The 112772-nt window shown below is 71.1% G+C and carries 106 protein-coding genes, 2 tRNA genes and 1 pseudogene (2 of these 109 cut by a window edge); 30 read left to right on the top strand and 79 right to left on the bottom strand.

Going from position 1 to position 112772, the window contains the following annotated elements; all coding sequences use genetic code 11:
• The 6 genes from tatA to MKD51_RS09615 form a co-directional block, all read right to left on the bottom strand.
• Positions 1-9: the 5' portion of a twin-arginine translocase TatA/TatE family subunit gene (gene tatA / locus MKD51_RS09640; RefSeq protein ID WP_240240089.1), read on the bottom strand. It extends 204 nt beyond the left edge of the window; only the first 9 of its 213 coding nucleotides appear in the window; it begins with the start codon at positions 7-9; its stop codon lies beyond the left edge, outside the window.
• Positions 10-72: 63 nt separating this feature from the next.
• On the bottom strand, positions 73-1026 hold the full coding sequence (locus MKD51_RS09635) for a WYL domain-containing protein (protein WP_240240088.1): 954 nt from the start codon (positions 1024-1026) through the stop codon (positions 73-75).
• The gene (locus MKD51_RS09630; protein ID WP_240240087.1) at positions 1023-2069 is read right to left on the bottom strand and encodes a WYL domain-containing protein; all 1047 of its coding nucleotides are present in this window, start codon (positions 2067-2069) and stop codon (positions 1023-1025) included. Before MKD51_RS09630 ends, MKD51_RS09635 begins: the two co-directional genes overlap by 4 nt.
• Entirely contained in the window at positions 2069-3049 is a 981-nt protein-coding gene (locus tag MKD51_RS16340) for an FKBP-type peptidyl-prolyl cis-trans isomerase (RefSeq protein WP_240240086.1), read from the bottom strand. Before MKD51_RS16340 ends, MKD51_RS09630 begins: the two co-directional genes overlap by 1 nt.
• 76 nt (positions 3050-3125) lie before the next feature.
• Positions 3126-4151 (bottom strand): tRNA (adenine-N1)-methyltransferase, encoded by a 1026-nt coding sequence (locus tag MKD51_RS09620; protein WP_240240917.1) that lies wholly within the window; start codon positions 4149-4151, stop codon positions 3126-3128.
• Positions 4151-4861: an HAD family phosphatase gene (locus MKD51_RS09615; protein WP_240240085.1), complete on the bottom strand. Its 711-nt coding sequence runs from the start codon at positions 4859-4861 to the stop codon at positions 4151-4153. The genes MKD51_RS09620 and MKD51_RS09615 overlap by 1 nt, the downstream gene beginning before the upstream one ends.
• Positions 4862-4952: 91 nt before the next feature.
• On the opposite strand from MKD51_RS09615, the gene MKD51_RS09610 reads away from it, so the two are divergent.
• Entirely contained in the window at positions 4953-5990 is a 1038-nt protein-coding gene (locus MKD51_RS09610) for a PAC2 family protein (RefSeq protein ID WP_240240084.1), read from the top strand.
• A gap of 3 nt (positions 5991-5993) precedes the next feature.
• Here MKD51_RS09610 and MKD51_RS09605 read toward each other — a convergent pair whose 3' ends face one another.
• From MKD51_RS09605 to MKD51_RS09595, 3 genes are read right to left on the bottom strand one after another with little or no spacing between them, the layout of a single operon-like run.
• On the bottom strand, positions 5994-7253 hold the full coding sequence (locus MKD51_RS09605) for a cysteine--1-D-myo-inosityl 2-amino-2-deoxy-alpha-D-glucopyranoside ligase (RefSeq protein WP_240240083.1): 1260 nt from the start codon (positions 7251-7253) through the stop codon (positions 5994-5996).
• A 28-nt stretch (positions 7254-7281) separates the two neighbouring features.
• Positions 7282-8115 (bottom strand): undecaprenyl-diphosphate phosphatase, encoded by an 834-nt coding sequence (locus MKD51_RS09600; RefSeq protein WP_240240082.1) that lies wholly within the window; start codon positions 8113-8115, stop codon positions 7282-7284.
• 15 nt (positions 8116-8130) lie between these two features.
• On the bottom strand, positions 8131-9438 hold the full coding sequence (locus MKD51_RS09595; RefSeq protein ID WP_240240081.1) for a M20/M25/M40 family metallo-hydrolase: 1308 nt from the start codon (positions 9436-9438) through the stop codon (positions 8131-8133).
• 104 nt (positions 9439-9542) lie between these two features.
• Here MKD51_RS09595 and MKD51_RS09590 point away from each other — a divergent pair, with 104 nt between their 5' ends.
• The 3 genes from MKD51_RS09590 (at position 9543) to MKD51_RS09580 (ending at position 10538) form a co-directional block, all read left to right on the top strand.
• Entirely contained in the window at positions 9543-10043 is a 501-nt protein-coding gene (locus MKD51_RS09590; protein ID WP_240240080.1) for a PaaI family thioesterase, read from the top strand.
• A gap of 75 nt (positions 10044-10118) precedes the next feature.
• A tRNA-Leu gene (locus tag MKD51_RS09585) sits at positions 10119-10204 on the top strand.
• Positions 10205-10295: 91 nt separating this feature from the next.
• Positions 10296-10538 carry a PspC domain-containing protein gene (locus MKD51_RS09580; RefSeq protein WP_240240079.1) on the top strand — a complete coding sequence of 81 codons (243 nt, stop codon included), beginning with the start codon at positions 10296-10298 and terminating at the stop codon, positions 10536-10538.
• A 14-nt stretch (positions 10539-10552) separates the two neighbouring features.
• On the opposite strand, the gene dinB is transcribed toward MKD51_RS09580, so the two are convergent.
• Entirely contained in the window at positions 10553-11797 is a 1245-nt protein-coding gene (gene dinB / locus MKD51_RS09575) for a DNA polymerase IV (protein ID WP_240240078.1), read from the bottom strand.
• Positions 11798-11853: 56 nt separating this feature from the next.
• Here dinB and MKD51_RS09570 point away from each other — a divergent pair, with 56 nt between their 5' ends.
• Entirely contained in the window at positions 11854-12663 is an 810-nt protein-coding gene (locus tag MKD51_RS09570) for an SGNH/GDSL hydrolase family protein (RefSeq protein WP_240240077.1), read from the top strand.
• A 1-nt stretch (position 12664) separates the two neighbouring features.
• On the opposite strand, the gene MKD51_RS09565 is transcribed toward MKD51_RS09570, so the two are convergent.
• Together MKD51_RS09565 and MKD51_RS09560 are read right to left on the bottom strand one after the other, a co-directional pair.
• On the bottom strand, positions 12665-13927 hold the full coding sequence (locus MKD51_RS09565; protein ID WP_240240076.1) for a hypothetical protein: 1263 nt from the start codon (positions 13925-13927) through the stop codon (positions 12665-12667).
• Complete coding sequence (locus MKD51_RS09560; protein WP_240240075.1) at positions 13924-14742, bottom strand: RNA methyltransferase; 819 nt, start codon at positions 14740-14742, stop codon at positions 13924-13926. Before MKD51_RS09560 ends, MKD51_RS09565 begins: the two co-directional genes overlap by 4 nt.
• Before the next feature lie 58 nt (positions 14743-14800).
• Between MKD51_RS09560 and MKD51_RS09555 the strand changes: the two genes are divergently transcribed.
• Entirely contained in the window at positions 14801-15613 is an 813-nt protein-coding gene (locus MKD51_RS09555; protein ID WP_240240074.1) for a Sir2 family NAD-dependent protein deacetylase, read from the top strand.
• 78 nt (positions 15614-15691) lie between these two features.
• On the opposite strand, the gene MKD51_RS09550 is transcribed toward MKD51_RS09555, so the two are convergent.
• Positions 15692-16780 (bottom strand): glycosyltransferase family 1 protein, encoded by a 1089-nt coding sequence (locus MKD51_RS09550; protein WP_240240073.1) that lies wholly within the window; start codon positions 16778-16780, stop codon positions 15692-15694.
• Between the two features lies 1 nt (position 16781).
• Positions 16782-17726 (bottom strand): alpha/beta hydrolase, encoded by a 945-nt coding sequence (locus MKD51_RS09545; RefSeq protein ID WP_240240072.1) that lies wholly within the window; start codon positions 17724-17726, stop codon positions 16782-16784.
• 48 nt (positions 17727-17774) lie between these two features.
• Between MKD51_RS09545 and MKD51_RS09540 the strand changes: the two genes are divergently transcribed.
• Complete coding sequence (locus tag MKD51_RS09540) at positions 17775-18539, top strand: exonuclease domain-containing protein (RefSeq protein WP_240240071.1); 765 nt, start codon at positions 17775-17777, stop codon at positions 18537-18539.
• Between the two features lie 113 nt (positions 18540-18652).
• Here MKD51_RS09540 and MKD51_RS09535 read toward each other — a convergent pair whose 3' ends face one another.
• From MKD51_RS09535 to glgA, 3 genes are all read right to left on the bottom strand, one after another.
• On the bottom strand, positions 18653-18901 hold the full coding sequence (locus tag MKD51_RS09535) for a type B 50S ribosomal protein L31 (protein ID WP_240240070.1): 249 nt from the start codon (positions 18899-18901) through the stop codon (positions 18653-18655).
• A 120-nt stretch (positions 18902-19021) separates the two neighbouring features.
• Positions 19022-19807, bottom strand: a complete 786-nt coding sequence (locus MKD51_RS09530; RefSeq protein WP_240240069.1) for an ABC transporter ATP-binding protein — start codon at positions 19805-19807, stop codon at positions 19022-19024.
• Positions 19808-19865: 58 nt separating this feature from the next.
• Positions 19866-21071, bottom strand: a complete 1206-nt coding sequence (gene glgA / locus MKD51_RS09525; RefSeq protein ID WP_240240068.1) for a glycogen synthase — start codon at positions 21069-21071, stop codon at positions 19866-19868.
• A gap of 82 nt (positions 21072-21153) precedes the next feature.
• Here glgA and MKD51_RS09520 point away from each other — a divergent pair, with 82 nt between their 5' ends.
• From MKD51_RS09520 to MKD51_RS09510, 3 genes are read left to right on the top strand one after another with little or no spacing between them, the layout of a single operon-like run.
• On the top strand, positions 21154-22392 hold the full coding sequence (locus tag MKD51_RS09520) for a glucose-1-phosphate adenylyltransferase (RefSeq protein WP_240240067.1): 1239 nt from the start codon (positions 21154-21156) through the stop codon (positions 22390-22392).
• Positions 22389-23045 (top strand): phosphoserine phosphatase SerB, encoded by a 657-nt coding sequence (serB, locus tag MKD51_RS09515; protein WP_240240066.1) that lies wholly within the window; start codon positions 22389-22391, stop codon positions 23043-23045. Before MKD51_RS09520 ends, serB begins: the two co-directional genes overlap by 4 nt.
• The gene (locus MKD51_RS09510; protein ID WP_240240065.1) at positions 23042-23764 is read left to right on the top strand and encodes a metallophosphoesterase family protein; all 723 of its coding nucleotides are present in this window, start codon (positions 23042-23044) and stop codon (positions 23762-23764) included. The genes serB and MKD51_RS09510 overlap by 4 nt, the downstream gene beginning before the upstream one ends.
• Before the next feature lie 3 nt (positions 23765-23767).
• Here the strand turns inward: MKD51_RS09510 and MKD51_RS09505 are convergent, their stop codons facing one another.
• The gene (locus MKD51_RS09505; protein ID WP_240240064.1) at positions 23768-24160 is read right to left on the bottom strand and encodes an SRPBCC family protein; all 393 of its coding nucleotides are present in this window, start codon (positions 24158-24160) and stop codon (positions 23768-23770) included.
• 20 nt (positions 24161-24180) lie between these two features.
• Positions 24181-24888, bottom strand: coding sequence for a beta-ketoacyl-ACP reductase (locus MKD51_RS09500; protein WP_240240063.1), 708 nt, complete (start codon positions 24886-24888; stop codon positions 24181-24183).
• A gap of 80 nt (positions 24889-24968) precedes the next feature.
• Here MKD51_RS09500 and MKD51_RS09495 point away from each other — a divergent pair, with 80 nt between their 5' ends.
• From MKD51_RS09495 to MKD51_RS09480, 4 genes are read left to right on the top strand one after another with little or no spacing between them, the layout of a single operon-like run.
• Entirely contained in the window at positions 24969-25262 is a 294-nt protein-coding gene (locus tag MKD51_RS09495; protein WP_240240062.1) for a DUF3099 domain-containing protein, read from the top strand.
• Complete coding sequence (locus tag MKD51_RS09490) at positions 25259-25498, top strand: hypothetical protein (RefSeq protein WP_346986706.1); 240 nt, start codon at positions 25259-25261, stop codon at positions 25496-25498. Before MKD51_RS09495 ends, MKD51_RS09490 begins: the two co-directional genes overlap by 4 nt.
• Complete coding sequence (locus MKD51_RS09485; RefSeq protein WP_240240061.1) at positions 25498-26295, top strand: SURF1 family protein; 798 nt, start codon at positions 25498-25500, stop codon at positions 26293-26295. The genes MKD51_RS09490 and MKD51_RS09485 overlap by 1 nt, the downstream gene beginning before the upstream one ends.
• A 38-nt stretch (positions 26296-26333) precedes the next feature.
• On the top strand, positions 26334-26708 hold the full coding sequence (locus MKD51_RS09480; RefSeq protein WP_240240060.1) for a bleomycin resistance protein: 375 nt from the start codon (positions 26334-26336) through the stop codon (positions 26706-26708).
• A 24-nt stretch (positions 26709-26732) separates the two neighbouring features.
• Here the strand turns inward: MKD51_RS09480 and MKD51_RS09475 are convergent, their stop codons facing one another.
• From MKD51_RS09475 to MKD51_RS09455, 5 genes are all read right to left on the bottom strand, one after another.
• The gene (locus tag MKD51_RS09475) at positions 26733-27725 is read right to left on the bottom strand and encodes a hypothetical protein (protein ID WP_240240059.1); all 993 of its coding nucleotides are present in this window, start codon (positions 27723-27725) and stop codon (positions 26733-26735) included.
• A 34-nt stretch (positions 27726-27759) separates the two neighbouring features.
• The gene (locus tag MKD51_RS09470; RefSeq protein ID WP_240240058.1) at positions 27760-28389 is read right to left on the bottom strand and encodes a MerR family transcriptional regulator; all 630 of its coding nucleotides are present in this window, start codon (positions 28387-28389) and stop codon (positions 27760-27762) included.
• A gap of 77 nt (positions 28390-28466) precedes the next feature.
• Positions 28467-29126 carry a trimeric intracellular cation channel family protein gene (locus MKD51_RS09465; RefSeq protein ID WP_240240057.1) on the bottom strand — a complete coding sequence of 220 codons (660 nt, stop codon included), beginning with the start codon at positions 29124-29126 and terminating at the stop codon, positions 28467-28469.
• A 65-nt stretch (positions 29127-29191) separates the two neighbouring features.
• Entirely contained in the window at positions 29192-30802 is a 1611-nt protein-coding gene (locus MKD51_RS09460) for an ABC-F family ATP-binding cassette domain-containing protein (RefSeq protein ID WP_240240056.1), read from the bottom strand.
• A 93-nt stretch (positions 30803-30895) separates the two neighbouring features.
• Positions 30896-31651 (bottom strand): isocitrate lyase/phosphoenolpyruvate mutase family protein, encoded by a 756-nt coding sequence (locus MKD51_RS09455; RefSeq protein ID WP_240240055.1) that lies wholly within the window; start codon positions 31649-31651, stop codon positions 30896-30898.
• A 75-nt stretch (positions 31652-31726) separates the two neighbouring features.
• On the opposite strand from MKD51_RS09455, the gene MKD51_RS09450 reads away from it, so the two are divergent.
• Positions 31727-32347: a biotin transporter BioY gene (locus MKD51_RS09450; RefSeq protein WP_240240054.1), complete on the top strand. Its 621-nt coding sequence runs from the start codon at positions 31727-31729 to the stop codon at positions 32345-32347.
• A 78-nt stretch (positions 32348-32425) separates the two neighbouring features.
• The gene (locus MKD51_RS09445; protein WP_240240053.1) at positions 32426-34222 is read left to right on the top strand and encodes a DEAD/DEAH box helicase; all 1797 of its coding nucleotides are present in this window, start codon (positions 32426-32428) and stop codon (positions 34220-34222) included.
• A gap of 7 nt (positions 34223-34229) precedes the next feature.
• On the opposite strand, the gene pnuC is transcribed toward MKD51_RS09445, so the two are convergent.
• From pnuC to sufB, 6 genes are all read right to left on the bottom strand, one after another.
• The gene (pnuC, locus tag MKD51_RS09440) at positions 34230-34931 is read right to left on the bottom strand and encodes a nicotinamide riboside transporter PnuC (RefSeq protein ID WP_240240052.1); all 702 of its coding nucleotides are present in this window, start codon (positions 34929-34931) and stop codon (positions 34230-34232) included.
• A gap of 3 nt (positions 34932-34934) precedes the next feature.
• On the bottom strand, positions 34935-35267 hold the full coding sequence (locus tag MKD51_RS09435) for a metal-sulfur cluster assembly factor (RefSeq protein ID WP_240240051.1): 333 nt from the start codon (positions 35265-35267) through the stop codon (positions 34935-34937).
• Positions 35267-36025, bottom strand: a complete 759-nt coding sequence (gene sufC, locus MKD51_RS09430; protein WP_240240050.1) for a Fe-S cluster assembly ATPase SufC — start codon at positions 36023-36025, stop codon at positions 35267-35269. The genes MKD51_RS09435 and sufC overlap by 1 nt, the downstream gene beginning before the upstream one ends.
• A gap of 67 nt (positions 36026-36092) precedes the next feature.
• On the bottom strand, positions 36093-36416 hold the full coding sequence (locus MKD51_RS09425; protein ID WP_240240049.1) for a non-heme iron oxygenase ferredoxin subunit: 324 nt from the start codon (positions 36414-36416) through the stop codon (positions 36093-36095).
• Complete coding sequence (gene sufD, locus MKD51_RS09420) at positions 36413-37630, bottom strand: Fe-S cluster assembly protein SufD (protein WP_240240048.1); 1218 nt, start codon at positions 37628-37630, stop codon at positions 36413-36415. The genes MKD51_RS09425 and sufD overlap by 4 nt, the downstream gene beginning before the upstream one ends.
• Before the next feature lies 1 nt (position 37631).
• Entirely contained in the window at positions 37632-39050 is a 1419-nt protein-coding gene (gene sufB, locus MKD51_RS09415; RefSeq protein WP_240240047.1) for a Fe-S cluster assembly protein SufB, read from the bottom strand.
• Positions 39051-39239: 189 nt separating this feature from the next.
• Between sufB and MKD51_RS09410 the strand changes: the two genes are divergently transcribed.
• Genes MKD51_RS09410 through MKD51_RS09400 form a run of 3 tightly spaced genes read left to right on the top strand, consistent with a single transcriptional unit; the run spans position 39240 to position 41747 of the window.
• The gene (locus MKD51_RS09410; protein ID WP_240240046.1) at positions 39240-40187 is read left to right on the top strand and encodes a COX15/CtaA family protein; all 948 of its coding nucleotides are present in this window, start codon (positions 39240-39242) and stop codon (positions 40185-40187) included.
• Between the two features lie 16 nt (positions 40188-40203).
• Positions 40204-41238: a Ppx/GppA phosphatase family protein gene (locus MKD51_RS09405; RefSeq protein ID WP_240240045.1), complete on the top strand. Its 1035-nt coding sequence runs from the start codon at positions 40204-40206 to the stop codon at positions 41236-41238.
• Between the two features lie 2 nt (positions 41239-41240).
• A complete protein-coding gene (locus MKD51_RS09400) occupies positions 41241-41747 on the top strand; it encodes a GNAT family N-acetyltransferase (RefSeq protein ID WP_240240044.1) in 507 nt (168 codons plus the stop codon).
• Between the two features lie 56 nt (positions 41748-41803).
• On the opposite strand, the gene MKD51_RS09395 is transcribed toward MKD51_RS09400, so the two are convergent.
• The gene (locus MKD51_RS09395; protein WP_240240043.1) at positions 41804-42748 is read right to left on the bottom strand and encodes a heme o synthase; all 945 of its coding nucleotides are present in this window, start codon (positions 42746-42748) and stop codon (positions 41804-41806) included.
• A 189-nt stretch (positions 42749-42937) separates the two neighbouring features.
• Between MKD51_RS09395 and tkt the strand changes: the two genes are divergently transcribed.
• Genes tkt through pgl form a run of 6 tightly spaced genes read left to right on the top strand, consistent with a single transcriptional unit; the run spans position 42938 to position 51008 of the window.
• The gene (tkt, locus tag MKD51_RS09390; RefSeq protein WP_240240042.1) at positions 42938-45052 is read left to right on the top strand and encodes a transketolase; all 2115 of its coding nucleotides are present in this window, start codon (positions 42938-42940) and stop codon (positions 45050-45052) included.
• Positions 45053-45072: 20 nt separating this feature from the next.
• On the top strand, positions 45073-46188 hold the full coding sequence (gene tal, locus MKD51_RS09385) for a transaldolase (protein WP_240240041.1): 1116 nt from the start codon (positions 45073-45075) through the stop codon (positions 46186-46188).
• Positions 46185-47780, top strand: coding sequence for a glucose-6-phosphate isomerase (locus MKD51_RS09380; RefSeq protein ID WP_240240040.1), 1596 nt, complete (start codon positions 46185-46187; stop codon positions 47778-47780). Before tal ends, MKD51_RS09380 begins: the two co-directional genes overlap by 4 nt.
• Positions 47777-49360, top strand: coding sequence for a glucose-6-phosphate dehydrogenase (gene zwf, locus MKD51_RS09375; protein WP_240240039.1), 1584 nt, complete (start codon positions 47777-47779; stop codon positions 49358-49360). The genes MKD51_RS09380 and zwf overlap by 4 nt, the downstream gene beginning before the upstream one ends.
• Positions 49357-50295, top strand: a complete 939-nt coding sequence (locus MKD51_RS09370) for a glucose-6-phosphate dehydrogenase assembly protein OpcA (RefSeq protein ID WP_240240038.1) — start codon at positions 49357-49359, stop codon at positions 50293-50295. Before zwf ends, MKD51_RS09370 begins: the two co-directional genes overlap by 4 nt.
• Positions 50292-51008, top strand: a complete 717-nt coding sequence (pgl, locus tag MKD51_RS09365) for a 6-phosphogluconolactonase (RefSeq protein ID WP_240240037.1) — start codon at positions 50292-50294, stop codon at positions 51006-51008. The genes MKD51_RS09370 and pgl overlap by 4 nt, the downstream gene beginning before the upstream one ends.
• A 60-nt stretch (positions 51009-51068) precedes the next feature.
• Here pgl and MKD51_RS09360 read toward each other — a convergent pair whose 3' ends face one another.
• The 15 genes from MKD51_RS09360 to coaE form a co-directional block, all read right to left on the bottom strand.
• A complete protein-coding gene (locus MKD51_RS09360; protein ID WP_240240036.1) occupies positions 51069-51425 on the bottom strand; it encodes an RNA polymerase-binding protein RbpA in 357 nt (118 codons plus the stop codon).
• Positions 51425-51676 (bottom strand): preprotein translocase subunit SecG, encoded by a 252-nt coding sequence (secG, locus tag MKD51_RS09355; protein ID WP_240240035.1) that lies wholly within the window; start codon positions 51674-51676, stop codon positions 51425-51427. The genes MKD51_RS09360 and secG overlap by 1 nt, the downstream gene beginning before the upstream one ends.
• A 128-nt stretch (positions 51677-51804) precedes the next feature.
• Positions 51805-52605 (bottom strand): triose-phosphate isomerase, encoded by an 801-nt coding sequence (tpiA, locus tag MKD51_RS09350; RefSeq protein ID WP_240240034.1) that lies wholly within the window; start codon positions 52603-52605, stop codon positions 51805-51807.
• Entirely contained in the window at positions 52590-53810 is a 1221-nt protein-coding gene (locus MKD51_RS09345; protein WP_240240033.1) for a phosphoglycerate kinase, read from the bottom strand. Before MKD51_RS09345 ends, tpiA begins: the two co-directional genes overlap by 16 nt.
• Before the next feature lie 5 nt (positions 53811-53815).
• The gene (gene gap, locus MKD51_RS09340) at positions 53816-54823 is read right to left on the bottom strand and encodes a type I glyceraldehyde-3-phosphate dehydrogenase (RefSeq protein WP_240240032.1); all 1008 of its coding nucleotides are present in this window, start codon (positions 54821-54823) and stop codon (positions 53816-53818) included.
• 81 nt (positions 54824-54904) lie between these two features.
• Positions 54905-55528 carry a superoxide dismutase gene (locus MKD51_RS09335; RefSeq protein WP_240240031.1) on the bottom strand — a complete coding sequence of 208 codons (624 nt, stop codon included), beginning with the start codon at positions 55526-55528 and terminating at the stop codon, positions 54905-54907.
• Positions 55529-55625: 97 nt separating this feature from the next.
• Positions 55626-56603: a DNA-binding protein WhiA gene (gene whiA / locus MKD51_RS09330; protein ID WP_240240030.1), complete on the bottom strand. Its 978-nt coding sequence runs from the start codon at positions 56601-56603 to the stop codon at positions 55626-55628.
• 14 nt (positions 56604-56617) lie between these two features.
• Positions 56618-57481 carry an RNase adapter RapZ gene (gene rapZ, locus MKD51_RS09325; RefSeq protein WP_346986705.1) on the bottom strand — a complete coding sequence of 288 codons (864 nt, stop codon included), beginning with the start codon at positions 57479-57481 and terminating at the stop codon, positions 56618-56620.
• Positions 57478-59406 (bottom strand): excinuclease ABC subunit UvrC, encoded by a 1929-nt coding sequence (gene uvrC / locus MKD51_RS09320; RefSeq protein WP_240240029.1) that lies wholly within the window; start codon positions 59404-59406, stop codon positions 57478-57480. Before uvrC ends, rapZ begins: the two co-directional genes overlap by 4 nt.
• Positions 59403-62279, bottom strand: a complete 2877-nt coding sequence (uvrA, locus tag MKD51_RS09315) for an excinuclease ABC subunit UvrA (RefSeq protein ID WP_240240028.1) — start codon at positions 62277-62279, stop codon at positions 59403-59405. Before uvrA ends, uvrC begins: the two co-directional genes overlap by 4 nt.
• A gap of 52 nt (positions 62280-62331) precedes the next feature.
• Entirely contained in the window at positions 62332-64050 is a 1719-nt protein-coding gene (locus MKD51_RS09310) for a biotin carboxylase N-terminal domain-containing protein (protein ID WP_240240027.1), read from the bottom strand.
• A gap of 11 nt (positions 64051-64061) precedes the next feature.
• Positions 64062-65651 (bottom strand): urea amidolyase family protein, encoded by a 1590-nt coding sequence (locus MKD51_RS09305; RefSeq protein ID WP_240240026.1) that lies wholly within the window; start codon positions 65649-65651, stop codon positions 64062-64064.
• Positions 65652-65724: 73 nt separating this feature from the next.
• The gene (locus tag MKD51_RS09300; protein WP_240240025.1) at positions 65725-66495 is read right to left on the bottom strand and encodes a 5-oxoprolinase subunit PxpA; all 771 of its coding nucleotides are present in this window, start codon (positions 66493-66495) and stop codon (positions 65725-65727) included.
• 133 nt (positions 66496-66628) lie between these two features.
• The gene (gene uvrB, locus MKD51_RS09295; RefSeq protein WP_240240024.1) at positions 66629-68680 is read right to left on the bottom strand and encodes an excinuclease ABC subunit UvrB; all 2052 of its coding nucleotides are present in this window, start codon (positions 68678-68680) and stop codon (positions 66629-66631) included.
• A gap of 9 nt (positions 68681-68689) precedes the next feature.
• Positions 68690-69307 carry a dephospho-CoA kinase gene (gene coaE / locus MKD51_RS09290; protein ID WP_240240023.1) on the bottom strand — a complete coding sequence of 206 codons (618 nt, stop codon included), beginning with the start codon at positions 69305-69307 and terminating at the stop codon, positions 68690-68692.
• A 114-nt stretch (positions 69308-69421) separates the two neighbouring features.
• Between coaE and MKD51_RS09285 the strand changes: the two genes are divergently transcribed.
• A complete protein-coding gene (locus MKD51_RS09285; protein ID WP_240240022.1) occupies positions 69422-70252 on the top strand; it encodes a response regulator transcription factor in 831 nt (276 codons plus the stop codon).
• Here MKD51_RS09285 and MKD51_RS09280 read toward each other — a convergent pair.
• Positions 70234-71445 (bottom strand): hypothetical protein, encoded by a 1212-nt coding sequence (locus MKD51_RS09280; RefSeq protein ID WP_240240021.1) that lies wholly within the window; start codon positions 71443-71445, stop codon positions 70234-70236. The two genes, MKD51_RS09285 and MKD51_RS09280, sit on opposite strands and share 19 nt — an antisense overlap.
• Positions 71442-73067, bottom strand: a complete 1626-nt coding sequence (locus MKD51_RS09275) for a PAS domain-containing sensor histidine kinase (protein WP_240240020.1) — start codon at positions 73065-73067, stop codon at positions 71442-71444. Before MKD51_RS09275 ends, MKD51_RS09280 begins: the two co-directional genes overlap by 4 nt.
• A 99-nt stretch (positions 73068-73166) precedes the next feature.
• Here MKD51_RS09275 and MKD51_RS09270 point away from each other — a divergent pair, with 99 nt between their 5' ends.
• On the top strand, positions 73167-73790 hold the full coding sequence (locus MKD51_RS09270; protein ID WP_240240019.1) for a DUF4126 domain-containing protein: 624 nt from the start codon (positions 73167-73169) through the stop codon (positions 73788-73790).
• Here MKD51_RS09270 and MKD51_RS09265 read toward each other — a convergent pair.
• A complete protein-coding gene (locus MKD51_RS09265) occupies positions 73787-75151 on the bottom strand; it encodes a serine hydrolase domain-containing protein (protein ID WP_240240018.1) in 1365 nt (454 codons plus the stop codon). The two genes, MKD51_RS09270 and MKD51_RS09265, sit on opposite strands and share 4 nt — an antisense overlap.
• 93 nt (positions 75152-75244) lie before the next feature.
• The gene (gene rpsA, locus MKD51_RS09260) at positions 75245-76705 is read right to left on the bottom strand and encodes a 30S ribosomal protein S1 (protein WP_240240017.1); all 1461 of its coding nucleotides are present in this window, start codon (positions 76703-76705) and stop codon (positions 75245-75247) included.
• A gap of 155 nt (positions 76706-76860) precedes the next feature.
• Here rpsA and MKD51_RS09255 point away from each other — a divergent pair, with 155 nt between their 5' ends.
• Positions 76861-77499 (top strand): hypothetical protein, encoded by a 639-nt coding sequence (locus MKD51_RS09255; protein ID WP_240240016.1) that lies wholly within the window; start codon positions 76861-76863, stop codon positions 77497-77499.
• Between the two features lie 6 nt (positions 77500-77505).
• On the opposite strand, the gene MKD51_RS09250 is transcribed toward MKD51_RS09255, so the two are convergent.
• From MKD51_RS09250 to polA, 3 genes are read right to left on the bottom strand one after another with little or no spacing between them, the layout of a single operon-like run.
• On the bottom strand, positions 77506-79197 hold the full coding sequence (locus MKD51_RS09250; protein ID WP_240240015.1) for a DUF885 domain-containing protein: 1692 nt from the start codon (positions 79195-79197) through the stop codon (positions 77506-77508).
• Positions 79198-79227: 30 nt separating this feature from the next.
• The gene (locus tag MKD51_RS09245; RefSeq protein ID WP_240240014.1) at positions 79228-80238 is read right to left on the bottom strand and encodes an LLM class F420-dependent oxidoreductase; all 1011 of its coding nucleotides are present in this window, start codon (positions 80236-80238) and stop codon (positions 79228-79230) included.
• Between the two features lie 53 nt (positions 80239-80291).
• Positions 80292-82913, bottom strand: coding sequence for a DNA polymerase I (gene polA / locus MKD51_RS09240; RefSeq protein WP_240240912.1), 2622 nt, complete (start codon positions 82911-82913; stop codon positions 80292-80294).
• Between the two features lie 142 nt (positions 82914-83055).
• Between polA and MKD51_RS09235 the strand changes: the two genes are divergently transcribed.
• The gene (locus MKD51_RS09235) at positions 83056-83445 is read left to right on the top strand and encodes a hotdog fold thioesterase (RefSeq protein WP_240240910.1); all 390 of its coding nucleotides are present in this window, start codon (positions 83056-83058) and stop codon (positions 83443-83445) included.
• A gap of 316 nt (positions 83446-83761) precedes the next feature.
• Here the strand turns inward: MKD51_RS09235 and MKD51_RS09230 are convergent, their stop codons facing one another.
• Both MKD51_RS09230 and MKD51_RS09225 read right to left on the bottom strand, forming a co-directional pair.
• On the bottom strand, positions 83762-84643 hold the full coding sequence (locus tag MKD51_RS09230; RefSeq protein ID WP_240240013.1) for an endonuclease domain-containing protein: 882 nt from the start codon (positions 84641-84643) through the stop codon (positions 83762-83764).
• 277 nt (positions 84644-84920) lie between these two features.
• On the bottom strand, positions 84921-85565 hold the full coding sequence (locus tag MKD51_RS09225) for a response regulator (protein ID WP_240240012.1): 645 nt from the start codon (positions 85563-85565) through the stop codon (positions 84921-84923).
• A gap of 47 nt (positions 85566-85612) precedes the next feature.
• On the opposite strand from MKD51_RS09225, the gene MKD51_RS09220 reads away from it, so the two are divergent.
• A tRNA-Leu gene (locus MKD51_RS09220) sits at positions 85613-85694 on the top strand.
• A 144-nt stretch (positions 85695-85838) separates the two neighbouring features.
• On the opposite strand, the gene pyk is transcribed toward MKD51_RS09220, so the two are convergent.
• The 24 genes and pseudogenes from pyk to carB form a co-directional block, all read right to left on the bottom strand.
• Positions 85839-87326, bottom strand: coding sequence for a pyruvate kinase (pyk, locus tag MKD51_RS09215; protein ID WP_240240011.1), 1488 nt, complete (start codon positions 87324-87326; stop codon positions 85839-85841).
• A gap of 97 nt (positions 87327-87423) precedes the next feature.
• The gene (locus tag MKD51_RS09210) at positions 87424-88875 is read right to left on the bottom strand and encodes a glutamate synthase subunit beta (RefSeq protein WP_240240010.1); all 1452 of its coding nucleotides are present in this window, start codon (positions 88873-88875) and stop codon (positions 87424-87426) included.
• Positions 88868-93394 (bottom strand): glutamate synthase large subunit, encoded by a 4527-nt coding sequence (gltB, locus tag MKD51_RS09205; RefSeq protein ID WP_240240909.1) that lies wholly within the window; start codon positions 93392-93394, stop codon positions 88868-88870. Before gltB ends, MKD51_RS09210 begins: the two co-directional genes overlap by 8 nt.
• Positions 93395-93507: 113 nt before the next feature.
• Complete coding sequence (lgt, locus tag MKD51_RS09200; RefSeq protein WP_240240009.1) at positions 93508-94698, bottom strand: prolipoprotein diacylglyceryl transferase; 1191 nt, start codon at positions 94696-94698, stop codon at positions 93508-93510.
• Positions 94695-95600 carry a tryptophan synthase subunit alpha gene (gene trpA, locus MKD51_RS09195; protein WP_240240008.1) on the bottom strand — a complete coding sequence of 302 codons (906 nt, stop codon included), beginning with the start codon at positions 95598-95600 and terminating at the stop codon, positions 94695-94697. Before trpA ends, lgt begins: the two co-directional genes overlap by 4 nt.
• On the bottom strand, positions 95597-96823 hold the full coding sequence (trpB, locus tag MKD51_RS09190) for a tryptophan synthase subunit beta (protein WP_240240007.1): 1227 nt from the start codon (positions 96821-96823) through the stop codon (positions 95597-95599). Before trpB ends, trpA begins: the two co-directional genes overlap by 4 nt.
• 14 nt (positions 96824-96837) lie before the next feature.
• A complete protein-coding gene (gene trpC, locus MKD51_RS09185; protein ID WP_240240006.1) occupies positions 96838-97626 on the bottom strand; it encodes an indole-3-glycerol phosphate synthase TrpC in 789 nt (262 codons plus the stop codon).
• A gap of 2 nt (positions 97627-97628) precedes the next feature.
• A complete protein-coding gene (locus MKD51_RS09180; RefSeq protein ID WP_240240907.1) occupies positions 97629-97853 on the bottom strand; it encodes a DUF6704 family protein in 225 nt (74 codons plus the stop codon).
• Between the two features lie 102 nt (positions 97854-97955).
• The gene (locus MKD51_RS09175; RefSeq protein WP_240240005.1) at positions 97956-98516 is read right to left on the bottom strand and encodes a Trp biosynthesis-associated membrane protein; all 561 of its coding nucleotides are present in this window, start codon (positions 98514-98516) and stop codon (positions 97956-97958) included.
• Positions 98513-100027 (bottom strand): chorismate-binding protein, encoded by a 1515-nt coding sequence (locus tag MKD51_RS09170; RefSeq protein WP_240240004.1) that lies wholly within the window; start codon positions 100025-100027, stop codon positions 98513-98515. The genes MKD51_RS09175 and MKD51_RS09170 overlap by 4 nt, the downstream gene beginning before the upstream one ends.
• Positions 100024-100380: a phosphoribosyl-AMP cyclohydrolase gene (hisI, locus tag MKD51_RS09165; RefSeq protein ID WP_240240003.1), complete on the bottom strand. Its 357-nt coding sequence runs from the start codon at positions 100378-100380 to the stop codon at positions 100024-100026. Before hisI ends, MKD51_RS09170 begins: the two co-directional genes overlap by 4 nt.
• Positions 100377-101138, bottom strand: coding sequence for an imidazole glycerol phosphate synthase subunit HisF (gene hisF / locus MKD51_RS09160; protein WP_277604000.1), 762 nt, complete (start codon positions 101136-101138; stop codon positions 100377-100379). Before hisF ends, hisI begins: the two co-directional genes overlap by 4 nt.
• A 10-nt stretch (positions 101139-101148) precedes the next feature.
• Entirely contained in the window at positions 101149-101991 is an 843-nt protein-coding gene (hisG, locus tag MKD51_RS09155) for an ATP phosphoribosyltransferase (RefSeq protein ID WP_240240001.1), read from the bottom strand.
• A gap of 38 nt (positions 101992-102029) precedes the next feature.
• Entirely contained in the window at positions 102030-102293 is a 264-nt protein-coding gene (locus tag MKD51_RS09150; protein ID WP_240240000.1) for a phosphoribosyl-ATP diphosphatase, read from the bottom strand.
• Positions 102290-103048, bottom strand: coding sequence for a ribulose-phosphate 3-epimerase (gene rpe / locus MKD51_RS09145; RefSeq protein WP_240239999.1), 759 nt, complete (start codon positions 103046-103048; stop codon positions 102290-102292). The genes MKD51_RS09150 and rpe overlap by 4 nt, the downstream gene beginning before the upstream one ends.
• A gap of 184 nt (positions 103049-103232) precedes the next feature.
• Entirely contained in the window at positions 103233-104660 is a 1428-nt protein-coding gene (locus MKD51_RS09140) for a transcription antitermination factor NusB (RefSeq protein WP_240239998.1), read from the bottom strand.
• 203 nt (positions 104661-104863) lie between these two features.
• A pseudogene (locus MKD51_RS09135) lies at positions 104864-105760 on the bottom strand (methionyl-tRNA formyltransferase); the annotation flags it as partial.
• A gap of 172 nt (positions 105761-105932) precedes the next feature.
• Complete coding sequence (locus MKD51_RS09130; RefSeq protein WP_240239997.1) at positions 105933-107957, bottom strand: primosomal protein N'; 2025 nt, start codon at positions 107955-107957, stop codon at positions 105933-105935.
• A gap of 5 nt (positions 107958-107962) precedes the next feature.
• The gene (gene metK / locus MKD51_RS09125) at positions 107963-109150 is read right to left on the bottom strand and encodes a methionine adenosyltransferase (RefSeq protein ID WP_240239996.1); all 1188 of its coding nucleotides are present in this window, start codon (positions 109148-109150) and stop codon (positions 107963-107965) included.
• The gene (coaBC, locus tag MKD51_RS09120) at positions 109147-110379 is read right to left on the bottom strand and encodes a bifunctional phosphopantothenoylcysteine decarboxylase/phosphopantothenate--cysteine ligase CoaBC (RefSeq protein ID WP_240239995.1); all 1233 of its coding nucleotides are present in this window, start codon (positions 110377-110379) and stop codon (positions 109147-109149) included. The genes metK and coaBC overlap by 4 nt, the downstream gene beginning before the upstream one ends.
• Positions 110379-110639: a DNA-directed RNA polymerase subunit omega gene (gene rpoZ, locus MKD51_RS09115; RefSeq protein WP_240239994.1), complete on the bottom strand. Its 261-nt coding sequence runs from the start codon at positions 110637-110639 to the stop codon at positions 110379-110381. Before rpoZ ends, coaBC begins: the two co-directional genes overlap by 1 nt.
• A 111-nt stretch (positions 110640-110750) precedes the next feature.
• Positions 110751-111662, bottom strand: coding sequence for a guanylate kinase (gene gmk, locus MKD51_RS09110; RefSeq protein ID WP_240239993.1), 912 nt, complete (start codon positions 111660-111662; stop codon positions 110751-110753).
• Positions 111659-112486, bottom strand: a complete 828-nt coding sequence (gene pyrF / locus MKD51_RS09105; protein ID WP_240239992.1) for an orotidine-5'-phosphate decarboxylase — start codon at positions 112484-112486, stop codon at positions 111659-111661. The genes gmk and pyrF overlap by 4 nt, the downstream gene beginning before the upstream one ends.
• Positions 112483-112772, bottom strand: partial view of a carbamoyl-phosphate synthase large subunit gene (gene carB / locus MKD51_RS09100; protein WP_240239991.1) — the final stretch only. Its footprint extends 2998 nt past the window's final position; 290 of the gene's 3288 nt are visible here — the last part of the coding sequence; its start codon lies off the right edge, out of view; its stop codon occupies positions 112483-112485. Before carB ends, pyrF begins: the two co-directional genes overlap by 4 nt.

The raw sequence follows: 112772 nt of genomic DNA, 5'->3' as shown, positions 1-112772 counted from the left end.
TCCACCCATGATCGCCCTTCGCCCTGTGTCGGTCGTGACCTAGCCTACCGCGCCCGCGACCGGGCGAGGTCGTCACGCCTCGCGGGAGGGCTCACCATCGTGCTCGGCATCGCCGAGCGCCTCGATCGCGAAGCGGTGCATCGCGCGGCGCAGGCTCGCGGGCGCCACGATCTCGGCGTCGCCACCGCAGGCCGCGACCGCGCGCAGCACGCTGGCCTCGCTCCACACCTCGATGTCGAGCCGCACCCGCTCGCCGTCCACCGACACGGGGTCGGAGGTGGCGTAGTCGGCCAGCATCGCTGCTGCCGCGCGGGTCGCGACGACCTGCGCGGTGCCGGCGACCGTGCGCTCGTGCGCCGGGAGCGCATCCGGCCAGGCATCCTGCGTCGGCTCGATCGCCTCGATGCGGTCGAGGCGGAAGGTGCGCATGCCGCGCTTGTCGAGGTCGGCGGCCTCGACGAAGACCTGGCCCTCGTGCAGGTCGAGCTTCACCGGCGCCACCCGCCGACGCTGGGAGCCTTCGTCGGGCTTGCGGTAGTCGAGCGCGAGCACGCAGCGGTCACGGATCGCATCGCGGATGATCTGGGCCGTGCGCGGCACGTCGAGCGCGTCGACGGCGACCGTGTCAGCCCCCTGCGATGCCGCCCTGCGCAGCTTCTCGCGCAGCGCCGCGACGCGCTCCGGGCCCGCGTCCGTGTAGCCGGCGACGAGCGTGAGGCCCGCGATGAGCGCGCTCGCCTCGCGGGGCGAGAGGCGCACCGTCTCGTCCTCGAAGGCCGGGCGCATCGTCACGGCGATGACGTCCTGCTGCTCGAAGGCGTCGAAGTCGATGTCGAAGCGGATGAAGTCGCCGGCGCCGTCGGGCACACCGGCCATGAACACGCGCGAGACGGCCTCGCGGATGCGCTCCTCGGGCACGCCGAAGTGAGCGGCGGCCTCCTGCACCGTGACGGAGCCGGATGCGGTGACGTACTGGATGAGGGAGAGCAGCAGGCCGATGCCCCGCTCGACGCGGCTGGCGCTCACGTGGCACTCCCCTCGGTGTCGTCGGCGTGCGCGTCGCGGATGCGCTCGAGGCGCTGGCGCACGAGCTCGCGCTGCTGGGCGGGCCAGGCGACGGCGATGTCGGCGCCGAAGCCCGAGAGCTCGTCCGCGATCAGGTGGCGGTCGGCGTGGTGGATCACCAGCAGGCCGTCCTCCTCGGTGGTGTCGCGCCGATGCCGCAGCCGGATGTCGGCGTCGCTGCCGGGCACCGCGTGCACGCCGACCGAGGCGGACGCCCAGATCTCCTCGAGCTTGGCGAGCGCCGCGGCCGCAGCGTCGGCCGGCACCTCGAAGGGCTGACGCGGTGCGCGATCCTTCACGGGTGAGGTGATGCGCTGCATGAGGAAGGTGCGGGCGTCCTCGGCTCCGAGGTCGTGGCCGACGAGCATCCAGCGGCTGCGGAACAGCACGGTGGCCCATGGCTGCACGGAGCGGCTGCGCGGCGTGCGCTCGCCGGGCTTGAGGTAGTCGAAGACCACCTCTCTGCGGCGATCGGCGGCACGCTTGAGGGCCTGGAACGCACTCTCGCGCGAACGCTGGCGCGGCTGCACGATGGATGCGGTCGCGGGTTCGGTGCCGGCGGCCGGGTCGGTGGTGCGGCCCGGCGTGCGCTCGAGGGGCAGGCCGCCGCGGAACTCGGGGTCGGCGCGCAGCTTGAGCGCCGCGCGCTGCGACTCCTCCGTCAGCCCGCCCTCGTGCCAGACGCGCAGCGCGAGGTCGAGCAGGTCACGCTCCTCGGCGTCGAACTGCAGCTCTGCGGGGTCGCCGAGCACGCCGTCCAGCACGCGGTAGCGCGCCTCCTGATTGCTCTCGTCGCCCGGGGGCTGCACGACGTCGATCACGATGCCGTGCTCCCGCAGCGCATCCTTGTCGCGCTCGAACATCCGCTCGAGGGCATCGCCGGTCGGCTGCCCCTGGTAGCCGGCGACTCGAGCGAAGAGCTCCTGCTTCGTGAAGCCGACGCTCGTGTCCACAAGCGCGAGCAGCAGCGAGAACTGGCGCTCCTCGGCCTCGACCCTGCTCATCAGCCTGCGGCGGGCTCGAGCCGGTCGAGGATGTCGATCACGAAGAGGAGGTGCTCGCCCTCCCCGATCGACTCTGGGCGGGTGGCGGGGTCGTTGTAGCCGAGCTCCTGCGGGATGGAGACCACCACCTGGCTGCCGATGGGCTGACCGACGACCGCGTCGACGAAGCCGGGGATCAGGCTGGCGTCGTCGATCGTCATGGGCGTCGGAGCGCCGCGCTCCCAGGAGGAGTCGAACACCTCCTGGGTCTCCCAGACGATGCCGGTGTAGTGCACCAGCACGTTGTCGCCCTCTGCGACCGGCTCGCCGGTGCCCTCGATGCTCTGCATGACCGTGAGCTCCTCGGGCGCGGGGCTGCCGGGGAACGTCACGCCCGGCGTGCCGTCGGTCGCGAGCGTGACGGCGGGCATGCCCTGCTGGCCGGGGCGAGCGTTGCCCTCGGCGCGGCCGGGGTGCACGTCGGAGACCTCGAGCACGACGACCGCGGTGTCGGCGGGCGTGATGTCCATCTCGGGCGACGTGGCGGATGGGCCGAAGAGCGCCTCCACGGTGGTGGTGAGCACGACGCTCGAGCCGGGGGCTGCGCAGGCGACGGCCTGGCTGAGCGCGGTCTCACCGCCGGCGGCGAGGCGCAGCGGCTCAGCCGCGGGTGCCTCGGAGCCGGGCGTCGGGTAGGAGCTGGTGATGAGGTCGCCGGTCTTGCCGGAGTAGACGACGTAGTCGGCATCGACCACCTGGCCCTGGCTCACGCGCTCGCCCTCGCCGCCCTGGTGCGCGACCTGGTCGCCCTCGGAGACGAGCGGGATCTGGAACTCGACCGACGGGGCGGCGTCGCCCTGCTCGACGGTCACCTGGCCGGCGGCCGCGCCGGTGGGCAGCGTCGGCGTGCAGCCGTCGAGGCTGCCTGCGGGTGCTCCGCATGCGGTGAGGCCGGCTGCGGCGATGAGCAGCGCGGCGATCGAGAGGGGGCGTGTGCGCACAGCGATGCCTTTCGGGGTCGGGGACCGGGTCAGTCTACCTGCGCGGCCGTCTCAGCCGCGCAGGGCGGCGTCGGGGTCAGCGAGCCGATTCGGCCGCGTCGGGCGGCGTCGTGTCAGCGGCAGCGCTGGCAGGTTGTCCGCCACTGGCGATCGCGCCCGCCTGTCGCTGTGCGTCGCGACGGGCGCGCCGGGCGCGCTTCTCGCTCGGCACCCGGTCTCCCAGCGCCCCGGGCGTCCACGCCTCGACGTCGGCTGCGGCGAACTCGGCCTTCGCCGCGCGGCGCCGGAACGAGGGCAGCTCGACGCCGTCCGCGATGCGCCTGGCAGTCAGGAGGAAGCCGGTGTGCGCCACCATGCGATGGTCGGGGCGCACGGCCAGGCCCTCGACGTGCCAGCCGCGCACGAGGGTCTCCGTCGACTTCGGCGCGGTGAAGCGGCCGTCTGCGCGGATGGCCTCGACCGTGCGCGAGAGCTGCGTGACCGTCGCGACGTAGCAGAGCACGAGGCCACCGGGTCGGAGCGCGTCCGCGGTGGCATCGACGCACTCCCAGGGCGCCAGCATGTCGAGCAGCACCCTGTCGGCCTCGCCGTCGGGCACGTGCTCCCCGAGCTCTTCCGCGAGGTCGCCCAGCACGGTCTCCCAGTTGGCGGGCCGCTCGCCGAAGAAGCCGGCGACGTTCGCCTCCGCGACGTCGCGGAACTCCTCGCGGCGCTCGAAGGAGACGAGCCTGCCGGTGCCGTGCAGGGCACGCAGCAGCCAGAGCGAGAGCGCGCCGGAGCCGACGCCCGCCTCCACCACGGTGAGGTCGGGGTGGATGTCGGCGAAGCCGATGATGTGGGCTGCATCCTTCGGGTAGATGATCGCGGCGCCCCGCGGCATCGACATCACGTAGTCGTGCAGGAGCGGCCGGATCGCCAGGTACTCCGACTCTCCCACGGTGACGAGCGAGCCGTCGAGCAGGCCGATGAAGTCGGCGTGCGGGATCGCGCCGCGCTGCGTGCCGAACTGCTTCCCCTCGGTGAGGACGATCGTGTAGAGCTTCTGCTTCGGCCCGGTGATCTGCACGATGTCGCCCCACTGGAACGGACCCGTCCTGCCCATCATGCGGTGTGCTCCTGCGTGCTGGCGGCCTGGGCGCTGAGGACCTGCGGGATCGCGGCGGCCAGATCGGCGGCGGTGCGGCCCGACAGCGTCGGCCAGTGGGTGATGCCGGGCACCTGCGACACGTCCACCGCGTGCGGCACCCCGATCGTCGTCATGCCCGCCGCCAGCGCGCTGCGCGCACCGGTGATGGAGTCCTCGATCGCGACCGAGCGCGCCGCCTCGACGCCCAGCAGGGCCAGGCCCCGCAGGTACGGCTCCGGATGCGGCTTGCCCTGCTCGCACTCGTCGCCCGCGACCGTGGCGACGAACGGCGGGCGGCCGAGCTGCGCGGTGAGCGCCGCCTCGACGCGGTCGACGATCTCGCGCGTCGACATGGTGACGAGCGCGATCGGCACGCCGGCATCGAGCAGCTCGCGGAGCAGCTCCAGGGCGCCGGGGCGCATGGGCAGCACGTCGCCGATGCTGCGCAGCACCTCGCCCACCAGCCGCGCCACGATCGCGTCCTCGTCCATCGGGACGCCCTTGGCGATGAAGCTGCGCGCGCCGTCCCAGAGGTCGACGCCGACGAGCGCCTCTGCCTCGTCGGCGCCCCACGGGATGCCGTGGTCGGCGGCCAGCCTGGCCTCGGCGGCCATCCACTGCGGTTCGGTGTCGATGAGGGTGCCGTCCATGTCGAACAGCACGGCGTCGAGAGCAGGCGAAGTCACTGAGCAAGCCTAGCGAGGGCTGGCGGGACGGGCGGCCCGACGGTCGGGGCGGCGGCGTAAGGTGGACGTTCGACGTGAGGAGGTGCCACGCGTGGCACGAGGACCCATCGAAGGCCGCATCATGGTCGTCGCCTTCGAAGGCTGGACGGATGCAGGCGACGCTGCGAGCGGAGCGGTGAAGCGGCTGATCGAGGCCTGTGAGCTCGAGGCGTTCGACGAGATCGAGCCCGACGAGTTCGTCGACTTCGCGATGCACCGCCCGGTCATCTCGACCCTGGAGGAGGGTGTGCGGGCGCTGCAGTGGCCCTCCACGATCGCCTACGCACCGACGCGGCTCTCCAGCAAGACATCCCTCGCCGCCGACGCCGGCCTTGACGTCTCGACCGGCAACGACGGCGAGATCTTCGCGCTCGTCGGCGCGGAGCCGAGCCGCAACTGGACGGCCTTCGCGGCTGAGTTCCTCGAGATCGCGCGTGGCTGCGAGGTCGATGCGATCGTCTTCGTCGGCGCGATGCTCGCCGACGTGCCGCACACCAGGCCCATCTCGACCTCGACCACGAGCGACAGCCGTGCGCTGCAGTCGCGCCTGGGCGTGCTGCAGAGCGAGTACGAGGGCCCGACCGGCATCATGACCGTGCTCGGTCTGCTCGCCCAGGAGGCGGGCATCCACACCGCATCGCTGTGGGCCTCGGTGCCGCACTACGTGCACAACGCCCCGGCTCCCAAGGCGATCGTCGCCCTGCTCGACCGGCTCTCGGAGATGCTCGATGTCACGATCCCGCTCGGCGACCTGCCGGAGCAGGCGGGCGAGTGGGAGCGCGGGATCGACGAGATCACCGAGCGCGACGACGACATGCGCGCCTACATCGGCAAGCTCGAGGAGCAGCGCGACGCCGTCGAGAGCCCAGAGGCCTCTGGCGAGGCGATCGCCCACGAGTTCGAGCGGTTCCTGCGCAACGAGGGCGGCACGCAGCGACAGGCGGGCAGCGCGTCGGCGCCGACGAGCACGGATCGGCCGCGCGCGGATGGCCCAGCCGACGGAACCGCCGGAGAGCCTCCTGCCGAGGACGAGCCGGGCAGCGCTCGCACCGACGACGACGCGCCCGACGAGGACGCCCCGCCCGTCTGAGGCTCAGCGCCGCGGCACGGTGCGCAGGTCGATGCCCAGCAGCGCGTCGATCGCCGCGAGGCTGCCCTCGTCGGCGGGCGCGCGCAGGGCGAACGCATCCACCGCCTGCAGCGCCGCCGGCGTGTTGAGGTCGTCGTGCAGCGTCACGCGCAGCCACGGCACGAGCGACTCGGCCAGCGAGGGGTCGTCGTCGGGCAGCTGCGCCCACGCGAGCCAGCGGTCGAGGCGCTGCTCCGCGGCCTCCAGATCGCCCGGGAACCACTCCCAGTCGTCGCGCCAGTGATGATCGAGCAGCGCGAGCCGGATCGCCGCGGGCCTCGCGCCCTCGGCGAGCAGCTTCGAGACCAGCACGAGGTTGCCGAGCGACTTCGACATCTTCTCGCCGTCGAAGGCGACCAGGCCCGCGTTGAGCCGCGCGAGGCTGAACAGCGGCGCGCCCAGCGCGATCGCGTGGTGGCCCTGCATCTCCTGGTGCGGGAACCGCAGGTCGCGGCCTCCTGCGGCGACCGTGAACGGCACTCCCAGCTCATCCATGGCGATGACGGTGCACTCGACATGCCACCCTGGCCGGCCACGACCGACCGGTGACTCCCACGCCGGCTCTCCGGGGCGCTCAGCGCGCCACAGCACCGGGTCGAGCGGCGAGCGCTTGCCGGGGCGGTCCGGCTCTCCCCCGAACTCGCGCGTCAGCTCCAGCATCCGCGCCGCATCCGTGCGACTGCCCTCGCCGACCGAGAACTGGCGTGCGCGGGTGGTGTCGAACAGCACATCCGACCCCGCGGCATCCGGCGCCTCGAGCAGGTAGGCGTCGCCGGAGTCGAGCAGCCGCTGCACGGCCTGCGCGATGGGCTCGATGCGCTCGGTGACGGCGACCCAGGCATCCGGCGGCAGGATGCGCAGCGCCTCCATGTCGCCGCGGAACAGCTGCTGCTGCCGCTCGGCGAGCTCGCGCCAGTCGACGCCGTCGCGCGCCGCGCGCTCGAGCAGCGGGTCGTCGACGTCGGTCGAGTTCATCGCCGTGTGCACCTCGATGCCCGCGTCGAGCCAGACCCGCGTGAGCGTGTCGAACGCGAGGTAGGTGAAGGCGTGCCCGAGGTGCGTCGCGTCGTACGGGGTGATGCCGCAGGTGTACATGGATGCCGTGGGCCCGGCCGGCAGCACCACGCGGCGGTCGGTGCGCACGTCGTGCACGCTCGGCCGCTCGCCGGTGCCCTCGCCGAGGGACGAGAGCGTCGGGACCTCGGCGCGCTGCCATGCCCTCACAGCGGCGTCCCCAGCACAGCGCTCGCCATCAGAGTGCCTCGATCCAGCCAGCGCTGAGCGCGATGAGCAGCACGGCGCCGAGCACGATGCGGTAGACGACGAATGGCAGGAAGCTTCGGCGAGAGATCCAGTCCATCAGCCACCGGATGACGGCGAGCCCGACCACGAAGGCGACGAGCGTTGCCACGATCGTCGGCCCCCACCCGAGCCCGATCGCCGAGGGCTCGCCGACAGCCTGGATCGTCTCGTAGATGCCTGCGCCGAAGACGGCAGGCACGGCCAGGAAGAAGGCGTACTTGGCGGCTGCCGGCCGCTCGTAGCCCAGCGCGCGACCCATCGTCACGGTCGCACCGGAGCGAGAGACGCCCGGGATCAGCGAGAGCACCTGCGCGAGGCCGATGAGCAGGCCGTGGCGGTAGGTGGTGGTCTCGAGCGTGTGCACCCGACGGCCGAGCATGTCGGCGAGGCCGAGGATCACGCCGAAGACGATGAGCACGGTCGCGGTGATCCAGAGGCTGCGCAGCTGGTCGCGGATGAGGTCCTGGAAGAGCACACCGGCGAGCACGATCGGGATGGTGCCGATGATGACGAGCCAGCCCATCTTCACATCGGGGTCGTCCTTGGCGACCTTGCCGGAGAACTGCTGGAACCACTTCCCGATGATGCGGGTGATGTCCTTCCAGAAGAAGATCACCACCGCGAGCTCGGTGCCGATCTGGGTGATCGCCGTGAAGGTGGCGCCGGGATCCTCGGCGCCGGGCAGGAACAGCCCGGCGATGCGCAGGTGCGCGCTCGAGGAGATGGGCAGGAACTCGGTGGCGCCCTGGAGCGCTCCGAGGATGATCGCGATCAGCCAGTCCATGGTGGTGCGGGGTCCTCAGTAGGTCAGCAGCAGGTCTTCGAGCACGTCGGTGCCGAACTCGAGGGCGTCGAGCGGCACGCGCTCGTCGACGCCGTGGAACATCGCCGCGAAGTCGAGATCGGGCGTGAGCTTGAGCGGGGCGAAGCCGTAGCCGGCGATGCCGAGCTCCGAGAGCGCCTTGTTGTCGGTGCCGCCGGAGAGCATGTAGGGCAGCACGGGCGCTCCCGGGTCGTGCCGGCCGAGCGCGGCGGTCATCGCCGTGACGAGCTCGCCATCGAAGGGCTGCTCGAGGCCGACGTCGCCGTGCACCAGCTCGACCTCGATCTCGTCGCCGACGAGCGCGCGGATCGCGTCGATCGCCTCACGCTCACGGCCGGGCAGCGGCCGCACGTCGATGCGAGCCTCTGCGACCGAGGGGATCACGTTGTGCTTGTAGCCGGCATCGAGCATCGTCGGGTTCGCGGTGTGGCGGAGGCTCGAGCGCAGGAAGCGCGCGACCGTGCCGGTGCGCTCCGCCACCGCATCCGGGTCGTCGACCTCGACGCCGAGGATCTCGGCGATGCCTGCGATGAGGCCGCGCGTCGTGTCGGTCAGCTCGACCGGGAACTCGTGTGCGCCCACCGCAGCGACGGCGTGCGCGAGCTTCGTGACGGCGTTGTCGCGCATGTGCTGCGAGCCGTGCGCCGCGGTGCCACGTGCGCGCAGCAGGATCCACTGCAGCGCCTTCTCTGCGGTCTGCAGCAGGTAGGCGCGCTGACCGTCGATGTCGATCGAGTAGCCGCCCACCTCGCTGATCGCCTCGGTGGCGCCGGCGAAGAGCTCCGGATGGTTGCGCACGAGGAACTGCGAGCCATAGATGCCGCCGGCCTCCTCGTCGGCGAAGAAGGCGATCACGAGGCCGCGGCGAGGCTTCCTGCCGCTCGCCAGGATGCGCTCGAGCGCGACCAGGATCATCGCGTCCATCTGCTTCATGTCGACCGCGCCGCGGCCCCACAGCAGCCCGTCCCGGATCTCGCCGGCGAACGGGTCGACGCTCCACTCGGATGCGTCGGCGGGCACGACGTCGAGGTGGCCGTGCACGACCAGCAGCGGCAGCGAGGGGTCCTCCCCCTCGACACGGGCGATGACGCTCGCGCGACCGGGCTCCGACTCGATGGTCTGGCTCTCGACCCCCATGGCGGCCAGCACCGCGGCGACGTAGGCCGCCGCATCCGCCTCACCGCTCGAACGGCCGCCACCCCAGTTCTGGGTGTCGATGCGGATGAGGTCGCGGGCGATCTCAGCGGTGCGAGTCAGGCTCGTGGGGGTCGATCGGTCGGTCACCAGGCAAGGCTAGTCGCTTCCCGGAACCGAGCCGGGTCGACCGCGCTGGGTCTGCGGCCATGGGTAGCGTGGGCGCACACGCCGTCACCCACAGGAGGAGCCGCATGTCTGAGCGCTCGAGCGTCATCACCTGGCAGGACCCCTCGATCGGGCTCGCCGCCATGCCGACCATGGCGGGCATCGACTACCTGCGCGCGATGCTCGACGGCCGGCTGCCGGGGCCGCCGATCGCCGACCGCATGGGGTTCACGCTCAGCGAGGTCGAGGTGGGCAGCGCGGTGTTCCGGTGCACGCCCGATGAGTCGCACGCGAATCCGATCGGCGCGATCCACGGCGGCCTCGTCTGCACGCTGCTCGACTCCGCGCTCGGCTGCGCAGCGCAGACGACGCTGCCCGCCGGTACCGGGTACACCTCGATCGAGCTCAAGGTCAACTACCTCCGCCCTGTCCGAGCGGGCGACGAGCTCACCTGCACCGGCCGGGTCGTCAAGCCGGGCCGCCGCGTCGTCTTCGCGGAGGGTGAGGTGACGGATGCGGCGGGTCGCGTCGTCGCCACCGCCAGCAGCTCGCTGCTGGTCATGCAGGTCGACGCACCGGTCGCCTGACCGGCAGATGGTGCGTCGCACTGTCGCGCGCATGCTAAAGTCTTCTCTTGGTCCACCTCGTGGATTCGACACCTTGCGCGGGTGGCGGAAATGGCAGACGCGCTAGCTTGAGGTGCTAGTGCCCGTATTAGGGCGTGGGGGTTCAAGTCCCCCCTCGCGCACAGTGAGAGGCCCGGAGCATTCGCTCCGGGCCTCTTCCCGTTTCCGGACATCCCCCAGGTGGTGCCGTGCGAACGGCGGTAGATTGCCGACATGTCGTTCTTCAGCTCCATCCGCTCGAGCGGCTTCCGCCGCGGCCCCGACCGCCTGTTCGCAGGCATCTGCGGCGGCATCGCAGGCAAGCTCAACGCCAACGTCTGGCTCGTGCGAGTGCTCATGCTGCTGCTGTTCGCGCTCCCCGGCATCGGCTGGGCCGCCTACGCGGTCGTCTGGATCCTGACGCCGAACCAGGATGGCTCGATCCCGCTCGAGCGCTGGCTCGGCCGCGGGCGCTGACCCGCGCGCGCCGCTCAATCACCGCCGCTGGGACCGGTGTCCTCGCGCTTGCGCTCGCGCCGCAGCATGCTCGCCGGCACCACGGTGGCGGCGCCGAAGCGGTCGTGCACGGCATCCATCGCGCGTTCTGCGCTCCCCCACGTCGCGGTGTCGTCCCACAGCAGCCCGTGGTCGGCGGCACCCTGCACCGAGCTCGCACGCACCCCCAGCAGCCGCACGGGCGGCAGCTGCCCGAGCTGCTCGAGCAGTGCCCAAGCCGTCTCGACGATGACGCGTGTGACGTCGGTCGCCTCCGGCAGCGTGCGTGAGCGCGTGATCGTCCTGAAGTCATGGAAGCGCACGGTGATGGTGACCGTGCGCGCCTGCACCCCGGCATCCCGCAGCCGCCTGCCGACGCCGGTCGCGAGCCGCAGGATCTCGCCCTGCTGCTCGACGGGGTCGGTGACGTCGCGGAAGAAGGTGTGGTTGTGCCCGAAGGACTTCTCGTGCTCGCGCTCCTCGACCGCGCGCGGATCGCGCCCCCACGAGAGGTCGGCGAGATGCCGGCCGGTCGCATCCCCGAACCAGGAGCGCAGGCGATCCGGCGCGGTGTTGGCGACATCGCCGATCGTGTGCAGGCCGTAGCGCGCGAGCCGCTCCTGCTGGGCGGGCCCGACGCCCCACAGCGCCGAGACCGGCTGCGGATGCAGGAACGGGATCACCTGATCGTCGGGGACCACGAGGAGCCCATCGGGCTTGGCCCGCGAGGAGGCGAGCTTCGCGACGTACTTCGTGCTCGCGGCACCGATCGACGCGACCAGGCCTGTCTCAGCCGTGATGCGCGCGCGCAGCTCCGGCCCGATGCGGTTCGCGCCGCCCGCGAGCCTCCGCAGGCCAGCGATGCCGACGAAGGCCTCGTCGATGCCGAGCCGCTCGACATCCGGCGAGGTGTCGTCGAGGAGGCCCATCACCTGCTTCGACAAGCGGGAGTAGAGCGGGAAGTCGGGATCCAGGATGATCGCGTTGGGGCACAGCCGCATCGCCCGAGCCATCGGCATCGCCGAATGCACGCCGTACTTGCGCGCCTCGTAGGTGGCGGCGGTGACGACCGATCGGGAGGAGTCATGGCCGATCACGACCGGCTTGCCGGCCAGATCCGGCCGCGCCAGCAGGGAGGCGGATGCGAAGAAGGCATCGAGGTCGACGTGCAGGATCGAGGCGGTCGTGTCGTCGACCTCCGGGCCCGAGACCAAGCGGTTCGAGCCGTCCTGCTTGCTCACGGATCCATCGTCCCACGCGCCGCCGACATCCAGCCGGGGCAGTGCAGGATGGAGGCATGCAGCACCCGGGCATGGAGCATCCCTACACGCGCTACGTCGCCCTCGGCGACAGCTTCACCGAGGGCATCGGCGACGAGGAGCCCGACCTGCCCAACGGCGTGCGCGGCTGGGCCGACCGCGTCGCCGAGGAGCTCGCCGCCTCGCGCCCCGACTTCCAGTATGCGAACCTCGCGATCCGCGGCCGGCTGCTGGGCCAGATCGAGGCCGAGCAGCTCGAGCCCGCGCTCGCCCTCGAGCCCGACCTCGTCACGATCTCGGCGGGCGGCAACGACCTCATCCGCCCGGGTGGTGACCCCGACGCGCTCGCCGCACGGCTCGATGTGATCGTCGGCAGGCTGCGAGCCGGCGGTGCTGACGTGGTGCTCTTCAACGGCCCCGACGTCGCCATGACGCCGGTGCTGCGCTCGATCCGAGGCAAGGTCGGCATCTACAACTCCAACCTCTTCGGCGTCGCGGCGAAGCACGGCGCGATCATGGCCGACATGTGGTCGGCCAGGCACCTGCAGCAGCCGCAGATGTGGGCGCCGGATCGCCTGCACTTCTCGCACTACGGCCACCACGCCATCGCGATGCTCGTGCTCGACGCGCTCGGCGTGCACCACGACCTCACCGCCGAGGAGCCCGAGCCGCTGCCCGCGCGCACCTGGCAGCAGCTGCGCATGCAGGATCTGCACTGGGCGCGCGAGCACCTCGCCCCCTGGGTCGTGCGACGGCTGCGCGGGCAGTCCTCCGGCGACACGATCTCGCCGAAGCGGCCAGAGGCCGGCCCGGTGCTGCCGACGCACCACCACGACCTCGAGGGCTGAGCTACTCGAAGTACCAGCCGATGGCGGTGGCCGGATGCGTGAGGCGCCACCACGGGTCGGGTGCGGCGAGACTGCCGGTCATCCGCACCGTGACGGGGTCGCCGCCTGTGGAGAGCCCCGCCTCGCCGACGTCGACGACCGGGGTGCCGGCGGACACGCTGCGGGCGGTGGACTCCAACGACGGCGCGCCGTCCCCGAAGACGTGCGCGTCGAGGTCGGCGTCGGTGACCGCCCGCACCGTCTCTCCCCAGGGCGCCGTGTACTCGGCGACGGCGGTGCCCGCCGGCACGATCGTGCGCGTCGCGAAGTTCGGCCAGACGCTCTCGATCAGCCCGATCATGGCCGCGTCGGTCTCGTCCGCGGCGATCGTGCCCATGACGACGCCGACGATGCGGCGCTCCACGCCGTCGATCTCGCGCACCGCGGTGACGAAGAGGTTGCGGCCCCACACCCGCAGCGTGCCGGTCTTGCCGCCGTCGATGTCGTGCTGACCGAGGATGCGGTTGGTGTTGGGCGCGTAGCCGATGCCGGGGATCTGCACCGACTCGAGCTGGATCGTCGAGAGCACCACCGGGTGCTCGACCGCCTGCAGCGCGATGCGGGTGAGGTCGGCAGCGCTCGAGACGCTGCCGGCGTCGAGCCCGACCGGATCGCGCAGCACGGTCTGGTCGAAGCCGTGCTCCGCCGTCCAGGCGGCGGACGCCGCATCGAAGCCCTCCATGCTGCCGAATGCCCAGTTCGCGAGCGACCAGGCCGCGTTGCCGGCAGAGTCGACCAGCGCCCACTCGATGAGGTCGCGCTGGTAGACCTGCATGCCGTCGAAGACGGGCGCGACGGGTGCGTTCTGGCTGATCGCGTAGCCGAGGGCGGTCACGTCATCGCCGTCGAGCGTGATGAGCGCTCCCCGAGCATCGCCCTCGATGGGATGCTCGGCGAGCACGATGAGCACGGTGGCGAGCTTCGTGACGCTCGCCATCGGGTGCGCGCCCTCGCTCCCCCAGGCCTCCCACGCATCCGCCTGCCCGTCGAGCCCGACGACCCCGTAGCCCGCGGCGCGCGCCTCCTCGGGCCACTCGACCGCTGCCGCGGGCAGCGCGGGCAGCGCCGGCTCGAGCCGACTCGCCGCGACGGAGGGCGTCGGCGCGAACAGCACGGCTGCGCCGGCGACCACCGCCGCGATGAGCGCCAGCACGACGGTCGCCCGCAGCAGGGTGACGAGCGGATGCGGCCTGCTGGCGCGCTGGCTGGAGGGGGTGACGGTCATGCGGCTCCTCGCAGCGCCCACATCGCGACGGCGGCAGAGGCGGCGACGTTCAGCGAGTCGACGCCGTGGTGCATGGGGATCCTGACGACGCGGTCGGCGGCAGCGATGGCGCGGGCGGTGAGGCCCGGCCCCTCGGAGCCGAAGACGAGCGCGACGCGCTCTGCGGGCGCCGCGGCGTACTCGTCGAGCGTCACCGCATCCTCGTGCAGCGCCATCGCCACGGTCTCGAAGCCCGCCTCGCGGAACACCGGCACCGCCGCCTCGAGCGATTCGATCCGGGTCCACGGCACCTGCAGCACCGTGCCCATCGAGACGCGCACGCTGCGACGATAGAGCGGATCCGCGCAGGTCTGGGTGACGAGCACCGCATCGGCACCGATGCCCGCGACCGAGCGGAAGGCGGCGCCGACGTTCGTGTGGTCGACGAGCCCGTCGAGCACGACGACGCGACGTGCGTGCGCGAGCAGGGCCGAGGCATCCGGCAGCTCGGGCCGCTGCATCGCGGCGAGCGCGCCCCTGTGCAGGTGGAAGCCGGTGAGCTGCTCGAGCACGGGCTCTTCGCCGACGAAGATCGGGGTGTCCGCTGCAGCGGCGGACTCGCCCAGGATCTGCTCCACCTGCGGCAGCCAGCGCGGCGCGACGAGCACCGAGCGCGGCCGATGGCCGGCACGAAGCGCGCGCTCGAGCACCGTCTGGGACTCGGCGATGTAGAGGCCGCGCTCGGGCTCCGTGCGGCGGCGCAGCGCCACATCGGTGAGCGCGACGTAGTCATCGAGCCGAGCATCGTCGAGCGTGTCGATGCGGATGATCTGCACAACCGCTCCCCTCGCTCCCCCGGCGTCTCGAGCGTAGCGGCGCACTAGGCTTGAGAGCGTGCTCGACACAGCGATCGACCTCCTCAGGGGCCGCCGGATCGCGGTGCTGACCGGCGCCGGCATCTCGACCGACTCCGGCATCCCTGACTACCGCGGCGAGGGTGCGCCGCGCCGCACGCCGATGGTGTTCGACACCTTCCGCTCGAGCGCCGATGCCAGACGCCGCTACTGGGCGGGCAGCCATCTGGGGTGGCGGCGCTTCACCTCGGTGCATCCGAACGACGGGCACCGTGCGCTCGCACGGCTCGAGGAGGCGGGGCTCGTGACCGGGATCGCGACGCAGAACGTCGACGACCTGCACGAGCGCGCCGGGTCGCACGAGGTCGTGCACGTGCACGGCCGCATGCACACGGTCTCGTGCCTCGACTGCGGCCGCACGTACGACCGCGAGCGGATCGCCGCCGAGATCGAGCTGCTGAACCCGTGGATCGTGGTGCCGGAGCAGGTGCGGCTGCAGCCCGACGGCGATGTCGAGATCGATGCCTCGCAGGACTTCCTGGTGCCGCCGTGCCCCGTGTGCGGCGGGATGCTGAAGCCCGACGTGGTGTTCTTCGGCGAGATCGTGCCGCCGGCGGTGTTCGCCGCGGCCCGCGACGTGATCGCGGCCGGCGAGGTGGTGCTGGTCGCGGGATCCTCGCTGATCGTGAACTCCGGCACGCGGCTGCTCGAGGTGGCGCGCCGCGCGAGCGTGCCGATCGTGATCGTGAACCGCGGCGAGACGAAGTGGGATGGCAGGGCCGCCGTGCGCGTCGAGGGCGGCACGAGCGAGACGCTGACGACGATCGCGGACGCGCTCGTCGCACCGTTTTGATGCCGGAGGGCTCAATGCGCGCAGCGCGTTGAGCCCGGAGGCATCAAGGCTGAGGAGCGCGCGCCGGAGGCGCACGCGTCACGAAGCCCGCTGCGCCGTCGCGACGATCTCCGCCAGGAAGGCGCCGAGGCGCTCGGCCGAGTCGCGCCAGCTGAAGCGGGCCGACTGCTGCAGCGAGGCGCGCGAGCGGGTCTCCCATTCCCCCTCGAGCGCGCGCACGGCGTGCGCCAGCGCATCCGCATCTCCCACCGGGAAGTACACCGCCGCATCGCCCCCGACCTCGCGGAAGATCGCCGTGTCTGCCACCACCACCGGCACGCCGAGGCTCATCGCCTCGAGCAGCGGAATGCCGAAGCCCTCTTCGTGCGAGGCGTGCACGAGGGCGGTCGCGCTGCGCAGCAGCTCGGCGTACTCCTCGTCGGAGACGCCGTCATGGAAGACGAGGGATGCGCCTGTCGCCAGCGCGGCGAGGCGGCTGCGGCTGGCGGGGTCGATGCGGCTGCACAGGTGCAGCTCGTGCCCGGGCAGCAGGGCGGCGGCACGGATGAGCGTCTCGACATCCTTGTAGGGCATGAACGAGCCCATGTAGACGAGCCGCTTGGTGGGCGGCGAGGTGTGGGTGACGGGCTCGCCGAACGGCCCGGCGGTCTCTGAGGCAGCCGCGTTCGGCACGATCGCGACGGGCTTGCGCGTCAGGCGGTGCTGCGTCATGAGGCCGCGCGTGGTCTCGGAGATCGTGACGACGCCGTCGACGGCGCCCAGCAGCAGCCGCTGCGGCGCGAACGAGAGGTGGTAGAGCCGCCAGAGCGCGCGCACGGCCGCGGGAAGATCGCGCGGCGGCGTCGGGTGGCGGTAGTAGATGAGGTCGTGCACGGTCGTCACGAGCGGCCAGGCGCGGCGAGCCGATCCGATCGTCTGCATCGGCGAGTAGGCCACGTCTGCCGGCACCCTGCGCAGTCGCCAGGCGGTGAGCGGCTCGAGCACGCCGGTGGGAGATGGCCCGAGCACGTGCGGCAGCGCCGGCAGCATGGCGAGCTGGCGCTCGTCGCTCACGAGCAGCGTCACCTCGTGGTCGCGCGCGAGGCCGGCGACGAGCTCTGCCGAGAACCGCGAGATGCCGTCGTGGCGCGGGAAGCGCACGTAGCGGCAGTCGAAGAGGACGCGCACGCTACTGCTCGGCGTTCGCGGTGGCGGCCGGCTCCGCGAGGAAGCGCCGGATGATGCGCGCGGCCTCGCGCGGCTGCTCGTAGTGCACCAGGTGCCCGACGCCGGTGAGGACCGACAGCCGGGCGTCGGGGAACAGCGTGCGCAGCCGGTGCTGGTGCGCGAGCGGCGTGATGTCGTCGCGGTCCGCGGCGATGAGCTGCACCGGCTGCGCGACGCGTGCGGCGACCTCGCCGACGGTGTGGCGGATCGAGGCGTCGAACGCCTCGAGCACTGCCTGCCGCGATGCGTAGCGCGAGAAGTAGCGGTCGTGCTGGTCGTGGATCCATCGCAGCACCTGCGGGTCGCGCGTCTTCGCCATGAACACGCTCATGCCGCGCACGATCGGCGGTGCGCCCAGCACGGCGAGACCCGCGCGCTCCGGCAGTGCCGCGGCGGTGCGGTAGTAGCCAAGGGCGAGCAGCGAGCCGAAGCGGTTCGCCCCGGCGAGCGCGGGCGTCGCGATCGGATTCACCAGCACGATGCGGGAGGCGCCGAGGCCGTCAGGCTCTGGCGCGCTGCCGTCCGCGCCGTGCGCTGCGGCATGCGCGACGACGATCGAGCCGAAGGAGTGGCCGAGCACTGCCGCGCCCGGTGCTGCCGCGGCGACGAACGCGCGCAACCACGCCGCGTAGGCCTCGATCGTGGCGTGCGGCAGCGCATCCGACGACCCGAACCCGGGCAGGTCGGGTGCGATCACCCGGAAGCCCGGCAGGTGCGCGGCCACCGGCTCGAGGCCGTGGTGGTCGCCGCGGAAGCCGTGCACGAAGACGATGGGCGGCGCGTCCGCCGGCCCGTACTCGAACACCGCGGTGCGGACGCCGTCGACGACCAGCTCGCGCTCGCGCTGCGGCAGGGCATCGAGCAGCACGCTGTACGGCGAGCTCACGGGGCGGTCATCCACTGGCACTCGCCGAGCCTACCGGCGGCCGTGGGTGGCCCCGGCTAGCGTGGCGGCATGGCCGAGACCGAGACGCAGACCCAGCAGCCGCAGATCCAGCAGCCGCTGCATCGCCCGATCCTGGCCGTGAGCCCCGAGGCACCCGATCGCTGGATCGATCGGCTGGTCGTGTTCGACCTCGAGACCACGGGCGTCGACCCGGCAGAGGCGCGCATCGTCACCGCCTACATCGGTGTGCTGGATGCCTCCGGTCGCGTCATCGAGGAGCGCTCCTGGATCGTGAACCCCGGCATCGAGATCCCCGAGGGCTCGATCGCCATCCACGGCATCACGAACGCGCGCGCGCAGGCGGAGGGGGCGGATGCAGCGGCCTCCGTCGTCGAGATCCGCGACGTGCTCGCCGGCCACCTCGCGAAGGGGCTCGCGGTCTGCGCGTTCAACGCCGCCTACGACGTGTCGCTGCTCGATGCCGAGTGCCGCAGGCACGGCCACGAGGCGCTCGTGGTGAAGCCGGTGATCGACCCGATGATCCTCGACCGGCGGCTCGACAAGTTCCGTCGCGGCAAGCGCACGCTCACGGTCGCGACCGAGGTCTATGGCGTCGAGCTGCTCGACGCGCACGACGCGAGCGCAGATGCGATCGCCGCGGGCAAGGTGGCGCAGGCGATGGCCGCGAAGTTCGCCGAGCTGCGCATCGACCCGATCTCGTTGCACGAGCTCACGGCCACGTGGGCAGACGAGCAGGCCGCAGACTTCGAGGCCTACCGCCGCCGCACCGACCCGTCGTTCGACGCCGGGCGCGGCTGGCCCCTGCGCTCATAGACCTCCGCAGCGCCCACAGCGTGCCGAAGCGCAGACGCAGAGAGGCGGGTTGTTGCAGTCGTGGCATGCCACCGCTGCAACAACCCGCCTCTCTGTGAACGGGTGGGGCTGGATCAGCCGCCGAAGCCCTTGTAGCGGTTCTTGAACTTCTCGACGCGGCCGGCCGAGTCCATGATGCGCTGCTTGCCCGTGTAGAACGGGTGCGAGGCGGCCGAGATCTCGACGTCGATGACCGGGTAGGTCTCGCCGTCCAGCTCGATCGTCTTCTCGCTCGTCAGCGTCGAACGCGTGAGGAACGTCTCGCCCGAGGCGAGGTCGCGGAACACGATCGACTGGTAGTCGGGGTGGGTCTCGGTCTTCATAGCAAGTCCTTGGTCGCTCGGGCGCGGAAGTCTACGGCCGCTGCTCTGGTCGAGCAGTGCGGGCCGACAGACGAGTGTATCAGGTGGTCTGGGTGCTCTGCGAGCCTGTGCAGGGTGCGGTCAGCGTCGAGCGCGGGCGCTCCAGCGGCCCGCCTCCTGCTCCACATGCAGCGGCACGTCGAAGGTCGCCGTCAGGTGCGCGTCGGTGAGCACCTCTGCGAGTGGCCCCGCGGCCTGGATCCTGCCCTCGGAGAGCAGCATCGCGTGCGTGAAGCCCGGCGGGATCTCCTCGACGTGGTGGGTCACCATGACGATGGCGGGAGCGAGCTCGCTCGACGCGTAGTCGGCGAGCGACTCGAGCAGTGACTCTCGCGCGCCGAGGTCGAGGCTGCCGGCGGGCTCGTCGAGCAGCATGAGCTCGGGGTCGGTCATCACGGCGCGGGCGATCTGCACGCGCTTGCGCTCGCCGTCGGAGAGCGTGCCGAAGCTGCGCGTGGAGAGCTGCGTGAGGTCCCAGGCATCCATCACCTCTGCCGCCCGCTCGAGGTCGGCGGACTCATAGCGCTCGCGCCAGCGGCCGGTGACGGCATAGGCGGCGGTGAGCACGACGTCGCCGACGCGCTCGTGCGCGGGGATGCGTCGTGCCAGGCCGGTCGCGGCGAGGCCGATGCGCGTGCGCAGCTCGAAGACGTCGACCTTCCCGACCCGCTCCCCCAGCACCTCGACGGTGCCGGAGGTGGGGTGCGTGGTCGCCGCGGCGAGCTGCAGGATCGTCGACTTGCCGGCGCCGTTCGGCCCCAGGATCACCCAGCGGTCGGTCTCGTCGACCGTCCACGAGATCGAGTCGAGGATGCGATTGCCGTTCCTGACGAACGAGACGTCAGTGAGCTCGAGGACGCTGGCCATGGGTTCGAGCCTATCGATCGCAGCGTGCTGCTCCGACGTGGCACGCGGATGCCGAGGGCTACTGCGCGGCAGCTGCCCGCTCAGCGATCACGGTCGCGTAGACCTCGCTCGTCTGCTGAGCGATCTGCCCCCAGTCGAACCGAGCCCTGGCGCGCTCCCTGCCGGCCTCGCCCATCCGCTTCGCCGCCTCGGGATCGGCCACCATGCGTGTCAGCGCATCGGCCAGGTCGGCCTCGTAGCGCTCGGGATCGGTGGGCGTCCCCGTGCCGTCCTGCACCTGGTCGATCGGCACCACGAATCCGGTCACGCCGTCATCGATGACCTCCGGGATGCCGCCGGTGCCGCTGCCGACGACGGGCGCGCCGCAGGCCATGGCCTCGAGGTTCACGATGCCGAGCGGCTCGTAGACGCTGGGGCAGACGAAGGTGGTGGCGTGCGTGAGCAGCGCACGCAGATCCTCGCGCGGCAGCACGCGGTCGATCCAGACGACGCCCTCGCGGGTCTGCTGCAGCTCCTCGACGAGCGCCGTGACCTCCGTCATGATCTCCGGCGTGTCCGGCGCACCCGCGCACAGGATCAGCTGCACGTCCTCCGGCAGCGCCCGCGCGGCGCGCAGCAGGTGCGGCAGGCCTTTCTGGCGGGTGATGCGACCGACGAAGACGACCGACGGATGCGTGGGGTCCAGCCCGAGCGCACGCGCCCGATCGGCGTCGGGGTTCGGCGACCAGGAATCCAGGTCGATGCCGTTGTAGATCGTGACGACTCGCTCGGGGTCGAGCGATGGGTAGGAGCGCAGGATGTCGGCGCGCATGCCGTTAGAGACCGCGATCACGCGGTCGGCGGCCTCGTAGGCGCGGCGCTCGATGTCGCTCGAGATGCGGTAGCCGCCGCCGAGCTGCTCGGCCTTCCATGGCCGGAGCGGCTCGAGCGAGTGCGCGGTGACGACATGGGGCACGCCGTGCAGCTCCTGCGTGAGCCTGCCGGCCTCGTTGGCGTACCAGGTGTGGGAGTGCACGATGTCGGCGCCCTCGACCGCGTCGGCGATCTGCAGGTCGACCGAGAGCGTCTGCAGCGCCCCGTTGGCACGGGCGAGGGATGGCGGCACCTCGTAGGCGGTCGTGTCGGCCTCGTCGCGCGGCAGCCCGAAGCAGCGCACCTGCACTTCGATCGAGCGCCGCAGCGCCCGCACGAGCTCGGTGACGTGGACGCCGGCACCGCCGTAGACCGCGGGCGGGTACTCCTTCGTGAGCAGGTCGACGCGCATGGCCTCACAGTACGCCAGCGGGATGCCGAGAACGGTGTCGCGCTCCTGGCCAGGTCGTGCCGCTCCCCCATAGGGTGAGGCCATGGACAAGAAGGTCTTCGGCATCGTGCTCGCCGGCGGCGAGGGCAAGCGGCTCATGCCGCTGACCGCCGATCGAGCCAAGCCAGCAGTGCCCTTCGGGGGCGCGTATCGATTGATCGACTTCGCGATCTCGAACCTCATCAACTCCGATCTGCGGCAGCTCGTCGTGCTGACGCAGTACAAGTCGCACTCGCTCGACCGGCACATCTCACAGGTGTGGCGCATGTCGAACATGCTGAACTCCTACGTCACCTCTGTGCCCGCGCAGCAGCGCACCGGCAAGCACTGGTTCGCAGGATCCGGTGACGCGATCTTCCAGTCGCTCAACCTGATCGTCGACGAGAAGCCCGACATCGTGGTCGTGGTCGGCGCAGATCACGTCTATCGCATGGACTTCCGCGACATGATCCAGGCGCACATCGACTCCGGTGCCCGCGCGACGGTCGCGGGCATCCGGCAGCCCCTCGAGCTCGCCAACCAGTTCGGCGTCATCGAGGAGGACGACGAGAAGCCCGGCTTCATCCGCGCCTTCCACGAGAAGCCCGCCGACGCATCCGACCTCGTCGTCGGCCCCGGCGAGGTGCTCGCCTCGATGGGCAACTACGTCTTCGACGCCGACGCGCTCGTCGAGGCCGTCACGGCCGACACCGATCTCGAGGGCTCCGGCCACGACATGGGCGGCGACATCATCCCCTGGTTCGTCGGTCGCGGCGAGGCCGCCATGTACGACCTCAAGCACAACACCGTGCCGGGAGCCACCGAGCGCGACAAGTACTACTGGCGCGACGTCGGCACGATCGAGTCGTTCTTCGACGCCCACATGGATCTCATCTCCGCGCTGCCGATCTTCAACCTGTACAACCGCGAGTGGCCGATCTACACGCAGATCGTGAACGCGCCGCCCGCGAAGTTCACCCGGGATGCCTGGGGTCGCGCTGCCGACGTCAACGAGGCGATCGTGGGTGCGGGCTCGGTGGTGCAGGGGGCCTCTATCGTGCGCAGCGTCGTGGCACCCTGGTGCACCATCGATGCCGGGGCGACCGTCTCTGACGCGATCCTGTTCGACTTCGTGCACGTGGGCGCCGGCGCCGTCGTGCGCCGCGCGATCATCGACAAGGACGTCGAGATCGGGGCAGGCGTGCAGGTGGGCGTCGACCACGACCTCGACCGCTCGCGCGGCTTCGCGATCTCCGCATCCGGCATCGTCACCGTGCCAAAGGGCACGAAGATCCAGCAGTGACGGGCGCTGCGCTGCTGGTCGTCACCGACGTCGACTCGACGCTCATCCGCGACGAGGTCATCGAGCTGCTCGCGCGCGCGGTCGGGCCCGATGCCGAGCGTCACGTCGCCGACGTCACGGAGCGCGCCATGCGCGGCGAGCTCGACTTCTCGGCATCGCTCGCCGAGCGCCTGCTGATCCTCGAGGGCCTGCCGGTCTCGGTCATCGACGAGGCGCGCGCGCAGATCACCGTCACCGACGGGGTGCAGGAGCTCATCGCCGAGGTGCATGCGCGCGGCGGCGTGATCGCTGCCGTCTCCGGCGGCTTCCACGAGGTGCTCGACCCGCTCGCGGCCTCGTTGGGCATCGACCACGCCCGCGCCAACCGGCTGGAGGTCGCGGATGGGCGCCTCACGGGGCGCTCGGTCGGTCCGGTGGTCGACGGCGCGGCCAAGCGCGACACGCTCGAGTCGCTGCGGCTGAACCTCGGCGTGCCGCGCGAGCGCATCGTCGCCGTCGGCGACGGTGCCAACGACCTGCTGATGATGGCTGCCGCCGGCGTCTCGGTCGCGTTCTGCGCGAAGCCCGCGGTGCGCGAGCAGGCGACCGACATCGTCGATGAGCCCGACTTCCGCGCCATCATCCCGCTGCTGCCGGAGGCGCTCGCGTCGTGAGCAGCATCGCCGTCGTCGCCGACATGCACGGCAACCTCTCCGCCTTCGAAGCCGTGCTCGCCGATGCCCGGCGCCGCGGCGCGAGCGAGATCTGGTGCGGCGGCGACCTGGTGGGCAAGGGCCCGCGTGGTCGCGCCGTCGTCGAGCTCGCTCGCGAGGCCTGCGACGTGGTGGTGCGCGGCAACTGGGATGAGGTGGTCGCGATCCCCGGCACGGCATCGTGGACGGCGCCGGAGTGGTATCGCGACGAGCTGGGCGCAGACGCGCTCGCCTGGCTCGGCACGCTGCCCTTCCACCACGACTCGGTCGTCGGCGGCGAGCGCGTTCGGCTGTTCCACGCCTCGGCCGACTCGGTGCATCATCGCGTGCGGGCGGGGATGGACGACGCCGCCTTCGATGCGATGTTCATGCCGACGGATGCGCTGGGCGACGTCGGCGCGGCAGGGCTGGTGATCTACGCCGACCTGCACCAGCAGTTCGTCGACGAGCGCCGGGGCAGGCGGCTCGCCAACACCGGCAGCGCGGGCAACGACCTCGCCGGCGACCCATCGGCCGCCTACCTCTGGCTCGAAGGCACCGACGCCGGCGCGCGCATCGAGCTGCTGCGGGTCGACTACGACGTGGAGGCGGAGATCGAGGTGGCGAGGGCGCTGCGCATCCCGTTCCTGCAGCACTGGGTCACCGAGCTCGAGACCGGCGTGTACCAGCGTCGGGTCTGAGGCTCAGGCCTCCAGCAGCGACCGCAGCCGCTCGAGGTCGGCGGCCACCGCCTGCGCGTCGGCCTCGAACGCATCCGCCGTGACACCCCCGCGTCGTCGCAGCGTGAAGACCACCTCTGCGCCATGCGGATGGGCCAGCACGCGCAGCGGGTTGTGCACGACCGTGCCATCGGGCAGCGACACATCGTGGTCGAGCACGCCGAGATCGTTGGCCGGTGCGAACCGCACGCGCACCGCACCCATGGGCGAATCCATCACCAGCTCGTCGCCCTCGCTGCGCAGCTCGCCGCTCGCGAGGCCCGCCGCCCACTCCTGCAGGTGCTGCGGATCCCCGGCGAACGCGGCGACCTCGCGCCAGTCGCGTCGGATGACCGTGCTGAGATGCCGCGTCTCCATGCCAGGGCCTCCGTGCCTGCCTAGTGGCCCATCCCCAGTCCGCCGTCGACGGGGATGACGGCGCCGGAGATGTAGGCGGCCTCGTCGCTCGCGATCCAGCGCACGACGTTCGCCACCTCCTCAGGGGTGGCGTAGCGGCCTGCGGGGATGGCCTTCTTGTACTCGGCCTGCCTGGCGTCGTCGAGCTCTGCCGTCATGTCGGTCTCGATGAAGCCCGGTGCGACGACGTTGGCCGTGATGCCGCGGGCGCCGAGCTCGCGGGTGATCGAGCGGGCGATGCCCACGAGGCCGGCCTTCGAGGCCGAGTAGTTGACCTGGCCGGGGCCGCCGTAGAGGCCCACGACGCTCGAGATCAGCACCACGCGGCCCCACTTCGCCCGCAGCATGCCCTTCGATGCGCGCTGCACGACGCGGAAGGCTCCGGTGAGGTTGGTGTCGATGACGTCGGAGAAGTCCTGCTCGCTCATGCGCATCAGCAGCGTGTCGCGGGTGATGCCTGCGTTCGCGACGACCACTTCGACGGGGCCGAGCTCGGCCTCGACGGTCGTGAACGCGGCGTCGATGGATGCGCTGTCGGTGACGTCGGCGGCGACGGCGAGCGCGCCATCCGGCCCCGAGCCGTCGCGCGAGGTGATCGCGACGCGGTGCCCGGCGTCGAGGAAGGACTGGGCGATCGCGCGGCCGATGCCGCGGTTGCCGCCGGTGACGAGCACGGTGCGAGAGGTCATGTCGGCAAGCCTACGTCGCCCCGAAGATCGAGGAGTCACCGCGTCGGCGCACTGCGCGCGGGCGTAGACTGGCGGGCGCCATGCGAGAGCCCTCTGGGTCGATCACCGACCTCCCGATGTCGCCGGACGAAGAGCGCCAGCGACGCTTCCGCATGTACTTCTATCTCATGCTCGTGCGCGTGGCGAGCCTGCTCATCTTCTTCGTGGTGCCGGACTGGTGGAAGCTCATCCCCGCCTTCTTCGCCGTCTTCATCCCCTACTTCGCGGTCGTGATCGCGAATGTCTCGCAGCACCACGAGCCTGCGGCCATGGAGGTGCCGAACGCGCTGCCGCCGGGCGCTTCGGCGACGCCAGAGCCGGAGGAGCAGCGGTGAGCCTGCTCTCGATGCTCGACGGCGATGAGGGTGCGGCGCGCTGCTCGTCCGCCGGCTGCAGCGCAGCGGCCGCGCACGCCGTCCACTGGCGCAACCCCCGCATCCACTCGACCGACCGCGTCAAGACCTGGGCTGCCTGCAGCGAGCACCGCGATCCGCTCGCGGAGTGGCTGCGCTCGCGCGGCTTCCCGGTCGTCGTGACCCCCTTCGGCGAGACCGTCGAGCGCGTCGCCTGATGCTGCGCCTGCTTCGCGAGCCACGCTGGCTCGGCTACATCGGCCTTGCGGTCGTCTTCGCCGTCGTCTGCTGCCTGCTCGGCTCGTGGCAGTGGAACCGGCGCGAAGAGGCGCTCACCGCGATCGACCGGCTGGAGTCGAACTACGACCGGGAGCCCGCCGCGGTCGCCGAGGTGCTGCCGGAGCTCGACACCTTCGATCCTGACCAGCAGTGGACGCCCGTGCTGCTCGAGGGCGAGTACCTGCTCGACCAGCAGCTGCTGCTGCGCGGCCGCTGGCAGGGCGGGCAGGTCGGCTTCGACGTGATCGCGCCCTTCCGCACCACCGACGGCACGGTGATGATCGTCGATCGCGGCTGGATCGACCAGGCCTCGGGCGCCGAGCAGCCAGTGAGCGACCCGGCGACGCCCGCAGGCCCGACGACCGTGGTCGCGCGGCTCCGGCCGAACGAGGGCTCGATCGCCGGGCGCGGTGCACCGGAGGGGCAGATCGCCTCGGTCGACCTGCCCTCGCTCTCCGAGCAGCTCGGGCTGCCGAGCTACACCGGCGCGTACGGGCTGCTCGTCAGCGAGGCGGGCGGAGTGCCGGCCGATGTCTCGGTGGCGACCCGCCCGGTGCTCGACGAGGGGCCGCACCTGTCCTACACGCTGCAGTGGTTCGTGTTCGCGCTGGGTGGCTTCGCCGCCGTGGCGTGGGGCATGCGCGACGAGCTGCGCAGCGAATCGCCGGTGGAGCGGCCGAAGCGAGGGCGCCGCACCGATGCCGATGTCGAGGACGACATCCTCGACCGCTCGTGATCGAGCATCGATGATCTGCCAGGCGGCACAATCGATGAATGCACATCTCCCGTGACCGTGCCGTACCAAACCTTCCGTCGCGCGACCTCGACGCGACCGAGGCGTTCTACGGAGCGTTCGGATTCGTGCGCGAGTTCCGCGATCAGGGTTGGATGATCCTCACGCGCGGAGACCTGCAGCTCGAGTTCTTCTCGTTCCCGCAGCTCGATCCGCCCTCGAGCAGCTTCATGTGCTGCCTTCGGGTCCAGGACGTCGACGAGCTCTATGGCGCGGCGCGTCGCGCAGGTGTGCAGGAGGCGACGGTCGGCATGCCCCGGCTGCATCCTGTTCGGATGCAGGAGTGGGGGCTGCGCGCGGGGTTCCTGATCGACCCCGACGGCACGCAGCTCACCCTGATCGAGCAGCGGGACTGAGGCCGCTTCGCCCGCGACGCGGGCTCAGCGACCTCGGTTGCCGTCGCCGAGTCCGACGGCCGCTGCCGTCTCGCGCCCCGTCCCGCGCAGCACGGCGGTCACCGCGATGCATCCCGCCGCGAAGAGCGCGCTGGTCGCGAGCACGATCGGCAGGCTGGGATCGAGGACCGACTCCCCCAGCAGCGCCTGCCAGGTCGTGATGGCCGTGACACCGGCCCAGAGCGCGCCGGCGATCCAGGCGAAGCCGGTGCGCACCGAGCTGCGGCGCAGCGCAGGCACGCGGGCGGCGAGCCGTTCCATGCCCCAGACCAGCAGCGGCATGCCTTGCAGCGCGTGCATGCCGATGAAGTGCGGCGCCCGCAGATCGCCGCCGACGGTCGACCAGCCGAGCAGCGGGATCCCGGGGCCGCCATCGGCGATCCCCACCGCGTGGGCGCCTGCGATGCCCTGGAAGTCGCGCAGCTGCTCCGAGCTCGGGGAGGTCATGAAGAACGCGACCGCCATGCCAGCGAGCCCGACCACGATGCCGATCCGGAGCGCCGCGCGCCTGGCAGGGTCTCCCCCGCGCCGAGCCCAGACGACGATGCCGAGCACCAGCGTGAGCACCCAGACCGCCGCGATCGAGACGCCCATGATCGTCCAGAGCGTTCCGACGAACGGGTCAGCGACGTTGAAATGGCTCGTGGTGCCGCGCAGGACGGCGGCGACGATGACGACCTGCTCGATCAGCAGCGCCACCGCGATCACCGTGCCCATCCACCAGAGACGGCGGGATGGGGTGCGCGAGCCCTGCGAGATGGTGTCGAGGATGAGGGCGATCGTGGCCGCGAAGATCGCGATCGAGATCGAGAACTTGAGTGGCTTGAGCCAACCGTTGGTGCCCAGGATCTCGACGGGCGCGATGATGGCCAGCACGACGCAGGCGACGGCGGAGATGCTCATGAGCGCGGTGAGCGCGAGCAGCGGACGGTGCAGGCGTGCGGGGTGCAGGTCGATCGCCTGCAGCTGACTGGGCATGGTGGCTCCTGGTGCGTGGATGCTGACTGAGGGTTCAGGCTGTGCTGTCGGGACGGGCCTCGCGGGCAGCGGACTCCTGCGCGATGCGGCGCAGTCCGGCGAGCAAAGAATCGCCGAGCACGGTGCCGACGGCGACGATGGCGGCCATGCGGTCGCGATCGCCTGCCGCGACCGCGACCGCGATCGCGACCTCGGCGCGGGCCACGGCATCGGCGGCGGCAGCGAAGGGCTCGAGCAATGCGCTGAGCTCGTGCAGGTCGAGCGCCTCGTAGTGCTCGAGCACGCGGGCCGCGATGAGGATGCCCGGATTGCTTGGGTGCACGTGCCAACCGAGACTGTCGCCGACCCGGCCGATCGCGTCGACGGCGGTCCGCGACGGGGTGCCCTCGGGCACCGGGATCGAGCGCTGCGCCGTGCCCATCAGGCGTGCGATCGGCAGTGCCTCGTCGTCGACTGCTGCCAGCACCTCTCGGGTGGCGCTGACGCTGAGCCCCCCGACGTCGAGCAGGCTGCGGATGAGCCGCAGCCGCGCGACGTGGGCGGTGCCGTACTCCGACTGGTTGTAGCCGACCCGCTCGGGTGCCGGCAGCAGGCCCTCGCGCACGTAGTACTTGATCGACGCCGTGGTGACGCCGGTCTGCTCGCTGAGCTCGCTGATCCTCATATCGATAGCATCACTGTCGATAGCGACACTGTCAATACCGGGAGGCCCACGTTCTCCCTGGGGGCTGGCCCCCGTGGTCAGTCGCGGATGAGGTCGATCGCCTCGGTCTTCAGCGCGGGCACGTGCCAGTGCAGCAGCTCGCTGGCGATGCGCAGCGCGACCACCGCGGCGGCGATGCCCGCGAGCACGGCCCAGTGGCCGTAGCCGAGCTCGACCACGGCGGCCGCGGCGCTCGAGCCCAGCAGGGCCGGCAGCAGATACAGGCGCGAGTCGCGCCGGAAGACCGCGGGGATGTCGTTGGCGAGCGCATCGCGCAGGATGCCGCCACCGATGCCTGTCAGCATGCCGACCAGTGCAGCGCCCACCGGCCCGACACCGAGCTCCACGGCCTTCCTGGCGCCCTCCACGACGAAGATGCCGAGACCGATCGCGTCGAAGACCAGCACGGGCTTGTGGAGGCGCGCCATCCAACGGTGCAGCACCCAGACGACCAGGGCACCGGTCAGCGCGACCAGCAGCATCCACCAGTCCACCAGCGCCGCGACCGGGGTGGCGCCGATGAGCACGTCCCGCAGCATGCCGCCGCCGGTCGCCGTCACGACGGCGAGGCCGGCCATGCCGACGAAGTCCATGCGCTTCTGCACGGCGAGCAGCGCGCCGGAGATCGCGAAGGCGAGGATGCCGATGCCGGTGAAGCCGTCGCGCACGATCGCCAACCAGCCGGTGGGCTCATCCATGGTGGGCCTCCCTCCCCTGCTGGCCGCTGCCGGGCGCACGGCTCGGTGCGCACGCGGTTCTGAGGCTAGGCCAGGCCGATCAGGTCGAGGTAGTCGGGGTTCCAGAGATCCTCGGTGCCATCCGGCATGATCAGCACGCGCTCGGGGTCGAGCGCCTCGACGGCGCCCTCATCGTGGCTGACGAGGATGACCGCGCCCTCGTAGGCGCCCAGCGCCCCGAGGATCTCCTCGCGGCTGGCCGGGTCGAGGTTGTTCGTCGGCTCGTCGAGCAGCAGCAGGTTGGCGCTCGAGACCACGAGCATCGCGAGCGAGAGCCTGGTCTTCTCCCCGCCGGAGAGCACGCGCGCGGGCTTGTCGGCGTCGTCGCCCGTGAACAGGAACGAGCCCAGCACTCGGCGGGCCTCTGTCGAGGTGATGTCGGGTGAGGCCGTGACCATGTTCTGCAGCACCGAGCGCTCGATGTCGAGCGTCTCGTGCTCCTGCGCGTAGTAGCCGACCCGCAGCCCGTGGCCGCGATCGATCTCGCCCGTGTCGCTCTCGGAGACGCCGGCGAGGATGCGCAGCAGCGTCGTCTTGCCCGCGCCGTTGAGACCGAGGATGACGACGCGCGAGCCGCGGTCGACGGCCAGGTCGACGGCCGTGAAGATCTCGAGCGAGCCGTAGGACTTCGAGAGGTCGCGGGCCATGATCGGCGTCTTTCCGACCGGCGCGGGCTTCGGAAAGCGCAGCTTGGCCACCCGGTCGACCGCGCGCTCGTCCTCGAGCCCCGACCGCATCCGCTCTGCGCGCTTCGCCATCTGCTTCGAGGCGACGGCCTTCGTGGCCTTCGCGCCCATCTTCGCCGCCTGCAGCTCGAGCTGGCTCGCCTGCTTCTCGACGTTCGCGCGCTCGCGCTTGCGGCGCTCTGCGTCGGCCTCGCGCTGGCGCAGGTAGAGCTTCCACGACATGTTGTAGATGTCGATGACCTGGCGGTTGGCGTCGAGGTAGAAGACCCGGTTCACCGTCTCTTCGACGAGCTGGACGTCGTGGCTGATGACGAGCAGGCCGCCCTGATAGCCCTTGAGGAACTCGCGCAGCCACACGACCGAGTCGGCGTCGAGGTGGTTCGTGGGCTCGTCGAGCAGCATGGTGTCCGCACCGGAGAAGAGGATGCGAGCGAGCTCGATGCGGCGGCGCTGGCCACCCGAGAGCGTCTCGAGCGGCTGGTCGAGGATGCGGTCGGGCAGCTGCAGGTTGGACGCGATGGCCGCGGCCTCAGCCTCTGCCGCGTAGCCGCCGAGCGCCAGGAAGCGATCCTCGAGATTGCCGTAGCGACGCATGGCCGCGTCGGCGACCGCGCCGGCCTCGCCCATCTGCTCGGTCGCGACGCGCATGCCCTCGACGAGCTCGCCGATGCCGCGCGCATCGAGGATGCGGCGGCGGGCCGTCTGCTGCGGGTCGCCGGAGCGCGGGTCCTGCGGCAGGTAGCCGATCTCGCCGCTGCGGTCGATCGAGCCGGCGAAGGTGTGGCCGTCGCGGTCGTCGCTGATGCCCGCGAGCACCTTGGTCATGGTGGTCTTGCCCGCACCGTTGCGACCGACGAGGCCGATCTTGTCGCCCGCCGAGATGCGGAACGACACATCGCTCATCAGGGTGCGAGGACCGATGGAGAGGTCGAAGCCGGACACTGCGATCATGCGCGCGGGAGCCTCTCTCGACACAGGTGGTGGGGGGTTCGGCCCGCGTTGTGCGAGCCAGCCGTCCAGCCTACCAGCGCGCTGCGGCGGGGGTCACCGCCACGGCCGCACCAGCTCACCGATCGTCTCGGTGAGCGCCTTCTGCAGCAGCGGGCCATAGGTGACGCGGCGCGCACCGCTGGCCTTGGTGGCGGCGAGATCGCCGACCACGGAGCCCTTGATCGGGTGGGCGGTGACGTTCACGGGCAGCGTCACGCGCTCGAGGATCGCGGCGAGCGCCTCCGGGCCAGACGGCTTCACGGGGTAGAGCGAGCGCGCGCCCGCCTGCTCGGCGAGCTCCATCCGCAGGATCGCCTGCTCGAGCGGGTCGGCACCGTGCAGCTCGGGGCGCGCGAAGGCGTCCGTGCGGGCATTGATGACGACGTCGACGCCCGCGGCATCGGCTGCGGCGCGCATGCCGGCGATGTAGTCGGCGTGCTCCTGCGGCTCGCGGATGCGGCCCTCGCTGTGCACGGTGTCCTCGATGTTGAGACCGACGGCACCGGCCGCGAGCAGCCGCTCGATGAGCTCGGCGGGCGGCGTGTCGTAGCCCGACTCGAGGTCGGCGCTCACCGGCACCTCGACGGCGGCCGTGATGCGCGCGACGCCATCGAGCGCGTCGTCGAGCGTCATGCCCTCGCCGTCCTGCTGACCGCGGGAGTCGGCGAGCGGGTGGCTGCCGATCGAGATCGCGCCGAAGCCGGCCTCGACGACGGCGTGCGCCGACCACGCGTCCCAGACGGTCGGGAGCACGACGAAGTCGTCGTGCATGCGGAGGAGTGCGGTGGCCTTGGTGGAGAGATCGCTCATGCTCTCAGGCTAGGTGGCGGGCAGGTCGACGGCTAGATGCTCCGCTCATGCATCGCGCGGTCATAGGCTGTCGGCATGACTGCTGCCGCTGTGCCCCTCACTCGCCGCACTGTGCTCGCCGACGTGCTCGTCGGCCAGCGGACTCTGGTGAAGGATCTGCTCCTCGTCGTCGCCGGCATCACGGTCGTCGCGGCGCTCGCCCAGGTCGAGATCCCGATGTGGCCCGTGCCCATCACGGGCCAGACGCTCGGCGTCATGCTCGTGGGCGCGACCCTCGGCTTCCGCCGCGGCGTTGCGGCACTCACCAGCTACATGGCGCTGGGGCTGGCCGGCGTGCCCATCTTCGCGGGCTTCACCGGCAGCATCGCCGCCATCGGCAAGCCCAGCTTCGGCTTCATCATCGGCTTCATCGCGACCGCCGCCGTGGTCGGCTGGCTCGCCGAGCGCCGCTGGGACCGTCGCCCCGTGCTCGCGATCGCGCTCTTCGGCCTCGCCAGCCTCATCCCCTTCGCCTTCGGCATCCCCTACATGGCGGTGGTGCTCGCCGCGCTCGGCACGCCGGTCGACCTCGCCGGTGCCGTGGCTGCCGGCTTCCTGCCGTTCATCGTCGGCGGCATCGTGAAGTGGGCCATCGCCGCAGCCGCGCTGCCGCTCGCCTGGAAGGGCGTGCGCGCGCTCGACCGCAGCGCCGACTGACGGCGGCGCCGGCTGCGGTTCCGGCTCCGCCCGGCCCGCCGCACCACGCCGGGTGTCACAGCGCGTACCGTTGCAGTCATGACCGACGCGCAGCAAACCCATGGCTCCGACTCTGATCCCGAGCGGACGACCTTCGCGAGCCTCGGCCTACCGCCGGGCATCATGCGCGCGCTCGACGACGTCGGCTACGAGACGCCCTCTGCGATCCAGGCCGAGACCATCCCGCTGCTGCTGGCCGGGCGTGACCTCATCGGCCTCGCGCAGACCGGCACGGGCAAGACCGCAGCGTTCGCGCTCCCGGTGCTCGCAGCCGTCGACGTATCGCGACGCTCCCCGCAGGCTCTGGTCCTGACCCCGACGCGCGAGCTGGCCGTGCAGGTGTGCGAGGCCTTCGAGCGCTATGCCGCGCACCTCGGCGGCGTGAGCGTGCTGCCGATCTACGGCGGCCAGGCCTATGGCGTGCAGCTGTCGGCGCTCCGCCGCGGCGTCCACGTCGTCGTCGGCACGCCGGGCCGCATCATGGATCACCTCGCCAAGGGCACGCTCGACCTCTCCGGCCTCACGCACGTCGTGCTCGACGAGGCCGACGAGATGCTGCGCATGGGCTTCGCCGAGGACGTCGACCAGATCCTGGAGTCGACGCCCGCCGAGAAGCAGGTGGCGCTCTTCTCCGCGACGATGCCGCGGCAGATCCGCGCGATCTCGCAGAAGCATCTCCGCGAGCCCGCAGAGATCACGGTGCGCACGGGCGGGTCGAGCTCGCCGAGCATCACTCAGCGCGCGCTGATGGTCTCGTACCCGCAGAAGCTCGAGGCGCTCACACGAGTGCTCGAGGTCGAGCCGTTCGAGGCCGCGATCGTGTTCACGCGCACCCGCAACGAGACCGAGACGGTCGCCGAACGCCTGCGGGCTCGCGGCTATGCCGCCGCCGCGATCTCGGGCGACGTGGCACAGCCGCAGCGCGAGAAGACGATCGAGCAGCTGCGCAACGGGGAGCTCGACGTGCTCGTGGCGACCGATGTCGCGGCGCGCGGGCTCGACGTCGAGCGCATCAGCCACGTCATCAACTACGACCTGCCGATCGACACGGAGTCGTACACGCACCGCATCGGCCGCACCGGTCGAGCGGGCCGCACGGGCGACGCGATCAGCTTCGTGACGGCGCGGGAGCGCCGGATGCTCACCTCGATCGAGAAGGCGACGCGCGGCACCGTCGCCGTCATGCCGATGCCGAGCGCCGATCAGGTGAACTCCACGCGGCTGACGCGGTTCGACGACGCGATCACCGCCGCGCTCACCCAGACCGAGCGCATCGAGCGCTTCCGCGAGATCGTCGCGCACTACGTCGCGCACCACGACGTGCCGCAGGACGACGTCGCGGCAGCGCTCGCGGTCGTCGCGCAGGGCGAGACTCCCCTGCTGCTGGATGAGAAGGCCGATCGTGCGCTGCAGACGTCGCGTGCGGACCGTGGCGACCGCGCGGAGCGCCCGACGCGGGCCGGCGGCAGCGAGTCCGGTGATCGCCGCTCCCGACGTGGCCCCTCCGACGCGACGACCTACCGACTCAACGTCGGCAGCCGCCGCGGCGTCGAGCCCCGGCAGATCGTCGGTGCGCTCGCGAACGAGGGTGGCCTCGGCCGCGACGACTTCGGCAGGATCCAGATCAACTTCGACTTCACGCTGGTCGAGCTCCCCCAGCTCGATCGATCGCAGCTGGAGAAGCTCTCGAGGACCCGGATCATGGGCGTGCCGATCGACATCCGCGCCGACACGGGCCGTGCGGAGCGCTCCAGGAGCGAGCGCAGCGGGCGCAGCGACCGGCGCGAGCAGGACGATCGGCCGGCACGCAAGCCGCGCCGCGACTCGGAGCGCTGAGCGCGGCTCAGCGCTCCGCGGGCCCGATCCGCGGGTCGGGCAGCAGCGTCTCGATCGCGGGCTTCTTGCGGGCGCGCGCCCAGACGATGAAGCCGATGAGCGTGAAGACGCCGTAGAAGGCGTACATGATCGCCGTCGCCCAGTAGCCGGCGCTCAGCAGCAGCGGCACGCCCACGAGATCGACGACGATCCAGACGAGCCAGAACTCCGTCCAGCCCTTCGCCATCCCGTAGGTCGCCAGCAGCGACCCCACGAACGTCCACGCATCCGCCCAGACCGGCTCGTACGAGCCGAGCGCGGCGAACAGCGGCGTGAGCGCGACCGTGCCGACCAGCAGCACGACCACCAGCCCGGTGCGCTGCCGCCAGCTCGCCCAGCGCGGCACGATCCTGCCCTCGGCACCGCGTGCCTGCCGCCAGCGCACCCAGCCGAAGACGGCGACCGCGATGAACATCACCTGGCGCCCGGCTTGGCCCAGCAGCGCAGGCAGCTCGTGCGAGGGATCGAAGAGCGCACCGAGGAAGACGGTGAGCAGCAGCAGATTGCCGACGATGCCGACGGGCCACGCCCAGATGCGCCGCAGCATGCCTCCGAGCGCGCTGGCGAGGCCGAACAGGTTGCCGACCACCTCGCGGACCAGCAGCTGCTGGCCCTCGCCGACCGGGATCGTCGCGGTGTAGAGGGTGTGGAGCCAGTCGAGGGGATCCATCAGCTAGATGGTGAAGCCCAACGCCCTCATCATGTCGCGGCCGTCCTCGGTGATGCGGTCCGGGCCCCACGGCGGCATCCACACCCAGTTGATGCGGAACTGCTCCACGACGCCGTCGAGGTTCTCTGCGATCTCGGTCTCGATCACATCCGTCAGCGGGCAGCCAGCGGAGGTGAGCGTCATGGAGATCACGAGCGCGTCCTGATCGTCATCCCACGCCAGGTCGTAGACGAGCCCGAGGTCGACGATGTTGACATCGAGCTCAGGGTCGACGACGTCCTTGAGCGCTTCGGTGACTTGGTCGAACTTCGCTGCTTCGACTTCGATCAGAGCCATCAGACACCTGCCTTCAGGTAGCGATCGTAGCCCTCCTCCTCGAGCCGGTCGGCGAGCTCGCGGCCGCCCTGCTCTGCGACGCGGCCGTTGACGAACACGTGCACGTGGTCGGGCTGGATGTAGCGCAGGATGCGCGTGTAGTGCGTGATGAGCAGCACGCCGAGGCCGGTCTCGGCCTTGACGCGGTTCACGCCCTCGGAGACGATGCGCAGCGCGTCGACGTCGAGGCCGGAGTCGGTCTCGTCGAGCACGGCGAAGCGCGGGCGCAGCAGCTCGAGCTGGAGGATCTCGTGGCGCTTCTTCTCGCCACCGGAGAAGCCCTCGTTGACGTTGCGCTCGCCGAACGAGGAGTCCATGCGCAGCTTCTCCATGGCACCCCGCACGTCGCCGATCCACTGGCGCACGCGCGGGGCCTCGCCCGAGATCGCAGTCTTGGCGGTGCGGAGGAAGTTCGACACGGTCACGCCGGGGATCTCCACCGGGTACTGCATCGCGAGGAACAGGCCAGCACGGGCGCGCTGGTCGACGCTCATCGCCAGCACGTCCTCGCCGTCGAGCGTGATCGAGCCGCCGTCGACGATGTAGCGGGGGTGCCCGGCGATCGTGTACGCGAGGGTCGACTTGCCGGAGCCGTTCGGGCCCATGACGGCGTGGATCTCGTCGGAGTTGATGGTCAGGTCGACACCCTTGAGGATGTCCTTCTTGCCCTGCTCGGTCTCGATCGAGACCTGCAGGTCCTTGATTTCCAGGACGCTCATCGCGCTTCCTTCCTTCGCGGCCTCGGCCGCGTCACAGAGCCAGCTCGCTCTGGGTCGTCTTGTCGCTCTAGGTCAGTGGGTTCTGCACGTCGACGAGCACGTCGTCGCCGTCGATGGTCACGGGGAACACGGGCACCGGCTCGTAGGCCGGCAGGTTCAACGGCGTGCCGGTCGTGAGTGAGAACTGCGAGCCGTGCGCCCAGCACTCGATCGCATCACCCTCGACGAAGCCCTCCGCGAGGGAGATCTCGCCGTGGGTGCAGGTGTCGCCGATGGCGTGGATGTCGCCGGCGGAGTCCTTCACGATCGCGACGGCGATCCCGTCGAGCTCCACCTTCACGGCAGCGCTGACAGCGACGTCGTCCACACCGCAGGCACGCTGTGCGGTCATGCCCCCGCCTTCGTGGCCGGTGCCATGCCTGCGCCGCGGCGCAGCTCCTCGTCGATCGCCTCTTCGAGCCGCGCCTCGATCTCGGCGACGCCGATCTTCTGCACGATCTCCATCAGGAAGCCGATCACCACGAGACGACGGGCCTCCTCCTCCTCGATGCCTCGCGACTCGAGGTAGAAGAGCTGCTCGTCGTCGAAGCGTCCGGTGGCGGATGCGTGACCTGCGCCGGCGATGTCGCCGGTCTTGATCTCGAGGTTCGGGATGCTGTCGGCACGGGCGCCGTCCGTGAGCACCAGGTTCTGGTTCTTCTCGTAGCTGTCGGTGCCGGTCGCGTCGGCGCCGATCAGGACGTCGCCGATCCAGACGGATCGTGCGCCGGTGCCCTGCAGGGCGCCCTTGTAGAGCACGTCGCCGCGAGTCTCGACTCCCTCGTGGAAGAGGAAGACCTGGCTCTCGATGTGCTGGCCGGCGTCTGCGAAGGAGAGCCCGAAGAGCTCGCCCTCCGCGCGGTGGCCGGCGAGGCGCACCGAGGGGTTGACACGCACGACGCCGCCTCCGAACGAGACCACCATGTGCTTGAGGTAGGCGCCCTCGCCGACGACCGCCTGGTGCGCGGAGGCGTGCACGGTGTCGTCATCCCAGTCCTGCACCGAGACGAGCGTGAGACGCGCACCGTCGCGGACGATGATCTCGAGGTTCTGCGCGTACTGCGCCGAGCCGGAGTGGTGCAGCACGATGGTGCCCACCGAGCCCGGCATCGCCTCGATCACGATGTGGCCGTTCGCGTGACGATCGGCACCCTGACCGACGAGCCGCGCGATGACCGGCGCGTCCTGCACCGCGCCCTCCGGCAGGCGGATGTGCAGAGCATTCGGGCTCCGCTTCCAGGCGATCGCGCTCACGACATCCTCCGGCCGGAAGATCTCTCCGCGCGGCGCTGTGTCGACCCCGGTCGACTCGACCAGCAGTCCGCGCTCGACGAGCTCGTCCACGCCGTAGTCGATGCCGAGCGACGATCCGGTCTCGGTCTCCTCGTCGACGAACAGCGGCGCGAGGCGCTTCCTGTCCGACAGCTTCCAGTTGACCTCGCGGCCGGTGGGGGTGCCGAAGTCGGTCGGGTCGAACGACGTCGGTCGCTCGGAGCGGGTCTGGATGGGCACGAAGCGCTCTGCCGTCGCCAGGTGGGGGGCGGTGGGCGTGTCAGTCGCAGTCATATCAGCCGACGGATCCTTCCATGCTCATCTCGATGAGCTTGTTGAGCTCGAGCGCGTACTCCATCGGCAGCTCGCGGGCGATCGGCTCGATGAACCCGCGCACGATCATGGCCATGGCCTCGGTCTCCTCGAGACCGCGCGACATCAGGTAGAACAGCTGCTCCGCGCTGACCTTCGACACCGTCGCCTCGTGACCGAGCACCACGTCATCGACACGGATGTCGATGGAGGGGTAGGTGTCGGATCGCGACTGCGTGTCGACCAGCAGCGCGTCGCAGACGACGCTGTTGGCCGAGTGGTGCGCGTTCGCATCCACCCGCACCTCGCCGCGGTAGCCGGCGCGGCCACCACCTCGGGCGATCGACTTCGAGACGATCGACGACGTCGTGTACGGCGCCATGTGGATCATCTTCGCGCCGGCGTCCTGGTGCTGACCGGGGCCGGCGAAGGCCACCGAGAGCGTCTCGCCCTTCGCGCGCTCGCCGACCAGGTAGATCGACGGGTACTTCATGGTGACCTTGGAGCCGATGTTGCCGTCGATCCACTCCATCGTCGCGCCCTCTTCTGCGATGGCGCGCTTGGTGACGAGGTTGTAGACGTTGTTCGACCAGTTCTGGATGGTCGTGTAGCGCACGCGGGCGTTCTTCTTCACGACGATCTCGACGACCGCGGAGTGCAGCGAGTCAGACGAGTAGATCGGGGCGGTGCAGCCCTCGATGTAGTGCACGTACGAGCCCTCGTCCGCGATGATGAGCGTGCGCTCGAACTGGCCCATGTTCTCGGTGTTGATGCGGAAGTAGGCCTGCAGCGGGATCTCCACGTGGACGCCCTTGGGCACGTACACGAAGGAGCCACCGGACCACACGGCAGTGTTCAGCGCAGCGAACTTGTTGTCGCCGGACGGGATGATGGTGCCGAAGTACTCCTCGAAGAACTCCGGGTGCTCCTTGAGCGCCGTGTCGGTGTCCATGAAGATGACGCCCTGCTCCTCCAGATCCTTCTGGATCGAGTGGAACACCACCTCCGACTCGTACTGCGCGGCGACGCCGGAGACGAGCCGCTTCTTCTCAGCCTCCGGGATGCCGAGGCGGTCGTAGGTGTTTCGGATGTCCTCAGGCAGGTCTTCCCAGGTCTGCGCCTGGCGCTCGGTGGAGCGCACGAAGTACTTGATGTTGTCGAAGTCGATGCCGGAGATGTCGGCACCCCACGTCGGCATCGGCTTGCGCTCGAACAGCTGCAGCCCCTTGAGGCGGCGCTCGAGCATCCAGTCGCTCTCGGACTTCAGTGCGGAGATCTCACGCACCACCTGCTCGCTCAGGCCGCGCTTCGCGATTGCTCCGGCCTCGTCGGAGTCATGCCAGCCGAATTCGTACTGCCCCAGACTCTCGAGCTCGGGCCGGTCGATCAAGACATCAGACATCGCTCCCCCTTCTTACGCTTCACATCTACAACCCGGCGGTGCTCCGTGGCATTCCGCGCGGCTCCCGGACCGCCGCGGTCGGGCCATAATGAAGGGCCTTCGCACATGCCTCGCCGCTTCTTGCGGCACGGGGGTTCGGAGCCGATGGGCTCCCCATGATCCTATCGCGAACGGCAGGAGAGGTGCATCTTGCTCACGCGCTCACGCAGCCTGGGTGTCGCGGCCTGGACGTCCCTGGTGGCGCAGATCGTCATCGTCGGCACCGGCGGCGCCGTCCGACTCACGGGATCCGGGCTCGGCTGCTCGGAATGGCCCAACTGCACACCCGAGTCGTTCACGCCCGTGCCAGAGCAGGGCATCCACGGCATCATCGAGTTCTCCAACCGCGTGTGGGGCGGCATCGTGGTTTTGCTCGCCGTCGTCCTGCTCGTCATGGCGCTGCGCAAGCGCGCCGGCAGGACCATCGTGCTGCTCGCCTCGCTGGTGGTGGGGCTCACGATCGCGCAGGCGCTCATCGGTGCCGTCGTGGTCTGGATGCATCTGCGGCCCGACACCGTCGGCATCCATTTCTTCCTCTCGGTGATCCTGGTGGCGATCTCTGCGGTGCTCACCTGGAAGGTCGTCGTCGGTCCGGCAGGACCCCGCACTGCGCCCAGGTCGCAGTCGCTGGTCGTGCACGCCATGACGCTCGTGCTCGCCATCGTGATCGCCGTCGGCGTGCTCACGACCGGATCGGGCCCGCACGCGGGCGATGGTGGCGCGGCCCGCAACGGCCTCGACCCGGCGATCATGCAGCACGTGCACGCGTGGCCGGGCTACGCGCTGCTCGCGCTCGTGCTCGCCGTCGTCGCGCTCGCGGCGAAGCGCGGTCCGAGCGCGCACCTGCGGTGGACGCTCGCGCTGCTCGGCGTGATCCTGGTGCAGATCCTGGTCGGCATCATCCAGTCGAACACCGGCCTGCCCATCCTGCTGGTCGGCATCCACATGGTGATCTCGGTCGTGACGACCGCGATCGGGGCCGCCGTGGTGCTGTCGCTGCGGCCCGCGGCGGTCGGGTCGAGGGATGCGCAGACGACGGATGGGGTCGGCCGCGCAGGCGGTGCACGGCAGGTCTCGGAGGCGCACGCCGAGGCCTGATGGCAGGATCGGGCGCATGACGAGCTCCATCGCCCGACCGCAGCACGACGGCACCGCTGCACCCGAGACGGGTGCACCGAGCACCGCCCGGCCGGAGGACGGCGCGCTGGGCGCCGTCCAGCACGGGACCCGACTCGGCGTGCTCGACATCGGCTCGAACACCGTGCACCTGCTCATCGTCGACGTGCGGCTCGGCGGTCGTCCCGTGCCGCAGCGGTCGCACAAGCTGACGCTCCGGCTGATGCGCTACCTCGGCGAGGACGGCGCGATCGATGACGAGGGCGTCGCGGCGCTGCTCTCGGCGATCAGCGAGTGCGCGGAGATCGCGCGCGGCGAGCACCTCGACGACTTCGTCGTCATGGCGACGAGCGCGCTGCGCGAGGCGAGCAACGGCGAGCAGGTGATCGCGCGCATCGAGCGCGAGGCGAAGGTGTCGCTCGACATCCTCTCCGGGCCCGACGAGGCGAGGCTGACCTTCCTGGCCGTGCGCCGCTGGTTCGGCTGGTCTGCAGGGCGGATCCTGCTGCTCGACATCGGCGGTGGCTCGCTCGAGATCGCGATCGGACAGGACGAGGAGCCCGACGTCGCGCTCTCGGTGCCGCTGGGCGCCGGCCGCTCGACCGTGGGCTTCTTCCACGCCGATCCCCCGACGCCGCAGGATCAGCGCGCACTGCGGCTCTACGCCAAGGGCGTGCTCGATGACGCGGTCGCGCAGGTGAAGCCCTTCGGGCACGCCGACCACGTGATCGGCTCGTCGAAGACCATCCGCTCCCTTGCCCGACTGGCCGGAAACCTCATGCCGGGCGTCGGCGACGCCGATCGCGCCGTGCTCACGCGCAAGCAGCTCGACGACTGGGTGCCGAGGCTCGCGAAGATGGACGCCGCCTCGCGTGCCGCGCTGCCGGGCATCACGCCGGATCGCACCTTCCAGATCGTGGCAGGCGGCATCGTGCTGTCGGAGACCATGCGCGCGTTCGGCGTGAAGCAGCTCGACGTGAGCCCCTGGGCGCTGCGCGAGGGCAGGCTGCTGCAGATGCTCGACCGGGTCTAGCGATGATCGCCACGCTCGAGCTGCCGTGCGCGCTGCCCGTCGCCGGCTATCGGCTGCGCCGCGCGACGGCGGACGACCTCGCGTCGCTGATCGCGCTGCTCGCGGACGACCCGATCGCCGCAGCCAGGGGCGACACCGATGACGCGACTGCTGTCGACGACTACCGGGCGGCCCTCGCCGAGGCTGTCGCCGAGCCGTCGAACGAGATCGTGGTGGCGGTCGACGGGCACGATGCGGTGGTGGCGACCCTGCAGCTGACGCGCATCCCCGGACTGGCTCGGCGCGGCACGACGCGCCTGCTCATCGAGGCCGTGCGCGTCGGTGCCGCCCACCGGTCTGCGGGCCTCGGCAGAGCGATGATGCGGTGGGCGATGGGCGCTGCCGCCCGGGCCACAGGCTGCTCCCTCGTGCAGCTCACGTCGGACCAGCAGCGCGTCGACGCGCATCGCTTCTACGAGCGACTCGGCTTCGTCGGCTCGCACCGCGGCTTCAAGTACGAGGTGCGCTGAGCGCCCTTCGACACGCTCTGCGGACTTCGGCGATGAAGCGGCTCAGGGAGCAATTGCTAGAAGGGCAGCAGCGGGTCGACGCCGACCGCGAGGAAGACCAGCGTCAGGTAGGTGTTCGAGGCGTGGAAGACACGCATCGGACGCAGCTCGGCCACACCCTGGATCGCACGGCTGTAGAGCCCGTGCGCCTCACCGACGAACCAGGCGCCCGCGATGATCGCGACGCCCGAGTAGAGCAGCCCCATGCCGCCGACCGGGATCAGCAGCAGCGTGCAGGCGAGCGAGGCCCACGCGTAGAGGATCACCTGGATGCCGACCATGTGCTTGCCGCGCACGACGCCCAGCATCGGCACGTGGGCGGCCTCGTAGTCGTTGCGGTACTTCATCGACAGCGGCCAGTAGTGCGCCGGGGTCCAGAGGAAGACGAGCGTGAAGAGGATCCACGCGGGCCAGTCGAGCGTGCCCGTCACGCCGGCCCAGCCGATCACGACCGGGAAGCATCCGGCGATGCCGCCCCAGACGATGTTCTGCTCGGTGCGGCGCTTCAGCAGCATCGTGTAGATCAGCACGTAGAAGGCGATCGCCGCCACCGACAGCGCCGCAGCGAGCCAGGTGGCGAAGAGGGCGAGCACGACCGTGGAGACGACCGCGAGCGTCCAGGCGAACACGCGCGCCTCGGTGACCGAGAGCGTGCCGGTCACGAGCGGGCGCTGCTGCGTGCGGTGCATCACGCGATCGATGTCTCGATCGAGGATCATGTTGAACGCGTTCGCGCTGCCGGCGCTCAGGAAGCCGCCGATGAGCGTCGCCGTCAGCGCCCCCAGCGGGGGCACACCGCCAGCCGCGAGGAACATCGTCGGCAGCGCCGTCACGAGCAGCAGCTCGATGACGCGCGGCTTGGTCAGCGCGACGTAGGCCTTCGCCTTGATCGCGATCCGCGACTCCTGCTGCCGCCCTCCGTCCACAGGCGTGGTGACGCCGGGCGAAGTCGCGTTGGACATGCAGCGGGATCCGTTCAGGAGAGGTCGACATGGCTCGAAGGCCAGCCTTCATCCTATCTGACGCGCGAGGTCATGATGCGGGAATCGGATCGGAGGCGGATGCGCTTGCTCACTATGCTGGACAGGTCGCAAAGTCCGCCCCGCCGCGGTCCTCCACTTCCGCGCGGGCCGCCCGATGAAGGAGCCTCCTTGGCATTCGAATGGACCCCCAACGACCAGCAGGCAGTCGACACCGCGCGCGTGCTCGCGGCCGACGCCGTGGAGAAGGTCGGCAACGGCCACCCGGGCACGGCGATGAGCCTCGCGCCCGTCGCGCACCTGCTGTTCCAGAAGGTCATGGACCGCGACCCGGCCGATGACACGTGGCTCGGCCGCGACCGGTTCATCCTCTCCGTCGGCCACTCCTCGCTGACGCAGTACATCCAGCTCTACCTGACCGGCTCAGGCCTCGAGAAGAGCGACATCTCCTCGCTCCGCACGTGGGGATCCCTCACGCCCGGCCACCCCGAGTACGGCCACACCAAGGGCGTCGAGATCACGACCGGCCCGCTCGGCCAGGGGCTCGCATCCGCTGTCGGCTTCGCCTACGCGCAGCGCTTCGAGCGCTCGCTGCTCGACCCCGACACGGCAGAGGGCGCGAGCCCGTTCGACCACTACACCTACGTGATCGCCGGCGACGGCGACCTGCAGGAGGGCGTCACGAGCGAGGCCGGGTCGCTCGCCGGCCACCAGCAGCTCGGTCGCCTGATCGCGATCTACGACTCCAACGCGATCTCGATCGAGGACGACGTCAACATCGCCTTCACCGAAGACGTCAAGGGCCGCTACGAGGCCTACGGCTGGCAGGTGCTCGAGGTCTCGTGGCGCCAGGGCGACGACCCCACCGCGAACGACTACGTCGAGGACGTCGACGCGCTGCACACCGCCATCGAGCAGGCGAAGGCCGAGACCGGCAAGCCGTCGCTCGTGATCCTGAAGACGATCATCGGATGGCCCGCCCCGAGCAAGCAGGGCACGGGCAAGATCCACGGCTCGAAGCTGGGCACGGACGAGGTCGCTGCCGTCAAGCAGGTGCTGGGCTTCGACCCCGAGCAGTCGTTCCAGGTCGACGACGCCGTGCTGTCCTACACGCGCGGCAACGCCGCCGAGCGCGCCCAGCAGGCGCGCCACGCCTGGCAGGGCCGCTTCGACGCCTGGGCCGCTGCGCAGCCCGAGCGCAAGGCGCTGCTCGACCGCCTGCTCACCGGCGCGCTGCCGGACGGCGTCGAGGATGCGCTGCCCGTGTTCGAGGCAGGCACCGAGGTCTCCACCCGTGCCGCATCGGGCAAGGTGCTCAACGCCCTCGCCGAGGTGCTCCCTGAGCTCTGGGGCGGCTCCGCCGACCTCGCCGAGTCGAACAACACCACGCTCGAGGGCAAGGGCTCGTTCGCACCGGCCGAGCACGGCACGACCGCGTGGCCCCACGCATCCGCAGCGGGCCGCACGCTGCACTTCGGCATCCGCGAGCACGCCATGGCGGCGATCCTCAACGGCATCGTGCTGCACGGCCCGACGCGCGTCTACGGCGGCACGTTCCTGATCTTCAGTGACTACCAGCGCCCCGCGCTGCGCCTGGCCGCGCTCATGGGCGTGCACCCGATCTTCGTCTGGACGCACGACTCGGTGGCGCTCGGCGAGGACGGCCCGACGCACCAGCCGGTCGAGCAGCTCGCCACGCTGCGCGCGATCCCCGGATTCGAGGTCGTGCGCCCCTCGGACGCCAACGAGACCGCGTGGGCGTGGAAGACCATCCTCGAGCGCCGCGACCGTCCGGTGGGCATCGCGCTGACGCGCCAGAACCTGCCGGTGCTCGAGCGCGGCGATGGCGAGGCATCCGGCGACACGCTGGCGGCCGCGTCGAACATCGCGAAGGGTGCCTACGTGCTCGCAGAGGCGGCCGGCGGCTCCCCCGACGTGCTGCTCATCGCGACCGGCTCCGAGGTCCAGCTCGCGCTCGCCGCACGCGAGCAGCTGCAGGCTGACGGCATCGCTGCGCGCGTCGTCGCTGCACCCTCGCTCGAGTGGTTCGCGGAGCAGCCGGAGGCGTACCGCGCCTCGGTGCTGCCCGCAGCCGTCAAGGCCCGCGTGTCGGTCGAGGCCGGCTCGGCGCTCAGCTGGCACGGCATCGTCGGCGACGCCGGCCGCACGGTCGCGATCGACCACTTCGGCGCCAGCGCCGACTACCAGACCCTGTTCCGCGAGTTCGGCTTCACGGCAGAGGCCGTGGTCGAGGCCGCTCGCGCATCCATCGAAGCGGCTCGCTGAGCGAGCCAGGAGGCAAGGATATGAACGAGAACACCACAGCCCTCAGCGCCGCCGGCGTCAGCATCTGGCTCGACGACCTCTCACGCGAGCGCCTCACCAGCGGCAGCCTCGCTGCGCTCATCACGGAGCGGAACGTCGTTGGCGTGACCACCAACCCGACGATCTTCGCGAATGCGATCGCCGCAGGCGAGTCCTACGAGGCGGCCGTGCGGGAGCTCGCCGGGAACGGCGCGACCGTCGACGAGGTCATCACCGCGCTGACCACCTCTGACGTGGCGGATGCCTGCGACATCTTCGCCGACGTCTACACGCAGTCGGGCGGCGTGGACGGCCGCGTCTCGATCGAGGTCGAGCCGGGCCTCGCCCGCGACACGGCAGGCACGATCGCGCAGGCCGCGGCGCTGCACGAGCGCGTCGCCCGCGAGAACGTGCTGATCAAGATCCCCGCGACGCAGGAGGGCCTCGAGGCGATCGCCACGACGACCGCAGCAGGCATCAGCGTCAACGTGACGCTGATCTTCTCGCTCGACCGCTACCGCGACGTCATCAACGCCTACCTCACGGGGCTCGAGCGCGCGCAGCAGGCCGGCATCGACCTGTCGAAGATCCACTCGGTCGCCTCGTTCTTCGTGTCGCGCGTCGACAGCGAGATCGACAAGCGACTCGATGCGATCGGCACCGAGGAGGCGACGGCGCTCAAGAGCAAGGCGGGCATCGCGAACGCCCGCCTCGCCTACCGCGTCTGGCAGGAGGCCTTCTCCACCGAGCGCGCGCAGACGCTGCTCGCTGCAGGCGCCAACACGCAGCGTCCGCTGTGGGCCTCGACCGGCGTCAAGGACCCCTCGCTGCCGGACACGCTCTACGTGACCGAGCTGGTCGCGCCGCAGACGGTCAACACGATGCCCGAGAAGACGCTCGAGGCGCTGGCCGACCACGGCCGCGTCACTGGCGACACGATCGCAAGCGGCTTCGACGACGCCGAGGGCGTGCTCGACGCGCTCGACAGCGTCGGCGTCTCGTACACGGATGTCGTCGCGCTGCTCGAGACCGAGGGGCTCGAGAAGTTCGACGCCTCGTGGGGGGAGCTCGTGCAGACGGTGCAGGACCACATCGACCACCCGGGAGCCGAGCGATGACGTTCACGATCACGGCCTCCGGCGCCGCAGCCGAGGCCATCGAGCGAGTCGTGCCGCAGCTCGTGGCCGACGGCGTCGCCGGTCGCCTCGTCTCCGGCGACGCGACCCTCTGGGGCGAGGCCGCTGAGGCCGAGGCAGCGATCCGGCTCGGCTGGATCGAGGCGGCAGCGGGCAGCCGCGGCCTCGTCGACGACATCGAGGCGCTGCGCAAGCAGCTCCGCGAGCAGGGCGTCGACCGCATCGCGCTCGCCGGCATGGGCGGCTCGTCGCTCGCACCGGAGGTCATCACCCGCACCGAGGGCGTCGACCTGACCGTGCTCGACTCGACCGAGCCTGGCCAGGTGCGCCGCGCGCTCCGCGACGGGATCGCCCGCACGGCGCTCGTGGTCTCGTCGAAGTCGGGCTCCACGCTCGAGACCGACAGCCAGCGCAGGGCCTTCGAGGCCGCGTACCGCGAGGTCGGGATCGATCCGGCAGACCGCATCATCGTGGTGACCGACCCGGGCTCGCCGCTCGACGCCGACGCCCGGCGCGCCGGCTACCGCGTGTTCAACGCCGACCCCAACGTCGGCGGCCGATACTCGGCGCTGACGGCCTTCGGCATCGTGCCCTCCGGCCTCGCCGGCGTCGACGTGCGCGAGCTCATCGATGAGGCGATCGCGGTGCTGCCGGAGATCAGCGAGGACGCGGACGACAACCCCGGCCTGCAGCTGGCCGCGGCCATCGCAGCCACCAAGCCGCTGCGCGACAAGACCGGCATCGTCACCGACGGCACGCACATCGTGGGCCTCGGCGAGTGGGCCGAGCAGCTCATCGCCGAGTCGACCGGCAAGGAGGGACTGGGCCTGCTCCCCGTCGTGCTCGAGAAGGACGCCCCCGAGCTCTCCGCCGGCCTGGCAGACCTGCAGGTCATCCGGCTCGTCGGCTCCGCGCGCGAGGCGCGCGAGGTCGCCGACGGCGAGGTGGAGGTCGCCGGCACGCTCGGCGCGCAGCTGCTCGTGTGGGAGTTCGCGGTCGCCGTCGCAGGACGCATCCTCGGCATCAACCCGTTCGACCAGCCCGACGTGGAGTCGGCGAAGATCGCGGCCCGCGGCCTGCTCGACGACCTCAAGCCCCCTGCGGCGCCCGTCGCCGTCGATGGCGGCATCGAGGTGCGCGGCACAGACGCCGTCGCGCTCGACACGGTCGACGCATCCATCGACGCCCTGCTCGCGCAGCTCGGCGACGGCGGCTACGTGGCGATCCACGCCTACCTCGACCGCTCCGGCCAGCCGCGCTTCGAGCGCCTGCGTCAGGCGTTCGCGGCGCGCACCGGCCGCCCCGTCACGTTCGGCTGGGGCCCGCGCTTCCTGCACTCCACCGGGCAGTTCCACAAGGGCGGCACGCCCGACGGCGTGTTCCTGCAGCTGCTCGGCACGCCGCACGAGGATCTCGACATCCCGGGTCGGCCGTTCACGTTCGGCCAGCTGATCCAGGCGCAGGCCGCCGGCGACGCGAGCGTGCTCGCCGAGCACGGACGCCCCGTGCTGACGCTCACGCTCGATGACCTGGACGAGGGCCTCGATCGGCTCCTCGCCGCTGCGGCGCGATGACGACAGAGACGGTCGGGGCGGAGGCCGAGGCGGCCGCCCCGACGGTTTCGATCGCCGCCGGCCACAACCCGCTGCGCGACGCGAGCGACCAGCGTCTGACGCGCATCCCGGGCCCGAACGCGATGACCTTCTTCGGCGTCACGGGTGACCTGGCGCGCAAGAAGCTGCTGCCCGCCGTGTACGACCTCGCCAACCGCGGCCTGCTGCCGCCGGGCTTCGGCCTGGTGGGCTTCGGCCGCCGCGACTGGAGCCACGAGCAGTTCGCGGGGGTGGTGCGCGAGGCCGTGCAGCAGCATGCGCGCACGTCGTTCCGCGAGTCGGTCTGGCGACAGCTCGCCGACGGCATCCGCTTCGTGCAGGGCGACTTCGATGACGACGCGGCCTTCGACCGGCTCGCGGAGGTGCTCGCAGAGCTCGACACCACGCGCGGCACGATGGGCAACCACGCCTTCTACCTCTCGATCCCGCCGAATGCCTTCCCGCTCGTGACGCAGCAGCTCAAGCGCTCGGGTCTTGCCGAGGGCGAGGGCGACCGCTGGCGCCGCGTCGTGATCGAGAAGCCGTTCGGGCACGACCTGACATCCGCGCGCGAGCTGAACGAGGTCGTCGAGTCGGTCTTCCCCGCCGACAGCGTCTTCCGCATCGACCACTACCTCGGCAAGGAGACGGTGCAGAACATCCTCGCGCTGCGCTTCGCGAACGAGCTGTGGGAGCCGATCTGGAACGCCAGTCACATCGACCACGTGCAGATCACGATGGCCGAGGACATCGGCGTGGGCGGCCGCGCCGGCTACTACGACGGCATCGGTGCGGCGCGCGACGTCATCCAGAACCACCTGCTGCAGCTGTTCGCGCTCACCGCGATGGAGGAGCCGGTGTCGTTCGACGCCGCCGATCTGCGCGCCGAGAAGGAGAAGGTGCTGCGCGCCGCGCGCGTGCCGCTCCCCCTCGAGGACTCCGCGGCCCGCGGGCAGTACGCCGGTGGCTGGCACGGCGGCGCGCAGGTGAAGGGCTTCCTGCAGGAGGACGGCATGCGTGCTGACTCTGCGACTGAGACCTACGCCGCGATCAAGCTCGAGGTCGACACGCGTCGGTGGTCGGGCGTGCCCTTCTACCTGCGCGCCGGCAAGCGGCTGGGGCGCAGGGTCACCGAGATCGCCATCGTCTTCAAGCGCGCCTCGCAGTATCTCTTCGAGGCATCCAATCTGCGCACGATGGGCGAGAACGCGCTCGTCATCCGCGTGCAGCCCGACGAGGGCGTGTCCATGCGCTTCGGCTCGAAGGTGCCGGGACCCGGCATGCACGTGCGCGACGTGACGATGGACTTCGGCTACGGCCACGCCTTCACCGAGGAGAGCCCCGAGGCCTACGAGCGCCTCATCCTCGACGTGCTGCTGGGCGACCCGCCGCTCTTCCCGCGGCACGAGGAGGTCGAGCTCTCCTGGAAGATCCTCGACCCGATCGAGGACCACTGGGATGCCGCAGGCGGCCCTGTGGAGCAGTACGAGCCGGGCTCGTGGGGCCCGCGAGGCGCGCACGAGCTGCTCGAGCGCGATGGCAGGCACTGGAGGCGACCGTGATCATCCGACTCTCCCGCACGAACACCGCAGAGGTGCAGCGACGGATGCTCGAGATCCGCGACGAGGGCGGCGTCGTCGCGCTCGGACGTGTCCTCACCCTCGTGATCCACACGCAGATCGGCGGTGAGGAGGAGGCGATCCGCGCCGCCAACCAGGCGTCGCGCGAGCATCCGATGCGCGTGATCGTCGTCTCCCGGAACCCCGACCACGTCAATGCCGGCGAGGAGCCACGCCTCGACGCCGAGCTGCGCGTGGGCGCAGACGCGGGAGCCAGCGAGGTCGTGCTGCTGCAGTGCTACGGCGAGCTCGGCTCGCACCTGCTCGGCATCGTGCAGGGCCTGCTGCTGCCCGACGCCCCGGTGGTCGCCTGGTGGCCGAGCTTCATGCCAGACACCCCGTCGGCGTCGCAGCTCGGCCAGATCTCGCAGCGTCGCATCACCGACTCTGGCAAGCAGGCAGACCCGCACCAGGCGATCCTCTCGCTCGCCGACTGCTATGCCCCCGGCGACACCGATCTGGCGTGGACCAGGCTCACGAACTGGCGCGCGCACATGGCTGCGCTGCTCGACCAGCCGCCCTACGAGCCGGTGCACTCCGGCGTCGTCGCGGGCGATCTCGACAATCCCAGCCTGCAGCTGATGGCCGCCTGGCTGCAGCTGCGGCTGCAGGTGCCGATCGAGAAGGTCGAGGCGAGCGACACCCCGACGGGCTCGAGCGGGCTGCACTCGGTCGAGATGCGGCGCGACAGCGGCTCCTCGTCGCTGACGCGCGTGCGCGACTCAGTCGGCGTGCTCGTGCAGCCCGGCCAGCCCGAGCACCATGTGGCGCTCTCGACCCGCGGCCTCGAGGATCAGCTGGCCGAGGAGCTGCGCAAGCTCGACGCCGACGACATGTACCGACAAGTGCTGCTCTCGATCGCGGGGGCGCCGCGATGAGCGCCGTCGTCACCGTCTCCCCCGATCGCGCTGCTCTCGTCGCCGAGACCGCCGACAGGCTCTCTGGCCTGCTGGTCGAGCTCATCGCCGAGCAGGGTCATGCGACGGTCGCGCTCACCGGCGGCTCCGTCGGCATCGAGCTGCTCGCGGCACTCGTCGGCCGCGAGATCGACTGGCAGCACGTGCACGTCACGTGGAGCGACGAGCGCTACGTGCCCGCCGACTCCCCTGACCGCAACGCGCTGCAGGCACGCGATGCCCTGCTCGACCGCGTGCCGATCCCGGCCGCGAACGTGCACGAGCTGCCCGCCGACGACGGCACTCCCCTCGAGGAGGCCGCCGCGGCTGGCACCGCGCTGCTGCGCGGGCTCGGCACGATCGATCTGACGCTGCTGGGCATGGGCCCGGATGCGCACATCGCGTCGCTCTTCCCTGGCCTGCCGGGCGTGCACGAGGCCGGGGTCGCCGTGATCGCGGTCACCGACTCCCCCAAGCCGCCGCCCGCACGGCTGAGCTTCACGGTCGGCGCGATCAACGCATCCGACCGCGTCTGGCTCGTGGTGGCCGGTGCCGACAAGGCGGACGCCGTCGCGCTCGTGCGCGGTGGGGCGGCTGCCGAGCTGGCGCCGGCGGGCACCGCTCGTGGCACGCGCGAGACGCTCATGCTGCTGGACGCCGAAGCGGCCGCCCTCCTGGAGGAGAGCGGCCGCTGAGCGGTTGTCGTCTCGATACGCGCCCGCAGCGCTACTCGACGACCGGTGGTGTGGTGCGGCTCAGCCGCGGCCCTCAGCCGAGCGGAGCTTCTGCAGCGCCTCGTCGAGCAGCTGCGTGGCCTCCTCGGGGGCGCGACGCTCCTTCACGTAGGCGAGGTGCGTCTTGTAGGGCTCGTTCTTCGCCACCGATGGCGGGTTCTCCTTGTCGCGGCCGGCCGGAAGACCGGTCGACGGCGAGTCGATGATCTCGGGGATCTCGTCCACGGGTAGGTCGGCCGCGAAGTAGCGGACCGTCTCGTTGCCCATGGCGTCCCAATAGGAGATCGCCACGCGCTCTGCGTGGAAGCCCCTGTCCTGCTCGCCCATGGGGCCCGCGCCGACGCGCGAGCCGCGGATCGCGCTGCCTCCGGATGCCATCAGAGGCTCGCAAACTTCGTGATGAGACCGAGGACGACGATCGATGCGAGCCAAGCGAGGCTCACGATGACCGTGAGGGCGTTGAGGTTGCGCTCAGCCACACCCGACGAGCCGATGGATCCGCCGCCCATGCCCCCGCCGAACATGTCGGACAGGCCGCCGCCTCGTCCCTTGTGCAGCAGGATGAACAGCGTCAGCAGCACCGAGGTGATGCCGAGGATCACCTGCATGATGATCTGGAGAATCTCCACTAGCCCTCTTCTCAATTCTTCGACCGAGGCCGATTCCACGAGCGCGCGCTGACGCGTGCCCGCGTGAAGTCCAACGAGCATCCTATCGCAGGGATTCCCGACTGTCGGGTGGAGTCCCCGCGAGCCGCTCAGGTGCCGACGTGGTGCTGGAACCTGGCGATGGCCGCGAACTCCGCCGCATCGAGGCTCGCGCCGCCCACGAGCGCACCGTCGACGTCGGGCTCGCGCATGAAGCCGGCGATGTTGCCCGACTTGACGCTGCCGCCGTAGAGGATGCGCGTGGCGGCAGCCGCCTCGTCGCCACGCACCTCGGCGATCGTCTGCCGCAGCGCCTGGCAGACCTGCTGCGCCTGTGCCGACGTTGCCGCCTGGCCGGAGCCGATGGCCCAGACCGGCTCGTACGCGACCACGATCTCGCCGCTGGCAGGCAGCTCGGCGAGCACGTCGCGCAGCTGCTGCACCGGCACCGCAGCGGCACCGTGCTGCTCGAGATCCTCGGCCGTCTCGCCCACGCAGATCACCGGCGTGACGCCGCGCGCGATGGCGGCTGCCGACTTCTTGCCGATCAGCGCATCCGTCTCACCGTGCTCCTGCCTGCGCTCGGAGTGCCCGACGATCACGTAGCTGCACTCGAGCTTGGCGAGCATCGCTGCAGAGACCTCGCCCGTGTGGGCGCCGGATTCGTGCTGCGAGACATCCTGCGCGCCGAAGCGCAGCTCGAACTTCTCGGCAGAGATGAGGGTCTGCACGCTGCGCAGGTCGGTGAACGGCGGGAACACCGCGACCTCGACTGCGCTGTGGTCGTGCTTGCCGTCCTGCAGCGCCCAGGCGGTCTTCTGCACGAGCGCGATCGCCTGCAGATGATCCTGATTGAGCTTCCAGTTGCCCGCGATGAGCGGTGTGCGGTCTGCCATCACTGTCCTTCCCATCCGAGTGCTTCCAAGCCCGGCAGGCGTGCGCCCTCGAGGAACTCGAGGCTCGCTCCCCCGCCGGTCGAGATGTGGCCGAACGCGTCGTCGGCGAAGCCGAGCTGACGGACGGCGGCGGCCGAGTCGCCGCCACCCACCACCGCGAGGCCCTGCACCTCGGAGAGCGCCTGCGCGACCGCCTTGGTGCCTGCGGCGAACGCCTCCATCTCGAACACGCCCATCGGGCCGTTCCAGAAGACGGTGGTGGCGCCACGGATCGCCTCGGCGAATGCCGCGGCCGAATCAGGGCCGATGTCGAGTCCGATGCCGGCCGTGCCGAAGCTGGACTCCTCGATGGCGTCGGCAGCGACGGTCTCGTGCTCGGCGTCGGCGTCGAAGGCGGCCGCGACCACGACGTCGGTGGGCAGCAACAGCTCGACGCCGAGCTCCTCCGCCTGCGCGATGTAGCCGCGCACGCGGTCGAGCTGATCCTCCTCCAGCAGGCTCGCGGCCACACCGAGGCCCTGCGCCTTGAGGAACGTGAAGAGCATGCCGCCGCCGATGAGCAGACGGTCGATGCGCGGCAGCAGGTGCTCGATCACGCCCAGCTTGTCGCTCACCTTGGAGCCGCCGAGCACGACGGCGTACGGCCGCTCGGGTGACTCGGTGAGTCGCGAGAGCACCTCGAGCTCGCGCTGCACCAGCAGCCCAGCACCGCTGGGCAGCGCTGCCGCGATCTCGAACACGCTCGCCTGCTCGCGGTGCACGACGCCGAAGCCGTCGGAGACGAAGGCATCGGCACCCTGCGCGAGCTCGGCGGCGAAGGCGGCGCGCTCCGCGGCGTCCTTGCTCGTCTCGCCAGGGTTGAAGCGCAGGTTCTCGAGCAGCGCGAGCTGCCCGTCCTGCAGCGCGGAGCGGACGCGCGCGGCATCCTCCCCGACGGTGTCGGTCGCGAACGCGACGTCTGCGCCGAGCAGCGCTGCCAGTCGCGCTGCGACCGGAGCGAGCGAGTACTGCGCCTCAGGCGCGCCCTTCGGGCGGCCGAGGTGCGACATCGCCACCACCTTCGCGCCCTGCTCGAGCAGGGCGCGAAGGGTGGGCAGCGAGGCGACGATCCGGCCCTCGTCGGTGATGACGCCGTCCTGCAGCGGCACGTTGAAGTCGCAGCGGATCAGGACGGTCTTCCCGGCGAGATCGCCGAGCGATGCGAGGGTGCGGATCGCCATCGGGATCAGAGCTTCGAGCCGACGTGCAGCGCGAGGTCGACCAGACGGCAGGAGTAGCCCCACTCGTTGTCGTACCAGGACGAGACCTTGACCTGGTCGCCGAGGACGCGGGTCAGGCCGGAGTCGAAGATCGACGAGTAGGGGTTGCCGACGATGTCGGAGGAGACGATCTCGTCCTCCGTGTACTGCAGGAAGCCCTTGAGGGGGCCCGACTCCGCTGCCGCCTTGTAGGCGGCGTTGATCTCGTCGACCGTCAGGCCGTCGCGGGTCTTGATCGTCAGGTCGGTGATCGAGCCCGTCGGCACCGGCACGCGCAGCGCGTAGCCGTCGAGCAGGCCGTTGAGCTCGGGGATGACCAGGCCGATCGCCTTCGCGGCGCCCGTCGAGGTGGGGATGACCGAGAGCGCTGCGGCGCGAGCGCGGCGCAGGTCGCTGTGCGGGCCGTCCTGCAGGTTCTGGTCGGCCGTGTAGGCGTGCACCGTCGTCATCAGGGCGCGCTCGATGCCGAACTGCTCGTGGAACACCTGCGCGAGCGGCGCGAGGCAGTTCGTGGTGCAGGAGGCGTTCGAGATGACGTGGTCGTTCTCGGGGTCGTACGACTCGTGGTTGACGCCCATCACGAACGTCGGAGCAGGCCCCTTGGCAGGCGCGGAGAGGATGACCTTCTTCGCGCCGGCGGTGAGGTGCGCGGAAGCCTGGTCGACGGCCGTGAAGCGGCCGGTCGACTCGATGACGATGTCGACGTCGAGGTCGGCCCACGGCAGGTTGGCCGGGTCCTTCTCCTCGAGCGAGCGGAACGTCTCGCCGCCCACCGTGATCGTGCCCTCGTCGAAGCTCACGGGAGCCTCGAGCGGACCGGAGACCGAGTCGTACTTCAGCAGGTGGGCGAGCGTCTTGTTGTCGGTGAGGTCGTTGACCGCGACCACGTCGATGTCAGCGCCCTGGGCAAGCGCTGCACGCACGAAGTTGCGGCCGATTCGACCGAAGCCGTTGACGGCTACCTTCAGAGTCATGGGATGTGTTTCCTGACTGTCGGGATGGAAAGGGCCCCGGGCGCTGCGCCCGGGGCCCCGGTCACATGGTGACGATTGGGGTCAGCGGACGATGAGTCCCGCGGTCTGCGCCTTCGCCGCGTCGAAGCGGGCCTGCGCATCCTGCCAGTTGACGATGTTCCAGAACGCCTTGACGTAGTCGGCCTTGACGTTGAGGTAGTCGAGGTAGAACGCGTGCTCCCACATGTCGAGCATCAGGATCGGCTGGGCACCGACCGGCACGTTGCCCTGCTGGTCGAACAGCTGGAAGACGTTGAGGCGCGAGGCGATCGAGTCCCACGCGAGGACCGACCAGCCGGAGCCCTGGATGCCCGTGGCGTTGGCCGTGAAGTGCGCCTGGAACTTTGCGAAGTCGCCGAAGAACTCGGAGATCGCGGCCTGCAGCTCGCCCTCGGGCTCACCGCCGCCGTCACCGGAGAGGTTGTTCCAGAAGACCGTGTGGTTCGTGTGCCCGCCGAGGTTGAACGCAAGGTCCTTCTCGAGCTTGTTGATGGCACCGAAGTCATCGCCGTCGCGCGCTGCCTGCAGCTTCTCCAGCGCGGTGTTCGCACCGTCGACATAGGCCTTGTGGTGCTTGTCGTGGTGCAGCTCCATGATCTTCGCGGAGATGTGGGGCTCGAGCGATGCGTAGTCGTAGGGCAGGTCAGGAAGGGTGTAGACGGCCATGGGAGGCTCTCCTCTCTTGCGCGCTCAGCGCGCCGATTGGTCAGTTTCGATCCTAGCCACCGGCGCACCGCGCATGGCATGCGCCGGAGGGTCTTCGTCACACGTCGATGTCGTCCGGCACGGCAGCCTCGGTGTTCGGGATGCCCTGGTCTGCCGCGGCGCGATCGGCCATCGCCAGCAGACGTCGGATGCGGCCGGCGACCGCATCCTTCGTCATGTTCGGGCTCGCCACATGGCCGAGCTCGTCGAGGCTCGCATCGCGGTGCTCGAGGCGCAGCCTGCCCGCGTAGGACAGGTGCTCCGGCACCTCCGGCCCGAGGATCTCGAGCGCTCGCTCGATGCGCGCGCATGCGGCGACCGCGGCCTGCGCGCTGCGGCGCAGGTTGGCGTCGTCGAAGTTCACGAGCCGGTTGGCGGTCGCCCGCACCTCGCGGCGCTGGCGCAGCTCTGCCCATGCCTGCACGGTCTCGTGCGCGCCCATGGTCGTGAGCATGCGCGAGATCGGCTCGCCCTCGCGGATCACGACGCGGTGCGCACCGCGCACCTCGCGCGACTTGGCGGGGATGCCGAGCCTGCCGGCCGCGCCGACGAGCGCCATCGCGGCCTCGTTGCCCGGGCAGGCGACCTCGAGGGCCGCGGAGCGACCGGGGTCGGAGAGCGAGCCCTGCGCGAGGAACGCGCCGCGCCAGATGCCCGCCAGATCCTCGAGGGAGCCGGTGGTGACCTTGTTGGGGAGCCCGCGCACGGGACGCCGCCGGGCATCCATCAGCCCGGTCTGCCTCGCGAGCGTCTCGCCCTCGGCGATGACGCGGACGAGGTAGGCGCCGCTCGTGCGGTTCGAGGAGGAGGAGATCTTGGCGATCTCTGCACGCACGCCGTAGAGCTCGAGGATGCTCCTGGCCAGCCTGCGGGCAGCCGCGGCGGAGTCGAGCTCGCTCTCGACCGCCACTCGGCTCGAGATCACGTGCAGCCCGCCGGCGAACCGCAGCAGCGTCGCGACTTCGGCCGCCTTCGTCTGGGGTCGAGTCACGCGAACTCGCGCGAGCTCCTCCTTGACGTCGTCGGTCAATGCCACGCCTGCTCCTCTCGTCATTCGCGCCCCAGGTCTCTGTGCTTCACCGCGACGCGCAGCCCGGGGGTCCCCGACAGCCGCTTGGCCAGATGCTCCGCCGTCGCGACCGAGCGGTGCTTGCCACCGGTGCACCCTACGCCCAGCACGGCGTGCAGCTTGTTCTCGCGGGCGTAGCCGGCCAGCACAGGCCGGAGCGCCTCGACGTAGCGGTCGACGAACTCCTGCGCGCCCTCCTGCTGGAGGACGTAGTCGGCGACGACGGCCTCGGTGCCGTCGTGCCCGCGGAGCTCGGAGATCCAGAACGGATTCGGGAGGAAGCGCATGTCGGCGACCAGGTCGGCGTCGACCGGCAGCCCGTACTTGAAGCCGAAGCTCATGACCGTGAGGGTGACCTCGAGCTCGCCGCCGGGGGCGAAGCGCTCCCCCACCCTGGTGGTGAGCTGGTGCGGGTTGAGGCCCGTCGTGTCGAGCAGATCGTCGGCCATGCCGCGCAGCGGCTCGAGCCGCGTGCGCTCCATGCGGATGCCGTCGAGGATCGTGCCGTCGCCCTGCAGCGGGTGCGGCCTGCGCACCTGCTCGTAGCGACGCACGAGCTCTGCGTCGCTCGCCTCGAGGAACAGCACGCGCACCGAGTGCTCGGCGCGCAGCATCTCGACGAATCGCTTGGCGTCATCGAAGAGCACGCCACCGCGCACGTCGACGACGATCGCGAGCCTGGCCTCGGTGGATGCGTTGGTGGCGGCCGTGCGCACGAGGGCGCGCAGCATGGTGGGAGGCAGGTTGTCGACCACGAACCAGCCGAGGTCCTCGAGTGCGTTGGCGACGGTCGTCCGACCAGCACCGGACATTCCGGTGATGATGACGATCTCTCTTGCGTTCACGCGTTCGGTCCCTGTCGCTCGGCTGCTCCGTCCATCGTATCGGCGCTGAGCCTGCGCGCCACGGTCGCTGCCAGTGCCGGGCCGATGCCCTGCACCTCGGCCAGCTGCTCGGCGGTCGCCGCACGCACGCGCTTCGCTGAGCCGAAGTGCTTGAGCAGCGCCCGCACGCGGTTCGGGCCCAGCCCCGGGATGCCGCTCAGCTCCGACTCGATCGCGCTCGAGCGCTTCGTGCGCTGGTAGCTGATCGCCACCCGGTGGGCCTCATCGCGCAGCCGCTGCACGAGGTAGAGCGCCTCGCTCGTGCGCGGCAGGATCACGGGATACTCCTCGCCCGGCAGCCACAGCTCCTCGAGCCGCTTCGCGATGCCGGCGAGCGCGACGCCGCGCACACCGGCCTCGTCGAGCGCGCGCTTGGCGGCCTGCACCTGCGGCCTGCCGCCGTCGACGAGGAGCAGCTGCGGCGTGTATGCGAAGCGCGTGCCGGTCTCCTCGGGATCACCGTCGACGATGTACTTCGCCCTGCGCGTGATGATCTGGTGGATGGAGTCGGTGTCGTCGGTCGTCTCGGCGATCGAGAACTTGCGGTACTGATCCTTGCGGGGCAGGCCGTCCTCGAAGACCACCATGGAGGCGACCACGCCGGTGCCCCCCAGGTGCGAGACGTCGAAGCACTCGATGCGCAGCGGCGCCTCGCTCATGCCGAGCGCCTCCTGCAGGTCGCCGAGAGCCTGCGTGCGGGTGACGTAGTCGCTCGTGCGCTTCGTGCGCGCCACCTGCAGCGCGTGCGCAGCGTTGACGAGGGCGGAGTCGGCGAGCTTGCGCTTCTCCCCCCGCTGCGGGACGCGCACCGCGACGCGACCTGTGAGCCCATGGTCGGCGCGGCGGTCGGTGAGCCAGGTCTCGACCACCTCCGGCGCATCCGGCTGCTTCGGCAGCAGCACCTCACGCGCCGGCGGGTCGCCGCCGTCGTAGGCGATGCGCAGGATCTGGGTGGCGAGCTCGTTGTCGGTGAGGTCGATCTCGGTGTCGACCACCCATGACTTCGTGCCTCGGATGCGGCCACCGCGCACGGCGAACAGGTGCACCGCGGCGCTCAGCTCGTCGTGCACGAGCCCGAAGACGTCGGCGTCGACGCGATCCGAGAGCACGACGCTCGTGCGCTCCAGCACCGTCTCGAGGGCGGCGAGCTGATCCCGCAGCCGGGCAGCGCGCTCGAACTCGAGCCGCGCACTTGCCCGCTGCATCTCCTCGCGCACCCGATCGACGAAGTCCTGGTCGCCACCGTTCATGAACGCGACGAGATCGCGCGCCGTGGCACGGTGCTCTGCCTGCGTCACCCGGCCGACGCAGGGCGCGGAGCACTTGCCGATGTCGCCCAGCAGGCATGGCCGGCCAGAGCGCTCTGCGCGGTCGTAGACCGACTGGCTGCAGGAGCGCATCGGGAACGCCTTCAGCAGCAGGTCGAGCGTCTCACGGATCGCCCAGACCTTCGTGTAGGGCCCGAAGTAGCGCGCACCCCGCATGCCGTGGTTGCGGGTGATGAGCGCCCTCGGCACGTCGTCGCCCATCAGGACCGCGAGGTAGGGGTAGGACTTGTCGTCCCGGAACTGCACGTTGAACGGCGGTTCGTACTCCTTGATCCAGGTGAACTCGAGCTGCAGCGCCTCGAACTCGCTCGCGACGATCGTCCACTCGACGCGCACTGCCGTGAGCACCATCCGCCGGGTGCGCTCGTGCAGCGTCTCGAGCGGCTGGAAGTAGTTCGCCAGCCGCTGTCGCAGGTTCTTCGCCTTGCCCACGTAGAGCACGCGCTCGTGCTCGTCGCGGAAGCGATAGACGCCGGGCGCCGTCGGGATGGTCCCTGCGGCCGGCTTGTACGGCACCGTCCTCGAGACCGGCGCCGGCTGCGAGCCTGCAGGCGTCATCGCACGCCCGCGCCCAGGATCTCCTTCAGGAACCCGCCGGTGTAGCTCTCGGGCACCTGCGCGACCTCCTCAGGCGTGCCGGTGGCGACGAGCATGCCGCCGCCGGAGCCGCCCTCGGGACCCAGGTCGATGATCCAGTCCGCGCTCTTGATGACGTCGAGCGCGTGCTCGATCGTGAGCACCGTGTTGCCCTTCTGCACCAGGCCGTCGAGCACCTCGAGCAGCTTGCGCACGTCGTCGAAGTGCAGGCCGGTGGTGGGCTCGTCGAGCACGTAGATCGCCCGACCGGAGGTGCGGCGCTGCAGCTCGGTCGCGAGCTTGACGCGCTGCGCCTCGCCGCCGGAGAGGGTGGTCGCGGACTGCCCGAGCCGCACGTAGCCGAGGCCGACGTCGACGAGCGTCTTCAGGTAGCGGTGGATCGAGGAGATCGGCTCGAAGAAGTCGGCGGCCTCCTCGATCGGCATCTCGAGCACGTCGGCGATCGACTTGGCCTTGTAGTGCACCGAGAGCGTGTCGCGGTTGTACCGCTTGCCGTTGCAGACCTCGCACTGCACGTAGACGTCGGGCAGGAAGTTCATCTCGATCTTCAGCGTGCCGTCGCCCTGGCAGGCCTCGCAGCGGCCGCCCTTGACGTTGAACGAGAACCGGCCGGCGAGGTAGCCCCGCGCCTTCGCCTCCGCCGTCTCTGCGAACAGGTTGCGGATCTTGTCGAACACGCCCGTGTAGGTCGCCGGGTTCGAGCGCGGCGTGCGCCCGATCGGGCCCTGATCGACGTGCACGACCTTGTCGAGGTGCTCGAGGCCTGTCACACGCGTGTGCTTCGCCGGCACCTGCCGGGCGCCGTTGAGCGCGTTGGCGAGCACCTTGTGCAGGATGTCGTTCACGAGCGTGGACTTGCCCGAGCCCGAGACGCCGGTGACGGCGACGAAGACGCCGAGCGGGATGTCGACGTCGACGCGCTGCAGGTTGTTGGCCCGCGCGCCCTCGATGCGCAGCATCCGATCCGGGTCGATCGGGCGCCGACTCGCCGGCACCGGGATCGTCTCGCGACCGGAGAGGTAGGCGCCGGTGAGCGAGCGCTCGTTCGTGAGCAGATCCTCATAGCTGCCGGAGTGCACCACCTCGCCGCCGTGCTCCCCGGCGCCCGGCCCGATGTCGACGATCCAGTCGGCGGTGCGGATGGTGTCCTCGTCGTGCTCGACGACGATGAGCGTGTTGCCGAGGTCGCGCAGCGACTCGAGCGTGGAGATGAGCTTGCGGTTGTCGCGCTGGTGGAGGCCGATCGACGGCTCGTCGAGCACGTAGAGCACGCCGGTGAGGCCCGCGCCGATCTGTGTCGCGAGGCGGATGCGCTGGGCCTCGCCGCCGGAGAGGCTCGCGGCCGCGCGGGAGAGCGAGAGGTAGCCGAGCCCGACGCGGATGAGGAAGTCGAGGCGGGCGCGGATCTCGCGCAGCACCGCGGCTGCGATCGTCGCCTCGCGCTCGTCGAGGTCGAGCCCGTGCATGTAGGCGTGCGCGTCGTCGAGGCTCAGCTCGGCGATCGTGGAGATCGAGCTGCCGTGCACCGTGACGGCGAGCACCTCGGGCTTGAGCCGCGCGCCGCCGCATTCAGGGCACGGCACCTCGCGCAGGAACTCGCCGTGCTTCGAGCGCACCCAGTCGCTGTCGGCCTCGGCGTGCTTGCGCTGGATGTAGGGCATGACGCCCTCGTAGCCGGATGCGTACTTCAGCTGGCGGCCGAAGCGGTTGCGCCACTGCACCATGACGTTGCCGTCGGTGCCGTGCAGCACCACCTTGCGCACATCCTCGTCGAGCTCGCCCCAGGGGGTGTCGAGCGAGAAGCCCATCTCGTTCGACAGGCCACCCAGCAGGCGCTCGAAGTAGGTGTAGAGGCCCTTGCCGGACTGCGTCCACGGCAGGATCGCGCCCTCGCGGATGGAGACCGCGTCGTCGGCGATCACCAGGTCGGCATCCGCCGCCATGCGCGTGCCGATGCCGGTGCACGTCGGGCAGGCGCCGAACGGCGCGTTGAACGAGAAGGTGCGCGGCTCGATCTCGGTGAGCGTGACGGGGTGCCTGTTGGGGCACGAGAGCTTCTCGCTGAAGGTGCGGCGCCGATCCGGGTCCTGCTCGTCGAGGTCGACGTAGTCGATGGTCGCGAGCCCGTCGGCGAGACGCAGCGCGGTCTCGAGCGAGTCGGTGAGGCGCGAGAGCAGGCCCGGCTCGGCCACGAGCCTGTCGACGACCACCGAGATGTCGTGCTTGTTCTGCTTCTTGAGCGCCGGCGCCTCTGCCAGCTGCACGACCTCGCCGTCGATCACCGCGCGCGAGTAGCCCGTGGCGACGAGGTTGCGGATGAGGTCGGCGAACTCGCCCTTCTTCTGCTGCACCACCGGCGCCAGGATCTGGAATCGCGTGCGCTCGGGCAGCTGCATCAGCTCGTCGGCGATCTGCTGCACGGTCTGGCGCTGGATGCGCTCGCCGCAGACGGCGCAGTGCGGCACGCCGATGCGCGCCCACAGCAGGCGCATGTAGTCGAACACCTCGGTGATCGTGCCGACGGTCGAGCGCGGGTTGCGGTTCGTCGACTTCTGGTCGATCGAGACCGCGGGGCTCAGGCCCTCGATGAAGTCGACGTCGGGGCGGTCGACCTGCCCCAGGAACTGCCGCGCGTAGGCCGAGAGCGACTCGACGTAGCGGCGCTGGCCCTCGGCGAAGATGGTGTCGAACGCGAGCGACGACTTGCCGGAGCCGGAGAGCCCCGTGAACACCACGAGCGCGTCGCGCGGGATCCGCAGATCGACGTCCTTGAGGTTGTGCTCGCGCGCGCCGCGCACATGCAGCTCTGGGATGTTGGAGGTCGTGGATGTCACCTCATGAGTCTACGTTCGGCCACCAACACGCACGCTCCCGTTCGCCCATGGCTCACTCCACGATGCGGGCGATCGGCTGGTCGACGGAGACGCCGCCGCCCTGCTCGACCAGGCGGGTGAGGATGCCTGCCCGGTGGGCGAGCACCGTCGTCTCCATCTTCATCGCATCGAGCACGGCCACCTCTTGGCCGGGCTCGACCGCTGCGCCGTCGTCGACGCTCCAGCGCACGAGCGTGCCGGGCACGGGCGCGCCGAGCTCGCCCTCGTCGCGCATCAGCGCAGCCGCACCCGACCGCGGCGCCGCGCCAGCGGCGGCGGCGAGCAGCGCATCCGGCAGCCCCAGCACCACGCGGCGGCCATCGACCTCGACGGCCAGGCGCCTCAGACCGGTGGCGAGGGAGGGGGCGGGCCTGCCCTGCGGCGAGAGCCGCGGCATGAGCGTCGACTCGATCCACTGCGTCGAGACCGCGAAGCCGGCGGTCGAGAAGTCGGGCTCGTCCAGCAGCGCCACGGCGAAGGGCGCGACGGTCGCGATGCCGGTGAGCTCGAGCTCGCGCAGCGCCCTGCGCATGCGCACGAGCGCGGCGTCGCGATCGGGCGCGTGCACGATGAGCTTTGCCGCCAACGAGTCGAACGCGGCCTCCACGGAGTCGCCGGCCTCGACCCCCGCATCCCAGCGGATGCCTGGACCGGCAGGCACGCGCAGCGTCTCGACCCGACCGGGGCTCGGCAGGAAGCCGCGACCGGGATCCTCGGCGTTCAGCCGCAGCTCGATCGCGTGGCCGACCGGCGTGGGCGTCTCGTCGAACGACGGGCCGAGGCCCTCGGCGATGCGGAACTGCTCCCGCACGAGGTCGACGCCCGTGACGGCCTCGGTGACCGGATGTTCGACCTGCAGCCGGGTGTTGACCTCCAGGAACGAGATGGTGCCGTCGACCCCGAGCAGGAACTCGACGGTGCCTGCGCCGCGGTAGTCGACCGCCGCGCAGATGTCGCGTGCTGCCGCGTGGATGCGGGCGCGCTGCTCATCGGTGAGCCCCGGGGCCGGCGCCTCCTCGACGAGCTTCTGGCTGCGGCGCTGCAGCGAGCAGTCGCGATCGCCGACGACGACCACCCGACCCCTGCCATCGCCCAGCACCTGCGCCTCGACGTGGCGCGGATGCTCGAGGTAGCGCTCGATGAAGCACTCCCCCCGCCCGAACGCCGCGATGGCCTCGCGCGTGGCAGAGCCGAACGCATCCGCCACCTCCTCGATCGTGTGGGCCACCTTGAGCCCGCGGCCGCCGCCGCCGAAGGCCGCCTTCACGACCACGGGCAGTCCGTGCTCGCGGGCGAAGGCGACGGCCTCGTCGGCATCGGCGAGCGGCCGATCGGTGCCGGGCGCGAGCGGTGCGCCGGTCTCGAGGGCGATCGCGCGCGCAGTCACCTTGTCGCCGAGCGCCTCGATGGTCTCGGGAGCCGGGCCGATCCAGGTCATGCCTGCCGCCTCGACGGCGCGCGCGAAGGCGGCGCTCTCGGAGAGGAAGCCGTAGCCGGGGTGCACCGCATCCGCGCCGGAGGTGCGCGCAGCAGCGAGCAGCGCCTCGATGCTCAGGTAGCTGTCGGCGGCCGTCGAGCCGCCCAGCGCCACGGCCTCGTCGGCGTGGCGCACGTGCATGGCGTCGACATCCTGGTCGGCGTAGACGGCCACCGAGCGGTAGCCGGCCTCTGCGCAAGCGCGTGCGACGCGGACGGCGATCTCTCCGCGGTTGGCGATGAGGATCTTCTGCACGACCCCTCCTGTCAGTCGGTGTGCGAGCCGGCGGTGGGCTCGGCGATGCGGAAGCGGATGCGCGAGCCGGGTGGGAGCTGGCCTGCGCGGTCGAGGTCGCGGTCGATGACCGCCCCGATGATCGGGTAGCCGCCCGTGAGCGGATGGTCGGGCAGGAAGAGCACCGGCTGGCCGTCCGGCGGCACCTGGATGGCGCCCGTGACGGCGCCCTCGCTCTCGAGCTCGCCGTCGCGCGCGCGCTCGAGCGGGGCCTCGCCGCGCAGGCGCACGCCGACGCGATCGGAGCGAGAGGTGACCTCCCACTCCTGCGCGAGGAGCGTGCGCAGGGCTGCGGCGGTGAACCAGTCCTCGCGCGGGCCGAGCACGATCGCGAGCTCGACGGTCTCACCCGTCTTCGGCAGGGGGATGCGCGGGGCGCGGGTGCGCTCGACGGCGGTCGCGCCGTGCGCGGGGCCGCGCAGCGGCAGCACATCGCCGGCGCTCAGCTGCGCGGGGCCGAGGTGGGCGAGCGTGTCGGTGGCGAGGCTGCCCAGCACCGGCTCGAGCGCGACGCCGCCGCGGATCGCGACGAGCACGCGCAGGCCGTCCCGCACCGCGCCGATGCGCAGCTCGTCGCCGTCTTCGATGGCGATGGCGCGGCCGGGCTCGACGGGGTGGATCGCTGCGGCTGCATGCCCGTCAGCATCGGCCCGCACCGTTGCATCCGCCAGCGCCCCCGTGAGGGCGATCACCGCGGCCCCCTGGAAGCGCAGCACCGCTCCCCCGCCGGCGAGCTCGAGGCCCGCCTCGCCGGGCGCGTTGCCGACGGCGCGATTCGCCTCTGTGAGGGCGGCGCGGTCGGCGGTGCCGGAGGCGGCGACGCCCATGGCGGCCATGCCGGGCCTGCCCAGATCCTGCAGCAGCAGCTGCAGCCCCGGGCGCACGACCTCCAGGGTGTGCGGTGCGTCGACCTCGGCACGCGCTCCGGCGCCGAGCACGTGCAGCTCGCGGTCGACGCGCTCGAATCGCACCGTCGTGCCCGGGCTCAGCAGCGCAGGGGGCTCGCGGTCGAGGTCCCACATGGCGGCATCCGTGCGGCCGATGAGCTGCCAGCCGCCGGGGCTCTGCTTCGGGTAGATGCCCGAGAAGCGCCCGGCGAGGGCGACGGAGCCGACGGGGATGCGGGTGCGCGGGGAGGGTCGGCGCGGCACGTCGAACAGCGGGTCGTCGCCGACCAGGTAGCCGAAGCCGGGCGCGAAGCCCGTGAAGGCGACCGTCCAGGTGGACGCCCGGTGCCTGCTGACGAGCTCGTCGGGGGTCACGCCGAGCAGCGATGCGACCTCGGCGAGGTCCTCGCCGTCGTAGCGGACGGGGATCGTGACAGCGTCGGTGCTCTGCGCACGGGTGGCCGCAGGGTCGATGGCGAGCAGGCGCTCGCTCAGCTCGTCGGCGGCGATCAAGGTGGGATCGAAGCGCACGAGGATCGTGCGAGCGGCGGGCACGAGCTCGGTGACGCCAGGCAGCGCTGCCGCGGCGAGCGCGGGCAGCAGCCGCATCGACTCGTCGAGATCGGCCGCCTCCAGCAGCAGCGCGGTGTCGGCCGCGGTGCGCACGCGCGTCATGCGGCGCCTGCGGCGCGGCAGCCCGCCCGCGCGACGCGCGCACGGCCGAGCCAAGTGACGGATGACCGGGCCGTCACGGGCGCGGCCCCGCGAACGGCGCGATGGTCACCCCAGCGGCCTCGAGGGCCTCGCGCGTGGCCCGGGCCATCGCGATCGCACCGGCGCTGTCACCGTGCACGCAGATCGACTCGGCGCGCACCGCGACGTCGGTGCCGTCGATGGCCTCGACGACTCCCTCCCGCGCGAGCCGCACCATGCGGGAGGCGACGAGCATCGGGTCATGCAGCACGGAACCCCGCTCGTTGCGGGAGACCAGCAGCCCCTCGGAGGTGTAGGCGCGATCGGCGAAGGCCTCCGCGGCGGTCGCGAGCCCCGCCCGCTCGGCGATGTCGAGCACGACGGCGCCCGCGAGTCCCAGCAACACGAGGGAGGGGTCGACGGCGCGGATCGCCGCGACCACGTCCTTCGCCTGGCGCTCATGCCGCGCGATGGTGTTGTAGAGGGCGCCGTGCGGCTTCACGTACACCGCACGGCCGCCCGCAGCGCCGGCCAGCGCCTGGAGCGCGCCGAGCTGGTATTCGACGTGCGCCTGGAGTGTCGCCGAGTCGACATCGCGCGCCACTCGGCCGAAGCCCTCGTAGTCGCGGTAGCCGGGGTGGGCACCGATGGCGACGCCCTGCTCTACCGCCGCACGCAGCGTCGCCGCGATGCCCTCCGGACTGCCGGCATGGAAGCCGCACGACACGTTGGCGCTCGTGACGATGCGCAGCATCGCTGCGTCATCGCTCACCATGCGGTCGGGCACGTTCTCGCCCAGATCGGAGTTCAGGTCGATGACGCTCATGCTGCCACCGCCTGGACGGCGAAGACCGGGCCGATCGAGTGCGCGCCCGTCCATGTCGGCGCAGAGGCACCGGCCCGCAGCGGTGCGTCGGTCATCAGGGATCCCCTCTGCGGCTCGGAACGGGCCGCCGCTCTCAGCTCGCCGCGCGCATCTGGCGCAGATCGCGCTTCAGGTCGTGCAGCTCGTCGCGGATGCGCGCCGCGAGCTCGAACTTCAGCTCGCCGGCCGCCTCCGTCATCTGCGCCGTCAGGTCGGCGATGATCGACTCGAGCTGCCCGGGCCCGTCGAGGTCGGAGCGGTCGCGCGCCAGCCTCGGCGTCGGTGCCCCACGCCTCGTGCCCTCGAGCAGCTCATCGGTGTCGGCCTGCTCTCGCGCCAGCACCTCGGTGATGTCGGCGATGCGGCGCCGCAGCGGCGTCGGATCGATGCCGTGCTCCGTGTTGTAGGCGACCTGCACCGCGCGGCGACGATCGGTCTCGTCGATCGCGAGCCGCATCGAGTCGGTGATCCTGTCGGCATACATGTGCACCTCGCCAGAGACATTGCGGGCGGCACGGCCGATGGTCTGGATGAGCGAGGTCGCCGAGCGCAGGAAGCCCTCCTTGTCGGCGTCGAGGATCGACACCAGGGAGACCTCCGGCAGGTCGAGGCCCTCGCGCAGCAGGTTGATGCCGACGAGCACGTCGTAGACGCCCTGCCGCAGCTGCGTCAGCAGCTCGACCCTGCGCAGCGTGTCGACATCGGAGTGCAGGTAGCGCACGCGCACGCCTGCCTCCGTGAAGTACTCGGTGAGCTCCTCCGCCATCTTCTTCGTGAGCGTCGTCACGAGCACACGCTCGTTGCGCTCGGCGCGCACGCGGATCTCCTCGAGCAGATCGTCGATCTGGCCCTTCGTGGGCTTCACGACCAGCTGCGGGTCGACGAGACCCGTCGGCCGGATGATCTGCTCGACGACCGTGTCTGCCAGGCCCATCTCGTACTTGCCCGGCGTCGCCGAGAGATAGACCTTCTGAGGCGACCGCTCGAGGAACTCGCCGAACTTCAGCGGCCGGTTGTCGAGCGCGCTCGGGAGTCGGAAGCCGTGCTCGACGAGCGTGCGCTTGCGGCTCGCGTCGCCCTCATACATCGCGCCCACCTGCGGCACGGTCACGTGCGACTCGTCGATCACGACGAGGAAGTCGTCGGGAAAGTAGTCGAGCAGGCAGTGCGGCGCCTCGCCAGGGGCTCGGCCATCGATGTGCCGCGAGTAGTTCTCGATGCCCGAGCAGAAGCCGATCTGCTCCATCATCTCGAGGTCGAAGGTGGTGCGCATGCGCAGGCGCTGCGCCTCGAGCAGCTTGCTCTCTCGCTCGAGCTCCTTCAGGCGCCCGTCGAGCTCGTCGCGGATGCGCTCCATCGCCTTGTGCATGCGGTCGGATCCGGCCACGTAGTGGCTGCCGGGGAAGATCGAGACCGACTGGTGCGTCTCGATCACCTCGCCGGTGAGCGGATGCAGCGAGGAGATCGCCTCGATCTCGTCGCCGAAGAGCTCGATGCGGATCGCATGCTCCTCGTACATCGGGATGATCTCGATCGTGTCGCCGCGCACCCGGAAGGTGCCGCGGGTGAAGGCGACGTCGTTGCGCTGGTACTGCATCGAGACGAAGCGGCGCAGCAGCGCCTGCCTGTCGATGCGCATCCCGATCTGCAGCGCGACCATCGCCTCGAGGTACTCCTCGGGCGTGCCGAGGCCGTAGATGCAGGACACCGTCGAGACCACGATGACGTCGCGGCGCGACAGCAGCGAGTTGGTGGCGGAGTGCCGCAGCCGCTCGACCTCGGCGTTGAGCGAGGAGTCCTTCTCGATGAAGGTGTCCGTCTGCGGCACATAGGCCTCAGGCTGGTAGTAGTCGTAGTAGGAGACGAAGTACTCGACGGCGTTGTTCGGGAACAGCTCGCGGAACTCGTTGGCCAGCTGCGCGGCGAGCGTCTTGTTGTGCGCGAGCACGAGCGTCGGACGCTGCACCTGCTCGACCAGCCACGCGGTCGTCGCGCTCTTGCCCGTGCCGGTGGCACCCAGCAGCACGACATCGGTCTCGCCGCGGTTCACGGCATCGGTGAGCTCGCGGATGGCCTTCGGCTGATCACCGGAGGGGGTGTACTCGCTGATGACCTCGAAGGGCCGCACAGCACGGGTCGGTTCCATGCCCCCAGCCTAGGAGCGGCCACCCACACGCTGCTCGGCCAGTCGCTCCCAGAGGGCATCGACCTGCTCGATCGTCGCCGACAGCTCGCCAGCGGTGTCGATCACGACGTCGGCGATCGCGAGCCGACGCTCGTCGCTCGCCTGCGACGTGACGCGCGCCCGCGCATCCGCCTCGTCCATGCCGCGCAGCTCCATGAGACGCGCCACGCGGATGTCCGCAGGCGCGTGGGCGACGACCACGAGGTCCCAGGGGTCGTCGGGCCGCGCCTCGACCAGCAGCGGCACGTCGTACACGACGACCGCCGCGGGATCGACGGCGAACGCGGCACGGAACCGTCGACCGGACTCCTCCGCGACGGCCGGGTGCACGATCGCGTTCAGACGGTGACGAGCGCCGGGATCGTGGAAGATCACCGCGCCGAGCGCCCCGCGATCGAGCGAGCCGTCTGGCAGCAGCAGGTGCTCACCGAACTCGGCGGCGATCGCGGCGAGCACGGGCATGCCGGGCTGCTGCAGCTCGCGCACGAGGGCGTCGGCATCGACGATCACCGCGCCGTGCGCCGCGAGCCCGCGGGCGATCGTGGACTTCCCGGAGGCGATGCCGCCGGTGAGCGCGACGAGAGGCATGGCTCGAGTCTGGCACGTCGCGGGCCCTGCAGGTCCGGCGACGGCGCTGTCAGCGACGACGAGTAGCATCGGCCACAGTGCACCCGCCGCGCGGTGCAGATGCAAGGAGACCCGATGAGCGAGGACGTCGCAGTCGTCATCGAGGATGGCGAAGACATCCGTGAGCTGCTTGCCCAGGTGCTGACCCAGGGCGGATTCGTCGTGCACGCCGCGGCCGACGGCGCGACAGGTGTCGAGCTCGTGCGCGAGCACGACCCGATCGTCGTCACGATCGATGTGAACATGCCCGGCATCGACGGCTTCGAGACCGCTCGCCAGGTGCGCGCGATCAGCACCGCATACATCGTGATGATCACGGCGCGCGGCGACGAGATCGACACGCTCGTGGGGCTGCAGACGGGCGCGGACGACTACATCGTCAAGCCCTTCCGGCCGCGCGAGCTGCGCGCCCGCATCGAGGCGATGATGCGCAGGCCGCGGGTGCTCGCATCGACGCATCCCTCTCCTCCGCATCCCTCGGCCCCACAGGCATTCGGCGCGACCGACGCTGTCTCGCACGTCGCGTCGGAGACCGGTTCGGTCGACCTCACCGGTGCCCCGTGGGGCGAGGGCGACGCCGAGCCCGCGCTGCTCGAGCACCGCGGGCTGCGCCTCGAGCCCGGCGCCAGGGTCGTCGAGCTCGACGGCGCGGAGGTCGAGCTGACGCGCAGCGAGTTCGACATCCTGCGGATGCTGCTGAGCTCCGGCCGCCGCGTCGTGAGCAAGATGCAGCTCGCCGGCATGCTGCGCGGCGAGCGCGGCGAACCCGATCATTACCTGAGCGAGCACGACGCCCGCGCGATCGAGGTGCACGTCGCGAACCTGCGGCGCAAGCTCGGCGAGTCGCCCTCCGATCCCCGCTGGATCGAGACCGTGCGAGGCGTGGGCTACCGCCGCACGTCCTGACCGCCGACGGCGGGGCCCTCCGTCTCGTCGTCCTCGCCTGCCACCACCACGGTGACGTCATCGCTCGCGATGGCGCGGTTCGCGGCAGCACGCGCAGCGTCGAGCAGCGCGTCGCGGTCGTAGCCGCTGATGCTCGTGAGGCTGACGCCCATGCCGATGGGCGGCACCACCGGCACTCCTGCGGTCGCGAGCTGATCGAGCATCGCCCGATGCATGCGCGTGGCGAGCTGCCTGGCGTCCGCTGGCGATGTGGGCTGGAAGGCGAGCATGAGCGTGCCGTGGTCGTCGGTGCCGAGCGCCGCGGTCGTCGGCGACAGCCTGCGGGCCGCCGCACGCGCCGCCTGGCGCACGTGCTCCGCCTCGTCGGCGCCGAAGGCGGTCGCGATGCGGGTGAGCGAGCCGATGCTGATCACGAGCACGGCGAAGAGCTCTGCGCGGCGGTTGGCGCGCATGAGTCGGCCGCCGAGGACGCGCACGAACGACGGCACGAGCAGGACGCCATCGGGTGCGATCGCCATCAGTGAGGAGTCCTCGGTGCCCCGCAGGCGCACCTGCTCCGCGCGCAGCACGGATGCGGTGACGACCGCGATGATCACGAGGCAGATCGTGGCGACGCCGGCGACGCCGCTGCTGACCCACTCGCGGAAGAGCTCGTGGTCCGTGCCGAGGGTCAGGGCGCTCACCAGTCGGATGAGCTGGAACACGCACGCGAGCGCGAGCACGCCGCCCAGGCCGAGGGCCGTGCGCGTTCGGCTCATCGTGCCCCGCAGCGACTCGATCGTGCCGAGCCCCGCGAACGCGGCGTTCGCCGCGAACATGACCCACGCGCCCGACCATCGGCCGACCTCTGGCCCTTCGAGCAGCACGGCGGCGCATGCCAGCACGGCAGCGGCCGCCACCAGGACGGCACTACCGCGAGCCTGCCTGCCGTTGAACACGCGACAGCCGATCCAGAGCAGCCCGAGCGTCGCCACCCAGGCGGCGTTGCCGACCGCGATGGGCCACCAACCGGCATCCGTCACCGCGTCGAGCAGGTATGCCTCGGTGGCGATCATGCCCGAGATGAAGCCGAGCGCCCAGACGCGACCTGCGCGGTCGTCCTTGCGCAGCATGGTCTCGAGCACGAACACGCCGCCGGCGACATGCACGACGAGCGCGGTGATGAGCTTGACCGTGTCGGGATCGAGGATCATGCGTTCGCTCCAGCTCGGCGCAGCGGCAGTCGCACGACGAAGGTCGCGCCGGCGTCGGGCTCGCTCTGCACGGTGATCTCGCCGCCATGCGCGCGCACGAGGTCGCGGCTGATGGCGAGGCCGAGACCGTTGCCGTGCGGCCTGCTGCTCTGCGCCGCCGAGCCGCGGAAGCGCCGCTCGAACAGCCGCGGCAGCACGTCGGCCGCGATGCCGGGGCCATCGTCGCGCACCACGAGCCAGGCGTGCTTGTCGTCTGCGGTGACGCCCACCTCGATCAGGCCGTCGCCGGCGTGGTAGCTGACGGCATTGCCGACCAGGTTGTCAACCACCTGGCGGATGCGCATGGGATCGATCTCGGCGACGGCGCTCTCGACGCCCGAGACGTCGATGCGGATCCCCCGCGCCTCGGCCTTCGGCTCCAGCGACTCCACCGAGGCGAGCACGACGCGCGCGAGATCCTCCTCCACGGGGCGCACATCGAATCGGCCGGGTCCGTCTGCTGTGGCGGCGAGCACGTCGCCGATGATCACCAGCAGCCGCGACGCGTTGCGCTCCGCGATCTCGAGGCTGCGGCGTGCGGCATCCCCCACCTCCGGATCCTCGAGCGCGAGGTCGAGGTGGCCGAGCACGCTCGTGAGCGGCGTGCGCAGCTCGTGCGAGACCGAGGCGACCAGCTCGTCGCGCATCGAGACCGCCATCCGCTCCGCCGTGACATCTCGCGTCACCAGGATGGCGCCGATGTCGGTGCCGTCGACATCGATCAGCCGTCGCGCCGTCGACTGCAGCGCCCGCCGGCCCTCGCCAGGCGGCCCCTGCCAGTGCAGCGTGCCCTCGAACGTCTCCCCGCGCCGCGCCCGCGCGAGCGGCACCATCGCCGGTTCGATGGGCGACTCGCCGTCGGCGTCGAACAGCTGGCCCTCGGCGCCGACGGCGCTCAGCCGCGCGTGCGCGTCGTTCTCGATCGAGATCGAGCCGTCTGCACCGATCCGCACCACCCCGAAGTCGACCGCGTCGAGCAGCTCGCTCACGGCATCCTCCTGCCGGCGCGCACGCTCGACGGCGTGGTCGAGATACTCCGCCTGCTCATCCAGCAGCGCGCGCTGCGCGGCTGATCGGCGGGCCGCGACGTACGCGACGATCGACGCCATCGAGACGGCCAGCGGCCCGAGCACGATGTGCACTGCGCTCGAGAAGCCGTCGTGCAGCAGGTTGGATGTCCAGAACAGCACGCTCGCGGAGCCCGCGCCGATCAGCAGCCCGCGCCACCCGCCGACAGTCGCGAGCCAGGTCGCCGGCACCATCCACAGCAGCCACAGCTGTGCGTCCGGCTGGCCCATCTCCAGGAAGAAGATGGCGACCAGATCGCCGATGGGCACCAGGCTGACCCACCGGGGCTGGATGCGGTTCCACGGCACGACCAGGGCGACGACGGTGAGCGCGAAGATCGCGAGCACCCCGAAGAAGAGCGTCTCGCCATCGTGCAGGTCGTCGAGCACCACGACCAGACCGCAGGCAGCGAGGCACGCGGCCGCCAGCAGCAGCTGGTTGACCGCCGTCGCGCGCTCGCGCGTGCGATCAGGGCGCACCGCAGCGGTGCGACCGTTCGTGGCAGCCGCGATCATAGGTTGAAGGTACCGCGCGCGCACCGCTCGCATGTGCTTCCCGGCGGCCGGGGCTACCATCGCCGAAGCGGCGCACACCGCCGTACGAGGAGGAGTCACATGCTGGAGTTCCTGACGGGCTCGGGTCTTGCCGCGGCTGCGGGCATGAACGCCTACATCCCGCTGCTCGTGGTGGGTGTGGCGAACCGCTTCTTCCCCGATGCCCTCGCCCTGCCGGAGGGCTGGGCGTGGATCTCGAACTGGTGGGTGCTGGGCATCCTCGCCGTGCTGCTGATCGTCGAGCTCGTCGCTGACAAGATCCCGGCTGTCGACAGCGTCAACGACGTGATCCAGACCATCGTGCGCCCGACCGCGGGCGGCCTCGTCTTCGGCTCGTCCTCCACCGCGTCGACGGTCGCCGTCACCGACCCGGCCGAGTTCTTCGCCTCCAACCAGTGGGTGCCGATCGTCGTCGGCGCGGTCATCGCACTCACCGTGCACGTCGGCAAGACCGCCCTGCGGCCCGCAGCCAACCTCGCCACCGCGGGCGCCGCGGCCCCCGTCGTCTCGACCATCGAGGATGTCGGAGCAGTGGGGATGTCCCTGCTCGCGATCGTCGCCCCCGTGCTGGTGCTGCTGGCGCTCGCGCTGCTCGCCCTGCTCGGGTGGTCGATCTGGCGCAGCGCGCGCAAGCGCAGGAACGTCGATCTCCGCCCCGCGACCGACCGGCTCTCGTCGGGTTAGCCCGCGGGCTGCTCCACGCGGTCGAGGTGCCACGCGCCGCGCCACCGCACGACGCGCCCCGCGGCATCCCGCTCCGCAGTCGCGATCTCATGGCCGGCACCCATGCCCGTCGCGGCCGTGATGCGCACGCGGTCGTCGCCGATCGGCTCCAGCACGTCGACCGCCTGCAAGGGGTCTGCGGCGGTCGGAGCGATGCCGAGCAGTCGGCCGCCGATCTCGACCACGTCGACCCGTGCCCAGAAGCTCGAGAAGGTGCCCTCGAACGAGCGCGAGCGCTCGAGCCCTGCAGTGATCGGGTCGGGCTGCGGGCGCTGCGCGGCGCCCAGGATGCGGGCGACGCCGACGGCGAGCTCCTCTGCGGGCGCATCGATCGCGTTCGTCAGCACGCTGACGACGATGTCGCGCTCGGCGTCGACGAGCGTGCGCGTCGCCTGCCCGGTCCACGCGCCGCCGTGGCCGACCCATTCGCGCTCGTCGACTGAGCCCAGCATCAGGCCGAGCCCGTAGCCCGCCGTGCCGCCGTCGCGCCCCGTCGTCGTCCACTGCCGCTGCCGCATGCGGCGCCGAGCGCCGGCGCTCAGCAGCCGGTCGTCTGCCTCGGTGACGGCGCGCAGCGCATCCGTCAGCTCGCCGGCGGTGGCGATCGCGCCGGTCGCGGCGGCCAGCGCGCCCGCGTTCGGGCTGTCGAGCACCGCGCGCTCCGCACTCGAGTGCAGTCCGGAGTGACCCGTCACGAGTGATCCGGGGTCGCCGTCGACCAGATCGGCACGCATCCCCGCGAGCCCGAGCGGCTGCAGCACGAGGCGATCGAGCGCCGCGGCGTAGCCCGTGTCCGTCACCCCCTCGATGACGAGGCCGAGCAGCCCGAATCCGATGTTGGAGTACTTGAACTCGGTGGATGCGGGCACGCGCTCCACCCCGGAGGTCGCGATCGCGCGCAGGCGCTCCGGGTCCGGGAAGTCGGCGAGCAGATGCCAGAACGAGACGTCATCCCCATCGCGCACCGCGCCGCCGCCGTGCGAGAGCAGCTCACGCACGAGCAGCGCGCCCGCGTCGGTGCCGCGCAGCGATGGCGCGTGCACCGCTGCCGCGTCGTCGAGCCGCAGGCGGCCGTCGTCGACGAGCCGCAGGGCGGCGAGCGCGGCGAGCGACTTCGAGTGCGAGGCGATGCGGAAGCGGTGCCCGGTCGTCAGCGGCTCGCCCGTGGACGCATCCGCCACCCCGTGCGCGGTGTCGAGCAGCAGCTCGCCGCCGACCCGCACGGCGGCCTGCACGCCGGGGATCCGGAGCCGCCACCGGCGATAGGCAAGCCAGCGGTCTGCGTAGGCGAGGGCGCGGTCGACCGAATCGTGTGCAGGCATGGGTCGATCCTCGCATCGATCCCCGACACCCGGCCCCCGCGCAACGCGAAGCGGGCCGCACCCGAAGGCGCGACCCGCTGCGTGTGTGCGTGCTTACTCGGCGGAGCCGGTGAGCTTCTCGCGCAGAGCGGCGAGCGCCTCATCGTCGGCGAGCGTGCCGGCGCCGGTCTCCTCCGTCGAGCCGCCGAACGACTGTGCGCCCGAGGGCACGTCGTTCGAGGTGAGCTCGACCTCGCGAGCGGTCGAGACCTGGGCCTTGTGCGCCTCCCAGCGCGTCTGCGCTGCGGTGTACTCGGCCTCCCAGGCCTCGCGCTGGGCGTCGAAGCCCTCGCGCCACTCGTTCGTCTCGGGGTCGAAGCCCTCCGGGAACTTGTAGTTGCCCTGCTCGTCGTACTCGGCGAGCATGCCGTAGAGCGCCGGGTCGAAGTCGGTGCCGTCGGGGTCGACGCCCTCGTTCGCCTGCTTCAGCGAGAGCGAGATGCGGCGACGCTCGAGGTCGATGTCGATGATCTTGACGAAGACCTCGTCATTGACCGCCACGACCTGGTCAGCGGTCTCGACGTGCTTCGACGAGAGCTCCGAGATGTGCACGAGGCCCTCGATGCCATCCGCGACGCGCACGAACGCACCGAAGGTGACGAGCTTCGTGACCTTGCCCGGTGCGACCTGGCCGATGGCGTGGGTGCGGGCGAAGATCTGCCACGGGTCCTCCTGCGTCGCCTTGAGCGACAGCGAGACGCGCTCGCGGTCGAGCTCGACGGTGAGGATCTCGACGGTGACCTCCTGGCCGACCTCGACGACCTCGGAGGCGTGCTCGATGTGCTTCCACGAGAGCTCCGAGACGTGCACGAGGCCGTCAACGCCACCCAGGTCGACGAACGCACCGAAGTTGACGATCGACGAGACGACGCCCTTGCGGACCTGGCCCTTCTGCAGCGACTGCAGGAAGGCACCGCGCGACGCCGACTGCGTCTCCTCGAGGAGCGCACGGCGCGAGAGCACGACGTTGTTGCGGTTCTTGTCGAGCTCGAGGATCTTCGCCTCGATCTCCTGGCCGAGGTACGGCGTGAGGTCGCGGACGCGGCGCAGCTCGATGAGCGACGCAGGCAGGAAGCCGCGCAGGCCGATGTCGACGATGAGGCCACCCTTGACGACCTCGATGACGGTGCCGGTGACGACGCCGTCCTCGTCCTTGATGCGCTCGACATCGCCCCAGGCGCGCTCGTACTGCGCACGCTTCTTCGAGAGGATCAGACGCCCCTCCTTGTCCTCCTTCTGGAGGACGAGCGCCTCGACCGTGTCGCCGACCTCGACGACCTCGGTGGGGTCGACGTCGTGCTTGATCGAGAGCTCGCGCGAGGGGATGACGCCCTCGGTCTTGTAGCCGACATCAAGAAGGACCTCGTCGCGGTCGATCTTGACGACGGTGCCCTCGATCAGGTCGCCGTCATTGAAGAACTTCAGGGTCTTCTCAACGGCGGCCATGAAGTCGTCGGCAGAGCCGATGTCGTTCACAGCGACCTGCTTGGGAGCCGTGGTCGTTGCAGTGGTCATAGAGTTCAAGTTGCCTTTGATGGGGGACGTCGGGCCGGAGGCATGCGGATGCGCATCCAGCGATTCGAATGGGTTCATGCGTCACACGAGTGACCGGTCAAGCCTACACCGGGCTCAGGAGGCAGACAACCAGGCTTCGCGCCTACGCTCGCGTCATGCTGACAGCCGATGGCACCGCCCTCAGGATCATCGTCGACGAGCCGCGCAGGAGGGTCGCAGAGCGGCACTTCCGCATCATCGCCATCGTGCTCACGGTCGTGGCCGGCTGGGGCATGGCGTGGTTCCTCGCGTGCCTGGCGGCGGCCGTCGTGGGCGGCGGCTTCGGCGACCTGGACGGCACCGCGCTGCTCGCCCTGGGCTCCGTCGGCTTCTTCATGAGCATCCTCGTGGCCATCTTCGCGGGCGCGATGTGGGATGTCGTGCGCACGATCCGTCGGCGCTTCCCCCTCGGCGCCGCTCTGCTGGCGGTCGGGCCCGCGCACGTCGAAGGGCCGGGCACCGGGCCCATCCCCTTCGAGCGCGTGCGCGGCGCGACGGTCCGCTGGCAGGCCGTGCGCCGCGCGCCGGCAGTCACCCCGGGCGGCGTGCTCGGCAACCGCATCGGCCGACGCCTGATGACGCGCGCCGGCCTCGACGCCCACCGCACCGTCGCGCTCACGCTCGATGACGCATCCGTCGTGGAGTGCCTCGCGGGGCCCTTCGCCGACGACGCCGAGTTCGGGCGGGTCGTGCAGGCGCTGGAATGGGAGCTGGGCCGCCGCGGGCTCACGCTCGCGACGGCCCAGCAGGGCTGAGCAGAGCTAGCCGCGCAGGACCGCCTGGCGCAGCGTGTCGAGGCCGACGCCGCCGATGTTGAGCACGCGCATGTGGAAGCGCTTGAGGTCGAAGGCGTCGCCCTCCGCCTCCTGCGCCTCATCGCGGATCTGCTCGAAGATGCGCTGGCCGATCTTGTAGGACGGCGCCTGGCCCGGCCAGCCGAAGTAGCGGTTCACCTCGAAGCGCACGAACGGCTCGTTCATGTTCACGTTCTCGCGCATGAACTCGAACGCGTAGTCGAAGTCCCACTCCCCCGTGCCGTCGAGGCGCGGCTTGCCCAGGTGCACGCCGATGTCGAGCACGACGCGCGCCGCGCGCATCCGCTGCCCGTCGAGCATGCCGAGCCGGTCTGCCGGGTCGTCGAGGTAGCCGAGCGACTCCATCAGGCGCTCGGCGTAGAGCGCCCAGCCCTCCGCGTGGCCCGAGGTGCCGGCGAAGGCACGGCGCCAGAGGTTGAGCTCGCCGCGGTTGAAGGTCTGCTGCGCGATCTGCAGGTGGTGGCCGGGAACGCCCTCGTGGTACACGGTCGTGAGCTCGCGCCAGGTGTCGAACTCGGTGACGCCCTTCGGCACTGACCACCACATGCGGCCCGGGCGCGAGAAGTCGTCGGCGGGGCCGGTGTAGTAGATGCCGCCCGTCTCGGTCGGCGCGATCATGCACTCGAGCGCCTTGATGGGCTCGGCGATGTCGAAGTGCGACCTGCCGAGCTCTTCGACCGCCTGGTCGCTCGTGCGCTGCATCCACGCCTTCAGCGCGTCGGTGCCGTGCAGCTTGCGGCTCTCGTCGCCGTCGAGGAACGCGATCGCCTCCTGCACGCTGGCGCCGGCCTTGATCTCGTTCGCGATCGCCTCCTGCTCGGAGCGCATCCGATCGAGTTCCTCGATGCCCCACGCGTAGGTCTCGTCGAGGTCGACGTCCGCGCCCAGGAAGCGGCGCGACATGAGCGAGTAGAACTCCCGGCCGACGGCGTCGACGGGGTTGGCGGATGCGGCGAGCTCGTCGCGCAGGAAGCCCGCGAAGCGCGCGTGGGCCTCGGTCGCCTCCCCCGCCGCCTGCTCCAGGTCGCGCTTGAGCGACTCGGGCAGCTCGGCCTCGCCGGCCTTCGCGGTCTTGGCGAACTCGTGGAAGAAGCCGACGCCGGGCGCGTAGTCCTCGAACTGCTCGAGCACGTTGTCGATCTGGCGGGCCGCCGGCGTGTTGCCGTTCGCGATGCCGGCGCGCAGCGAGGCGATGTAGCCGTCGAACGCGGCGGGCACGTTGCGCATGCGCTGGGCGATGTCGTCCCAGTCCTGCTCGCCCGCCGTGGGCATGAGGTCGAAGATGTCGCGGATGCCGCTCGCGGGGCTCGCGAGGTTGTTGAGATCGCGGTCGTTCCAGCCCGCGGCCTCGATGTCGAGCTCGAGCTGCAGCTCGCGCGCGAGATCGGTCTTGGTCACCCAGTCGATGTCGTCGGTCGGCTCGGCTGCCTGGAGCGTGGCGAGCGCATCGCGCGTGAGCGCTGCGGTCGCCTCGCGACCGGCGGGCGAGTAGTCGCCGTAGCCTGCCTTGTCGCCCTCGAGGCCGACGTAGACGTTGATCTCAGGGTTCAGCGCGGCGGTGCGGTGGACGTACTCCTCCGCGATGCGGTCGATGTCGGTCTGCGGGCGCGACGGTGCGCCGACGTTCTCTGCTGTCATGCCGACCAGCCTATGGCGCTGGGACACCGCTCAGGCCAGCGCCGGAATGACCTCGCGCTCGTAGAGCTCCATGCCGGTGCGGTCATAGGCGACGTCAGGCATGTAGGAGATGAGCGTGCCGAGCCCTGCCTCGCGCAGCGCGCCGACGTGGTCGAGCACCTGCTGCGGCGTGCCGACGACGGCGCCCTTCGTCGAGAAGCCGGTGCCTGCGTGCGCTGCCGGCATCGCCGAGTCGGCGCGGGCGTTGACCTCGTCGACCACGCGCAGCGCCTCCGCCTCGGTCTCGCGCACCACGATGTTGAGGTTGGAGGTCAGGCGCACCTCTGCCGGATCCCTGCCCTCGCGGTCGAGGTGCTCGCGCAGGATGTCGCGCTTGCGGGCGAACTGCTCCGGACTGCCGCCGAAGTTCGTCGCGTCGGCCCACTTCGCGGCATAGCGCAGGGTTCGCTTCTCGCCGCCGCCGGCGATCCAGGTGGGGATGCGTGGCCTGCCGTCGCGACCGAGCTGCAGCGGCTGCGGGCGACAGATCGCGCCGTCGACCGTGAAGGTCTCCGACTCGACCGACGCCTCGCCATCTGCCCAGAGCCGCTGGATGATCTGCACGCCGTCCCGCAGCGCCGAGATGCGCTCGCCGACGCCCGGGAATCCGTAGCCGTACGCGCGCCACTCGTGCTCGTACCAGCCCGCGCCGATGCCGAACTCGACGCGGCCCCCAGAGATCACGTCGACGGTCGCCGCGACCTTCGCCAGGTAGGCGGGGTTGCGGTAGCCGATGCACGTGCACATCTGGCCCAGGCGCACGCGATCGGTGGACGCCGCAAGCGCCGCCATGAGCGACCACGCCTCGTGCGTCGCCTCCGCGGTCGGCTGCGGGGTGGTGTGGAAGTGGTCGTAGACCCAGACCGAGTCCCACGGGCCGGCATCCGCGGCCTTCGCCACCTCGAGCATCCGCTGCCACTGCTCTGCGGGGTCGATGCCGACCAGGTCGAGGCGCCAGCCCTGCGGGATGAACAGGCCGAATCGGAGTGCGTCAGCGGTCATGACGCCAGCCTAAGCCGGTGCCGGCCCCGCCTCGCACACCAGCTGTCGGAGCGTCAGTGGGCCGCGGCGTCCCAGTTCGGCCCCACGCCCACCTGCACGTCGAGCGGGACGGAGAGCTCTGCTGCGCCGCCCATCTCCTCGCGGACGATCGCCTCGAGCGTCGCACGCTCCCCCGTCGCGACCTCGAAGACGAGCTCGTCGTGCACCTGCAGCAGCATGCGCGACCCCAGGCCCTCGTCGACGATGCGGCGATCGATCGCGAGCATCGCGCGCTTGATGATGTCTGCGGCCGAGCCTTGGATCGGCGAGTTGAGCGCGGCGCGCTCGGCGTTCTCGCGCAGCACGCGGTTCGACGACGCAAGGTCGGGGAACGGGCGTCGACGGCCGTAGATCGTGGTCGTGTAGCCGTCCTCCTTGGCCTGCTGCACGACGCCCCGCAGGTAGTCGCGGATGCCGCCGAAGCGCTGGAAGTACTCCAGCATGAGCGCCTTCGCCTCCGCCTGCGTGATGCGCAGCTGCTTCGAGAGGCCGAACGCGCTCAGTCCGTAGGCGAGGCCGTAGCTCATGGCCTTGACCTTGACACGCTGCAGGGCCGTCACCTCGCTCGGCTCGACACCGAAGATGCGGGAGCCGACGAAGCGGTGCAGGTCCTCGCCAGAGCGGAACGCCTCGATGAGGCCCTCGTCGCCCGAGAGGTGCGCCATGATGCGCATCTCGATCTGCGAGTAGTCGGCTGTGAGCATGGTCTCGAACTCGGGCCCGTGCACGAATGCGGAGCGGATCTCGCGGCTCACCTCGGTGCGCACCGGGATGTTCTGCAGATTGGGGTCGTTGGAGGAGAGACGACCGGATGCGGAACCCGTCTGGTCGTAGCGGGTGCGGATGCGCCCGTCCTCCTGGATGGCCTTGAGCAGCGTCTCGATGATCTGCGCGAGCTTCGTGGTCTCGCGGTGCTGCAGCAGCAGGTTCAGGAACGGATGCGGGTTCGTCTCCTGCAGGTCGGCGAGCGACTGCGCGTCGGTGGAGTAGCCGGTCTTCGTCGCGCGGGTCTTCGGCATGTCGAGCTCTTCGAAGAGCACCGTCTGCAGCTGCTTCGGGCTGCCGAGGTTCACCTCGTGGCCGATCTCCGCGTACGCAGCCTCCGCGTGGCCGGCCGCCTGCTCGCGCATGGTGTCGTGGATGCGCTGCAGCACCTCGCGGTCCATCTGCACGCCCTGGCGCTCCATGCGGCAGAGCACCGGCATGAGCGGCAGCTCGATGTCGTCGAGCACGCCGAGCGTGCCCTCGTCGAGCCGCGGCCGCTGCAGGCGCGAGAGCTCGCCCGTCAGCCAGGCGACGGTGCCCAGCTCCTCCGGAGCGATCTCGGGCACCAGCTGGTTCGGGTCGGGCGCCGGCAGCGGCGCGCCCAGCAGCGCCTCGGTCTGCCAGTCGAGATCGAAGGTCTTCGGAGGTGCCGTCGGCGTCGCCAGCCACGCGGCTACGCGAGTGTCGTGGACCGCGCCGCCGAGCGAGAGCCCCGCCCGGTCGAGCGACTTGATGGCGGCCTTCACGTCGTGGAGCGCCTTCGGGGCGTCCGACGCGAGCCACGTCACGAATCCGTCGTAGTCACCCGTGCCCGCCTTGTAGGGCACGTAGGCGCTCGCGCCCTCGGTGGCGACGCCGAAGCCTGCGATGCCGCCCAGGCCGTCGGGCGCGATCGAGACGGCGGCGGTGCTCGTGGCGCGCGAGAGCCACAGGTCGAGCTCCTCGTCGACGAGCTTCTGCACGGCGGGCGCCTGCACCTCCGGCTCGAGCGCCGCTGTGGCCTCGCCGCTGCCCTCCTGCTTCAGCACCCGGTCGAGCAGCGTGCGGAACTGCAGCCGCTGGAAGACATCGCGCAGCTTCGCCTCGTCGACCTGGCCGCGGGTGAGCTCGTCGATCTGCACGCCCAGCTCGACGTCGGTCAGCAGCCGGTTGAGCCTGCGGTTGCGCTCGGCGCGCTCGCGCTGCTCGCGCAGGTTGTTGCCCACCACGCCCTTGATGTCGTCGGCGTGCTCGAGCAGGTTCGCGACGGTGCCGTACTCCTTGATCCACTTGACGGCGGTCTTCTCGCCGACCTTGTCGATGCCGATCAGGTTGTCGCTCGTCTCGCCGACCAGTGCCGCGATCTCGGGGTACTGCTCCGGCTCGATGCCGTAGCGCTCGCGGACGGCCTCCGGCGTGTAGTGCTTGAGCTCTGAGACGCCGCGCACCGAGGGGTACAGCAGCGTCACCTCGTCGTTGACGAGCTGGATGGTGTCGCGGTCGCCCGAGACGACGAACACATCCATGCCGGCCTTCGGGCCCTCGACGGAGAGCGTCGCGAGGATGTCGTCGGCCTCGTAGTCCTCCTTCGAGAGCGTGCGCACGCCCATCGCGTGGAGCGCCTCCTCGAGCAGCGGGATCTGCCCCTTGAACTCCTTCGGCGTCTCGTCGCGCGTGCCCTTGTACTCCGGGTACTCGCGGGTGCGGAAAGAGAAGCGGGAGATGTCGAACGCGACGGCGAGGTGCGTCGGCTTGTGATCCTGCAGCAGCTTCAGGAGCATCGAGAGGAATCCGTGGATGGCGTTCGTGTGCTGCCCATCGGAGTTCACGAAGTTCTCCAGTGGGAGCGCGAAGAACGCCCTGAAAGCGAGCGAATGCCCGTCGATGACCATGAGGATAGGCTTCGTGTCCGACACGGCAGCCAGCCTAGTGCCGGCGGCCGACACCCCCACTGACCGTCCCCCGAGCGGAGCCGCCATGACCCTGCCAACCGAGTCCGACATCCCCGCCCCCGACGAGGCGACGAGGGCGTTGATGGAGCGGCGCGAGGGTCGGATCGGCGGCCAGCTCGCCGAGCGGATGGGCATCGAGTTCCTCAAGCTCTCTGCCGAGCACTCGATCGCGCGCATGCCCGCGGACGGCAACCTGCAGCCGGTCGGCTACGTGCACGGCGGCGCCTATTGCGTGATCGCCGAGACGCTCGGCTCCGTGAGCGCGAACATCCACGCGGGCGAGGGCCGGTATGCCGTCGGCACCGACATCAACGCCACGCACACGCGCTCGATCCAGAGCGGATGGGTGACGGCAGAGTGCAAGGCGGTGCACCTCGGGAGGTCCATGACCGTGCACGAGATCGTCTGCACCGACGACGAGGGCCGCCGCGCCTCGACGCTGCGCATCACGAACTTCATCAAGTCGCGCTGACGCGCGCGCCGGTGACTGGCGCCTCCCGCACCTGACTGGCGCCTCCCGCACCTGACTGGCGCCTCCCACACCTGACTGGCGCCTCCCACACCTGACTGGCGCCTCCCACACCTGACTGGCGCCTCCCGCACCTGACTGGCGCCTCCCGCACCTGACTGGCGCCTCCCGCACCTGACTGGCGCCTCCCGCACCTGACTGGCGCCTCCCGCACCTGACTGGCGCCTCCCGCACCTGACTGGCGCCTCCCGCAGGTGACTGGCACCTCCCGCAAGTGGGTGGCGGCTCAAGCGAGCCAGCGGTGCGACTCACGAGGTACTCAAGCAGCAGTCCACGTGGAGTAGCGGCGGTGCGCGGCCACGATCGCCGCGAGCAGTCGTGTGCCGCCATCCTCCAGGTCGTGCTTGGTGACCGTGATGATGTGCCACCCGAGGGCGCGCAGTCGCCCGATCCGAGCCTGGTCCCGGGCGTGCTGCTCTGGCTCGGTGTGATGCTCGCCGTCGTACTCGACGCCGAGCTTGAGCCTCGGCCAGCTCAGGTCGAGACGTGCGACAAAGGTTCCGGATGGGTCGAAGACTTCATGCTGCAATGTCGGCTCAGGCAGGCAGCCGGTCACGAGCAGCCGCACGAGGCTCTCCCTCGGAGACTCAGCGCCGACCCTCACGAGTGAAAGCGCATGCCGTGCGCGCTGGAGCCCGCGTGCCCCGTCGTAGCGCCGCAGCGCATCCCTCAGATCCTCAACCGTGAGCGGCGCGCGGCGCTTGGGCGAGACGAGCCAGTCACCCACCATGACCAGTTCCTCGACGGTCAGCATGGTGGCCAGGTGCACGAAGACGTCCGGACGCGACTCGACCCGCACCCCGTCGACCTCGACCGTCTGCGACTTGAGGCGGTGACCCACGACGCCGGGTCGTTGCATACGGGCCCGGCCAGTCGGCGAGGAGAGGTGGACCTTGCGGTCGGTCTCGAGCCGCGTCGGAAGCGGCATGCCATGGATACGCGCGGCCGTCGAGTGCGAGAAGAACTGGTCGTCGAGGGCGAGGACGCGGACTGCCTCGAAGAGCGCCTGCGCCTCATCGCCGATCGCCGCAGTGATGCGGGTGCCGCGCGCAGGCGAGGTGAACGCCATGGAGCGGAGCTCTGCGGACGTGTAGCCGCGGTCGAGACCGTCTCGGACAGTGAAGCCGTGGGAGGAATCCATGCGCGGCATGGTGGTCGATGCCGCGCAACCGCGGCGGGCGAGCAGGGCGTTGCTGTGGAGGGCCGCCGTTCGGAATGCGCCGTCGGTGCGGGAGGCGCCACTCAGGCGCGGCAGCCGCCACTCAGGCGCGGCAGCCGCCACTCAGGCGCGGCAGGCGCCACTCAGGCGCGGCAGCCGCCACTCAGGCGCGGCAGCCGCCACTCACGTGCGGGAGGCGCCACTCACCTGCCGGAGGCGCCACTCAGGTGCGGGGGGCGCCACTCACGTGAGGGGGGGGTTACTTCTTGGCGGTGCCCAGCTGCTCGATGACGGCCTGTGCGACCTCGCCCATCGTGAGGCGGCGATCCATCGAGGCCTTCTGGATCCAGCGGAACGCCTCAGGCTCTGCCAGGCCCATGCGCTGGTTGAGCAGGCCCTTGGCCCGGTCGACGAGCTTGCGGGTCTCGAAGCGGTCAGCGAAGTCGGCGACCTCAGACTCGAGCGCGCGGATCTGATCCCAGCGTGCCAGCGCGATCTCGATCGCCGGCAGCAGGTCGTTCTGCGTGAACGGCTTCACCACGTAGGCGAGCGCCCCTGCCTCACCGGCTCGCTCCACGAGCTCCTTCTGGCTGAAGGCAGTGAGCAGCACGACGGGCGCGATCTTCGCGGCGCCGATCTTCTCGGCTGCGGTGATGCCGTCCATCTTGGGCATCTTCACATCCATGACCACGAGGTCGGGCTTGAGCTCGGTCGCGAGCTCGACAGCGCGCTCACCGTCGCCGGCCTCGCCGATGACGTTGAACCCGGCAGCCTCCAGCGTCTCGACGATGTCGAGGCGGATGAGCGACTCGTCCTCGGCGACGAGCACCGTGCGGGCCGTGGTGGCGCTCGGGGCGACAGCTGCCGTGTCGATCTGGGGCTCTGCGAAGAGGTCGTCGGTCATGACCACTAGCCTAGTGTTCGCGACGGCCCTGCTCTGCCGGGTCGAGAGCCGGTGTGGCGGAATTGGCATACGCGGCGCACTCAAAATGCGCTTCCGCAAGGATTGTGGGTTCGAGTCCCACCACCGGCACAGCAGAACGGCCCGCCCTGCGAGGGGCGGGCCGTTCTGGTCTCGATACGGCCCTGCGGGCCTGCTCGACCAGCGTGATGGTGGAGTCTCGATTCGGCCCTAGAGGCCTCCTCGACCAGCGTGGAGGGGCTCGACCGACAGAGCTCAGCCCTCGGGCGTCGGGACCGAGTGCACGACCTCGATGCGGCGCTTGCCGTGGTAGGCCGGGGCGGCCTCCGCGTGCACGTCGCCGACGCGATGCACGCGCAGGTCATTGGTGGAGCCGGAGATGCCTGGCGGCATGCCGGAGATCACGACGACCTTCTCGCCCACCGCGACCAGACCCTTGCCGATCAGCACGTCATCCACCTGCGCGATCATGTCGTCGGTGTGGGTGACGCGGTCGACCAGATGCGTCTGCATGCCCCAGACCATCTGCATCCGGCACTCGACCTCGGGGTCGGGGGTGAAGCCGAAGGTGGGGATCTTGGTGCGCAGTCGCGACATGCGGCGCGCCGAGTCACCCGACTCGGTGAAGACCACGATGGCCGCGGCGTCCACGAAGTCGGCGACCTCGAGGGCTGCGAGCGTCATGGCACCGCCCTGCGTGCGGGGCTTCGTGCCGAGCGGAGGGATGCGGCCGAGGCCCTGCTCCTCCACCGCCGTGACGATGCGCGCCATGGTCTCGATCGTGGTGATGGCGTGCTTGCCGACGCTCGTCTCGCCCGAGAGCATCACCGCATCCGCGCCGTCCAGGATCGCGTTGGCGCAGTCGCTCGCCTCTGCGCGCGTGGGGCGTGGGTTCTCGATCATCGACTCGAGCACCTGCGTGGCGACGATGACCGGCTTCGCCCAGCGGCGCGCCATCTCGACCGCCCGCTTCTGCACCAGCGGCACCTGCTCGAGGGGCAGCTCGACGCCCAGGTCGCCTCGGGCGACCATGATGGCGTCGAACGCGTCGATGATGCCGGCCAGGTTCTCGACGGCCTGCGGCTTCTCGATCTTGGCGACGACGGGCAGCTTCCTGCCCTCCTCGGCCATGATCTCGTGCACGCGATCGATGTCGGATGCGTCGCGCACGAACGAGAGCGCGATGATGTCGGCGCCCAGGTCGAGCGCCCAGCGCAGATCGGATTCGTCCTTCTCGCTCAGGGCGGGCACGTTCACGGCCACACCGGGCAGGTTGATGCCCTTGTTGGAGCTCACCGGTCCGCCGACGACCACCTCGGTGATCACCTCGGTCTCGGTGACCTCCACGGCGCGCAGCGCGATGCGTCCGTCGTCGATCAGCAGCGGGTCGCCCGCCTTGACGTCGGCTGGCAGGCCCTTGAAGGTCGTGCCGGCGCGCTCGGCGTCGCCCTCGATCTCATCGGTGGTGATCGTGAAGCGCGCGCCCTCGACGAGCTCGAAGGGGCCGCCGGGGATCTTGCCGAGGCGGATCTTCGGGCCCTGCAGGTCGACCAGGATGCCGACCGGCGTGCGCAGCTCGTCGGAGGCCCTGCGGATGTTCGCGTACACCTCCTCGTGCACGCTGCGGTCGCCATGGCTCAGGTTCATTCGCGCGACGTTCACGCCGGCCGCGATAGCGGCCTTCGTGTTCTCGTAGCCGGCAAGGGCCGGCCCCCACGTCGCGACGATCTTGGCTCGTCTCACAAGTCACTCGCTTTCGTCATCGCGCCGCCTGGGTGGGTTCGGCACGAACGGTTCCATCTTGCCAGTGGAGCGCCCGGGAATGGCCCGGGCGCCCCGCTCAGGCCGCGAAGGCGCGGTCTGTCGCCTTCACGGGCGCCGGCAGCTCGCTTGATCCTTCGAGGTATGCGTCGACCGCTGCGGCGGCCGCGCGGCCCTCCGCGATCGCCCAGACGATGAGCGATGCGCCACGGCCGGCGTCGCCGGCGACGAACACGCCCGGACGCTCGGTCGAGAAGTCTGCCTGCCGCTTCGGCACGCCGCGCTCGAACGGGACCTCGAGCGCCTCGCCGATCGACGCATCCGCACCCGTGAAGCCCAGCGCCAGCAGCACGAGGTCTGCGGGGATCTCGCGCTCGGTGCCGGCCTTCGGGCGGCGCGTGCCGTCGACGATCTCGGTCTCGGCGATCTTCAGTGCGCGCACCTCGCCGGCCTTGTTCGCGACGAACTCGACGGTCGAGGCGAGGTACTCGCGCTCGCCGCCCTCCTCGTGGCTGGTCTGCACCTCGAACAGGGTCGGGTGCACGGGCCACGGCTGGTGCTCGGGCCGCTCGGTGGGCGGCTGCACGCCGATCGCGAGGTTCGTCACCGAGAGCGCGCCCTGGCGGTGCGCGGTGCCGATGCAGTCGGAGCCGGTGTCGCCGCCGCCGAGCACGACCACGTGCTTGCCCTCCGCGGAGATCTGATTGGCGGGATGGGTGCCGGCGACCGTGCGGTTCTGCTGCACGAGGTACTCCATCGCCAGGTGCACCCCGTCGAGCTCGCGACCCGGGATGTCGAGCTCGCGCGCCACAGGCGCGCCCGTTGCGACCACGACGGCGTCGAAGCGCTCGGAGAGCTCGTCCCAGCTGATGTCGCGGCCGATCTGGACGCCCGCGCGGAAGCGGGTGCCCTCTGCGGTCATCTGCGCGAGCCTGGCATCGATGGTCTTCTTCTCGAGCTTGAAGTCGGGGATGCCGTAGCGCAGCAGGCCACCGATGCGGTCGTCGCGCTCGTACACGGCGACGGTGTGGCCCGCGCGCGTGAGCTGCTGGGCGGCGGCGAGCCCCGCGGGCCCGGAGCCGACCACGGCGACCGTCTTGCCGGTGAGGCGTGCGGGCGGATGCGGCTCGGTCCAGCCGTTCGCGAACGCCTCGTCGGCGATCGTCTGCTCGATCGACTTGATCGTGACGGCAGGCTGGTTGATGCCGAGCACGCACGACGACTCGCAGGGCGCAGGGCACAGCCGGCCCGTGAGCTCCGGGAAGTTGTTCGTGGCGTGCAGGCGGTCGCTCGCCGCGCGGCCCTCGCCGCGCCAGGTGAGGTCGTTCCACTCGGGGATGAGGTTGCCGAGCGGGCAGCCCTGGTGGCAGAAGGGCACGCCGCAGTCCATGCAGCGCCCCGCCTGCCGCTTGAGCACGGCCTTGTCGCCCGGTTCGCCGATCTCGCGCCAGTCGAGGATGCGCACCGGCACCGGGCGCTTCTTCGGGAGCTCGCGCTCCGTCACCTTCAGGAATCCACGGGGATCAGCCACCGGTCACCTCCAGGATCTTGCGCCAGATGTTGTCAGAGTCGGGATCGACGCCCTGCTTCTCGGCGTCGAGTCGGATGGATCGCACCATCGCCCAGTCGCGGGGCACGAGCTTCGAGATGCGCTGCAGGTCGGACTCGAGCAGCGCCGCGGCGACCGCGGAGCCCGTCAGCTCGACGTGCCGGGAGAGGATCGCGCGCAGCTCGATGCTGTCCTCCTCGGCGAGACCCTCGACCCGCAGCTCGCCCTGGTGGAACGAGTCCTGGTTGAGCAGCCGTTGATCGAGGTCGAGGATGTAGGCGCAGCCGCCGGACATGCCGGCGCCGATGTTGCGGCCGGTGGTGCCGAGGATGACGGCGATGCCGCCGGTCATGTACTCGAGGGCGTGGTCGCCGGCGCCTTCGCACACGGCGGTCGCGCCGGAGTTGCGCACCAGGAAGCGCTCGCCCACGACGCCGCGCAGGTAGAGCTCGCCGCTCGTGGCGCCGTAGCCGATCACGTTGCCTGCGATGACGTTGTGCTCGGCGACGAGCGCGGCGTCGGCAGGAGGCCGCACGGTGATGAGACCGCCGGAGAGGCCCTTGCCGACGTAGTCGTTGGCGTCGCCGTGCAGCCGCAGCGCGATGCCGCGCGGCACGAAGGCGCCGAGCGACTGGCCCGCGGAGCCGTGCAGCGTCAGGTCGACCGTGCCGGGCGCGAGGCCGTCCTCGCCTGCGCGGAGCGTGATGGCGTTGCCGAGCATCGTGCCGAGCGCGCGGTCGGTGTTCGCGATCTCGAGCTCGAGCACGAGCCGCTCCCCCGCGTCGAGCGCCTGCTCGAGCTGCGGGAGGAGTCGCGTGTCGAGCTGCTGCTCGAGCTCGTGATCCTGCTCGGTCATCCGCCGAGGTGCGCCGTGCGCACCCGCTGGCCGCGTGAGCACCGGTGCGAGGTCGAGCCCGTCGGCCTTCCAGTGCTGGATGGCCGGGTCGACGTCGAGCAGGTCCGAGCGGCCGATCGCCTCGTCGATCGAGCGCAGGCCGAGCTCGGCGAGCAGCTCGCGCACCTGCTGCGCGAGGAACTCGAAGAACTGGATGACGAACTCAGGCTTGCCGGTGAAGCGCTGTCGCAGCACGGGGTTCTGCGTCGCGACGCCCACGGGGCAGGTGTCGAGGTGGCAGACGCGCATCATGATGCAGCCGGAGACCACGAGCGGTGCGGTCGCGAACCCGAACTCCTCCGCGCCGAGCAGCGCGCCGATGATGACGTCGCGGCCGGTCTTCAGCTGACCGTCGACCTGCACGCTCACGCGCTCGCGCAGGCCGTTCATCATCAGCGTGTGCTGCGTCTCGGCCAGGCCGATCTCCCACGGCGTGCCGGCGTGCTTCAGCGAGTTCAGCGGGCTCGCGCCCGTGCCGCCGTCGTGGCCGGAGACGAGCACGACATCCGCCTTCGCCTTCGCCACGCCCGCCGCGACCGCGCCGATGCCCGACTGCGAGACGAGCTTCACGTGCACACGGGCGGATGTGTTGGCGCGCTTGAGGTCGAAGATCAGCTGCTTGAGATCCTCGATCGAGTAGATGTCGTGGTGCGGCGGCGGCGAGATGAGGCCGACGCCCGCAGTCGCGTGCCGCGTGCGGGCGACCCAGGGGTAGACCTTGCCCGGCGGCAGCTGGCCGCCCTCGCCGGGCTTCGCGCCCTGCGCCATCTTGATCTGGATGTCGTCGGCGTGCGTGAGGTACATGCTCGTCACGCCGAAGCGCCCGGAGGCGACCTGCTTGATCGCGCTGCGGCGCTCGGGGTCGAGCAGCCGGTCGGCATCCTCACCGCCCTCGCCGGTGTTCGACTTCGCGCCCAGCCGGTTCATGGCGATCGCGAGCGTCTCGTGCGCCTCCTTCGAGATGGAGCCGTAGCTCATCGCGCCGGTGGAGAAGCGCTTGACGATCTCGGAGATCGGCTCGACCTCGTCGATCGGGATCGCGGTCGAGGCGTCGGTGCGCAGCCGCATGAGACCGCGCAGCGTCTTGAGCTCGGCCGTCTGGTCGTCGACGAGCTGCGTGTACTCCTGGAACACCTCGTAGCGGCCGGTGCGGGTCGCGTGCTGCAGCTTGAACACCGTCTCCGGGTTGAACAGGTGCGGGGCGCCGTCGCGGCGCCACTGGTACTCGCCGCCGGTCGCGAGCCGCTCGTGTGCGAAGGGCGCCCGCTCGTCGGGATAGGCGGCCCGGTGTCGCAGCCGGTTCTCCTCGGCGATCACGCCCAGGTCGACGCCGCCGAGCGGCGAGTGCGTGCCCGTGAAGTAGCGGTCGACGAGCTCTTGCGAGAGCCCGACGGCCTCGAACGCCTGCGCGCCGCCGTAGGAGCCGACGGTCGAGATGCCCATCTTCGACATGATCTTCGTCACGCCCTTGCCGAGCCCCTTGATGACGTTGCGCACCGCGGTCTCGACGTCGGCGCCCAGCTGGCCGGAGAGCGCGAGCTGCTCGGCCGTCTCCATCGCCAGGTAGGGGTTGATGGCGCTCGCGCCATAGCCGATCAGCAGCGCCACGTGGTGCACCTCGCGCACGTCGCCGGCCTCGACGACGATGCCGACGCGCATGCGCGTGGATGCCTTGATGAGGTGGTGGTGCACGGCGCTCGTCATGAGCAGGGTCGGGATCGGCGCGAGCTGATCGGTGGAGTCGCGGTCGGAGAGGATGACGTACTGCGCGCCATCGACGATGGCCTCGTCGACCTCGCGGCACATCTCCTCGAGCCTGCGCTCCATCGCCTCGGCCTGCGTCGAAGCGGTGCCGTCATCGACGCGGTAGAGCCCCTTGAGCACGACGGTGCGGCGCGAGCCGGGCGTGCGGTCGATCGAGCGGATCTTCGCCAGCGCGTCGTTGTCGATCACGGGGAAGTCGAGGATGATCTGGCTCGCGTGCGAGGGCGTCGCCGTGAGCAGGTTGCGCACCGGCCCCAGGCCCATCGTCATGCTCGTCACGATCGACTCCCGCAGCGAGTCGAGCGGCGGGTTCGTCACCTGCGCGAAGGCCTGCTTGAAGTAGTCGAAGAGCAGCCGCGGGCGCTCGGCGAGCACCGCGATGGGGGTGTCGGATCCCATCGCTCCCAGCGGCTCGGCGCCGGTCTTTGCCATCGGCGCGATGAGGATCTTCACCTCCTCCTCGGTGTAGCCGAAGGTGCGCTGCCGGCGCGTGACGGATGCGGCGGTGTGCGCGACGTGCTCGCGCTCCGGCAGGTCGGCGAGGTGGATGCGGCTCGACTCGAGCCATTCACCCCAGGGCTCCATGCCGGCGAGGTCGCGCTTGATCTCCTCGTCGGGCACGACGCGGCCCGCCTCGGTGTCGACCAGGAAGAGCACGCCCGGCTGCAGGCGGCCGCGGCGCACGACGCGGCTGGGCTCGATCGGCAGCACACCGGTCTCGCTCGCCAGCACGACGAGCCCGTCGTCCGTCTCGAGCCAGCGCCCGGGGCGCAGGCCGTTGCGGTCGAGCGTCGCGCCGACCAGCGTCCCGTCGGTGAAGCTGATGGCCGCCGGGCCGTCCCACGGCTCCATGAGCAGCGAGTGGTACTCGGCGAAGTCGCGCAGCTCCTGCGGCATGTCCGGCTGGTTCTCCCACGCCGGCGGCACCATCATCATGATCGAGTGCGGCAGCGAGCGGCCGGCGAGCGTCAGCAGCTCGAGCACCTCGTCGAACGACGAGGAGTCGCTCATGCCGGGCGTCACGATGGGCTTCAGCGGGCGCAGGTCGCCGAGCAGCTCGCTCGCCAGCTGCGACTCGCGCGCGCGCATCCAGTTGCGGTTGCCCTCGACCGTGTTGATCTCGCCGTTGTGGGCGATCATGCGCAGCGGCTGCGCGAGCGGCCAGGAGGGGAAGGTGTTCGTCGAGTAGCGAGAGTGGACGATCGCGAGCTTCGTCTCGAAGCGCTCGTCGCTCAGATCGGGGTAGAACGGCTCGAGCTGGAGGGTCGTCACCATGCCCTTGTAGGTGATGGTGCGGCTCGAGAGCGACGGCAGGTACTCCCCCAGCTCGCGCTCGATGCGCTTGCGCAGGCGCCAGGTGAGGCGGTCGAGCTCGATGCCCCGCGTCGGCCCGTTGGCGCCCGTGACGAAGAGCTGGTGGATCGACGGCATCGCCGCGCGGGCGAGCTTGCCGAGCGCGTCGGGCACGGTCGGCACCTCGCGCCAGCCGAGCACGCGCAGGCGCTCCTGGCCGGCGATCTCCCAGATGCGCTCCTTGATGCGCTCCCGCTCCGCGTCGTCGAGCGGCAGGTAGACGAGCCCCGCGGCGAAGGCCCCGGCCTCGGGCAGCTCGAAGTCCACCACGGCCCGCAGGAACGCATCGGGCATCTGCGTCAGGATGCCCGCACCGTCACCGGTGCCCGCGTCAGAGCCGACCGCGCCGCGATGCTCGAGGTTGCGCAGCGCCTCGAGCGCCAGCGCGACGATGTCGTGGCCGGCCGTGCCGCGCGTCGTGGCGACCATGGCCAGACCGCAGGAATCCTTCTCGTGCCTCGGGTCGTACATGCCGGAGGCAGCGGGCATGCCGATGCCGCGCGGGGTGCGCCCCCCGCCATCGAGATCGCTGATCGTGCGCATCATGCTCCTGTGGCTGTCAACTGCGTTCGGAGCGGGACGCCGTCGGCCCGCAAGCGCGCTCAGGTGCGCGCAGGACTACTGGTTGCGGCCGCGGGATCTGCGGCGGTGGTCTCGACGTCGTCCTGGGTGCGGGACTCGGGGAGGTCCGTGTAGACCTCGAAGTCTACGCCCTCGTCAGACCCGGGCTCGCGCCCTGCGGTCCACGGCGAGGGCTCCAGCCCGGGGTGGCGGCGTGTCTGCACGACCCAGGCGATCACGCCGACCGCGATGGCGAGGAACGCCATCCAGACGTTCGTGCGGATGCCGAGGAAGAGCTCGGACGGGTCGAGGCGGATGGTCTCGAAGACCGAGCGGCCCAGGCCGTACCAGATGAGGTAGAGCGCGATCAGGCGACCCCACTGCACGTCGCGCTTGCGGTCGAGCCAGAGCAGCACGGCGGCACCGAGCACGTTCCAGAGGATCTCGTAGGCGAAGGTCGGGTGGAACAGCGTCTCTGCCGGCAGACCGATGGGGAACGCCGGGTTCGTCGCCTCGATCTCGAGGCCCCACGGCAGGTCGGTCGGCTGGCCGAAGAGCTCGTGGTTGAACCAGTTGCCGAGCCGGCCGAAGGCCTGTGCGAGCAGCAGGCCGGGGGCGAGCGCGTCGACGAAGGTGCTGAAGCGCAGGCCCGTGAGGCGGCAGCCGATCCAGATGCCGATCGCGCCGCCGATGAGGGCGCCGAAGATCGCGATGCCGCCCTCCCAGATGTAGAACGCCGTCATCGGGTCGCGCCCGGCACCGAAGTAGTCGTCCGGGTGCGTGAGCACGTGGAAGACGCGCGCGGCGGCGATGCCGAGCAGCACAGCCCAGACGGCGATGTCGATGACGAAGCCCGCCTCGACGCCGCGCTGCCGCAGCCGGTAGCCGGTGAGCAGCGTCGCCACCACGATGCCGGCGAGGATGCACAGCGCGTAGGTCTGCACGCCCCAGCTCGGGCCGACGATGCGCAGCAGGAAGCCGAGGGCGACACCGAAGAGCAGGCTCATCAGGATCGTCCAGCCCGCGTCCCTCCTGGTCAGCGAGCCGACCAGCAGCCAGACGACGAGGACGATCGCGGCGATGATGGCGCCCACGATGAGGCCGAAGATGACGGCACCGAGCACCGAGCCCTGCACGAGCGGCATCACGCCGATCGCCTCGAGCCACTGGCCGATCGCCAGCTGCTGCCACTCGGGGCTCGGACTGGGGATGCTCTGGAAGAGACTGGTCACGCGGAGGTGCCCTTCTGTGCTTGTGTCGGCGACGCCGGGGCTGACGTCGGCGACGCCGGGGCTTGTGTCTGCGATGCCGGGGCCGGCGCCGCAGCGCCGCCGTCGAGTGTACCCAGGGCGAGCGACGCGGCGAGCTCGCGCAGCGCGGGGACGCCGCCCTCGCCGAGCGCGCGCACGAGCGCCGAGCCCACGATGGCGCCGTCGGCATAGCTCAGCACGTCGCGCACCTGCTCGGGCGTGGAGATGCCGATGCCCACGCAGCGGAGCGTCTGGGCGTCACGGCTGCCGCGCGCCGCGATGCGGTCGGCGAGCACGCGGGCTGCCTGATCGACGTCGGCGCGGGCGCCGGTGGTGCCCATGGTGGCGACGGTGTAGACGAAGCCGCGGGAGGCCGCGACCACGGCATCGATGCGGGCATCGGATGACGAGGGTGCGGCGAGGAAGACGTGGTCGAGATCGTGCCGCTCGGCCGCCGCCAGCCATGCACCGGCGTTCTCGGGCGTCAGGTCGGGCGTGATGAGGCCTGCCCCGCCTGACGCCTTGAGGCGCTCCGCGAAGCGGTCGACGCCGTATCGCAGCACCGGGTTCCAGTAGGTCATGACCAGCACGGGCACATCGGTTCTCGCCGTGATCGCCTCGAGCGCGTCGAACAGCTCCTCGAGCCGGAAGCCGCGCGAGAGCGTCGCCTGCGTCGCGGCCTGGATGACCGGACCGTCGAGCGCCGGGTCCGAGTAGGGCACGCCGAGCTCGATGGCGGTGCAGCCGGCCTCGGCCAGCGCGACCACGGCGTCGACACTGGTGGCGAAGTCGGGGAAGCCGACCGGCAGGTAGCCGATCAGCGCCCGGTTGCCGGTCGCGCGGATCGCGTCCTCGACGCTGCTCGGTGCCTGCACACTGCTCACAGCTGCTGCGCTCCCTCATCGATCATGTCGAACCAGCGGCCCGCGGTCGCGACGTCCTTGTCGCCGCGCCCGGAGAGCGAGACGAGCAGGGTCGAGCCCGGCAGCTCCTTCGCGAGCCGCAGCGCGCCGGCGATCGCATGCGCCGACTCGATCGCGGGGATGATGCCCTCGGTGCGCGTGAGCGCCAGGAACGCATCCATCGCCTCCGCGTCGCTCACCGGCAGGTACTCGGCGCGACCGATGTCGTGGAGCCACGCGTGCTCGGGGCCGACGCCCGGGTAGTCGAGGCCGGCGGAGATCGAGTGCGACTCGAGCGTCTGGCCGTCGTCGTCCTGCAGCAGGTAGGTGCGCATGCCGTGCAGCAGGCCGGGCGCGCCCCGCTCGATGGAGAGCGCGTGCCGCTCGGTCTCTGCGCCGTCGCCGGCCGCCTCGAGGCCGATCAGGCGCACGTCGGCGTCGTCGAGGAATGCGTGGAAGATGCCCATGGCGTTCGAGCCGCCTCCCACGCACGCGAGCACGGCGTCGGGCAGGCCGCCCGTGAGCGCGATGGTCTGCTCGCGCGCCTCCTCGCCGATCGCGCGGTGGAAGTCGCGCACCATCTCGGGGAACGGATGCGGGCCCGCGACGGTGCCCATCAGGTAGTGCGTGGTGTCCACGTTGGCGACCCAGTCACGCAGGCCCTCGTTGATGGCGTCCTTGAGCGTGCGCGAGCCGCTCGTGACGGGCACGACGGTGGCGCCGAGCAGCCGCATGCGAGCGACGTTGAGCGCCTGCCGCTCGGTGTCGACCTCGCCCATGTAGATGGTGCACTCCATGCCGAACAGCGCCGCCGCGGTCGCCGTGGCGACGCCGTGCTGGCCGGCGCCGGTCTCGGCGATCAGCCGCGTCTTGCCCAGCCGCTGCGCGACGAGCGCCTGGCCGAGCACGTTGTTGATCTTGTGGCTGCCGGTGTGGTTGAGATCCTCGCGCTTGAGCAGGATGCGGGCGCCGGCCTGCTCGCTCATGCGGGTCGCCTCGGTGAGCAGCGAGGGTCGGCCGGTGTAGTCGCGCGACAGACGCGCGAACTCGGCCTGGAACTCCGGGTCGACCTTGCATGCCGCGTAGCAGGCGGCGAGCTCGTCGATCGCGCCCATGAGCGGCTCCGGCATGAAGACGCCGCCGAACTCCCCGAACCACGGCCCGTGCTGCTCGCGGAGCCGTGCGGTCTGGTCTGTCTGCTTCATCTGATCAGGCTGCGTCATGAGGCCCTCCCGAACTCTGCGACGAGCGACGCGGGGTCGCCGTCGGTGACGAGCGCCTCGCCGACGAGCACCGCATCCGCGCCGTCCTGGCGGTAGCGGGCGACGTCGGCGACCTCGCGCACGCCCGACTCGGCGACCGCGACGGTGCCGGCGGGGATGCGTGCGCGCAGCTCTGCGAAGCGCTCCGGATGCATGGTGAACGTCTTGAGGTCGCGGGTGTTGACGCCGAGGATGCGTGCCTCAGCAGCGAGCGCCGCGTCGATCTCGCGCTCGTCGTGCACCTCGACCAGCACCGACAGGCCGAGGTCGACGGCGAACTCGTGCAGCTGCACGAGTCGATGCGGCTCGAGCGCGGCGACGATGAGCAGCACGACGTCGGCACCGAAGGCGCGCGCCTCGAGCAACTGGTACTCGTCGGCGATGAAGTCCTTGCGCAGCACCGGCACCGAGACCGCCTCGCGCACGGCACGCAGGTCGTCGAGGCTCCCGAGGAAGCGACGCTCCTCGGTGAGCACGCTGATGGTGCTCGCCCCGCCCGCCTGGTAGCTGGCGGCCAGCACCGCAGGCTCAGGGATGTCGGCGAGCGCGCCCTTGGAGGGGCTCGCACGCTTCACCTCGGCGATGATGTGCGGGCCGTCGGAGTCGGTCTTCGGCGTGCCGAGGATGGCCACGGCGTCGAGCGGCTGACGCGAGGCGCGCGCCAACGACTCGAGGCGCGCGAGCGGCAGGCTCTCGCGTCGTCGAGCGGCGTCCTCGAGCGCGCCCGCCGTGAGCGCGTCGAGCACGCTCAGTGGTCCTGCGGGCCGAGACCGGCCTTCACGAGGATGGGCCAGAGCACCCAGCCGATGACCAGCAGGGCGACGGATGCCCACACGAGCATCGGCATCTCGAGGAAGAAGAAGAGGGTGCCGGCGGTGACCGCGACGAGCATGATGACGACGCTGATCCAGGCGGCCTTCGAGTCGCCGTGGCCCGGGTCGACGAATCGCGGGTCGTAGTCGGCGACGTGCAGCTCGGCGGCGTGCTCCTCGCTGATGCCGTTGCGTGCGTTCACGATGCTCCTCGGGTCGAACTCTGGTCGAACTCAGGGCGCGCGGGCGCGCCACGGCCAAGTCTACCGAGTCGGATCCTCGCCGTCGTCCATGACATCCCAGGCAAGACCGGATCCGGATCGCTCGTAGCGGGCTGCGCGCTTGGCACGCGCCGGCCACCGGTGGGCGGTCGCCAGCACCCAGATGCCGACGAGCGCGGCCAGCACGCCGGCCGCCATGCCGGCGTCGGGCCAGCCGTGCGCGGTGAGCGTGGCGACCTCCGCGGTCTGGGCGGAGCCTGCGAGCCCGGTCGCCTCCGCCACGAGCGCATCGATCGCCCGGCCGACCTCGCCCCGCGAGGCCTGCACGTCGAGCACGATCGCGGCGCCGAGCGCGAGCGCGAGGGCACCCAGGATGTAGCGCCAGATGCGACCAGCGATCGGCAGCACGAGCGCCAGCACCGCGCAGGCGAGCGACACGATCGTCAGGCTGCCAGCGAGATCCTGCCCGGCAGCGCTCAGCACCCTGCCGTCGACCAGGGTCGCGCTCCCCCACGGCTGCGTCGCCGCGAGCAGACCGAGCCCCGCGGCCAGCAGCAGGCCGATCGCCGCGATCGCGCGGCCGCGCGCGAGCAGACCCGTCACGGGCGCCGCCGCATCGAGGAGGCCACCGCGACGGCGCGCAGCGGCGCGGCCGCCTTCGTGCGCACCTCCTGCAGCTCGGACTCCGGGTCGCTGTCGGCGACGAGCCCCGCGCCCGACTGCACGTGGGCGACGCCCGCGCGCATCGTGACGGTGCGGATCGCGATCGCGAGGTCGGCGTCCCCGGCCAGATCGAACCATCCGACCACCCCGCCGTAGACGCCGCGCTGAGCGCTCTCGAGCTCGTCGATCAGCTCGAGCGCCCGGGGCTTCGGCGCGCCGGAGAGCGTGCCGGCCGGGAAGGTGGCGCGGAACGCGTCGACGGCGGAGGCCCCCTCGCGCATCTCGCCCTCGACGGTCGAGACGATGTGCATGATGTGGCTGAACCGCTCGATCGCCATGAGCTCGGTGACCGCAACGGTGCCCGCCCGGCAGACCTTCGCGAGGTCGTTGCGGGCGAGGTCGACGAGCATGACGTGCTCGCTGCGCTCCTTGGGGTCGGCGAGCAGGTCGTCGGCGAGGTCGCGGTCAGCGGATGCGTCGGCACCGCGCGGGCGGCTGCCCGCGATCGGGTGCATGGTCGCCCGGCCCTCGTGCACCGTGACGAGCGCCTCGGGGCTCGAGCCGACCACCGCGTAGGGCTCGCCGTCGGCGGTCTCGAGGCTGAGCAGGTAGAGGTAGGGCGAGGGGTTGAGCACCCGCAGCGCGCGATAGACCTCGAGCGGGTCGGCGTCGGTCGGCAGGTCGAAGCGGGTCGAGAGCACGACCTGGAAGACGTCGCCGTCGATGATGTGCCGCTTGGAGGTCTCGACCATCGCGCGGAAGTCGGCGGGCGTCACGCGCGGGGTGGGGTCGGGCTCCGCGTCGCGGTCGAGCCGCTCGATGGAGCCGGCCTGCGGGCGGGTGAGGTCGTGCTCGAGCGCGTCGAGCCGTGCCTGCGCGTCGCGCCACAGCGCATCCGCGTCGTCGACGCCGTCGTTGAGCACGTTCGCCACCAGGTGCGCGGTGCCCGTGCGATGGTCGAGCACGACCAGGGTGGCGGTGAGGCTCATGGCGATCGCGGGCACGTCGACCTCGCGCGTCGGTGCGTTCGGCAACCGCTCGATCTCGCGCACGGCCTCCCAGCCGATGTGACCGATCAGGCCGCTCGTGAGCCTGGGCAGGCCGTCGATGCGCGGCGTCGCCCAGCGGCGCAGCACGTGCTCGACGGTCGCGAGACCGCCCTCGGGCGCGTCCTCGCCCAGCAGCCGCTCGCGGCTCACGTGCTCGGAGCGCCATTCGACGCTGCCACGATCGGCCGTGAGCTGGCCGAAGGAGGAGACGCCGACGAACGAGTAGCGGTTCCAGACGCCCTGCTGCGCCGATTCAAGCAGGAAGCTGCCCGGTCGGCCGTTCGCCAGGCGCCGGTAGACGCCGACGGGCGTCTCCGCGTCGAGGAAGACCTCGCGCATGACCGGCACGACGCGGTGGCCGGCGAGCAGCGCGTCGAAGGCGCCGCGCTCGGTGTCGGTCACGTCGCCGTCCCTCCCGGTGCCGCGGTCATCGGGACCGGCGTGAAGAAGCACGAGCGCGCGCCGGTGTGGCACGCGGGGCCGGTCTGATCGACCCGGATGAGCAGGGCGTCGCCGTCGCAGTCGAGCGCGATCGAGCGCGGCACCTGGATGTTGCCGCTCGTGTCGCCCTTGCGCCAGTACTCCTGGCGCGAGCGCGACCAGAAGGTCACGCGGCCCTCGGAAGCGGTGCGGCGCAGCGCCTCGTCGTCCATGTAGCCGACCATCAGCACGTCGCCATTCGCGTCGTCCTGGATGACCGCGGCCACCAGGCCGTCGGCGTCCATCTTGAGATCCGGCATCGTGAGCTCGCTCATCGGACTGTCACCCCTGCATCTCGCATCGCACCCTTGACCTCGCCGATCGTGCACTGCCCGCTGTGGAAGATGCTGGCGGCGAGCACCGCATCCGCCCCTGCCTCGACCGCCGGCGCGAAGTGCGCGGGCTCCCCCGCGCCTCCGGATGCGATGACGGGCGTCGTGGCAGCCGCGCGCACGAGCCGCAGCAGCTCGAGGTCGAAGCCCTGCTTCGTGCCGTCGGCATCGATGGAGTTGACGAGCAGCTCGCCGACGCCACGCGAGACGCCCTCCTTCGCCCACTCGATCGCATCGAGACCGGCGCCGCGGCTGCCGCCGTGCGTGGTGACCTCGAAGCCGCTGGGCTGCTCGCTCGAGCGGCGCACGTCCAGCGAGAGCACGAGCACCTGCGAGCCGAAGTCGGCCACGATGCGGTCGATGAGCGCGGGATCCCTGATTGCGGCGGAGTTGACGCCCACCTTGTCGGCACCGTGCGCGAGCAGGCGCGCGACGTCGTCACGGCTGCGCACGCCGCCGCCGACGGTGAGCGGGATGAAGATCTGCTCGGCGCAGCGCTCGACGACCGCGAGCATGGTGCCGACATCGTCGACCGTCGCCTTCACATCGAGGAAGGTGAGCTCGTCGGCACCCTGCTCGGCGTAGCGCGCGGCGAGCTCGACCGGGTCGCCCTGGTCCGTCAGGCCCTGGAACCTGACGCCCTTGACGACGCGTCCGTGGGCGACGTCGAGGCAGGGGATGACGCGGGTGGCGAGCATCAGATCCTGCCCCTCACGAGATGCGGGCGGCGTGGATTCGCGAGACGATGATCGCCCGCGCGCCCGCGTCTGCCAGCGCATCCATGATCTGGTTCGTCTCGTCACGGCGCACCATGACGCGCACGGCGACCCAGCCCTCCTTCTGCAGGGGGCTGACGGTGGCCGACTCGAAGCCCTCGGCGATGCTGACCGCGGCGTCGAGGCGCGAGCGCTCGATGTCGTAGTCGACGAGCACGTAGTCGCGGGCGACCATGACACCGTCGAGGCGGCGCTTGAGGGTCGCGAGCCCCGGGTGGCTGCCGCCGTTCGAGATGAGCACGGCCTCGCTGGACAGAATCGGGTCGCCGAAGACCTCGAGGCCCTGGGCCTTCAGCGTGCCACCGGTCTCGACGACGTCGGCCACGGCATCCGCGACCCCGAGCCGCACGGCCGACTCGACGGCGCCGTCGAGGCGCACGAGCTCTGCTGTGACGCCGTGCTCGGCGAGGTGCCGCTCGACGAGCAGGGCGTAGCTGGATGCGATGCGCACGCCCTGCAGGTCGACGGCGGAGTGGAACGTGCCGGCGGGGCCGGCGAAGCGGAACGTCGAGCGCGCGAACCCGAGCCCCTCGACCTCGACCGCGTCGGAGCCGGAGTCGAGCAGCAGGTCGCGGCCGGTGATGCCGACGTCGAGCGCGCCCGAGCCGACGTAGGTGGCGATGTCGCGCGGGCGGAGGAAGAAGAACTCCACCTCGTTGCGCGCGTCGACGACGATGAGCTCCTTGCCGTCGCGGCGGCCGCGGTAACCGGCTTCGTCGAGCATCCAGGCGGCCGTCTCGGCCAGCGAGCCCTTGTTGGGCACGGCGATCTTCAGCATGACTTCCTTACAAGGTCTGACGGATGTGGGAAGGCGCGTCAGAGATGTCGCTGGACGTCCTCGAGGCTGAGGCCCTTCGCCACCATCAGCACCTGCAGGTGGTAGAGCAGCTGCGAGATCTCGAGGGCCGTGTCGTCGTCGGTCTCGTGCTCGGCGGCCATCCAGACCTCTGCGGCCTCCTCGACGATCTTCTTGCCGATGGCATGCACGCCTGCGTCGACGAGCTCGACCGTGCGGGAGCCCTCGCGGCGCTCGGCGACGGTGCGCTCGAGCTCGGCATACAGCTCGTCGAAGGTCTTCACTGCTCCAGGCTACCCGTCGTGTCGGTGCCGGCGGTGTCGGTGGTGCCCTGCTTGCTCGCCATGCCGCGGTGGATGGCGCGCAGGTCGATCCTGCCGGTGTCGAACGCGCCGGTGCCCGCGTCGCGCAGCGTGGCGATGCGCGCGGCCGGGTCGGCGTGGCCGTAGACGGCGCTGCCTGCCACGAACACGTCGGCCCCGGAGGCCGCGGCGATCGGCAGCGTGTCGGCGGTGATGCCGCCGTCGACCTGCAGGGCGAGCTCGAGGCCGAGCTCCTCGGCGCGGCCGCGGAGGACCTCGAGCTTGGGCATCATCTCGGCCATGAACGACTGGCCACCGAAGCCAGGCTCGACGGTCATGATGAGCACCATGTCGAACTCGGGCAGGTGCTCGAGCAGCGCATCGACGAGCGTGCCGGGCTTGATGGCGATGGCGGCGCGCGTGCCCCTGGCCCGCAGCTCGCGGGCGAGCGAGACGGCGTCGCGGGTGGCCTCCGCGTGGAAGGTGACGGAGTCGACGCCATCGATGGCGTACTGCGGCGCCCAGGTGTCGGGGTCGTCGATCATCAGGTGCACATCGACCGGCAGGCTCGTCACCTCGGCGATGCGCTGCACCATCGGCAGGCCGAACGTGAGGTTCGGCACGAAGTGCGCGTCCATGACGTCGACGTGCACGCCGTCGGCGCTCGCGATCTTCTCGAGGTCTCGCTCGAGGTTCACGAAGTCGGCCGACAGGATGCTGGGGTGGATCCTGACCATGGCTTCCAGCCTATCGGGCGGGGTGTGCTTCTCGAGGGCCCGGAGGGTCACGATTGAGTGTCGGGTGCGCCCTCACGGACCAAGGACATCGCGCGGCCGCCTCGAAGCGTGCTGGAAGTGAAGATCGGTCACGAACTGGCAGCGAAGTCAGCGGTGCTGCCGCGCTCCGGGACGGGCGCGAGGATCAGCTCTTCGTGGTGAGCAGCTGGATGAACATGGCGTCGGTGCCGTTGCGGTGCGGCCAGAGCTGCACGGCGTCGCCCGTCTCCCCCAGCGCGATGCCGGGCGAGAGCTCACGCACCACGGCACGGGTATCGAGCGGCACGAGCCCCAGCACCGCGGCCCGCTCGACGACGGCCCGCGTCTCGGCCAGGTGCGGCGAGCAGGTGACGTAGGCGATGATGCCGCCGGGCTTGAGGGCCTTGGCGGACGCCTCGAGCAGCTCCGCCTGCAGGGTCGCCAACGCGGGCACGTCGGAGGGCTGCTTGCGCCAGCGCGCCTCCGGGCGGCGGCGGAGCGCGCCGAGCCCGGTGCAGGGGGCATCGAGCAGGATGCGGTCGAAGGCCTGGGCGGTGTCGCCCTCGCCGTAGCGGCGGCCGTCGCCCGTGACGACGCGGGGCCCGCGCCCGGGTGCCGCCGTCTCGATCGCCCGCACGGCTTCCCGCACGAGCTTCGAGCGGTGCGGCAGCACCTCATTCGCCTCGAGCGCAGCGCCTGCAGCGACGGCTTCCGCCGCCATCAGCGCCGCCTTGCCGCCGGGGCCGGCACAGAGATCGAGCCAACGCTCCCCCGCCGCTGCGGGCCGCGCGCGGGTGAGTGCGAGCGCGGCAAGCTGGCTGCCGGCATCCTGCACGCGCCAGCTGCCGTCGACGATCTGCGGGATGCGCGCAGGATCCCCCGAGGGGGCGACGCGACCGATCGGGCTCGCGCTCCCCTCGAGGCCCAGCTCGTCAGGATCAGCGAGCCCTGGCAGCGCGACCAGCTGCACGGCGGGCGGGTCGTTGTCGGCGGCGAGCAGCGCCGGCAGCTCGTCTTCGGCTCCTTCGCGCTCGAGCGTGCGGCGCAGCGCGCGCAGCACCCAGGCGGGGTGGCCGGTCTCAAGCGCGAGCCGCTCGTCGGCGGAGAGGCCCGCGGTGATGGTCGCCAGGCGCTCCTCGAAGGGCACCTCGGAGAGCCGCCGCAGCACGGCGTTGGCGAAACCTGCGCGACCCCGGTGGTGGCGGAGCAGGGCGACCGTCTCGTGCACGGCGGCGTGCGATGGCACGCGCATGCGGCTGAGCTGGTGCGAGCCGATGCGCAGCGTCGCGAGCGTCTCGGCGTCGATCTCGTCGATCGGGCGCCCGGCGGCGTCGGCGATCAGCGCGTCGTGCTGCCCCTGCCAGCGCAGCGTGCCATAGGCGAGCTCGGTGGCGAAGCCGGCGTCGGCCGTGTCGAGGTCGGCCTCACGGATGCGCCGCGGGAGCAGCAGGTTGGCGTAGGCGTCGTCGCGGTCGACGTCGAGCACGACGTCGCGCGCTACCAGGCGTGCGTTCTGCGCATCCGTGTCGGCCTGCGGACGGCTGCCGGCGTGGGGGCGCTGGCGGCGCTGCGGGCCGCGCTCGCGGGCGGTCATGCGTGGGCCTCGTCGGTGGTGGGTCTCGAGACGGGTGCGCCGTCGGCGGGCTCTCCAGCGGAGGAGGGTCTCGATACGCGGCCTTCGGCCGCTACTCGACCAGCGGAGGTGGGCGCTTGACCAGCGGAGGTGGGCGCTTGACCAGCGGAGGTGGGCGCTTGACCAGCGGGAGGGGTGATGGCGAACGTGGCGGTGCCGCCGCGGCCACGCAGCCAGTCGGCGCCGGCCATCGGGCGCTTGCCGGCCGGCTGCACCTCCAGCAGCTCGAGCGGCGCGCTGCCGGTGCCCACGACGGCGATGCGACCGGAGAGTGCAGCCTCCCCCGGCTCGAGCGGCTCGGCACCCGAGCGTGCGAGCGCGAGCAGCTTCACCCGCTCGCCGTCGCCCTGGCCGTCGAGCACCATGGCGTGCGCGCCGGGCTCCGGCGTGACACCTCGCCAGCGGGCCAGCAGCGCGGGCGCCGTCTGGCGCAGGTCGAGCGCGCCGTCCTCGAGCGCCAGCTTCGGGGCGAAGCTCGGCGCACCGGTCTGCTCCTCGAACACGGCGGTGCCTGCGGCGATCGCGTCGACCGCCTCGACCAGCTCGTGCGCGCCGAGCTCCGCGAGCTGTGCGAGCAGCGCACCCGCGGTCGCGCCCTCCGGGATCTGCGCCTCGCGCATCCGCACCACCGGACCCGCGTCGAGCTCGGCGACGAGCCGGAAGACGCTCACGCCGGTGACGCCGTGGCCGTCGATGAGCGCGCGCTGCACGGGTGCGGCTCCGCGGTAGTCGGGCAGCAGCGAGAAGTGCAGGTTGATCCAGCCGTGCGGCGGCGCAGACAGCAGCGGCTCGCGCACCAGCCCGCCGTAGGCGACGACGACCGCGAGCTCGGGCTCGAGCGCCGTGATGCGCTCCGTGGCCTCGGCGTCGAGCCGGTTCGCCTCGATGACATCGATGCCGAGCGCCTGGGCGGCCGCGGCCACCGGCGTCGGCGTCAGCACCCGCTTGCGACCCTGCGGCGAGGCGGCGCGCGTGATGACCGCGGCGATCTCGTGCCGGTCGGCCAGTGCCTCGAGGCTGGGGACAGCGGCGGCGGGGCTGCCGGCGAAGACGATGCGCATGGTTCCCAACGGTGACGCGGAGTGGAGAGGTGCGAGCGCGAAGCTCATCTTCATCATCGCGCATCGGCCCGGCAGATGACGACCGGTACCAAATGGCCGCGGAGAGCGTCGCTCGCGACAATTCGGTACCGGTCTGTCGATCGCCTCGGCCGGGGCGCTCGCGGGAGCGCGCTCAGAGGCCGTCGAAGGGCTCGGGGTCGTCGAAGCGGATGCGGAGGCGAGGCGGTGCGCCCGGCTTGCGGGGGCGCGCCGCGGCGGCGAGCACGCGGCCGCGCGCGATGCCGGCGACGAGGGCGCCGTCGGCGAAGGCGAAGCGGGCGATGGCGCGCTCGAGCTCACCCTCGCGGCTGCCCTTGACGACGTCAGCGGGGGCCGGCACCGGGCCGAGCACGTCGAGATGGCCAACCTCCGCCAGCGCCTCGAGCGCCTCGGCGACGGCGTCGGGATGCCCGACGACAGATGCGGTGCGGATGGCGGGCGGGAAGCGCAGGCCCCTGCGCTCCGCCAGCTCTGCCTTGGCGAAGGACACGGTCGTGTCGCCCGTGATGGCGGATGCGGCGGGGCCGCCCGCGCCGGTCAGGACGATGGCTGCGCCGTCGGCGGCGAGGGCGCGAGCGGTCGCCCACTGACGCACCGCCTCCTCGCCAACGCGAAGGCCCTCGCGCGACAGCAGCGAGTCGCCGTCCAGCAGCAGCACGGCGCCGTAGCCGCCATCGGCGATGGGCTCGGCGCCGCGCGTGGCGACGACGAGGCGCGGCTTCGCATCGAGGGTGAGTCGCTCGTGCTCGCCGTCGGCGACGACCACCGCCACGCCCGGGAACGCTCTCCCGAGCTCCTCGGCGACGCGCGACGAGCCGCGACCGACCTCCGTGAGGGTCGTGCCCTTGCACTGCTGGCAGCGCCAGGCAGCCGCGAGCCTGCCGCACAGTCGGCATGCCGGCACGGCCCCGCGGGAGCGCCGCCCGAGCGGACCCGCGCAGGTCGTGCAGCGCGCTCGCGAGCCGCAGTCGCCGCAGCGCAGACCCGGTGCATGCCCGGGGCGGGCGACCTGCACGAGCACGGGGCGGGTGGCCAGCGCCTCGCGCGTTGCCTTGAAGGCCGATGCCGGCACGCGCCTGCTGTCGTCCGTGAGCGCAGCCGGCAGCACGCGCACGCGATGGCTGCCGACGCGCTCGTGCTCCAGGAAGCCGAGCTCGACGAGCCGTTCGGCATCCGTCGACCGCGCGTGGCCGGCGATCACGAGCGCGCAGCCGGTCTGGCCCTGACGCACGAGCGCGGCGTCGCGGGCGTGCACCCAGGGCGAGAGCTGCTCCGACAGCAGCGGGTCGCCGTCCTCCCAGATCGCCAGCAGGCCGAGGTTCGCCGCGGGCGCGTAGACGGCGGAGCGCGGACCGATGATGGCGACGGGGACGCCCTCGATGCAGCGCAGGAAGCCTCGGTAGCGCTCCGGGTTCTTCTGCCGCGCATCGAGCTCGACCACCCGCTCCTCGCCGATCGCCGCGGTGAGCGCGAGCCGCAGCTGCCGCTGGTCGCGATGGTCGGGCACGACGATGATCGCCTGCTCGCCGCGCTCGATCGCCTGCCGCGCGATGCTCGCCAGCGCGATCGCCCAGCGGCCGACCCAGACGGGCGCCGCGGGCTCCACGGTCGCGTCGGCCTCGTCAACCGCGGCCCGCGGCGCGACCGGCGCGACCGGCGCGACCTCCGCGACGCCACCGGCGCACTCGATCGCGACCCGCCGCCGCGCCTCGACGAGCCCGGGCAGCACCTCGCTCGTGCCCTCCGCCTGCGTCAGCGCAGGCAGCTCCGGCAGCGGCACACGCTCCTGCGCGAGCCACTGCTTCTCGATGCGCGCCTGGCGCCCGGGGATCGCCACCCGCAGCACGTCGGCTGCGCCGCCGGCCGCACGGTCGGCCACGGCGCGCGCGAGCGCCCAGACATCCTGCTGCAGCGCCGGCACCGGCGAGACCACCTTCTCGACGTCGGCGATTTCGCCCTCCCAGGCCCGCGCATCCGTCGTCTCGACCACCCAGCCGTTCGCCATCCGGTCGCCGCGCAGCGGCACGCGCACGCGCACGCCCGGCTCGACGCCGTCGAGGCCGGGCGGGATGCGGTATTCGAAGAGCCGATCGAGCTGCGGCAGCCGGGAGTCGACGACGACGCGCGCGTAGCGAGTCGCGCCGGCCTCGGCCGACACCGGGCTCAGCGCCCCGCGGCGGAGCGCAGCGCGTCGACGCGGTCGAGCCGCTCCCAGGTGAAGCCGGGCAGCTCGCGGCCGAAGTGGCCGTAGGCGGCCGTCTGCCGGTAGATGGGCTTGCGCAGGTCGAGGTCGCGCACGATCGCACCGGGGCGCAGGTCGAAGACCTCGAGGATGGCGTCGCGGATGATCTCGTCGGAGACCGTGCCGGTGCCGAAGGTCTCCACGTAGACGCCGACGGGCTGCGCCATGCCGATCGCGTAGGCGGCCTGCACCTCGAGGCGCGAGGCGAGGCCGGCGGCGACGGCGTTCTTCGCCACCCAGCGCAGCGCGTAGGCCGCGGAGCGGTCGACCTTCGACGGGTCCTTGCCGCTGAAGGCACCGCCGCCATGACGAGCGGCGCCGCCGTAGGTGTCGACGATGATCTTGCGGCCGGTGAGGCCCGCATCACCCTTCGGCCCGCCCGTGAGGAACGAGCCGGATGGGTTGACGATCGTGCGCATGGCGCTCGTGTCGAGCCCCAGGCCGGAGACGACGGGATCGATGACGTGCTCGATGACGGCGCCGCGGATGTCGTCGCTCGTGACGCCGGGCGCGTGCTGTGTGGAGACCAGCACGGCGTCGACGGAGACGGGCGTGAAGCCGTCGTAGCCGATCGTCACCTGCGTCTTGCCGTCGGGTCGCAGCCAGTCGATCTCGCCGCTGCGCCGCACCGCGGCGAGGCGCTCTGCGAGGCGGTGCGCCGCCCAGGCGGTCGCGGGCATGAACGTGGGCGTCTCGTCGGTGGCGAAGCCGAACATGATGCCCTGGTCGCCGGCGCCGATGCGGTCGAGCGGGTCGTCGGAGCCGCCGCGCGCCTCCACCGCCGTGTCGACGCCCGTCGCGATCTCGTGCGACTGCTCACCGATCGACACGGTGACGCCGCAGGAGTGGCCGTCGAAGGACACCTCGCTCGAGTCGTAGCCGATGTCGACGATCGTCTTCCGAGCGAGCGATGCGATGTCGACGTAGCCCGAGGTGCGCACCTCGCCCGCGACGTGCACGAGGCCGGTCGTGACGAGCGTCTCGACCGCGACCCGCGCCTCCGGATCCTGCGCGAGCATGGCGTCGAGCACCGCGTCGGAGATCTGGTCGGAGATCTTGTCGGGGTGACCCTCGGTCACCGACTCCGAGGTGAACAGGCGCAGGCTCAACGGGGCTCCTCAGTGCTGGCAGCGGTGGTGGTGCGCGCTGCGAGCTGCTGCGCGACGGTGTCGATGATGCCTCGGGCCACTGACGCCTTCGGGCCCGACTGCTCGGCGATGATGCCGGATGCGTCGAGGACGCGCACGAGCGTGCCCACGTCGCCGAAGCCCTCGTCGTGGCCGACGCGGTTGAGCACCAGCAGGTCGGCGCCCTTGCGAGCGAGCTTCCCGCGGCCGCGCTCCACGAGCGCCGCATCGTCGGTCTCGGTCTCGGCCGCGAAGCCCACCACGAGGTTCGAGCGCGGGCGCTTCGCGAGGCCGGCGAGGATGTCGGGATTCTGCGTCAGGGTGAGCGTGGGGTGCTCGCCCCAGCTCTCCTTGCTGCGCTTGCCGTCGGCGACCTCGTCGACGCGGTAGTCGGCGACGGCCGCGGCCATCACGACGACATCGGCGCCGGCGTGCGCCGCCATGGCCTCGGCGAGCTGCGCGGTCGTCTCGACCTGCACGTGCTCGACGCCCGTCGGCACAGCGACGTCGAGATTGGCCCCGACGAGGGTCACGGTGGCGCCGGCGTCACGCGCTGCGGCGGCGATCGCGGCACCCATGGCGCCGCTCGAGCGGTTGCCGATGAAGCGCACCGGGTCGATGGGCTCGCGCGTGCCGCCGGCGGAGACCACCAGCGTGCGGCCGGCCAGCGAGCCGGCGGTGCGTGCGCCCTCGACGACGGCGAGCGCCGCCGCGACGACGTCATGTGGCTCGGCCATGCGGCCCATGCCGGAGTCCGCGCCGGTGAGCTGCCCCGCGACGGGGCCCACGATCGTGGCCCCGCGCTCGACGAGCGTGGCGACGTTGGTCCGCACCGCCGCCTGCTCCCACATCTCGGTGTGCATCGCCGGGGCGATGACGAGCGGGGCGCGCGAGGCGAGGATGGTGGTGCCGAGCAGATCGTCGGCGAGGCCGTGTGCGAGCTTGGCGATGGTGTTCGCCGTCGCGGGCAGCACCACGATCAGGTCGGCCTGCTGGCCGAGTGCGACGTGGCGCACGGAGGCGACGTCGTCGAAGACCTCGTCGGTGACGGGGTTGCGGCTCAGCGCCTCGAGCGTCGGACGCCCGATGAAGCGCAGGGCGGATGCCGTGGGCACGACGTGCACGTCATGCCCGGCCTGCACGAGCTCGCGGATGGCGAGCGCAGCCTTGTACGCCGCGATCCCGCCGGAGATCCCGACGACGACGCGCATCAGGCCTCGGCGTTCTCGTCCTTGGTCAGGACGAGCTTGCCCTGGTGGATCTCGTGGAGGGCGACCGACAGCGGCTTGTCCTCGATCGTCGAGTCGACCAGCGGGCCGACGTTGTCGAACATCGAACCCTCGTGGATGTCGGTGTAGTAGTCGTTGATCTGACGCGCGCGCTTCGACGCGAAGATCACGAGCTGGTACTTGGAGTCGACCGTCTCGAGCAGCTCGTCGATCGGCGGGTTGATGATGCCCTGGCTGGCCATGGGTGCCTCCTGCGGCTGATGGTGACGGATGCGGGACTCGGCCCGCGAAGCTCGGGCGCCGGTGGGCGCAAACACCCATGCTACCGCGCGAACGCGATTGGCGGGCGCTGTTCAGTGCGTGGTGTCGGCCTCCGCCGACAGGATGTGCTCGACGACCTCGCGTGCCGCCTCCGCGACGTCGGTGTTCACGACCGTGGCGTCGAACTCCGGCTGGCTCGCGAGCTCGACCCGCGCGGTCTCGAGCCGGCGGGTGCGCTCATCCTCGGTCTCGGTGCCGCGGCCGACCAGCCTGCGCACCAGCTCCTCCCACGACGGCGGCGCGAGGAACAGCAGCACCGCATCCGGGAACGACTCCCGCACCTGCCGCGCGCCCTGCAGATCGATCTCGAGCAATACAGAGGAGCCACCGTCGAGCGCCGCCTGCACGCTCGAGCGCGGCGTGCCGTAGCGCGACTGGTTGTGCACCTTCGCCCACTCGAGGAACTCCCCCTCGTCGACCATCCGGTCGAAGTCGGCGTCGGAGACGAACGCGTAGTGCACGCCGTCGATCTCCCCAGGCCGCGGCCCGCGCGTCGTGGCGCTCACCGACTGGCGGATCTGCGGGAAGTGCTCGCGCACATACTGGGCCACCGTGCCCTTGCCGACGGCGGTAGGGCCAGCAAGGACGATGAGCCGGGGGCGACGTGAGGGATCCACGGCGTCCAGCCAACCGCGAACGCGCTCGCGCTGCAAACCGCCGAGCCCGCCGAGGCGCTTGGCGTGCGCGATGCCGAGACTCGCCATGAGCGCCTCGACCCGCTTCGGGCCCATCCCGCGCAGGCTCGCGAGGTACTCGGCGACGCGCAGCCGCGCCTCCGCACCGTTCGGCTCCTGCCAGGCGCGCTCGGCGACATCGCGGGGACCGCGCTGGCCGGCGGCGAGCGCGCGCTTCACCGCGGCGCGAGCACGGCGCGCCTCGATCGCGGCGCGCCCTGCCGCGCTCGGGTCGGGCACCGGATGCTGGTCGGCGACGCTCGCCGTCATCGGCGGGCGATCAGCTCGGCGGCGGCGGCCTCGATCCCGGCGACCAGACGCGTCGGCCCGGATTCGAGGATGCTGCGGGACGTGCTGGCGAGCACGAGCGCGTCAGCCGGGAACAGCGAGGCGCGATCGGCCAGCCGCGCGCCCTGCGTGCCGAAACCGGGTGCCAGCACAGGCACGCCGGGCATGGGTTCGAGCCCCGCGGCAGCCCGGTCGACGGTCGCACCGATGACGAGCCCGTGGCCGGCACCGGTCGCCGCGTTGCGCGCCGCCACCTCGTCGGCCACGGCGCGTGCGACCGTGCGGCCGTCTTCCAGCCTGGCGCGCTGCAGCAGCGTGGCCTCTGGATTGGAGGTCGCGGCGAGCACGAACGCGGCCTTCCCGCCGCGCTCGGCGGTGGCGAAGATGACGTCGAGCGCGCCCACACCGAGGTAGGGGCTGACGGTGACGGCATCGGCCTCGAGCGGGGAGCCCTCGGCCAGCCAGGCATGCGCGTAGCCCTGGTTGGTCGTGCCGATGTCGCCGCGCTTGGCGTCCGCGAGCACGAGCAGCCCCGCTGCGCGCGCGTCGGCGAGCACCCGCTCGAGCGCGACCATGCCGGCAGCGCCGAAGGCCTCGAACAGCGCCACCTGCGGCTTGACCACGGCGACGCGCCCGGCGGCCGCCTCGACCACCGTGCGACCGAAGCGCTCGGCACCCGAGGCATCCGCCCCGAATCCCGCTGACGCATCGCCCCAGCGCTCGAGCAGCCCGTGGTGCGGGTCGATGCCCACGCAGAGCTCGCCGTGCTCGGCGACGGATGCGATCAGACGGGCCAGGAAGGTCACGCCGACCTCCGCGCGTGGTACTCCTGCAGGCTCGTGACCTCGAAGGGCTCGCGGGAGGCCTCGACCGCTGCCACGGCGGCGCCGAGCTGCGACACCGTCGTGAAGAGCGCCTTGTCGGCGGCGACCGCCGCGGCGCGGATCTCGTAGCCGTCCGCGCGGGCGATGCCGCCGGTGGGCGTGTTGATGATGATGTCGATCTCGCCAGCGTCGATGAGGTCGACGATGCTCGGCTCATCCCCCGCCTCGGAGTGCTTGCGCACCGTATCCACGCGGATGCCGTTGCGCG

The sequence above is a fragment of the Agrococcus sp. ARC_14 genome, from assembly GCF_022436485.1.
Taxonomy (GTDB): Bacteria; Actinomycetota; Actinomycetes; order Actinomycetales; family Microbacteriaceae; genus Agrococcus.
The sequence above is the reverse complement of the archived record's forward strand: the minus strand, read 5'-3'. Positions and strand labels throughout refer to the sequence as shown.

Excerpts from the sequence above, each read along its gene's own strand:
- MKD51_RS09630 (WP_240240087.1), bottom strand. The coding sequence starts at position 2,069 with ATGAGCAGGGTCGAGGCCGAGGAGCGCCAGTTCTCGCTGCTGCTCGCG.
- MKD51_RS09620 (WP_240240917.1), bottom strand. The coding sequence starts at position 4,151 with ATGGGCAGGACGGGTCCGTTCCAGTGGGGCGACATCGTGCAGATCACC.
- MKD51_RS09600 (WP_240240082.1), bottom strand. The coding sequence starts at position 8,115 with ATGGACTGGCTGATCGCGATCATCCTCGGAGCGCTCCAGGGCGCCACC.
- MKD51_RS09590 (WP_240240080.1), top strand. The coding sequence starts at position 9,543 with ATGTCTGAGCGCTCGAGCGTCATCACCTGGCAGGACCCCTCGATCGGG.
- MKD51_RS09580 (WP_240240079.1), top strand. The coding sequence starts at position 10,296 with ATGTCGTTCTTCAGCTCCATCCGCTCGAGCGGCTTCCGCCGCGGCCCC.
- MKD51_RS09570 (WP_240240077.1), top strand. The coding sequence starts at position 11,854 with ATGCAGCACCCGGGCATGGAGCATCCCTACACGCGCTACGTCGCCCTC.
- MKD51_RS09565 (WP_240240076.1), bottom strand. The coding sequence starts at position 13,927 with ATGACCGTCACCCCCTCCAGCCAGCGCGCCAGCAGGCCGCATCCGCTC.
- MKD51_RS09540 (WP_240240071.1), top strand. The coding sequence starts at position 17,775 with ATGGCCGAGACCGAGACGCAGACCCAGCAGCCGCAGATCCAGCAGCCG.
- MKD51_RS09535 (WP_240240070.1), bottom strand. The coding sequence starts at position 18,901 with ATGAAGACCGAGACCCACCCCGACTACCAGTCGATCGTGTTCCGCGAC.
- MKD51_RS09530 (WP_240240069.1), bottom strand. The coding sequence starts at position 19,807 with ATGGCCAGCGTCCTCGAGCTCACTGACGTCTCGTTCGTCAGGAACGGC.
- glgA (WP_240240068.1), bottom strand. The coding sequence starts at position 21,071 with ATGCGCGTCGACCTGCTCACGAAGGAGTACCCGCCCGCGGTCTACGGC.
- MKD51_RS09520 (WP_240240067.1), top strand. The coding sequence starts at position 21,154 with ATGGACAAGAAGGTCTTCGGCATCGTGCTCGCCGGCGGCGAGGGCAAG.
- MKD51_RS09505 (WP_240240064.1), bottom strand. The coding sequence starts at position 24,160 with ATGGAGACGCGGCATCTCAGCACGGTCATCCGACGCGACTGGCGCGAG.
- MKD51_RS09500 (WP_240240063.1), bottom strand. The coding sequence starts at position 24,888 with ATGACCTCTCGCACCGTGCTCGTCACCGGCGGCAACCGCGGCATCGGC.
- MKD51_RS09495 (WP_240240062.1), top strand. The coding sequence starts at position 24,969 with ATGCGAGAGCCCTCTGGGTCGATCACCGACCTCCCGATGTCGCCGGAC.
- MKD51_RS09485 (WP_240240061.1), top strand. The coding sequence starts at position 25,498 with ATGCTGCGCCTGCTTCGCGAGCCACGCTGGCTCGGCTACATCGGCCTT.
- MKD51_RS09480 (WP_240240060.1), top strand. The coding sequence starts at position 26,334 with ATGCACATCTCCCGTGACCGTGCCGTACCAAACCTTCCGTCGCGCGAC.
- MKD51_RS09475 (WP_240240059.1), bottom strand. The coding sequence starts at position 27,725 with ATGCCCAGTCAGCTGCAGGCGATCGACCTGCACCCCGCACGCCTGCAC.
- MKD51_RS09470 (WP_240240058.1), bottom strand. The coding sequence starts at position 28,389 with ATGAGGATCAGCGAGCTCAGCGAGCAGACCGGCGTCACCACGGCGTCG.
- MKD51_RS09465 (WP_240240057.1), bottom strand. The coding sequence starts at position 29,126 with ATGGATGAGCCCACCGGCTGGTTGGCGATCGTGCGCGACGGCTTCACC.
- MKD51_RS09460 (WP_240240056.1), bottom strand. The coding sequence starts at position 30,802 with ATGATCGCAGTGTCCGGCTTCGACCTCTCCATCGGTCCTCGCACCCTG.
- MKD51_RS09455 (WP_240240055.1), bottom strand. The coding sequence starts at position 31,651 with ATGAGCGATCTCTCCACCAAGGCCACCGCACTCCTCCGCATGCACGAC.
- MKD51_RS09450 (WP_240240054.1), top strand. The coding sequence starts at position 31,727 with ATGACTGCTGCCGCTGTGCCCCTCACTCGCCGCACTGTGCTCGCCGAC.
- MKD51_RS09445 (WP_240240053.1), top strand. The coding sequence starts at position 32,426 with ATGACCGACGCGCAGCAAACCCATGGCTCCGACTCTGATCCCGAGCGG.
- pnuC (WP_240240052.1), bottom strand. The coding sequence starts at position 34,931 with ATGGATCCCCTCGACTGGCTCCACACCCTCTACACCGCGACGATCCCG.
- MKD51_RS09435 (WP_240240051.1), bottom strand. The coding sequence starts at position 35,267 with ATGGCTCTGATCGAAGTCGAAGCAGCGAAGTTCGACCAAGTCACCGAA.
- sufC (WP_240240050.1), bottom strand. The coding sequence starts at position 36,025 with ATGAGCGTCCTGGAAATCAAGGACCTGCAGGTCTCGATCGAGACCGAG.
- MKD51_RS09425 (WP_240240049.1), bottom strand. The coding sequence starts at position 36,416 with ATGACCGCACAGCGTGCCTGCGGTGTGGACGACGTCGCTGTCAGCGCT.
- sufD (WP_240240048.1), bottom strand. The coding sequence starts at position 37,630 with ATGACTGCGACTGACACGCCCACCGCCCCCCACCTGGCGACGGCAGAG.
- sufB (WP_240240047.1), bottom strand. The coding sequence starts at position 39,050 with ATGTCTGATGTCTTGATCGACCGGCCCGAGCTCGAGAGTCTGGGGCAG.
- MKD51_RS09405 (WP_240240045.1), top strand. The coding sequence starts at position 40,204 with ATGACGAGCTCCATCGCCCGACCGCAGCACGACGGCACCGCTGCACCC.
- MKD51_RS09400 (WP_240240044.1), top strand. The coding sequence starts at position 41,241 with ATGATCGCCACGCTCGAGCTGCCGTGCGCGCTGCCCGTCGCCGGCTAT.
- MKD51_RS09395 (WP_240240043.1), bottom strand. The coding sequence starts at position 42,748 with ATGTCCAACGCGACTTCGCCCGGCGTCACCACGCCTGTGGACGGAGGG.
- tal (WP_240240041.1), top strand. The coding sequence starts at position 45,073 with ATGAACGAGAACACCACAGCCCTCAGCGCCGCCGGCGTCAGCATCTGG.
- MKD51_RS09380 (WP_240240040.1), top strand. The coding sequence starts at position 46,185 with ATGACGTTCACGATCACGGCCTCCGGCGCCGCAGCCGAGGCCATCGAG.
- zwf (WP_240240039.1), top strand. The coding sequence starts at position 47,777 with ATGACGACAGAGACGGTCGGGGCGGAGGCCGAGGCGGCCGCCCCGACG.
- pgl (WP_240240037.1), top strand. The coding sequence starts at position 50,292 with ATGAGCGCCGTCGTCACCGTCTCCCCCGATCGCGCTGCTCTCGTCGCC.
- MKD51_RS09360 (WP_240240036.1), bottom strand. The coding sequence starts at position 51,425 with ATGGCATCCGGAGGCAGCGCGATCCGCGGCTCGCGCGTCGGCGCGGGC.
- tpiA (WP_240240034.1), bottom strand. The coding sequence starts at position 52,605 with ATGGGAAGGACAGTGATGGCAGACCGCACACCGCTCATCGCGGGCAAC.
- MKD51_RS09345 (WP_240240033.1), bottom strand. The coding sequence starts at position 53,810 with ATGGCGATCCGCACCCTCGCATCGCTCGGCGATCTCGCCGGGAAGACC.
- gap (WP_240240032.1), bottom strand. The coding sequence starts at position 54,823 with ATGACTCTGAAGGTAGCCGTCAACGGCTTCGGTCGAATCGGCCGCAAC.
- MKD51_RS09335 (WP_240240031.1), bottom strand. The coding sequence starts at position 55,528 with ATGGCCGTCTACACCCTTCCTGACCTGCCCTACGACTACGCATCGCTC.
- uvrC (WP_240240029.1), bottom strand. The coding sequence starts at position 59,406 with ATGACGCCTGCAGGCTCGCAGCCGGCGCCGGTCTCGAGGACGGTGCCG.
- MKD51_RS09305 (WP_240240026.1), bottom strand. The coding sequence starts at position 65,651 with ATGACGCGCGTGCGCACCGCGGCCGACACCGCGCTGCTGCTGGAGGCG.
- MKD51_RS09300 (WP_240240025.1), bottom strand. The coding sequence starts at position 66,495 with ATGAGCGTCATCGACCTGAACTCCGATCTGGGCGAGAACGTGCCCGAC.
- uvrB (WP_240240024.1), bottom strand. The coding sequence starts at position 68,680 with ATGGAACCGACCCGTGCTGTGCGGCCCTTCGAGGTCATCAGCGAGTAC.
- coaE (WP_240240023.1), bottom strand. The coding sequence starts at position 69,307 with ATGCCTCTCGTCGCGCTCACCGGCGGCATCGCCTCCGGGAAGTCCACG.
- MKD51_RS09285 (WP_240240022.1), top strand. The coding sequence starts at position 69,422 with ATGAGCGAGGACGTCGCAGTCGTCATCGAGGATGGCGAAGACATCCGT.
- MKD51_RS09280 (WP_240240021.1), bottom strand. The coding sequence starts at position 71,445 with ATGATCCTCGATCCCGACACGGTCAAGCTCATCACCGCGCTCGTCGTG.
- MKD51_RS09275 (WP_240240020.1), bottom strand. The coding sequence starts at position 73,067 with ATGATCGCGGCTGCCACGAACGGTCGCACCGCTGCGGTGCGCCCTGAT.
- MKD51_RS09270 (WP_240240019.1), top strand. The coding sequence starts at position 73,167 with ATGCTGGAGTTCCTGACGGGCTCGGGTCTTGCCGCGGCTGCGGGCATG.
- MKD51_RS09265 (WP_240240018.1), bottom strand. The coding sequence starts at position 75,151 with ATGCCTGCACACGATTCGGTCGACCGCGCCCTCGCCTACGCAGACCGC.
- rpsA (WP_240240017.1), bottom strand. The coding sequence starts at position 76,705 with ATGACCACTGCAACGACCACGGCTCCCAAGCAGGTCGCTGTGAACGAC.
- MKD51_RS09255 (WP_240240016.1), top strand. The coding sequence starts at position 76,861 with ATGCTGACAGCCGATGGCACCGCCCTCAGGATCATCGTCGACGAGCCG.
- MKD51_RS09250 (WP_240240015.1), bottom strand. The coding sequence starts at position 79,197 with ATGACAGCAGAGAACGTCGGCGCACCGTCGCGCCCGCAGACCGACATC.
- MKD51_RS09245 (WP_240240014.1), bottom strand. The coding sequence starts at position 80,238 with ATGACCGCTGACGCACTCCGATTCGGCCTGTTCATCCCGCAGGGCTGG.
- polA (WP_240240912.1), bottom strand. The coding sequence starts at position 82,913 with ATGGTCATCGACGGGCATTCGCTCGCTTTCAGGGCGTTCTTCGCGCTC.
- MKD51_RS09235 (WP_240240910.1), top strand. The coding sequence starts at position 83,056 with ATGGAGCGGCGCGAGGGTCGGATCGGCGGCCAGCTCGCCGAGCGGATG.
- MKD51_RS09230 (WP_240240013.1), bottom strand. The coding sequence starts at position 84,643 with ATGGATTCCTCCCACGGCTTCACTGTCCGAGACGGTCTCGACCGCGGC.
- MKD51_RS09225 (WP_240240012.1), bottom strand. The coding sequence starts at position 85,565 with ATGACCGACGACCTCTTCGCAGAGCCCCAGATCGACACGGCAGCTGTC.
- gltB (WP_240240909.1), bottom strand. The coding sequence starts at position 93,394 with ATGCCCGCTGCCTCCGGCATGTACGACCCGAGGCACGAGAAGGATTCC.
- trpB (WP_240240007.1), bottom strand. The coding sequence starts at position 96,823 with ATGAAGCAGACAGACCAGACCGCACGGCTCCGCGAGCAGCACGGGCCG.
- hisI (WP_240240003.1), bottom strand. The coding sequence starts at position 100,380 with ATGAGCGAGCTCACGATGCCGGATCTCAAGATGGACGCCGACGGCCTG.
- hisG (WP_240240001.1), bottom strand. The coding sequence starts at position 101,991 with ATGCTGAAGATCGCCGTGCCCAACAAGGGCTCGCTGGCCGAGACGGCC.
- rpe (WP_240239999.1), bottom strand. The coding sequence starts at position 103,048 with ATGGTCAGGATCCACCCCAGCATCCTGTCGGCCGACTTCGTGAACCTC.
- MKD51_RS09140 (WP_240239998.1), bottom strand. The coding sequence starts at position 104,660 with ATGACCGCCCGCGAGCGCGGCCCGCAGCGCCGCCAGCGCCCCCACGCC.
- coaBC (WP_240239995.1), bottom strand. The coding sequence starts at position 110,379 with ATGCGCGTCGTCGTCGGGATCTCCGGCGGGATCGCGGCGTACAAGGCT.
- rpoZ (WP_240239994.1), bottom strand. The coding sequence starts at position 110,639 with ATGGCCAGCCAGGGCATCATCAACCCGCCGATCGACGAGCTGCTCGAG.
- gmk (WP_240239993.1), bottom strand. The coding sequence starts at position 111,662 with ATGACGGCGAGCGTCGCCGACCAGCATCCGGTGCCCGACCCGAGCGCG.